Annotated in this window: 106 protein-coding genes and 2 tRNA genes (1 of these 108 cut by a window edge); 45 read left to right on the top strand and 63 right to left on the bottom strand. The window is 62.3% G+C overall.

Annotated features, from left to right (window positions below):
- The 7 genes from B0E55_RS05155 to B0E55_RS05125 all read left to right on the top strand — a co-directional run.
- A protein-coding gene (locus tag B0E55_RS05155) for a serine aminopeptidase domain-containing protein (RefSeq protein ID WP_080909208.1) crosses the window boundary here: on the top strand, nt 1–1,452 show its 3' portion. Its footprint begins 315 nt before the window's first position; only the last 1,452 of its 1,767 coding nucleotides appear in the window; the start codon falls outside the window, past its left edge; the stop codon is at nt 1,450–1,452.
- Nucleotides 1,453–1,463: 11 nt separating this feature from the next.
- A complete protein-coding gene (locus B0E55_RS32120; RefSeq protein ID WP_241896008.1) occupies nt 1,464–2,870 on the top strand; it encodes an O-antigen ligase family protein in 1,407 nt (468 codons plus the stop codon).
- Nucleotides 2,798–3,820 (top strand): glycosyltransferase family 4 protein, encoded by a 1,023-nt coding sequence (locus B0E55_RS05145; RefSeq protein ID WP_229756551.1) that lies wholly within the window; start codon nt 2,798–2,800, stop codon nt 3,818–3,820. Before B0E55_RS32120 ends, B0E55_RS05145 begins: the two co-directional genes overlap by 73 nt.
- Before the next feature lie 7 nt (nt 3,821–3,827).
- A complete protein-coding gene (locus B0E55_RS05140) occupies nt 3,828–5,417 on the top strand; it encodes a flippase (RefSeq protein ID WP_080909264.1) in 1,590 nt (529 codons plus the stop codon).
- Nucleotides 5,414–6,502: a glycosyltransferase family 4 protein gene (locus tag B0E55_RS05135; protein WP_019744638.1), complete on the top strand. Its 1,089-nt coding sequence runs from the start codon at nt 5,414–5,416 to the stop codon at nt 6,500–6,502. Before B0E55_RS05140 ends, B0E55_RS05135 begins: the two co-directional genes overlap by 4 nt.
- A complete protein-coding gene (locus B0E55_RS05130; RefSeq protein WP_020908553.1) occupies nt 6,495–7,580 on the top strand; it encodes a hypothetical protein in 1,086 nt (361 codons plus the stop codon). The genes B0E55_RS05135 and B0E55_RS05130 overlap by 8 nt, the downstream gene beginning before the upstream one ends.
- Before the next feature lie 220 nt (nt 7,581–7,800).
- Nucleotides 7,801–8,898: a cellulase family glycosylhydrolase gene (locus tag B0E55_RS05125; protein ID WP_108912691.1), complete on the top strand. Its 1,098-nt coding sequence runs from the start codon at nt 7,801–7,803 to the stop codon at nt 8,896–8,898.
- A gap of 15 nt (nt 8,899–8,913) precedes the next feature.
- On the opposite strand, the gene B0E55_RS05120 is transcribed toward B0E55_RS05125, so the two are convergent.
- Both B0E55_RS05120 and B0E55_RS05115 read right to left on the bottom strand, forming a co-directional pair.
- A complete protein-coding gene (locus tag B0E55_RS05120; protein WP_133053399.1) occupies nt 8,914–10,683 on the bottom strand; it encodes a hypothetical protein in 1,770 nt (589 codons plus the stop codon).
- Between the two features lie 92 nt (nt 10,684–10,775).
- Nucleotides 10,776–11,555 carry a hypothetical protein gene (locus tag B0E55_RS05115; protein WP_069146362.1) on the bottom strand — a complete coding sequence of 260 codons (780 nt, stop codon included), beginning with the start codon at nt 11,553–11,555 and terminating at the stop codon, nt 10,776–10,778.
- A gap of 53 nt (nt 11,556–11,608) precedes the next feature.
- Between B0E55_RS05115 and B0E55_RS05110 the strand changes: the two genes are divergently transcribed.
- Nucleotides 11,609–12,130 (top strand): YdcF family protein, encoded by a 522-nt coding sequence (locus B0E55_RS05110; RefSeq protein ID WP_020970286.1) that lies wholly within the window; start codon nt 11,609–11,611, stop codon nt 12,128–12,130.
- Between the two features lie 60 nt (nt 12,131–12,190).
- Here the strand turns inward: B0E55_RS05110 and B0E55_RS05105 are convergent, their stop codons facing one another.
- From B0E55_RS05105 to B0E55_RS05055, 11 genes are all read right to left on the bottom strand, one after another.
- A complete protein-coding gene (locus B0E55_RS05105) occupies nt 12,191–13,672 on the bottom strand; it encodes a sugar transferase (protein WP_019744644.1) in 1,482 nt (493 codons plus the stop codon).
- Between the two features lie 320 nt (nt 13,673–13,992).
- On the bottom strand, nt 13,993–14,829 hold the full coding sequence (locus tag B0E55_RS05100; RefSeq protein WP_080909205.1) for a MazG family protein: 837 nt from the start codon (nt 14,827–14,829) through the stop codon (nt 13,993–13,995).
- Nucleotides 14,830–14,836: 7 nt separating this feature from the next.
- Nucleotides 14,837–18,463 carry a transcription-repair coupling factor gene (mfd, locus tag B0E55_RS05095; protein ID WP_029536836.1) on the bottom strand — a complete coding sequence of 1,209 codons (3,627 nt, stop codon included), beginning with the start codon at nt 18,461–18,463 and terminating at the stop codon, nt 14,837–14,839.
- Between the two features lie 128 nt (nt 18,464–18,591).
- Entirely contained in the window at nt 18,592–21,177 is a 2,586-nt protein-coding gene (locus B0E55_RS05090; protein WP_080909204.1) for a glycosyl hydrolase 2 galactose-binding domain-containing protein, read from the bottom strand.
- Between the two features lie 2 nt (nt 21,178–21,179).
- Nucleotides 21,180–22,166, bottom strand: coding sequence for a DUF1839 family protein (locus B0E55_RS05085; protein WP_019744648.1), 987 nt, complete (start codon nt 22,164–22,166; stop codon nt 21,180–21,182).
- Nucleotides 22,166–23,122, bottom strand: coding sequence for an amino acid--[acyl-carrier-protein] ligase (locus B0E55_RS05080; protein WP_031333718.1), 957 nt, complete (start codon nt 23,120–23,122; stop codon nt 22,166–22,168). The genes B0E55_RS05085 and B0E55_RS05080 overlap by 1 nt, the downstream gene beginning before the upstream one ends.
- Entirely contained in the window at nt 23,119–24,309 is a 1,191-nt protein-coding gene (locus tag B0E55_RS05075; RefSeq protein WP_047888907.1) for an acyl-CoA dehydrogenase family protein, read from the bottom strand. Before B0E55_RS05075 ends, B0E55_RS05080 begins: the two co-directional genes overlap by 4 nt.
- The gene (locus tag B0E55_RS05070) at nt 24,306–24,548 is read right to left on the bottom strand and encodes an acyl carrier protein (protein WP_003946296.1); all 243 of its coding nucleotides are present in this window, start codon (nt 24,546–24,548) and stop codon (nt 24,306–24,308) included. Before B0E55_RS05070 ends, B0E55_RS05075 begins: the two co-directional genes overlap by 4 nt.
- Entirely contained in the window at nt 24,541–24,963 is a 423-nt protein-coding gene (locus B0E55_RS05065; protein WP_020908564.1) for a holo-ACP synthase, read from the bottom strand. Before B0E55_RS05065 ends, B0E55_RS05070 begins: the two co-directional genes overlap by 8 nt.
- 309 nt (nt 24,964–25,272) lie before the next feature.
- The gene (locus tag B0E55_RS05060; protein WP_003946317.1) at nt 25,273–25,914 is read right to left on the bottom strand and encodes a ScbR family autoregulator-binding transcription factor; all 642 of its coding nucleotides are present in this window, start codon (nt 25,912–25,914) and stop codon (nt 25,273–25,275) included.
- Nucleotides 25,915–26,103: 189 nt separating this feature from the next.
- A complete protein-coding gene (locus B0E55_RS05055; RefSeq protein WP_019744652.1) occupies nt 26,104–26,757 on the bottom strand; it encodes a TetR/AcrR family transcriptional regulator in 654 nt (217 codons plus the stop codon).
- 154 nt (nt 26,758–26,911) lie between these two features.
- Here B0E55_RS05055 and B0E55_RS05050 point away from each other — a divergent pair.
- The 6 genes from B0E55_RS05050 to B0E55_RS05025 all read left to right on the top strand — a co-directional run bounded on the left by B0E55_RS05050 (nt 26,912) and on the right by B0E55_RS05025 (nt 33,023).
- Nucleotides 26,912–26,982: transfer RNA gene (locus B0E55_RS05050), tRNA-Gln, on the top strand.
- A 78-nt stretch (nt 26,983–27,060) separates the two neighbouring features.
- Nucleotides 27,061–28,509 (top strand): bifunctional UDP-N-acetylglucosamine diphosphorylase/glucosamine-1-phosphate N-acetyltransferase GlmU, encoded by a 1,449-nt coding sequence (gene glmU / locus B0E55_RS05045; protein ID WP_080909203.1) that lies wholly within the window; start codon nt 27,061–27,063, stop codon nt 28,507–28,509.
- A gap of 91 nt (nt 28,510–28,600) precedes the next feature.
- Nucleotides 28,601–29,581, top strand: coding sequence for a ribose-phosphate diphosphokinase (locus B0E55_RS05040; protein ID WP_020970292.1), 981 nt, complete (start codon nt 28,601–28,603; stop codon nt 29,579–29,581).
- A 239-nt stretch (nt 29,582–29,820) separates the two neighbouring features.
- Nucleotides 29,821–30,477 (top strand): hypothetical protein, encoded by a 657-nt coding sequence (locus B0E55_RS05035; RefSeq protein WP_024487329.1) that lies wholly within the window; start codon nt 29,821–29,823, stop codon nt 30,475–30,477.
- Between the two features lie 78 nt (nt 30,478–30,555).
- Nucleotides 30,556–32,136, top strand: a complete 1,581-nt coding sequence (locus B0E55_RS05030) for an SLC13 family permease (RefSeq protein WP_080909202.1) — start codon at nt 30,556–30,558, stop codon at nt 32,134–32,136.
- Nucleotides 32,136–33,023 (top strand): cyclase family protein, encoded by an 888-nt coding sequence (locus tag B0E55_RS05025; protein ID WP_080909201.1) that lies wholly within the window; start codon nt 32,136–32,138, stop codon nt 33,021–33,023. The genes B0E55_RS05030 and B0E55_RS05025 overlap by 1 nt, the downstream gene beginning before the upstream one ends.
- A 3-nt stretch (nt 33,024–33,026) precedes the next feature.
- Here B0E55_RS05025 and B0E55_RS05020 read toward each other — a convergent pair whose 3' ends face one another.
- Together B0E55_RS05020 and B0E55_RS05015 are read right to left on the bottom strand one after the other, a co-directional pair.
- A complete protein-coding gene (locus tag B0E55_RS05020) occupies nt 33,027–34,232 on the bottom strand; it encodes a PQQ-dependent sugar dehydrogenase (protein WP_020908570.1) in 1,206 nt (401 codons plus the stop codon).
- Between the two features lie 108 nt (nt 34,233–34,340).
- Nucleotides 34,341–35,882 (bottom strand): HNH endonuclease signature motif containing protein, encoded by a 1,542-nt coding sequence (locus B0E55_RS05015; RefSeq protein WP_084325320.1) that lies wholly within the window; start codon nt 35,880–35,882, stop codon nt 34,341–34,343.
- A 96-nt stretch (nt 35,883–35,978) separates the two neighbouring features.
- Between B0E55_RS05015 and B0E55_RS05010 the strand changes: the two genes are divergently transcribed.
- On the top strand, nt 35,979–36,323 hold the full coding sequence (locus B0E55_RS05010; protein WP_046379990.1) for a DUF4288 domain-containing protein: 345 nt from the start codon (nt 35,979–35,981) through the stop codon (nt 36,321–36,323).
- 12 nt (nt 36,324–36,335) lie between these two features.
- Here B0E55_RS05010 and egtD read toward each other — a convergent pair whose 3' ends face one another.
- The 5 genes from egtD to B0E55_RS04985 form a co-directional block, all read right to left on the bottom strand.
- Nucleotides 36,336–37,307, bottom strand: a complete 972-nt coding sequence (egtD, locus tag B0E55_RS05005) for an L-histidine N(alpha)-methyltransferase (protein WP_080909199.1) — start codon at nt 37,305–37,307, stop codon at nt 36,336–36,338.
- Complete coding sequence (gene egtC, locus B0E55_RS05000) at nt 37,304–38,050, bottom strand: ergothioneine biosynthesis protein EgtC (protein ID WP_080909198.1); 747 nt, start codon at nt 38,048–38,050, stop codon at nt 37,304–37,306. Before egtC ends, egtD begins: the two co-directional genes overlap by 4 nt.
- A gap of 1 nt (nt 38,051) precedes the next feature.
- A complete protein-coding gene (gene egtB, locus B0E55_RS04995; protein WP_080909197.1) occupies nt 38,052–39,359 on the bottom strand; it encodes an ergothioneine biosynthesis protein EgtB in 1,308 nt (435 codons plus the stop codon).
- A complete protein-coding gene (egtA, locus tag B0E55_RS04990; RefSeq protein WP_080909196.1) occupies nt 39,356–40,579 on the bottom strand; it encodes an ergothioneine biosynthesis glutamate--cysteine ligase EgtA in 1,224 nt (407 codons plus the stop codon). The genes egtB and egtA overlap by 4 nt, the downstream gene beginning before the upstream one ends.
- Nucleotides 40,580–40,657: 78 nt before the next feature.
- Entirely contained in the window at nt 40,658–41,932 is a 1,275-nt protein-coding gene (locus B0E55_RS04985) for an APC family permease (protein ID WP_021332722.1), read from the bottom strand.
- A gap of 14 nt (nt 41,933–41,946) precedes the next feature.
- Between B0E55_RS04985 and B0E55_RS04980 the strand changes: the two genes are divergently transcribed.
- Nucleotides 41,947–43,128, top strand: coding sequence for an aminotransferase class V-fold PLP-dependent enzyme (locus B0E55_RS04980; protein WP_080909195.1), 1,182 nt, complete (start codon nt 41,947–41,949; stop codon nt 43,126–43,128).
- An 82-nt stretch (nt 43,129–43,210) separates the two neighbouring features.
- A complete protein-coding gene (locus B0E55_RS04975; protein ID WP_021345102.1) occupies nt 43,211–44,671 on the top strand; it encodes an FAD-dependent oxidoreductase in 1,461 nt (486 codons plus the stop codon).
- Here the strand turns inward: B0E55_RS04975 and B0E55_RS04970 are convergent.
- Complete coding sequence (locus B0E55_RS04970; RefSeq protein ID WP_080909194.1) at nt 44,668–45,873, bottom strand: GAF domain-containing protein; 1,206 nt, start codon at nt 45,871–45,873, stop codon at nt 44,668–44,670. The two genes, B0E55_RS04975 and B0E55_RS04970, sit on opposite strands and share 4 nt — an antisense overlap.
- Nucleotides 45,874–46,163: 290 nt before the next feature.
- On the opposite strand from B0E55_RS04970, the gene B0E55_RS04965 reads away from it, so the two are divergent.
- Together B0E55_RS04965 and pth are read left to right on the top strand one after the other, a co-directional pair.
- A complete protein-coding gene (locus tag B0E55_RS04965) occupies nt 46,164–46,772 on the top strand; it encodes a 50S ribosomal protein L25/general stress protein Ctc (protein WP_003946242.1) in 609 nt (202 codons plus the stop codon).
- 106 nt (nt 46,773–46,878) lie between these two features.
- Nucleotides 46,879–47,451, top strand: coding sequence for an aminoacyl-tRNA hydrolase (gene pth, locus B0E55_RS04960; protein WP_065351230.1), 573 nt, complete (start codon nt 46,879–46,881; stop codon nt 47,449–47,451).
- A gap of 3 nt (nt 47,452–47,454) precedes the next feature.
- Here the strand turns inward: pth and B0E55_RS04955 are convergent, their stop codons facing one another.
- The gene (locus B0E55_RS04955) at nt 47,455–49,089 is read right to left on the bottom strand and encodes a fatty acyl-AMP ligase (RefSeq protein ID WP_080909193.1); all 1,635 of its coding nucleotides are present in this window, start codon (nt 49,087–49,089) and stop codon (nt 47,455–47,457) included.
- Nucleotides 49,090–49,442: 353 nt separating this feature from the next.
- Between B0E55_RS04955 and B0E55_RS04950 the strand changes: the two genes are divergently transcribed.
- Together B0E55_RS04950 and pnuC are read left to right on the top strand one after the other, a co-directional pair.
- Nucleotides 49,443–51,047 carry a peptide chain release factor 3 gene (locus B0E55_RS04950; RefSeq protein ID WP_135000451.1) on the top strand — a complete coding sequence of 535 codons (1,605 nt, stop codon included), beginning with the start codon at nt 49,443–49,445 and terminating at the stop codon, nt 51,045–51,047.
- Complete coding sequence (pnuC, locus tag B0E55_RS04945; protein ID WP_019744670.1) at nt 51,047–51,697, top strand: nicotinamide riboside transporter PnuC; 651 nt, start codon at nt 51,047–51,049, stop codon at nt 51,695–51,697. The genes B0E55_RS04950 and pnuC overlap by 1 nt, the downstream gene beginning before the upstream one ends.
- Nucleotides 51,698–51,790: 93 nt before the next feature.
- Here the strand turns inward: pnuC and B0E55_RS32595 are convergent, their stop codons facing one another.
- The gene (locus B0E55_RS32595) at nt 51,791–51,982 is read right to left on the bottom strand and encodes a hypothetical protein (RefSeq protein ID WP_443216802.1); all 192 of its coding nucleotides are present in this window, start codon (nt 51,980–51,982) and stop codon (nt 51,791–51,793) included.
- A gap of 55 nt (nt 51,983–52,037) precedes the next feature.
- Between B0E55_RS32595 and B0E55_RS32590 the strand changes: the two genes are divergently transcribed.
- Nucleotides 52,038–52,346 (top strand): hypothetical protein, encoded by a 309-nt coding sequence (locus tag B0E55_RS32590; protein WP_283301934.1) that lies wholly within the window; start codon nt 52,038–52,040, stop codon nt 52,344–52,346.
- Nucleotides 52,347–52,379: 33 nt separating this feature from the next.
- Here the strand turns inward: B0E55_RS32590 and B0E55_RS04935 are convergent, their stop codons facing one another.
- From B0E55_RS04935 to B0E55_RS04905, 7 genes are all read right to left on the bottom strand, one after another.
- On the bottom strand, nt 52,380–53,054 hold the full coding sequence (locus tag B0E55_RS04935) for a pyridoxine/pyridoxamine 5'-phosphate oxidase (protein ID WP_060939776.1): 675 nt from the start codon (nt 53,052–53,054) through the stop codon (nt 52,380–52,382).
- A 25-nt stretch (nt 53,055–53,079) separates the two neighbouring features.
- Complete coding sequence (locus B0E55_RS04930) at nt 53,080–53,580, bottom strand: nuclear transport factor 2 family protein (RefSeq protein ID WP_020970307.1); 501 nt, start codon at nt 53,578–53,580, stop codon at nt 53,080–53,082.
- Between the two features lie 97 nt (nt 53,581–53,677).
- Nucleotides 53,678–54,319 (bottom strand): TetR/AcrR family transcriptional regulator, encoded by a 642-nt coding sequence (locus tag B0E55_RS04925; protein ID WP_020908585.1) that lies wholly within the window; start codon nt 54,317–54,319, stop codon nt 53,678–53,680.
- A 21-nt stretch (nt 54,320–54,340) separates the two neighbouring features.
- The gene (locus B0E55_RS04920; protein ID WP_080909192.1) at nt 54,341–56,077 is read right to left on the bottom strand and encodes an ABC transporter ATP-binding protein; all 1,737 of its coding nucleotides are present in this window, start codon (nt 56,075–56,077) and stop codon (nt 54,341–54,343) included.
- The gene (locus tag B0E55_RS04915) at nt 56,074–57,939 is read right to left on the bottom strand and encodes an ABC transporter ATP-binding protein (RefSeq protein WP_241896006.1); all 1,866 of its coding nucleotides are present in this window, start codon (nt 57,937–57,939) and stop codon (nt 56,074–56,076) included. The genes B0E55_RS04920 and B0E55_RS04915 overlap by 4 nt, the downstream gene beginning before the upstream one ends.
- Nucleotides 57,936–58,925, bottom strand: coding sequence for an ABC transporter substrate-binding protein (locus B0E55_RS04910; RefSeq protein WP_080909190.1), 990 nt, complete (start codon nt 58,923–58,925; stop codon nt 57,936–57,938). The genes B0E55_RS04915 and B0E55_RS04910 overlap by 4 nt, the downstream gene beginning before the upstream one ends.
- A gap of 55 nt (nt 58,926–58,980) precedes the next feature.
- Entirely contained in the window at nt 58,981–60,363 is a 1,383-nt protein-coding gene (locus B0E55_RS04905; protein WP_080909262.1) for an MFS transporter, read from the bottom strand.
- A gap of 84 nt (nt 60,364–60,447) precedes the next feature.
- Here B0E55_RS04905 and B0E55_RS04900 point away from each other — a divergent pair, with 84 nt between their 5' ends.
- Both B0E55_RS04900 and B0E55_RS04895 read left to right on the top strand, forming a co-directional pair.
- Nucleotides 60,448–61,086, top strand: a complete 639-nt coding sequence (locus B0E55_RS04900) for a TetR/AcrR family transcriptional regulator (RefSeq protein ID WP_080909189.1) — start codon at nt 60,448–60,450, stop codon at nt 61,084–61,086.
- Nucleotides 61,087–61,157: 71 nt separating this feature from the next.
- Nucleotides 61,158–62,132, top strand: coding sequence for an ABC transporter substrate-binding protein (locus B0E55_RS04895; RefSeq protein WP_080909188.1), 975 nt, complete (start codon nt 61,158–61,160; stop codon nt 62,130–62,132).
- 1 nt (nt 62,133) lies between these two features.
- Here B0E55_RS04895 and B0E55_RS04890 read toward each other — a convergent pair whose 3' ends face one another.
- The 5 genes from B0E55_RS04890 to B0E55_RS04870 are packed head-to-tail and all read right to left on the bottom strand — an operon-like array spanning nt 62,134 to nt 67,103.
- On the bottom strand, nt 62,134–63,174 hold the full coding sequence (locus tag B0E55_RS04890; protein ID WP_080909187.1) for an ABC transporter substrate-binding protein: 1,041 nt from the start codon (nt 63,172–63,174) through the stop codon (nt 62,134–62,136).
- Complete coding sequence (locus B0E55_RS04885; RefSeq protein ID WP_044479581.1) at nt 63,171–64,022, bottom strand: ABC transporter ATP-binding protein; 852 nt, start codon at nt 64,020–64,022, stop codon at nt 63,171–63,173. Before B0E55_RS04885 ends, B0E55_RS04890 begins: the two co-directional genes overlap by 4 nt.
- 23 nt (nt 64,023–64,045) lie before the next feature.
- Entirely contained in the window at nt 64,046–65,095 is a 1,050-nt protein-coding gene (gene fepG, locus B0E55_RS04880; RefSeq protein WP_019744683.1) for an iron-enterobactin ABC transporter permease, read from the bottom strand.
- Nucleotides 65,092–66,219, bottom strand: coding sequence for a Fe(3+)-siderophore ABC transporter permease (locus B0E55_RS04875; RefSeq protein ID WP_020970315.1), 1,128 nt, complete (start codon nt 66,217–66,219; stop codon nt 65,092–65,094). Before B0E55_RS04875 ends, fepG begins: the two co-directional genes overlap by 4 nt.
- Nucleotides 66,216–67,103 carry a siderophore-interacting protein gene (locus B0E55_RS04870; protein ID WP_020970316.1) on the bottom strand — a complete coding sequence of 296 codons (888 nt, stop codon included), beginning with the start codon at nt 67,101–67,103 and terminating at the stop codon, nt 66,216–66,218. The genes B0E55_RS04875 and B0E55_RS04870 overlap by 4 nt, the downstream gene beginning before the upstream one ends.
- Nucleotides 67,104–67,361: 258 nt before the next feature.
- On the opposite strand from B0E55_RS04870, the gene B0E55_RS04865 reads away from it, so the two are divergent.
- Nucleotides 67,362–69,020 carry an ABC transporter ATP-binding protein gene (locus B0E55_RS04865; RefSeq protein WP_230091197.1) on the top strand — a complete coding sequence of 553 codons (1,659 nt, stop codon included), beginning with the start codon at nt 67,362–67,364 and terminating at the stop codon, nt 69,018–69,020.
- Nucleotides 69,017–70,774 carry an ABC transporter ATP-binding protein gene (locus B0E55_RS04860; protein WP_080909186.1) on the top strand — a complete coding sequence of 586 codons (1,758 nt, stop codon included), beginning with the start codon at nt 69,017–69,019 and terminating at the stop codon, nt 70,772–70,774. Before B0E55_RS04865 ends, B0E55_RS04860 begins: the two co-directional genes overlap by 4 nt.
- A gap of 43 nt (nt 70,775–70,817) precedes the next feature.
- Here B0E55_RS04860 and B0E55_RS04855 read toward each other — a convergent pair whose 3' ends face one another.
- A complete protein-coding gene (locus B0E55_RS04855) occupies nt 70,818–71,642 on the bottom strand; it encodes a helix-turn-helix domain-containing protein (protein ID WP_003946247.1) in 825 nt (274 codons plus the stop codon).
- A gap of 139 nt (nt 71,643–71,781) precedes the next feature.
- Here B0E55_RS04855 and B0E55_RS04850 point away from each other — a divergent pair, with 139 nt between their 5' ends.
- On the top strand, nt 71,782–73,272 hold the full coding sequence (locus B0E55_RS04850) for an acetyl-CoA acetyltransferase (protein WP_080909185.1): 1,491 nt from the start codon (nt 71,782–71,784) through the stop codon (nt 73,270–73,272).
- Between the two features lie 66 nt (nt 73,273–73,338).
- Here the strand turns inward: B0E55_RS04850 and B0E55_RS04845 are convergent, their stop codons facing one another.
- On the bottom strand, nt 73,339–74,577 hold the full coding sequence (locus tag B0E55_RS04845) for an HNH endonuclease signature motif containing protein (protein WP_080909184.1): 1,239 nt from the start codon (nt 74,575–74,577) through the stop codon (nt 73,339–73,341).
- Nucleotides 74,578–74,795: 218 nt separating this feature from the next.
- Here B0E55_RS04845 and B0E55_RS04840 point away from each other — a divergent pair, with 218 nt between their 5' ends.
- Nucleotides 74,796–75,215: a TetR/AcrR family transcriptional regulator gene (locus tag B0E55_RS04840; RefSeq protein ID WP_050768616.1), complete on the top strand. Its 420-nt coding sequence runs from the start codon at nt 74,796–74,798 to the stop codon at nt 75,213–75,215.
- Here the strand turns inward: B0E55_RS04840 and B0E55_RS04835 are convergent.
- From B0E55_RS04835 to B0E55_RS04820, 4 genes are all read right to left on the bottom strand, one after another.
- Entirely contained in the window at nt 75,212–77,020 is a 1,809-nt protein-coding gene (locus B0E55_RS04835; protein ID WP_003946255.1) for an ABC-F family ATP-binding cassette domain-containing protein, read from the bottom strand. The two genes, B0E55_RS04840 and B0E55_RS04835, sit on opposite strands and share 4 nt — an antisense overlap.
- Entirely contained in the window at nt 77,020–77,955 is a 936-nt protein-coding gene (locus B0E55_RS04830) for a 4-(cytidine 5'-diphospho)-2-C-methyl-D-erythritol kinase (protein WP_024487798.1), read from the bottom strand. Before B0E55_RS04830 ends, B0E55_RS04835 begins: the two co-directional genes overlap by 1 nt.
- Before the next feature lie 81 nt (nt 77,956–78,036).
- Complete coding sequence (locus B0E55_RS04825) at nt 78,037–78,813, bottom strand: ABC transporter permease (protein ID WP_019744694.1); 777 nt, start codon at nt 78,811–78,813, stop codon at nt 78,037–78,039.
- A 37-nt stretch (nt 78,814–78,850) separates the two neighbouring features.
- Nucleotides 78,851–79,846 (bottom strand): ABC transporter ATP-binding protein, encoded by a 996-nt coding sequence (locus B0E55_RS04820; RefSeq protein WP_080909183.1) that lies wholly within the window; start codon nt 79,844–79,846, stop codon nt 78,851–78,853.
- A 96-nt stretch (nt 79,847–79,942) separates the two neighbouring features.
- Here B0E55_RS04820 and B0E55_RS04815 point away from each other — a divergent pair, with 96 nt between their 5' ends.
- The gene (locus B0E55_RS04815; protein ID WP_019744696.1) at nt 79,943–80,911 is read left to right on the top strand and encodes a helix-turn-helix transcriptional regulator; all 969 of its coding nucleotides are present in this window, start codon (nt 79,943–79,945) and stop codon (nt 80,909–80,911) included.
- Nucleotides 80,912–81,008: 97 nt separating this feature from the next.
- Here the strand turns inward: B0E55_RS04815 and B0E55_RS04810 are convergent, their stop codons facing one another.
- Nucleotides 81,009–81,212, bottom strand: a complete 204-nt coding sequence (locus B0E55_RS04810; protein ID WP_003946232.1) for a cold-shock protein — start codon at nt 81,210–81,212, stop codon at nt 81,009–81,011.
- Nucleotides 81,213–81,526: 314 nt separating this feature from the next.
- Between B0E55_RS04810 and B0E55_RS04805 the strand changes: the two genes are divergently transcribed.
- From B0E55_RS04805 to B0E55_RS04795, 3 genes are read left to right on the top strand one after another with little or no spacing between them, the layout of a single operon-like run.
- Nucleotides 81,527–81,736 (top strand): heavy-metal-associated domain-containing protein, encoded by a 210-nt coding sequence (locus tag B0E55_RS04805; RefSeq protein ID WP_080909182.1) that lies wholly within the window; start codon nt 81,527–81,529, stop codon nt 81,734–81,736.
- Between the two features lie 7 nt (nt 81,737–81,743).
- Nucleotides 81,744–82,658 (top strand): hypothetical protein, encoded by a 915-nt coding sequence (locus tag B0E55_RS04800; RefSeq protein ID WP_080909181.1) that lies wholly within the window; start codon nt 81,744–81,746, stop codon nt 82,656–82,658.
- Nucleotides 82,658–84,919 (top strand): heavy metal translocating P-type ATPase, encoded by a 2,262-nt coding sequence (locus B0E55_RS04795; RefSeq protein ID WP_080909180.1) that lies wholly within the window; start codon nt 82,658–82,660, stop codon nt 84,917–84,919. Before B0E55_RS04800 ends, B0E55_RS04795 begins: the two co-directional genes overlap by 1 nt.
- A 58-nt stretch (nt 84,920–84,977) precedes the next feature.
- Here B0E55_RS04795 and rsmA read toward each other — a convergent pair whose 3' ends face one another.
- Genes rsmA through B0E55_RS04780 form a run of 3 tightly spaced genes read right to left on the bottom strand, consistent with a single transcriptional unit; the run spans nt 84,978 to nt 88,172 of the window.
- Entirely contained in the window at nt 84,978–85,877 is a 900-nt protein-coding gene (gene rsmA, locus B0E55_RS04790) for a 16S rRNA (adenine(1518)-N(6)/adenine(1519)-N(6))-dimethyltransferase RsmA (protein ID WP_003946263.1), read from the bottom strand.
- 9 nt (nt 85,878–85,886) lie between these two features.
- Nucleotides 85,887–87,014 carry a resuscitation-promoting factor gene (locus tag B0E55_RS04785; RefSeq protein WP_021332325.1) on the bottom strand — a complete coding sequence of 376 codons (1,128 nt, stop codon included), beginning with the start codon at nt 87,012–87,014 and terminating at the stop codon, nt 85,887–85,889.
- Between the two features lie 33 nt (nt 87,015–87,047).
- Entirely contained in the window at nt 87,048–88,172 is a 1,125-nt protein-coding gene (locus B0E55_RS04780; RefSeq protein WP_080909179.1) for a resuscitation-promoting factor, read from the bottom strand.
- A 236-nt stretch (nt 88,173–88,408) separates the two neighbouring features.
- On the opposite strand from B0E55_RS04780, the gene B0E55_RS04775 reads away from it, so the two are divergent.
- On the top strand, nt 88,409–89,857 hold the full coding sequence (locus B0E55_RS04775) for an amino acid ABC transporter substrate-binding protein/permease (protein ID WP_020908609.1): 1,449 nt from the start codon (nt 88,409–88,411) through the stop codon (nt 89,855–89,857).
- On the top strand, nt 89,854–90,621 hold the full coding sequence (locus B0E55_RS04770) for an amino acid ABC transporter ATP-binding protein (RefSeq protein ID WP_019744702.1): 768 nt from the start codon (nt 89,854–89,856) through the stop codon (nt 90,619–90,621). Before B0E55_RS04775 ends, B0E55_RS04770 begins: the two co-directional genes overlap by 4 nt.
- 503 nt (nt 90,622–91,124) lie before the next feature.
- On the opposite strand, the gene B0E55_RS04760 is transcribed toward B0E55_RS04770, so the two are convergent.
- Nucleotides 91,125–91,952, bottom strand: a complete 828-nt coding sequence (locus tag B0E55_RS04760; protein ID WP_080909178.1) for a TatD family hydrolase — start codon at nt 91,950–91,952, stop codon at nt 91,125–91,127.
- A gap of 21 nt (nt 91,953–91,973) precedes the next feature.
- Between B0E55_RS04760 and metG the strand changes: the two genes are divergently transcribed.
- Nucleotides 91,974–93,572, top strand: a complete 1,599-nt coding sequence (gene metG, locus B0E55_RS04755; protein WP_019744705.1) for a methionine--tRNA ligase — start codon at nt 91,974–91,976, stop codon at nt 93,570–93,572.
- An 81-nt stretch (nt 93,573–93,653) separates the two neighbouring features.
- Nucleotides 93,654–94,901, top strand: a complete 1,248-nt coding sequence (locus tag B0E55_RS04750) for a DUF2786 domain-containing protein (RefSeq protein ID WP_230091198.1) — start codon at nt 93,654–93,656, stop codon at nt 94,899–94,901.
- On the opposite strand, the gene rsmI is transcribed toward B0E55_RS04750, so the two are convergent.
- A complete protein-coding gene (gene rsmI / locus B0E55_RS04745) occupies nt 94,898–95,728 on the bottom strand; it encodes a 16S rRNA (cytidine(1402)-2'-O)-methyltransferase (protein ID WP_019744707.1) in 831 nt (276 codons plus the stop codon). The two genes, B0E55_RS04750 and rsmI, sit on opposite strands and share 4 nt — an antisense overlap.
- A 23-nt stretch (nt 95,729–95,751) precedes the next feature.
- Between rsmI and B0E55_RS04740 the strand changes: the two genes are divergently transcribed.
- A complete protein-coding gene (locus B0E55_RS04740) occupies nt 95,752–97,311 on the top strand; it encodes a dolichyl-phosphate-mannose--protein mannosyltransferase (RefSeq protein ID WP_080909177.1) in 1,560 nt (519 codons plus the stop codon).
- Between the two features lie 54 nt (nt 97,312–97,365).
- Here B0E55_RS04740 and B0E55_RS04735 read toward each other — a convergent pair whose 3' ends face one another.
- From B0E55_RS04735 to B0E55_RS04720, 4 genes are all read right to left on the bottom strand, one after another.
- Nucleotides 97,366–99,000, bottom strand: coding sequence for a BCCT family transporter (locus B0E55_RS04735; protein ID WP_019744709.1), 1,635 nt, complete (start codon nt 98,998–99,000; stop codon nt 97,366–97,368).
- A gap of 84 nt (nt 99,001–99,084) precedes the next feature.
- Nucleotides 99,085–99,516: a DoxX family protein gene (locus B0E55_RS04730; protein WP_020908616.1), complete on the bottom strand. Its 432-nt coding sequence runs from the start codon at nt 99,514–99,516 to the stop codon at nt 99,085–99,087.
- 48 nt (nt 99,517–99,564) lie between these two features.
- The gene (locus tag B0E55_RS04725; RefSeq protein ID WP_020970329.1) at nt 99,565–99,924 is read right to left on the bottom strand and encodes a GntR family transcriptional regulator; all 360 of its coding nucleotides are present in this window, start codon (nt 99,922–99,924) and stop codon (nt 99,565–99,567) included.
- A 25-nt stretch (nt 99,925–99,949) separates the two neighbouring features.
- Nucleotides 99,950–100,633, bottom strand: a complete 684-nt coding sequence (locus tag B0E55_RS04720) for an SDR family oxidoreductase (protein ID WP_020970330.1) — start codon at nt 100,631–100,633, stop codon at nt 99,950–99,952.
- A 94-nt stretch (nt 100,634–100,727) separates the two neighbouring features.
- Here B0E55_RS04720 and arsC point away from each other — a divergent pair, with 94 nt between their 5' ends.
- On the top strand, nt 100,728–101,081 hold the full coding sequence (gene arsC, locus B0E55_RS04715) for an arsenate reductase (glutaredoxin) (RefSeq protein WP_020970331.1): 354 nt from the start codon (nt 100,728–100,730) through the stop codon (nt 101,079–101,081).
- A gap of 10 nt (nt 101,082–101,091) precedes the next feature.
- On the opposite strand, the gene arcA is transcribed toward arsC, so the two are convergent.
- Nucleotides 101,092–102,309 carry an arginine deiminase gene (gene arcA / locus B0E55_RS04710; protein ID WP_019744713.1) on the bottom strand — a complete coding sequence of 406 codons (1,218 nt, stop codon included), beginning with the start codon at nt 102,307–102,309 and terminating at the stop codon, nt 101,092–101,094.
- Between the two features lie 99 nt (nt 102,310–102,408).
- Between arcA and B0E55_RS04705 the strand changes: the two genes are divergently transcribed.
- Together B0E55_RS04705 and soxR are read left to right on the top strand one after the other, a co-directional pair.
- A complete protein-coding gene (locus B0E55_RS04705) occupies nt 102,409–102,897 on the top strand; it encodes an FABP family protein (protein WP_080909176.1) in 489 nt (162 codons plus the stop codon).
- A 5-nt stretch (nt 102,898–102,902) separates the two neighbouring features.
- The gene (soxR, locus tag B0E55_RS04700) at nt 102,903–103,382 is read left to right on the top strand and encodes a redox-sensitive transcriptional activator SoxR (RefSeq protein WP_019744715.1); all 480 of its coding nucleotides are present in this window, start codon (nt 102,903–102,905) and stop codon (nt 103,380–103,382) included.
- Here the strand turns inward: soxR and B0E55_RS04695 are convergent.
- The 3 genes from B0E55_RS04695 to B0E55_RS31850 all read right to left on the bottom strand — a co-directional run bounded on the left by B0E55_RS04695 (nt 103,368) and on the right by B0E55_RS31850 (nt 105,030).
- The gene (locus B0E55_RS04695) at nt 103,368–103,850 is read right to left on the bottom strand and encodes a DUF2505 domain-containing protein (protein WP_019744716.1); all 483 of its coding nucleotides are present in this window, start codon (nt 103,848–103,850) and stop codon (nt 103,368–103,370) included. The genes soxR and B0E55_RS04695 overlap by 15 nt on opposite strands.
- Nucleotides 103,851–103,898: 48 nt before the next feature.
- Nucleotides 103,899–104,744 (bottom strand): SDR family oxidoreductase, encoded by an 846-nt coding sequence (locus tag B0E55_RS04690; protein ID WP_019744717.1) that lies wholly within the window; start codon nt 104,742–104,744, stop codon nt 103,899–103,901.
- Between the two features lie 142 nt (nt 104,745–104,886).
- Nucleotides 104,887–105,030: a hypothetical protein gene (locus tag B0E55_RS31850; protein ID WP_162267916.1), complete on the bottom strand. Its 144-nt coding sequence runs from the start codon at nt 105,028–105,030 to the stop codon at nt 104,887–104,889.
- Between the two features lie 492 nt (nt 105,031–105,522).
- Here B0E55_RS31850 and B0E55_RS04685 point away from each other — a divergent pair, with 492 nt between their 5' ends.
- Nucleotides 105,523–105,939 carry a helix-turn-helix domain-containing protein gene (locus tag B0E55_RS04685; protein WP_003946231.1) on the top strand — a complete coding sequence of 139 codons (417 nt, stop codon included), beginning with the start codon at nt 105,523–105,525 and terminating at the stop codon, nt 105,937–105,939.
- A 42-nt stretch (nt 105,940–105,981) separates the two neighbouring features.
- Here the strand turns inward: B0E55_RS04685 and B0E55_RS04680 are convergent, their stop codons facing one another.
- The 8 genes from B0E55_RS04680 to B0E55_RS04645 all read right to left on the bottom strand — a co-directional run bounded on the left by B0E55_RS04680 (nt 105,982) and on the right by B0E55_RS04645 (nt 112,916).
- Nucleotides 105,982–106,983 carry a hypothetical protein gene (locus tag B0E55_RS04680; RefSeq protein WP_060939738.1) on the bottom strand — a complete coding sequence of 334 codons (1,002 nt, stop codon included), beginning with the start codon at nt 106,981–106,983 and terminating at the stop codon, nt 105,982–105,984.
- Nucleotides 106,980–107,480, bottom strand: a complete 501-nt coding sequence (locus B0E55_RS04675; protein WP_003946241.1) for an ImmA/IrrE family metallo-endopeptidase — start codon at nt 107,478–107,480, stop codon at nt 106,980–106,982. The genes B0E55_RS04680 and B0E55_RS04675 overlap by 4 nt, the downstream gene beginning before the upstream one ends.
- A 3-nt stretch (nt 107,481–107,483) precedes the next feature.
- Nucleotides 107,484–108,494 (bottom strand): hypothetical protein, encoded by a 1,011-nt coding sequence (locus tag B0E55_RS04670; protein ID WP_133053398.1) that lies wholly within the window; start codon nt 108,492–108,494, stop codon nt 107,484–107,486.
- A 274-nt stretch (nt 108,495–108,768) separates the two neighbouring features.
- Nucleotides 108,769–108,844 (bottom strand) — tRNA-Ala (locus tag B0E55_RS04665).
- Nucleotides 108,845–108,960: 116 nt separating this feature from the next.
- Complete coding sequence (gene sepX, locus B0E55_RS04660) at nt 108,961–109,695, bottom strand: divisome protein SepX/GlpR (RefSeq protein ID WP_080909174.1); 735 nt, start codon at nt 109,693–109,695, stop codon at nt 108,961–108,963.
- A 267-nt stretch (nt 109,696–109,962) separates the two neighbouring features.
- Nucleotides 109,963–110,598, bottom strand: coding sequence for a GNAT family N-acetyltransferase (locus tag B0E55_RS04655; RefSeq protein ID WP_007727523.1), 636 nt, complete (start codon nt 110,596–110,598; stop codon nt 109,963–109,965).
- A 21-nt stretch (nt 110,599–110,619) separates the two neighbouring features.
- Nucleotides 110,620–111,879, bottom strand: a complete 1,260-nt coding sequence (glp, locus tag B0E55_RS04650) for a molybdotransferase-like divisome protein Glp (RefSeq protein WP_019744724.1) — start codon at nt 111,877–111,879, stop codon at nt 110,620–110,622.
- Between the two features lie 125 nt (nt 111,880–112,004).
- Nucleotides 112,005–112,916, bottom strand: a complete 912-nt coding sequence (locus B0E55_RS04645; RefSeq protein WP_019744725.1) for a UTP--glucose-1-phosphate uridylyltransferase — start codon at nt 112,914–112,916, stop codon at nt 112,005–112,007.
- A gap of 59 nt (nt 112,917–112,975) precedes the next feature.
- Between B0E55_RS04645 and B0E55_RS04640 the strand changes: the two genes are divergently transcribed.
- The 4 genes from B0E55_RS04640 (at nt 112,976) to mscL (ending at nt 115,323) form a co-directional block, all read left to right on the top strand.
- Nucleotides 112,976–113,554 (top strand): 5-formyltetrahydrofolate cyclo-ligase, encoded by a 579-nt coding sequence (locus B0E55_RS04640; RefSeq protein ID WP_019744726.1) that lies wholly within the window; start codon nt 112,976–112,978, stop codon nt 113,552–113,554.
- Nucleotides 113,555–113,665: 111 nt separating this feature from the next.
- On the top strand, nt 113,666–113,977 hold the full coding sequence (locus B0E55_RS04635; RefSeq protein ID WP_003946378.1) for an FmdB family zinc ribbon protein: 312 nt from the start codon (nt 113,666–113,668) through the stop codon (nt 113,975–113,977).
- 77 nt (nt 113,978–114,054) lie between these two features.
- Nucleotides 114,055–114,801 carry an SAF domain-containing protein gene (locus B0E55_RS04630; protein ID WP_021332312.1) on the top strand — a complete coding sequence of 249 codons (747 nt, stop codon included), beginning with the start codon at nt 114,055–114,057 and terminating at the stop codon, nt 114,799–114,801.
- 99 nt (nt 114,802–114,900) lie between these two features.
- The gene (gene mscL / locus B0E55_RS04625) at nt 114,901–115,323 is read left to right on the top strand and encodes a large conductance mechanosensitive channel protein MscL (RefSeq protein WP_019744728.1); all 423 of its coding nucleotides are present in this window, start codon (nt 114,901–114,903) and stop codon (nt 115,321–115,323) included.
- Nucleotides 115,324–115,343: the final 20 nt, after the last annotated feature.

The following is a 115,343-nucleotide window of genomic DNA, read 5'->3' as shown; positions in this document are numbered from 1 at the left end:
GCGGAATCCGTCAGTATCGTCGGACTGAGAGTTGGGGCCCTCCTGGCAGCGTCGGCATTGCAGGAGTGCGGAGCCGTCAACTCGATAGTCCTGTGGGACCCAATTCTGACCGGCCGCAACTACCTCAGGGAACAACGTGCGTTCTACGCGATCAGCGTCGGAGAGGACGATCCCGCCGACTCACGTGTGTCGATCATGGGTGGCGTGCTGGCACCCGAATGCGCCGACCAACTGTCACGTCTCCGCATCACCGGACCATTTCTCGGACGTCCACGCACCCTTCTGGCCGTGAAGTCTTCGGTACTGGACAGCAGGGCTGTCGCCGGGCTCGCAGCAACTCTTGATCCCGAGATGATGATCTTGGAGAACCACGACGCGTTCACGTCGCCTCCCAGTTTCTACGTCGACATCCCCTACACACACATCAGCGAAATCGCACAGTGGTTGGATCGCCACGCGCCCACAAGTTCCTCCGCGTTCACTCCCGCGATCACCACCACAGCTCGCGTCGCGATCACCGAAGTCGGCGAGGAGGTGTTCGAGACGTTGGAACGATTCGGTGCTCAGGAGCTCTTCGCGATCCGCACGCATCCCGCAACTTCTCCCGAATCCGAGGCAGGCAACATATCGACCACCGATGCGCCTCCCGAGCGCGGACTACTGTTCTTCACTACGGCAATCGAGCATCGAGTCGGGCCTGGCCGCTCGTGGGTGACCATCGCTCGTGAGGCCGCGGCTCTCTCGGTCACGAGTCTCCGATTCGACCGACGAGGGGTCGGCGACTCGGGCCCGATCGACGCCGACAATCCGACGTCGGTCTATTCACACGCGGCAGACGAGGACGCACGTACTGCCGTTGCTGCACTCGGCGCAGATCCGAGAAACCTCGTGATGACCGGATTGTGTTCTGGGGCATGGACCTCAGCGTCCATGGCGCTCGAGATGGGTGCGAGATCGACAATACTCGTGAACATGATTCTGTGGTCGGTGAGGCGCAAGAAGTCCCTGATGGATGCTGTCTTGCCGGAGGCTCCTCGAATCGATCCAGGTGCCGAAACCACGAAACTTCCCCTCCGCGGACGGGTGAAAGGCGTACTGCAGTCCCGTCTCCCCTATTCAGCGTGGAAGCTACTGGGTCTCAGAGGAATCACGCAGGTTCCTGAGGTAATGCTGGAGGCACTCTGCAAGCGTGGGGTGGATACCACCGTCATCCTCTCCCCCGCGGACGCCGCATGGTTCAATCAGCAACGCGGACCCGAAGGCGTTGCCCGGATGACTCACCGAGGACAAACGTTCGACGCGATCATGCCACCGGTCGGCGATCACCCGTCCTACCATCGTGACCTCCGAAATATCGTGCAAACAAAGACGATTTCTTCGATAGCGAAAGCATTCGGAATTGCGACGGCTCCCCGGGCACACACGGCGAATGCGAACCGGTTCATCGCGTGAACACATCATTCATGATTGTTGCTGCAATCTTCGCAGTACCCATCGTCGTTGCGATCTACCAGCGACCACAACGCGGCTTGCTGCTTGTTGCACTGTTCGCTCCGCTCCACGGTCTGTTGGCGATCATTCCCGGCGGGACATCGATGGCCGGTTGGAAGGAGGGGTTGCTCCTGCTCACGTTTGGATGCACCTTCGTCAGCCCCAATCGCCTTCGGGTAGAGCGCCCCTCGATGCCTTGGTGGCCTGCTGCCGCAGCCTGGGTAGCATTCGGTTCCGCGTCAGCACTGCTTCTGTCCGGTATCGCCGGGGTGACATCGATAAAGATCACCTACTTCTACATCTTGATACCCGTCATTCTCTGGCGCGCACCGTTCTCGCGGGACGACCGAGATCATCTCGTGTCCGTCTTGATGGGCATGGGGATATTGACAGCAGTCATCGGACTCCTTCAGCAAGCAGTAGGGCCTGCATACCTGGTGGATCTCGGGTACAGCTACACCGAGCAGATTCGAATCACCGGTTCGATCTTGCGAAGCTTCAGCACTTTCACCGGTCCGTTTGCGTTCGGCCTCTTCGTGATGCTGAGTTTGATCGTCGGCATTTCGGTCGCTCTCGCAGATCCGAAAAGGCTGCGCAACATTATCTTTCTGGCCGCAACTCCGATCATGGTCGTAGGCATGGGAGTCTCGATTGTGCGGGCCAGCTACATCGGGTTGGCTGTCGGGCTTCTCTGGATCGCCGTATACAAGTATCGGTCTATCTTGATGTTGTTCGGCGCGGCTGCCGCTGCCGTTCCCTTTGTACTTCTGTTGGCACCACCATCAATCGTCAAACCACTGTTCTCGTCGTACAGTCTCGAAGAACGCGGTAGCGGATGGTCGTCGACAATCAGCTCGCTGTTCGTGCATCCGCTCGGGCAAGGTTTGGGCGCAACAGGATCCGCGGCAGCAAAGGCTGCGGAAGCAGCGCAACCGATGCTCAACACGATGACGATCAAGGCCGCGACAACACTTGGGCTGATCCCCTATCAGCCCGACAACTACTACATGAAAGTCGCGGTCGAGCTCGGACCGATCGGCTTGTGGATTTTTGTCCTGGTCCTCATATCTTCCGGAGTGTCCGCGCTGAGGGCATCGCGGTTGCTTCCTGGCTCGGACGGCGCTTTGGCTCTCGGTGTCAGCGCCTCGATCGTCGCGGCCGCGGTCGCTTCTGTCGTCTCGACATATTTCGAGATATTTCCCCTCGACCTCTACTTTTGGCTACTGATTGGAACCGTGGGATGCGCACTGACTCAACACCACTCGGAGAAAGAAGCGATATCCGGTCACGAATCACCCTCGGAGCCATGGCACTCCGACCTGGCGGGGGCGGCGTCCAAACCTATGCACGCGAACTACTCCGAGAACTCTCCCCACTGATCAGCGAATCGACGAACCTCAGCGCAACAGTGCAAATCGACGCTGTCGATGAGATTCCAACCGGAGTGCGCGCCGTGACGCGCCCTGTTGCCTCCGGAGCACGCAGAGCCGCGTGGGCGATGGTGCCGGTCGCGGGCAGCGACTTGTTCCACAGCCTCGACGTCGACCTCCCGATCGGGCAAGGCGGCCTGAAGATCTCGACGTTTCACGACATGTCGGTATTCGACGTTCCGTGGGCCTTCAGTCGATATCGAGCAGCTGGCGAACGCCGACTCCTGTCCGCGGCGCTACGCAAGGCCGACGTCGTCATTGCAGTATCGGACTTCACCGCCGAACGAATATTCGCACTGAGCGGTCGGCATGCCGTTGTCACGCCGCTGGCACCCGCATCCTGGGCCACGATCCCCACCGAAGCTGCAGTGACCGAAGTTCGGCGGCGATTGAAACTGCCGGAGCGATTCGTGCTGCAGGTCGGAACGATCGAACCTCGAAAAGATGTCGCTCTGGTCGCCGAAGCGTGCACGGAGCTGTCGATTCCTTTTCTGCTGGCGGGCTCCGGCTCGACGGGCCCCGACGCGCCCCGTTCCGCCCGAGGATTGGGTTACGTCGCGACAGAAGACCTTCCGGCACTCTATTCCGCCGCAACTGCTGTCGCTTACTCCTCCCACTACGAGGGGTTCGGTCTGCCGCCACTCGAAGCCATGGCGTGCGGCGCGGCAGTGGTTGCGAGTGCGGTCGGAGCACTGACCGAATTCGCCGACAACGCCGCCGTGCTTGTCCGCAAGCACGACAAGGCTTCCTGGTTGGCCGCTCTTCGCTCAGTCGTCCTGGACGACGATGTCAACACCGCACTCCGTATATCTGCGCCACGTGTCGCGGCCCGATCGACGTGGACCCGAACAGCCGAATACACGGTTGACGCGTACCGCATTGCAGGGCTGAGCGTGTGAGTTGCTCATGACGAATCGCAATTCGACGGGCACCGAGCCCGTATCGCCGCGAGAGTTCGCCGAATTGCGCCAGGCCGCTATCGACAAGTTCGAGAAGGAACGTCGCGAGCGAGAGACGAAAATCCACGGGCCGGCCGCTCCGGATTTGACTGCGAACGATGCACGCCGAAGCACTGCGATCATGCTCGGAAGCCGGATCGCAGTGGCAGCGATGGGGTGGACCGGCTCGGTTCTGATCGCGCGTGCGATCAGCCCTGACGAATTCGGTCAGTTCTCCCTCATCTTCGGATTGCTCGGATTGTTGTCCGTCGTCACCGATCTCGGCGTCGGCCGAGTGGTGCTCGCGAAGTTGGTCGAGTGCAATCCGTGGGAAGTTTCGCTGGTCACCACCGCGTTCATATCCCTACGGGTCGCCCTTGGTCTTTTCGGATACATCGTCGCGGTGGGTTATGTCTGGATTCTCCGCTACCCCGCAGAAGTGGTCGAAGCAACGGCGGTCGCTGGTTTGGTCGTTGTCGTTGCCACTCCCAGCCATGCACTTTCCGTCATGTACCAGAGCCGCCTGCGCATGACGTATGTGGCAATCGCCGAGGGCGTCGGGCAACTCGCCCAGCTTGTCGCGACCATCGTCGCGGTTTTGTGGCAGCCGATCCTCCTCGTTCTCGTCATCCCTGCGGTCATCAACGAAGTGGTCGCGGCCGTCGTGAAAGTGCGCGGTGTCCGAAAGGGCGTCGCCGGGCCAAGGCCGTCGTCACGAGCGCAGTTTCGTAGGTGGCGGGAAATGCTGATCGAAGCAATCCCTTTGAGCATCGGCTTCGCTTTGGTCACGCTTCTGTCCAAAGTGGATGTGCTGCTCTTGGGCAAGCTCGATACTTTCGATTCGGTCGGCTTGTACACCATCGGGTACAAATTCGCGGACCTTCTGCAAATCGTCGCAATCACCGTAGTCACCCCGGTAACAACACTTCTCGTGTCATATTGGCCCGACAGCGTGGGAGTGTTCCGCGAACGAAGCCGCGAAACATTCATCGTCCTGACAGTTCTCGGGAGCGCATCGATCGCCGCGTTCTGGCCTGCTGCCACCGGAGTGCTCACCTTTCTGTACGGAGAGCGGTTCGCAATTGCAGGGACCTCGACGCGACTGTTGGTGCTTGGCGCATGCTTCTCGATGCTCACCCAGTTGGGGTTGATGATCCTGGTTGCGAGCGGCCGGCATCGAATATATCCGTGGATTGCATTGGGCGGCTTACTCTTCAATATCGTGGTCAACATCGTGTTGATTCCTCGAATGTCATTCAACGGAGCGGCAGTTGCGACCGTATCGACCGAACTGCTTCTTTTCGTTGCAATTTGGATTGTAGTGCGGCAAAGTCTGCCGGTTCACAGAATGTTTCCGATGCTCCCGCTCGGAGCGGCCGTCGCCCTCTGCGCGGTGGTCACAGTGGCAGGAACGATCTGCGTCGAAAGGTTGGGCGTGCCATGGCCAGTCGTTTCGGTTCTCGCTCCACTTGGGACAGTCGGAATCTATGCACTTGTATCGCTCGCGGGCGGGAAGTCGCCACTCGCAATGGTAAAACCCGACAGGGAAGTAAAATGACACGAACGATCATTTTCGTCAGCCACACTGGAGAGATCTCCGGCGCCGAACTGGTCATGCTCCAACTGATGCGTTTGGCACACGAGCAGGGTTTCACGGTAACGTTGGCTTGTCCGGAAGGGCCGCTGAGGGATCGCGCACGCGCGTCAGTCGACTTCGAAACGGTCACGCTACCAACCCTGTCGCTCAGAGGCGAAGGGGGTCTGGCACGCGTCCTGGCGATTCTCGAAGTTGCAAAGAATTGGCGAATTGCCGGGCGCATCATTGCGTCTCGGGCTCAGTCGGCCAGCTCGACCGTGATAGTCAACTCACTGTTCGCATTGCCGGTGATCAGGCTCGGCCGCGTACCGCAACGTGCAACGTGGCTTGTCCACGACACTCTCTCGAGCACAAAGCAACGAATCGTCGTACGGATTGCAAAACCCGGGATCCGACGAGCAGTCGCCGTCTCCGGACCGACCTCGCTTCCTGTTCTTTCGCTGGGAATTCCCACCTCGGTGTCACGACTTGGTGTTGTAGTTCCCCCTGAGGTAACGGAAGTTCGATCACCGGCACGCCGAGTTGTCGGAATCATCGGGTCACTGACGCCGTGGAAAGGCCACTTGGTGTTGATGGATGCCATCGCCCGCACAGTAGACGTCCAACTCGAAATCGCCGGACTTCCGTTCCCGGGCGATGAAATGTACGCACAAGTACTACGTGAACGCGCACAGCAGTCGGATCTGGCGGGTCGCGTCACATTTCTCGGATATGTCGATTCACTGGCAACTATCAAAGGATGGGACATCGCGATTTCTGCGAGCACCTCTCCCGAAGCCGGCCCACTCGTGGCACTCGAAGCAATGAGCATCGGAGTGCCAGTCGTCGGAACAGATCTCGGCGGCACCAGTGAGCTACTGGGGGACGGCGCCGGATCGCTCGTCGAGCCATCTGATTCAGTAGAACTCGCAGCCGAGATAACGAGACTGTTGGAGGACGGGAGTGCACGATCCGAATTGTCACGCATCGGCCGGCGGAAGGTAGAGGACCGATATGACATCCAGAAGAATCTTCCGGCTCTGCTGAAGGAGCTCATCGATGGCTAAGGCACGTCGAGTCGCCGCAGTCGCAGTGGTCTTGTTGATTGTCGGATTGGTAGTCCATTCTTCGATTACCGCAACCGGCGAACCTTGCGCAGTTCAACCTTCGTCAGACAATACTGGCATCGCACTTGGTTCCGGCTATACCGCAATGAGTGACGCCGAAATGGATCGAACGGTGGAAGCTATTCGATCATCGGGTTCGCACTGGGTCAGATTCGACATCGACTGGTCCGCCATCGAAAGTACCGAGGGCGCCTTCGACTGGTCCGGAACCGATCGCCTCGTGGACATCGCAAAATCTTCCGGGCTCGAGATTCTGGGTCTCATCACCTACACGCCTGCCTGGGCAAGAGATCCGGCAGCGACGAGTCCTGACACGCATACCCGTCCGGCCGACCCGGACGAGTTCGGTAGGTTCGCGGCGCTTGCCGCTGCCCGCTACTCGAATTCCATTTCGTCATGGGAGATCTGGAACGAGCCCAATCTCCAAACATTCTTCAATCCGACGCCGGATCCTGAGTATTACTCGAAGCTGCTCGCCGCATCGAGCGTAGCAATCGAGGCAGTGCAACCGGGCGCAACAATTGTCTCCGGTGGCTTGTCCCCCGCAACTGACAACGGCGCTGACATAAGCCCCACGACGTTCCTCGCGAACATCTACGAATATGGAGCTGGACAACACTTCGACGTTGTCGGAATGCATCCGTACACCTACCCGGCACTGCCCTCGGACCCGTTGACTCGAAACTGGAACTCTTTCTATCGAATGCGGCTGATGCACGACACAATGGTTGCAAACGGCGACTCGACCAAATCTATTTGGGCGACCGAATTCGGGGCACCAACAGGAACTGGTCTCGACGCTGTGACCGAGTCGATGCAAGCCGAGATACTGCGTGACGGATTCAACGAAGCACGTAGCCTCGGGTTCGTTCAGAAGGTCTTCGTTTACAGTCTCCAGGACCGCGGCTCCGATCCCGGTGATCGCGAACAAAACTTTGGCCTTCTGAATCTCGACTTCGAACCGAAGCCCGCTATGGCCGTGTTGCAAGATGCAAACGAAACTGGAGGATGCCTCTGAACTATTGACCATTTTCGACCACAGTCACCGAGAAAATCGGACAATACCAACCGGCGCATTTCGCAGTAGCACCCAACCGGACGGAAGTACTGCAGAACCGACTTCGAGACTGGTGCCAAGTGACCCAATTCATGCAATTCTTTGATTTGTCGGATTGGTCATCTAGTTCGGCTTCCAACTTGTCTGTCCCGCACCGGTTTCGAGTCACTGTGGAAAGAAGGTGGTCGACGTGAGTCGACTTCGATTGTCCCTCGCCTGCGCCCTGTTGACTGTCGGGTCATTGAGCGCGTGTGCACCGAGTCCAGTTCCAACAACAACCCCAACCCCGAACTCGACGTGCAGTTCCGTTGGTTTAGGGATCGCCGCGGGCGCCCCACTCAACGGTCTCTCTCAGAATGATCTCGATGCAGAACTGACCGCAATGAAGAATGCCGGCGCGACCTGGCTCAGGTTCGACGTCGATTGGTCCGCCGTCGAATCAACCAAGGGCCAACAGAATTGGAGCGCAACCGACCGCGTCGTCGATCGAGCACGTCTCCAAGGATTGAGCGTCTTGGGAATCGTTACGTACACGCCGGCTTGGGCTCGCGTCGCCGGGGTCAACGATACCCACGGGTATCCATCCGATCCGGCCGCGTTTGCCAAGTTTGCACAACAAGCAGCACAACGGTACTCGAACAGAATCAGCACTTGGGAGATTTGGAACGAACCGAACCTGACACAATTCTTCCGCCCCAAGCCGAATGTGAACACCTACACTGCACTCCTGAAAGCCGCATCTGCAAGTATCCGTGCGGTACAACCGGGTGCAAAGATTCTCAACGGCGGTTTGGCACCGGCCGTCGACGACGGATCCGACATCTCACCGGTCACATATCTCAAGGGTATGTACGCGGCAGGAGCAAAGTCTTCATTCGATGTCTTTTCGATCCATCCGTACAGTTGGCCTGCGCTACCTTCGGATTCGTCCACCCAGAATTGGAACACTTTCTACAGGATCCGACTGATGCGAGAATCGATGGTGCAGAATGGGGACAGCGGAAAGAAAGTCTGGGCAACCGAATTCGGAGCTCCGACAGGTACAGGCCCGACCGCCGTCAGCCCGCAATTACAGGCCAACATCATCTCGGATGGATTCGCGCAAGCAAAGGTGCTCGGTTACATCGAGCGCATTTTCATCTACAGCATGCGTGATCGCGGAACCAACACTTCGGATATCGAACAGAACTTCGGTCTGGTCACGATCAACTACACTCCGAAACCCGCACTCGCGGCGGTGAAACAGGCAGTTGGAGGGTGCGGCACACCCAAGATCTAGTGAAAGCCCGGTCCTTCAGGATTCCGACTGTCCGTCTGCTGAATCCGAACGTATAAGGCTCACGCGAGTTCTTTGCCTCCTCTTTCGAATTTCCGCTATATCCTTGGAGGTCAACATAATTCGTTCGGTCGAGGCTTCGGAGTCGATGCCGTCGGCTTCCCCGGACGCCTTGACACCAGTTGCATCAGTGCTGGTCGTCTCCGCTCCGGAAGTTTCCACTACGGACGCCTCGACTCCGGCCCCCTCGACATCAACAGTCTGCACGACCTGCGGCTCTTCGAGCTCGACCCCTGCGCTCGACTTGGGCGTAGCCGTGCCGTTCGGCAGGTTCTTCTTCGCAATACTGACCGTTTTCGCATCCACCAGGCTGGCGCGGTCCCTCCTCGAAACCAGGTCGGAAGTATCCATTCCGTAGGGCACGGCAACGGAAGGCTCGTTCAGCCGCGGCGCACCGGACTTCACCCAGGCGCTGTCGGACGGGGTCTGTGAGTTCGTGGCCGAGTTGGTCGGCTCGGCCGCCAGTTTCACTGAACTTGCGGGCCTGCGTCTGCGACGCAGCACCGCGAGGGTAAGTACGTCGAGGAGAGGCTCGGGAGCAGACGGACCCACGAGTACCAGTGTTCGCGCAACATCGACTTCGGCCAAGGCCCTGAGGCATTCGACGATCTCCCGTTGGTTGGATTGCTGTGCGGAGACAACAACCAGGGCAAACCCGGTTCCATTGGAGTCAAATCGGCTCCACCAGTCCGACTTCAGCGAATATCGGGAGACCCCGGATCGCACGTGCGCAGGAACATCCCATGATGTCGAGGGGACGCCGTCACCCGAAAGCACCAGGACATGATCACCGAGACTTGCACGCTGGCATATCGTCAGCGCGAGATTCGGTGGAAACTCAGCGGCTTCGGAGTGCTGCAGGAGTAGTGAGGCTCCGTATTTCCGGGCCGTTCGACGTGCCCACGCGTCGGTCACTCGCGAACTGAATCGACCCCGGCAGGCAGAGAGGATTTCGGCAGCGAGAATGAGGACCACCAAGAACGCAACCGCCGACTCGACGAGTGGCTTCGGTGCAACCGGCAGACCCGTTCCCGCGGGGGCGGAAAGCAACTGCAGTCGGTCGGAACCGGATACGGTCGATCTCAACTGGCGCAACTGCTCCAGCCTCGCGTCGAGATCCGCCTTGATAGTCGGATCGTCGGCGGGCGTCTCGTATTCGTCCAAGCTTTCTCGCCGCGCTGCGTCCAAGTCCCCGTTCAATCGAGCGATGTCGTCGGTGAGAACTCGGGTACGACGATCCAGCGTGTCTGCATTGCGTCGCGCCTGCGCGTCGCTCAAGGTGGCGACGACTATTCGTGCCAGCGCGTCCGCGTCAGCCTGACTGAAGGCAGTCGCCTTGACGAATACCAATGCCGGAGAAGTACCCGGCGTCACCGAGATGTGGCTCGAGACATCCGCTGTCGTCCACCCGTTATTCAACTGGCCGTGGATGGCGGCAACCACATCGCTATCGGTGGCCAGTGCGACATAGGGGGCAACCAACTGGCCGAGGTTCGCGTCCGTCACGACGACCTGAGAGGCAGACTGAACCTCCGCGACGATGTCGGATTGATACACCGGTGTCGCGCTTCCCCGCACAGCGTAGACAATCCCACCGACGAGCAATGCGATGACAAGAGCGGGGAAGAACACTCTTGCAAGGTTTCGTGCATGCCTCACCAGGTCGAAAGTGGGCGGAACGCCGAGTTCGCGACGTATCGCCGCATCCCTGGTACTCGAATCTGCCATCTTGAGTACCCCCGACTGGATCGCGCGTTGAAGCGTAGCTGAAAGAAACCAAAAGTTTGCCGAACGCACACAAACATACCTGACGGCTGATGTCAGCTACCAAGTAGCCATCGCGGTCGCGACCACATCTGCCAGTACTCGACGATTTCGGCTCCGCTCGCGTCGTACAGAGCATTGCCGGCAGCGCTGGCGAGACCACACACGGCGCCGTCGCCGACAGCCTCGAATGCGGCTGCCGACACTTGCCGAAGGACCCGCAACCCATGTCCACGCCGCTGTCCTTGCGCCCTGGTGCCGGCCGCCCACACAGTGCTGATAGGCCTACCGAACGACAGCATCGCTGCGGTCTGCAGCGTGTCGAGTTCGAACAGGCCGACGACTGAACGCTCACGTGGTCGGTCGGGGGCCGCCTCCGGATACACCAGAGTCGCAGATTCGCGATCGATACCGAAAACATCCTCCGCAAGTTGTCGTGCTGAACGCAGGTCGCCATCTTCCAGGATCCGCACCGCGGCATCCGGCGCTGACGGAGAATTCGGTAGCGCGCGCAGCGAACTCGAACCTACGCACACCCACCCTGCGTCCGCGAGGACGGTCGCGGCATCCAGACCCGCCCCGGCGAGCATGACAACGGTGCGCAGTCGCTCTGCGAGCACTCGTTCCACAACGGCGACCGTGTTTTTCCGCACATCACCCCCATGGACCAATGCAAGGTTGTAGCTGGGATCGGGTGCACCTGTGAGAGCGATCCACCAACCGTCGTCAGCGAGATACACACCGGTCTCAGGTACGAGTCCAGACATGTTCTGCCCATAGGCATCCCGTAAGGCGGTCAACCCCGCCACCGTCCGAAGTGGTTGCCATCCGATCATCGTCGTCTCCTGGGTCCAGGTATTGTGGGGCCATCAAACAGATCAAATCGGCCTTGAAGATTGCGGGCATACCTCTATCACTCCTCGCCCTTGGTGCGGCAGCGGGTTGGCCCGTCTTCGTCTCACCCAAGATCGATGCACCACGAAGTGCTGACGCTATCGTTGTCCTCGGCGGAGCACACGACGGACGCGAGGAGGTCGGAATCCAACTGATGAAAGACGGTTACGCACCACGCCTGATCTTCTCGAATCCTTACGGCGACAACGACAAGAAGATGCGGTCGATCTGCGAGGGTACGTTCGACTTCCCTGTCGACTGTTTCGTCCCGTCACCGTCCACCACCGAGGGCGAGGGGTTCGAAATCGAGAGAATGGCCAATGCCAACGGATGGAAGACTGTCATCGTCGTGACTTTCGTTCCTCATATCTCGCGGGCGCGGCACATCATTTCGCAGTGTTATCAAGGAGAACTGGTAATGGTCGCAAGCCGTCCGGAACTCTCGATCGGGACGTGGGCATTCAACTACGTTTACCAAACTGCCGGCTACGTCAAGAATCTGTTCTCGCATTGTTGAGCTCGACAGCTGACAGGAGGGTGCCCGGCGCGGATATCCGCGCCGGCACCAACCGCGTAGTCAGTACGCTCCGTCGCTCTTCGCGACCGCTGAGACGGTACGAGTAATGATCGAAAGATTTTGCAGGATAGACCAATTCTCGACGTAGGAAGAGTCCAGTCGAACAGATTCTTCCCACGAGAGGTCACTGCGACCACTTACCTGCCAGAGACCGGTGATACCAGGCTTGACCAGCAGGCGTCGGGCAACCTCGTCGTCGTACATCTCGACCTCACGCCGCAACGGCGGCCGCGGACCGACAACGCTCATCTCGCCGCGAATGACGTTGAAGAACTGTGGTAGCTCGTCGATGCTCAATCGACGAAGGATCTTGCCGACGGACGTGATTCGTGGATCCTCCCGCATCTTGAACAACACGCCTCCCGCGCCTTCGTTGTCCCCCATCAGATCGACAACCTGCTGATCGGCGCCTTCCACCATGGTACGAAACTTCAACATAGGGAACGGTTTCCCGTTGAGGCCGATGCGTTCTGCCTTGTAGAACACCGGGCCTTTCGACGTGAACTTGACCGCAGCGGCGGCGGCGACCATGACCGGCGCCACGAGGAGGATCATCAGCATCGAGAACACCGCGTCGAAAACGGCGGGCGCAAGCCGGTTGGCGCCCTGGTAGCGCGGTCGCGCAACGTGAATCAACGGGAGTCCCGCCGCCGGGCGAAACATCAAGCGAGCCTTCGACACGTCGGCTACGACCGGTGAAACCACCATGTCGACGCCCTCGGCTTCGAGGTCCCACATCAGCTTGCGTATGCCCACCTGCCCGAGGTCTTCGGTTCCGGTGACGATGACGGTGTCTGCGCCGCTTGCGCGCATCGCCTCGACCACCTCGAACTCGTTGCCCAATACCGGGACCGCTGCGCCGTCGACGACGATGTGATCGTCCAGCGCGGTCGCCCGACGCGGAATACACGCTCCCACAACGTCGTAGCCTGCCGAGGAGTCCCGCACGAAGGCTCGCGTAGTAGCAACGACGGACGCGTGTCCACCGACCAACAGCACCGAGTTGCGGCAATCCCCGCTCGCACGCTTCTTTCGAATGTCGCGTCGCCAGAGGTAGCGCCCGAGAAGCAGCGCAGCGAGCCCGACGGGCAGTGCGATCATGAGATAGCTACGCGCGATTCCTACGCCGAGAATGATCCCGGCCAGTGCGCCCACTCCGAAGACTTGGCCGGTAGCGAGCAGCACCTTCTCGTACTCGTCACTGCCCTCGCCCAGCATCGACTGATGACGGCTGCGTCCGCGTGCGAGCGCGATCATCCACAGCCCTCCCAGCGCTGCAGACGCAATCACCTTGAGTGGTGTCAGCCACTCGATGGGATGCGGCCACATGCTGCCGATCTGTGCGAGCGCGATCACGAACAGAACCGTGATCGAATCGCTCACGGCAATCCGCTTCCGGTATGCCCGACGCCAGTCGGTGCCGACATGAGCGGAATCCTGCAATGCTGCCGACCGGCTCTCCACCTCAGCATGAACGCTCATTTGCCATCAGTCCTTCTAGTCATTCGAATGACTTCAGCGGGTCGAACGGATTCAGCGGATCGCTGATCGGTAGCCACTGCGAGCCTCCAGGTACGGCAACACCCCGCCGGTTGCCGTACCTCGCTGCTCGCAGTGCAGAAACGAACCGTCATCGGACCCCCCTACATAACTGCCGATCAAAGGCCACTTCGTGCGACAAAACGACCCAGTGTTGCTCATTTCGTACGTAAACATACCTTAGGTTTGTTTCAACTGCACTCACCGAGTCCAGGCTTTTTCCCGGTTGCCAGATGATTACCGGGCAATTACGTCAAAGTGGGCTAATCCTCCATGTTTTGGAAACGTCTTCCCTCACGAATCCGAATGTCGGCGATCAACATGTCCAGGGCGCCCAGGAGTGCAGTGTCGGCGCGTCGGCACTGTTCGATCAAAGCTTCCAGATCAGCTTCATCGGCGCTTTCGATCACACCGGCTTTGGCGGCCCTGCTCAGTACTTTTTCGGCGAGGAGCAACGGCGGTTGCGACCGAGCGATGCCGTCCATGGACGACGCGCGCGCCTTCTCGGCAGCCTTCAAAGCGTCCCACGCCCGCTCCTGCTCAGCGATGTCGACCACTCCGGAACTGACCAGGTGCGGGCTGCGGTGCACAAGTTTCGCGATCAGTGCGCCGGCCACGTCGTCCAATTCGAAAATGCCGTGAGATTGAGCGATCCGCGAGTGGAACAACACCTGGAGCAACAGATCGCCGAGTTCCTCACGGAGATCGCTCTCGTCGTCGCTTCGAATCGCGTCTAGTACCTCATAGGTCTCCTCGACGAGGTAAACCGACAGGCTCTCGTGCGTCTGGGTCGACTCCCAACCGCCGCGATTCCACAACCGGTCCATGATCGACGCCGCTTCCACCAGTCGATCGCCGTGAATGGGTTCGGCGCGAATCATCTTTACCCCAGCGGCAGACAACGCCTCGATCTTCGGCTCGGCGGTGCCCATCATCACAGTCACTGCCGCGCCGGGTGTCGTGGCCGGCAATGCGCCGCGTACCGAGTCGGGAACGTCCGGGTCGATATCGATCGCGCCAGACAGGAAGGGGAGCGCCTCCAGCGGAAAGACATGCGGCCGCAAAGGATCGAGCAGTACGACGACGGGCGATTCGTTCACCGTGTGCTCACGCCTCGACGAGGACGGCACCGGCGGCGCGCCCGTCTATCGCCAGGATGAAGTCCGCGATGTACTGAAGTAGTTCGACGTCCCGCAGGCGATCCGAGCCGACTCCGCCGGTGCGAGGCAGCGGGAGTTGCACGAGCCCGGTCGTTGCCCGGTACTGCGCGCTCGGATAGATCCTCTTGAGCCTGATCTGTTTGGAATCGGGCAGTGACATCGGCGAGATCTTGAGCTGAGTTCCGGTGACGGCGACTTCCTCCAGTTGGTACTCGCGGCAGAGCAGTCGAAGCTTGGCCACCGAGATCAGCCGTCGAACCTCTTCGGGCAGTGGGCCGTAGCGATCGACCAGTTCTTCGACTACGGCAGCGATGCCGTCGGAATCAGTTGCCGCAGCGAGCTTGCGGTACCCCTCCAACCTGAGCCTGTCACTGGTGACATAGTCGGGCGGGATGTGCGCGTCCACCGGTAGGTCGATCCGGACTTCCTTCGTGCCCTCGTCCATGGTGATCGGTTTGCCGTCGGCTGCAGCCCGGAAGGCTTCGACCGCCTCACCGACCAGCCTGACATACAGATCGAACCCGACCCCCGCGACGTGGCCGGACTGCTCTGCGCCCAGAACGTTTCCGGCTCCACGGATTTCGAGGTCCTTCATCGCGACTGCCATACCAGCGCCGAGGTCCGAATTCTGCGAAATCGTTGCCAGTCGGTCGTATGCCGTTTCCGTCAACGGCTTTTCGGCCGGGTACAGGAAGTATGCGTATCCACGTTCACGACTACGCCCGACGCGTCCGCGAAGCTGATGCAACTGCGAGAGGCCAAGCGAGTCCGCACGTTCGACGATCAGTGTGTTCGCGTTCGAGATGTCCAGACCGGTTTCGATGATCGTGGTACAGACCAACACGTCGAAGTCGCGTTCCCAGAAGCCCTGCACGGTCTTTTCGAGAGTATCCTCGTTCATCTGACCGTGCGCGACGACGACGCGAGCCTCCGGGACGAGTTCACGGATCTTCTTGGCCGCCTTGTCGATCGAGCTGACACGGTTGTGTACGTAGAAGACCTGACCGTCGCGCAGAAGTTCACGCCGGATGGCCGCGGCAACCTGCTTGTCCGCATACGCGCCGACGTAAGTGAGGATCGGATGACGTTCTTCCGGTGGTGTGAGGATCGTGGACATCTCGCGGATCCCGGCCATGCTCATCTCGAGAGTACGAGGAATCGGGGTAGCCGACATCGTCAAGACGTCGACGTGGGTGCGTAGTGCCTTGATGTGTTCCTTGTGCTCGACTCCGAATCGCTGTTCCTCGTCGACGATCACAAGCCCGAGGTCCTTCCAGCGAATACCGGTCTGCAGCAACCGGTGAGTACCGACGACGATGTCGATCTCGCCTTCGGCCATGCCGGCGATGATTTCCTTCGAGTCCTTGACGTCGGTGAAACGGGACAGCCCTCGCACCTTCACCGGGAACGACGCCATTCGTTCGGTGAACGTCTGAAGATGTTGCTGTGCAAGCAGAGTCGTCGGGACCAGTACCGCCACCTGCTTGCCGTCCTGGACTGCCTTGAACGCGGCACGAACGGCGATCTCCGTCTTGCCGTACCCGACGTCACCGATCACCACCCGGTCCATCGGAACCGGCTTCTCCATGTCGGCCTTGACCTCACTGATGACGGTCAACTGGTCGATGGTCTCGGTGAAGGCGAATGCGTCTTCGAGTTCCTTCTGCCACGGCGTGTCCGGGCCGAACGCATGCCCCGGGGCCGCCTGACGCGCAGCGTAGAGCTGAACCAACTCGCCCGCGATCTCACGAACCGCCTTGCGGGCCTTACGCTTGGTGTTCGCCCAGTCGGATCCACCGAGCTTGCTCAGCGCAGGCAACTCTCCACCGACATACCGGGAGAGTTGATCGAGCGATTCCATCGGGACGAACAGGCGATCACCCGGGTGACCACGCTTGCTCGGCGCGTACTCGATGACCAGGTATTCACGACGCGCCCCGCCGATGGTGCGTTCGACCATCTCGACGAACCGGCCGATACCGTGCTGATCGTGCACGACCATGTCCCCGGCAGACAGCGCGAGGGGATCGACCTGATTGCGGCGCTTGGCCGGCAAGCGCTTTCCGTCGCCGACCGCAGCAACGCGGTTGCCCGTCAGATCGGACTCGGTGACGATCACCATCCCCGGCGTCGAGTCGTCGCCGGCGAGTACCAGTCCGTCGTGCAGAGACCCGCGGAGCACCGCGACCTGTCCGCGGGCAGGGGTCGCTCCGCCATCGAGCATCTTTGCGGGTACTTCGGCTTCACCGAGTCGCTCGACGACTCGGCTTGCTGTGCCGGCGCCTGCCACCACGATCGCCGCGCGACCGCCCGTGCTCACGTGTGCCCGGAGGCTGACGAACAGCTCGGCCAACAGGTCGTCGGAACCACGTACCTGCGGTGCCGCCTGAACCGGAATTTCCAGTTCTTCGCCATTTCCCGACGCCAGCGGGCTGACCGTCCACCACGGACGGCCGGCAGCTTCGGCAGATTCGCGAACATGACGAAGCGACCGGTATGCGGAGGCACCGAGATCGACTCCCCCGCCGTTGAGGATCGACGTGTCGAGCGGTGCAGCGCCGCCGATCGACGCCGCCGTCCACGACGCTTCCAAGAATTCCTGGCCGGTGCGCACCAGATCGGTGGCGCGGGTGCGCACCTTCTCCGGATCGCACAGAAGGATGTGCGCCCCTACCGGAAGGACATCGGAAAGTAGTTGCAGTTCACCGGGTTTGAGAACCGGGAGCAGAGCTTCCATCCCCTCGACGGGGATGCCTGCCGAGATCTTGTCCAGCATCTCGACCAACGACGCGTCAGCCTGATTCTCAGCAGCGAGTGCCGCAGCTCGATCGCGAACATCAGCTGTCAGAATCAGCTCACGACACGGCGGCGCGATCACGGAATCGACGTCGACGTCCGGTAGCGAACGCTGATCGGCGACAGAGAAGTACCGAAGCTCCGATACCTCGTCACCCCAGAATTCGATACGTACCGGATGATCCGCCGTCGGCGAGAACAGGTCGAGAATGCCGCCGCGGACCGCGAACTCACCACGCTTTCCCACCATGTCGACACGGCTGTACGCCATCTCCACCAGACGAACCAGAACAGAATCGAAATCGATCTCGGTGCCGACGCGCAACGTGATCGGCTCGATCTCGCCAAGACCCGGCGCCATCGGCTGAACGAGAGAGCGCACCGTGGTCACGATCACCCGAAGAGGCGAGCCGTACGAGGCGTCGTCTGGTCTGGCGAGCCGGCGCAGTACCTCCACCCGTCGCCCGACGGTGTCCGCGCTCGGCGACAGTCGCTCGTGCGGCAATGTTTCCCACGACGGGAACTGCGCGACGCCTCCACCGAGCATCTCGGTGAGTTCTGACGTCAGATCGTCGGCTTCGCGACCGGTGGCCGTCACCAGCAGCACCGGAGTGCGCGCGGCAAGTGCAGCGGCGATGAATGGTCGAGCCGGCTTCGGCGCCACGATGTCCAGGGCAGGCGCACCGATGGAGTCGATCACTGGAGTGAACGCGGCGTCTGCGAGGGCGACCTCGGCGAGTCCAGCGAGCGCAGTCTGGGCAGAGGACAAGGAAGTCAACGAACGCGCTCCTGAACAGTGATGACGGGTTGCGGACGCACAGCCCGAGCGCAAGATCTCCACCGAGGCAGAGTTGTGCGCCGGTTCGATTCTATCGGTGTGCGATCTCGCAGCGCAGTCCGATCCGTTCAGTTTCCCGTAACGCTCGGCTTCTTCGTCGTCCGCTTGGCCGGTGAAGATCGGGTGGCCGGGGCGCTCGGCGGTGCCACGGCCACGCTGGTGTGAGAGTTGAGCGCCCGAACCCGGCCGATTACCTTCGTTGCCTGGCTGGTTCTCCGTAGACGTACAGTCCTGCGACCGTTCGGCGCGAGGTGGAACCAGGAGTCTTCGGGCTCGAAGCCCTGCAGTTCGAGGGCAACGTATTGGGCGGAAGCATCCGTCGTGACGTCGACTACCCACTCTTCGTCGCCGACGTTGCGCGCCGTGGCGACAAGTCCGACCGACCGCTCGAGGGGCCGTGCCGGACTCCCCAGGAGGTGCACCGCTTCGTCCACCATCTCTCCGTCTTCGTCTTCGAGCGTGACGGTGACGGCGTCGTATGTCCGCGCCCCGAACTGAAAGACGTGAGTGAGGTCGGTGAAACGGCCGACAAGGCTGTCCACGGACCAGGTCAGACTCGAGTGCGATTCCACCTTGACCGGTAGCGCGACGTCGACTGGGACGACACCTGACCGACTGTGCGCTCGAAACCTGATCTCGCCGACGACAGGTTCGGCAGTCTCGTTGATCGCGTCGAGCCTCAGTCCGTCCATACCGTCGTCCGTGACGAGGAGCGCGATCGGTTTGGCGCTCCTACGGAGCACGAACCACGGAGCCTTGGGGCTGCCGCTCCAATCGAGGACCCCCCATCCCGGCCCGGGCTCCAGGTCTCGCAGTGCGAGTGTCAAGGCGCCGTCGCACCGAGAATCCGGGCGACGCCAATAGCCGAGCGTCGAGGCGAACGCCTCACATACGGCTGCTCGCCCCAGGTCGAGATAGCGTTCCGGGTCGGACCACCGGACTTCACGAGCGTCTTCGCCGAAAAGCGCGTGGACGTAGTGATCCCGAACATCCTCGAAATCCCACGACGATCCGTTGTCCCGCGGCACCGCGGCTTTCCATGCCGGGTGGTGCCCTGCGACGGCGAGCGAACCGAATTCGTTCTCGATCACGGCATTCGACGGTGGAATCGAAAATGCCAATGATTCGGTCGCAAAACGTACTCGCGCGCTGAGCACGTCGGCCAGTGGACGACGATAGGCACCCACCCCGAAGTAGTGAGCGACCCCGCTTCCGACATGCGTTGCCAATTGCTCTCCCCCGCGAGGCGCCGAGGGCGACGACGTCACGTATTCGAGTTCAGGTGCCACCGCTGAGATCAGCTCCGGCAGTCTCGAATGAATGAGCGGGATGTGTTGATCGACCAAGCCCAGCATGGTCGGCTGCTGTTCGGTCTCGCTGCCGCCGCAGAAGACTGCCAAAGCGGGATTTCCACGCACTCTGTGCAAGAACGCGGTGACCTCTGCTGCAACGAGTTCGAAGAATTCGTCGGTATCGGGCGGATCAAGCGTCGCCAACATCATGTCCTGCCACACGAGAATGCCCAGTCGCGCGCATTCCTCCCAGAAGTGGTCGCTCTCGTAGACCATCGTCCCCGGGATTCGAATCATGTTCAGGCCCGCCTCAGCCAGGCGTTCCAAGACACGAGTGGTGCCGGCGTCGTCTTGAAGCGAGATCGGGTCGGTCGGCACCCACACCGAACCACGGCAGTACACCCGGATGCCGTTGACATTCAAACGGAATCCACCATCGGATCTGTCGGCCTCCACCGTCCGGAAGCCCACTGAACCGAGATGCTCGGAGACTCCGATCGTTTCTATCGTCACCGGATACGTGCGAGGAGCGCCATGAGTGTGCGGCCACCACAACTGCGCGTCCGGCACTTCGACGACGCCGGACACCTCGAGGAATCCGTCCGGTCCGGCAATTACAGCCAATTGTCGCGAGTGTTCGCCGACGCGCACGGTCACGTACTCCAGCGAGGCCGGCAATCCGGTGAGCCGAGCGCTGACGGCAACGTGACCGGTTGTGCCGTCAACACTCGCGTGCTTGACAGCCGAGACTACGGCGGCAACTCCCTTGTCCAACAACCGGATACCCCGCCACGGTCCCACCGGTACCGGAACGCCACTGAATACGGGAGCCATACCGAGCATCGTGGTTCGGATCCACCGAAGACCCTGTTCACGGACCATCGACGAGCGCCAACGTCCTCGAGGACGCCTCGATCTCAGAATCGCGGACAGAGAATGAAAATGAATAGCGACCTGGACGCGTTTACCAGCGCCGACTACGGCCGGAATGCTCACTTCCCCAGGCGTGAACATGGATTCAGTGGACGCGACATGGACGCCGCCGATCCAGACATCGGCAAACGCCGTCACACCGTCGAACTGGAGCAGCCACGACCCCTCACCGGTCGTGGCCACGGTAGTCACGAACCACCAGTCCGATGATGCAACAGACGATGATGAAACCGACGACGATGCAACGGACTTCGTGCGTCCGGCGTCCGTTTGCGCCGCCTGTATCGCACCAACGACTGTCCCAGGCACAGACGCTGCGACCCACTCGGTCACGGTTTCGAGGGCATCCGGATCAGATATGGATCCGGGTTCGGTTGCAGCGCATCGCCATATCGCGCCGGCCAGCAGGTCTGCTGACGAACGAGGCACTGTTAGACCAACCTCAAGTGTCGATGCGAGTCGACGCCGACTGTGTCGGCAACGACTTCCATCGCTCTCTTCCACGACACGGCCATCTCGTCGAGTTGCTCACGCGGGTCCACCGCGCGGCCCCTGGAGGCACGCGCCATCTGAAACTGCACGCTCTTGGCCCCGGACGCCACTTTGCGGAAATCTGGCGCAGCTTCGCCTGTCCCGGAGAAACCTGCAGTGTCCAAAAACTCGCTGGCGTCGGCTGCCAGCTCCGCGCTGGCACCACACTGACGAAGTAGCCCGAAGGACCAGAGGTGAAAGGCATCCATACCCGCCCCCTGCACCCATTCGAGGTCGTCGATCACCCGGCGTCCCAGCTCTCGCACGGGATTACCCGCGGCTCGAACCGCTACGTTCCGCCGAGCCACTTCGGCGATGTTTCCGGCGTTGGTCGCGTGAACCGGATTCAACCTGATCTGTTCGACGTAGGGCACGAACGAAGGAAGTGAGGAACGATCGAGATCGAAGACACCGGAGAAATCGTCGCCTCGCAGCAAGTAGTACCCGCTGTTGTGGAAGTATTCGAGCTCGCCGGCAACGCGATCGATCCGATTGGGCACGATCGTGGTCTTGGTGTGCCCCTCGTGATAACTCGTTCCAAGAGTGTCGGGAAGCCAGTATCCGTCGACTTCAACCGTCGACAGCATCCCAACCGCGAGGTTGTCCTCGACATGGATCAGCGGGGCCCGCCAGACGTTCATCTCGGCGACTTCGATTCCGTACAGCGCGTAGATGTCCTCGGCCTTGAGCTTGAGGAACGTCCACTGAGTCCCGTCGAACCGCGATGAGAAGGCACATGCCAGCGCCGGGACGGGGTCCAATCCCAGCGAATGCAACACTTCGATCCACAGATCCGTATAGCAGTTGGTCTGCGCCCACACCCGGTCGTCCTGGTGCAACGAATGGGGTTGGTAGCGATCAGGTGAAATGTCGATGAGCCGGGACATCAGATGCCCATTCGTTCGCGTACGGAGGTTGGCCACGCAGCCACATCAAGACCATGAGTCCGCAACAAGGACAACGCGATTCGCTCCATCCCGAAGCCGACGCACGAGCTGTGCGCCACCTCCCCCTCCGCCGTTCGGATGTCGAAGTTGACACCGAAATGGTCGAGATGGTTGTTCGAGGACACGATCGCCGTGCCCTCGTCGAGATCTCCGTAGAGCCGAACCGTCAGTTCCGTCTTGAGATTCTCTTCACGCTGGTTGGCTGCAAGCATCTTTCCGGCGCGTCCGAAGAAAGGATCATTGGCAATCACCGGGGTGGCGTCGAGTTCGAGCCGGCCGAGCACCTCGAGCCCCCGCTCGATCCAGTGCTCGCGATGCGCTCGCGCTGCCGCGGCGTCACCGATCGTCACGAACTCGTGCATCCGAAACGCTTGCATGCGAGCCGGATCGATCGCCGGTTCGTGCCGGAAGCAAAAACCGTAGATGTCCAGCAGCACCCCGCCTTCGGGGAGAACTCCGGTGTATCGCGCATAGGCAGGATGGCACGCTGCGGAGACGAGCATGGTCTCGGTCGGCTCGAGGTGGCGATCCCACGATTGTCCGTCGGCGCGATCGGCCAGCAGTCGCGCGTGATCGCGATTGGAACCAGCGAAGGTGTTGATGGCGCCGGTGAGGTTGGGAAACGAAGCGATGTAGTCGGTGCGCTCGAAACTGCTACGCGGGAACACCGGCGGGAACCGCAGCCGAGTCGCGGCGTCGCCTGGCCCCGCTGCAACCACCACTCGGTCGATACCGTCGACGATGTCCTCGAACACGCCGGAACGCCCGTAGAGTCCCGGTACCTCTGTCTCGACTAATAGTCCTTCGACGAGCAGTTCGCGTTGAAATGCAGCCCGAGCCCGATCCAGATCGGTCTCGCCTGTCACAGTCTCGGTTGTCACATTCTCCGTCGTCATAGCGTTCCCCGGTATCCGATTGCCATGTGCGCTGAACCCGCCATGATTCGATCGTTGTTCACCATCACAGCTGCGCCGTGCGCGTCACGAAGGTGCCGGCCGAGCGAAAATTCGGTGTCCTCGCGATATCCGGAGATGCCGCAAATCAACATTGTCTGCCCGACGATTTCCACCACCGCGGTGGAGGCTGTGACTTTCAGGTTGTTCATCGCGAGCGAAAAGCCCACCGCTCCCGTCGCCTCGAAATCGGCGGCGCCTTCCGCAGCGTGAACTGCGCGGTCGTACCTGCGTGCAGAGGCGTCGACAAGATCGGCGAATTGTTGTGCCGAAGCAGCAACTTCGGCGAGCCGCAGCGCTCCGGGGGAAGTGACTCCGGGCTGCTTGCGCGCGGCGGCACGCACGTACTTGCGTGCCTTCTCGACTGCAGCGTCGGCAATTCCCAACCACACCGAACTCCAGACGACGTGCGAGACCGGAAGCATCGTATGGGTGGAGATATCGGAATACGGTACGTCGGCGACCATCTCGGGCGTCGAGGTGGCCCGAAGGATGTAACCAAGACTGCAAGTTCCCCTGAGTCCCAGCGTGTTCCACTCGGTGGTGCGTTCGAGCGTCAGGTCTGGGGTACGACACACAACGAGAACCTGATCGTTCGGCTGACTCTCCGGGGTTCGCCGAGCCGTCACGACTATCGCGTCGGAGTGTTCGCCGTACGAAATGACAGGCGCGTTCTTGATCAACAGCAGATGACCGCCCAAGTCTTCGACCGCGCAATAACTCCGGCTGACGTCACCACCGATTCCCAGCTCAGTGGTTGCCGATGCCAACAGCAGTTGCTTGTCGACCGTTTCTTCGACAAACCCGCGTAGCGCTTCGGTGTTGCCGTGCTTGACCAACGAGTAGATCTGCGTCTGATGCATCGCGAAAATCATTCCGCTTGCTGCACAGCGTGTTCCGATCACACGAGCGATCTGCGACACTTCCTGCAGCGAGAGTCCTTCGCCGCCTAGTTCCCTCGGCACAGCTACGGACAGCAGCCGTTCGCTTCGCATGGCGTCGACAGCTTCACGCGGAAACCTTGCCTCGGCATCGACTTCGTCGGCCCACGCCGCTGCAACTTCGTCGGCCAACCGTGTGGCCCGCTCGAGGGCCGTCCCGGTGGCGCACTGCGATTGCGGAGCGTTCATGCAGCACCCAACTCCGTCAACGCACCCTCGATCGCCTTGACGCTTGCGAAAGTACTCTTCCGCAACAACTCGTCAGGAAACTCGATGTCGAACGAATCCTCCAGCGCCAACATGACATTCACGCTCGCGTGCGACGTCAAACCCAACTCGTAAAGATCGGCCTCTCCATCGATCGTGCTCACGTCGACTGCCAGCCGACCGTGCTCGACGAGCACTTTCCGAATTGCCTGATCAATCATCAGCGATGTCGTCCTTCTTTTCGATGCGAGCGCCCGAGCGTGTTGCGATCACCATTGCGATGGCCACGTCCGCTTCGTGCGAGATAGATACTTGAAAATCGTGCAGATCCTGGGCCCGCGCGAGTTCCGCGGCATTACCGGACAGCGTCACCCCACAGCCACCCCACTCGGCCCGAGTGATTTCGATGGAATTCCACGGGACGGGAACGTCACCCGGCCTGAGCACCTTCACAACAGCCTCTTTGGCGGCGAAGCGTGCAGCCAATCGTTGATCCCGCGCCGGCCCGGCGCACGTCTGCAATTCGTGCGGGGTGAAGGTCCGATCGAGATACCTCCGCCCGAAGAGTTCGATACTTCGAGTGACATCCACGACGTTCACTACGTCACAGCCGATCCGCGGGCCGATATCGAGCATCGGCGTCGGCGCAGTGTCACCCACCTGTTGACTCCCCATCTGGGGTCGTACACGCCGGGCAGCCCCCTATGCTGCCCGGTGCGCCGACGCCGTCACCCTGCCCTGACAAACCTTCATTCTCAGCAATTCTTCAGCTACCGGTAGAACATACCGCAATCCGAAGATGATGGGCAAGATCAGACTTCCAGATTCCCATCAACACTATAAACATACTCTTAGTTTGTTTCGAATGCAGAACAAAGAGAACAATGTCGCTACCAGGACATTTGCAGCAAACTGGCCAAGGAGCAGTGCGGAGAGTCAGTGATTTCAGTGATCGCTGGCAAGGCGGCGGGCCGCGAATTGCCTGAAGTACTCCACTTTCGATTCCGGGACCACGATCGGGAGTATCAGGTTCCACGATGCCTTCATGGAGTCCGAAAGCTCACGAACGGTCCCGGTCGCGGCTGCCATCAGCCGAACTCCGGACGCCACTTCCAACAGGAAACGAGCGATGTCAGCAGAATCCGCGTCCGAACGCAGATCACCTTCGTCTGCCGCACGGCTGGCAAGTTCACGGTAAATATCGAGCCACACGTCCAGAGTCGCCGGCCCGGAGCCCCGATAGTCCCCGATCTCGACCAACAAGCGGAACGTCGCTCTAACCATGGCGTCATGCGCACCGATGTCGACGATGACCGACGAAATACCGATCAGCGACTCGAGTGCGGGAGTGCGACGGTCCAACCAGAGCTCACATTTTGCGTCGAAACGCGCCGAACCCTCGTCGATCACCGCCCGCGCGAGTTCTTCCTTGGACCCGAAATGGAAGTACAGCGCGCCTTTGGTCACCTGCGACTCGGCGATGATCTCGCTCAAGCTGGCATTGGCATAACCCAGGCGCAAGAACACACCCGCTGCTCCGCGCAGCACCGAATCACGGGTGGCTTCTGCCCGTTCTTGCCTCACCATCGATCCGGCCTCCAATCACCACACATCGAACGAATCCTTGGTCTTACCCGTTCACAGCGTCAAAATGGAAGGCACGGTTCGGCATTCAACCCACCCTGCAAACAAATGAGACATTTGCCCATCAAACGATCGTGATACAGCGAACACAGCTTAGACCGCGATCCATCTCTGCGCGGCAGGCGCGCCTGGTTAACCCTCCAATTGTGGGTCGGCTTCCAGATTCGTCAGCCCATTCCAACACAAATTCACAAGGTGAGCGGCGACAACTTCCTTCGACGGAGTCCGTTCGTCGAGCCACCAAGTAGCCGTAGTGGACACCATGCCGACAAGCGCCTGGGCGTACATCGTTGCTAGTCCGGGGTCGAAACCGCGTCTGGAGAAGTCCCCCGCAAGCAGGTAGCCCACCTGACTGATCGCATCGTTGAGCAAGCTCGAATACGTCCCACTGGGCGCAACAACGGACGAATCGCGCACGAGTATCCGAAATCCGTCAGTGTGCTCTTCCACGTAGGTGAGCAAAGCCAACGCAACCCGCTCGACTCGAACTCTCGAGCGATTTTGCGAGAGCGAAGACGTGATCATCTCGAGGAGTCGCGACATCTCCCGGTCCACTACTACGGCGTACAGCCCCTCCTTGCCGCCGAAGTGCTCGTACACGACCGGCTTGGACACGTTTGCTCGCTGGGCGATCTCCTCGATCGAGGTCGCTTCGTATCCCCGTTCGGCGAACAATGCCCGCCCGATCTCGATCAGTTGTTGCCGACGTTGGGTACCGGTCATCCGGATCCGTGTCACTCGTTCGGGAACTGGATCCCCGCCACCCGAACCGGACACCGCCGCCATTGTCTTCCTCTCGCCGACACACAAATTACTGCTGTGGACGCTCAGCCTATCGGGACTTCGGGGACCCAATCAGAGGAGCGGTTCGACCTACGGCGGGTCGGCATGCGATTATTCTTGCGCGCGTTCGGCCGCAAGGCTCGGCAATGCGTGGCAATCCGCCGTGGTGTAATGGCAGCACCTCTGATTTTGGTTCAGATAGTTCAGGTTCGAGTCCTGGCGGCGGAGCTGGTGAACAACATGCATTTTCCGAGCGGAAATGCGTGTCTTGATCGACAGTTTGATCGACAGAGGGAGCTCAAACCAGTGCAGACCGCCGTGATCGTTCTCGCAGCGGGTGCCGGTACACGAATGAAGTCGAAGACTCCCAAGGTCCTCCACACTCTCGCCGGACGCAGCATGCTGGCACATTCGCTTCACGCGGCAACCTCACTGAACCCCACGCACCTGGTGACCGTCGTCGGTCACGATCGTGAGCGTGTCACCGAAGCAGTCAACGCAGTCGCGGGTGAACTGGGCCGGCCCGTCACCGTCGCCGTTCAGGACGAGCAGAAGGGCACCGGGCACGCCGTCAGTTGCGGACTCGAGGGTCTGCCGGCCGACTTCGCCGGAACCGTACTCGTGACGGCCGCCGACGTGCCGCTGCTCGACGGCAAGACCATCGCAGACCTCCTCGCTCAGCACACTGCCGCTCCCGCGGCCGCGGTCACGGTGTTGACGTCGACCGCCCTCGACCCCACCGGCTACGGACGGATCCTTCGCACGACGGACGGCGAAGTCAACGCCATCGTCGAAGAGAAGGAAGCCACCGATTCGCAGCGCTCGATCACCGAGGTCAATTCAGGTGTCTACGCCTTCGACTTCGAGACTCTGCGCGATGCGCTGGCGTCTCTCGACTCCAACAACGCACAGCACGAGTTCTATCTCACCGATGTGATCATGATCGCCCGTCGCGCAGGCAAGCGTGTTCGCGCGCAGCACATCGCGGATTCGGTTCTCGTCGCGGGCGCCAACGACCGCGTGCAGCTCTCGACGCTCGCCCGCGAGATGAACCGTCGGATCCTCGAGACGTGGATGCGTGCCGGCGTCACCGTCGTCGATCCGGCGAGCACGTGGATCGATTGCGGCGTGCACATCGCACAGGACGTGACGCTCCTGCCCGGAGTTCAGTTGACCGGCACAACGTCGGTGGGCGAGGACGCCGTGATCGGCCCCGACACCACCTTGGACAACGTGAGCGTCGGGGAGCGCGCGCAAGTCGTCCGCTCGCACGGGACCGACTCCGTGATCGGAGCCGACGCGACCGTCGGTCCTTTCGCCTACCTGCGGCCGGCTACACGCCTCGGTGACCACGGGAAGATCGGCGCATACGTGGAAACGAAGAACGCGGACATCGGCGAGCATTCGAAGATTCCGCATCTTACCTACGTCGGCGACGCCACCATCGGCCATCACAGCAACATCGGGGCTTCGAGCGTCTTCGTCAATTACGACGGCGTGAACAAGAGCCGTACTGTGGTGGGGTCGCATGTGCGAACCGGTTCCGACACGATGTTCGTCGCCCCGCTCACCGTTGGTGACGGCGCATATACCGGGGCCGGAACCGTCCTGCGAAACGACGTACCGCCAGGGGCGCTTGCCGTCTCCGGTGGTTTGCAGCGCAACATCGAGGGCTGGGTCCAGAAGAATCGTCCCGGCACGCCCGCGGCCGATGCTGCAGCAGCAGCACAACCTGACGGCCCTGCAACAACCTGACAGCCCTGCAACAACCTGACAGCCCTGCACTACCTGACAGCACAGATCACCACCAGATCGACCGGCAAGTACAAAAGGATGGCATGAACCAGTGACTGCGAATTGGATCGACAACCAGAAGAACCTGATGTTGTTCTCGGGTCGCGCACATCCCGAGTTGGCGGAGCAGGTGGCGAAGGAACTCGACATCAGCGTCACCCCGCAGACCGCGCGCGACTTCGCGAACGGTGAGATCTTCGTTCGATTCGAAGAGTCGGTTCGCGGCTCCGACGCGTTCGTCCTGCAGAGTCATCCGGCACCGCTGAACACGTGGGTGATGGAGCAGCTCATCATGATCGACGCTCTCAAGCGTGGATCGGCCAAGCGCATCACTGCCGTTCTTCCGTTCTACCCGTACGCCCGCCAGGACAAGAAGCACCGCGGACGCGAGCCGATCTCCGCTCGCCTGATCGCTGACCTGCTCAAGACCGCCGGCGCCGATCGCATCATCACGGTCGACCTGCATACCGATCAGATCCAGGGCTTTTTCGACGGCCCCGTCGATCACATGCACGCACACAGCCAGTTGGCCAACCATATTCGCGCGGGCTACAACCTCGAGAACATCACGGTGGTCTCCCCCGACTCGGGCCGCGTTCGCGTCGCCGAGAAATGGGCCGACTCGCTCGGCGGAGCGCCGCTGGCGTTCATTCACAAGACGCGCGATCCCTTGGTACCCAACCAGGTCAAGTCCAACCGCGTGGTCGGTGATGTCGAAGGTCGCACCTGCATCCTGATCGACGACATGATCGACACCGGCGGAACCATCGCCGGCGCGGTCAAGGTACTCAAGGAGGCCGGAGCGGGTGACGTCGTCATCGCCGCAACCCACGGCGTCCTCTCCGACCCTGCTGCCGAGCGTCTGTCGACGTGTGGCGCGAAGGAAGTTGTTGTCACCAATACACTTCCGATCGACGAGTCGAAGAAGTTCCCGACGCTGACGGTGCTGTCCATCGCACCGCTGCTGGCTCGCACCATCAAGGAAGTTTTCGAGAACGGTTCTGTGACTTCGCTGTTCAACGGCAGCGCCTAGTCTCACGCTGTTCTACGGGCGCGTACCTGTGACTTCACGGTCACTGGTACGCGCCCGTCGTCGTCTTCGTGAACACCATAGAAACAGACCACCCGGTCACCATGAAACCACCTGTGGGACACACGAATACCACCGAATGCGGCATTCAGCATGATCTTGATCACGCCCACGACCAGAAACCCAGGTCGATGTTGGGGCGGTGTTCACCGCGCCGCAATCTTCGCCTAGTGTGGCTCGTCGTGATCGACGCGCAAACCCTGGAATCCCGGCCCGAATCTCATTCCCTGAATTCATCAGTTCCGACGATCCGGCGGTGGCGCCCAGGATCTTGTGTCTGGTGCGGAGACGACAACTCCGTGGACATGTTCCGCAACGAACCCCGCTGTGGAAAATGTCGTGAAAACGAAGGCATCATCGACGACGCGAAGCGCTTCCTCGGTATGTACGGTCTGCGCCCGCTCGGCGGCACGCTGCAGTCCGACGACGACGAAGAACGCGAGTACCGCGTCAACGCTCGCGAGGCTCGCCGAGTTCTGAACGAGATCCGCATGGACGTCCTTCCCGATGCGGCCGCCGTTCGCAAGGCAATTCGGCCCCGTGCCGCAACGGTTGTCGCCGACACGTCACCCGCACGGGCTTCCCGCCCCGCCAGCACGGGCACAGCGACGCGCGTTGCCGCTCCGGTCAAGACGGACACCGTGGACATCGACACGCTCCAGGCTCGCGTCCTAGGGCTTCTCGATCAGCTCGGTTCGATCGACGAGCAGATCAAGGTCGCCGAACTCGCACAAGGGTTGCCGGCGCGCGCGCGACTGAGCGATCTCAACAAGCAGAAGGCCACGGTTCTTCGCACGCTGGCCGCTCTCGAGAAGGCTCGCATCGCCGCCTCCAACTAATTCCTTCGCGTCCGTCCCACGGCCCCGTCTCCCTTGCGAGACGGGGCCGTTCTGTATGAGCAGGTACCTTTACGAATCGTGAATGACATCACCATCACCTTTGTCGTGCTTGCACTGGTCGTGGCGCTGTTCGTGATCGGCCGAATCCCGGTCGGCATCATCGCGATCGGCACTGCCCTGGCGCTCTACGCCACCGGTGTCATCACGATGGAGCAGGCGCTTGCCGGATTCGGCGATCCCACGGTGGTGTTCATCGCCGCGCTCTTCGTCGTCAGCGAAGCCCTCGACGCCACCGGTGTCACCACGTGGGCGGGCGAGAAATTGCTGGCAAAAGTCGGTGAATCCCGAGTCCGTCTCTTGAGTGCGATCATGTTGCTGGTTGCCGCGTTGACCGCATTGATCAGCGTCAACGGAGCCGTAGCCGCGTTGGTGCCGATGGTGGTCGTCTTGGCAGTGCGTCTCGGTAAGTCGACGTCACAACTGCTTCTGCCGTTGGCATTTGCCGCCCATGCCGGTTCGATGCTCACCTTGACCGGAACACCGGTCAACATCATCGTTTCCGAAGCCGCCGAGGAATCCGGGGCCGGTGCTTTCGGGTTCTTCAGTTTCACCTTGGTCGGTGCGCCGCTCGTATTGGGGACGATCGCGATCGCCGTACTTCTCGGTCCTCACGTCCTCCCCCATCGTGCGGGGACGTCGATGTCGCCTGACCTGAGCCGGCACGCCAAGACCCTCGCGAAGCAGTATCAGTTGATGGGCAAGGATGCGCCGTCCGCAGAGCCCTTGATCACCGAGCACGACGGTGTAGTCGAAGTGATAATCCCGCCGCGCTCGGAAATGATCGGCGACAGGGCTTTTCCCGGCATGGTGACCGACAGTGGCGATCTGGTGATCCTCGCGGTCCAGCGTGCCGGTGAGGACTGCGGCCCCAAGGGCGTCAAGTTGGCGGCAGGTGACACGCTCCTCCTGCAAGGCAGCTGGGACGATCTCGACACGCACACCGCGGTCGATCCGAACGTCCTCGTGGTCGACGCACCTGGTCAGATCCGTAAGCAGGCAGCGCCGTTGGGAACTCGTGCGGTCATCGCCCTCGTCGTCGTCGCGGCGATGGTCGTGATGTTGACCTTCGGATTGGTACCGTCGGCGATAGCCGGACTCCTCGCCGCGTGTGCAATGGTTTTGTTACGAGTGATCAGCGTGGAGCAAGCGCATCGGTCCATCTCGTGGACCACGTTGATTCTCGTCGGCGGAATGATCCCGCTCTCGACCGCGATCCAGCAGACCGGCGCAGCCGAGAAACTCGCTCATGCCTTCGTCGACGTCGTCGGTGGTGCAAGCCCGTATGTCGTCGTCGCCGGACTCTTCGTCGTGACGGCGACGCTGGGTCAGCTGATCAGCAACACCGCGACCGCGCTGATCATCACGCCGATCGCCATCTCGGTCGCCGGCGAACTCGATATCTCGGTGCTGCCCCTTCTGATGACGGTGACCGTCGCTGCCGCAGCCTCCTTCCTGACGCCCGTCGCCACTCCCGCGAACATGATGGTGATTGGACCTGGCGGATACAAGTTCGGCGACTACTGGAAGCTCGGACTCCCGATGTTGTTGTGGTTCCTGGTAGTTGCGACGGTGTTGATCCCAGTGATCTGGAGTTTCTGATGTGCTCGCCGAAGGTGTTGTCGGAGGTCTACGAATCGATCGGACGAGAGGGCCGGAAAGTCAGCCGACGATCTATGTTCGCGGCGCTCGGCACTACTGCGCTCGGTGCGACCGTCGTTACCGGCGCGGTGCAGCCCACTGCGTCGGCAGCGCCATCGGGTCGGACCATCGTCGATCTGACCCATGTACTGACGCCGGATTTCCCGGTGTGGCCGGGCGCGCGCTCGTTCGAGATGAGGAACCTGGCGAAGATCGCCGACGCCGGCGGATCTCTGGGCTCGCTCGGGTCCGCTGGTTTCGGCGGAAACTTCTACCTCAACGAACTCCGCCTCGAGGAACACACCGGTACGCACATCGACGCGCCCGCGCACGCCAGTGCGGACGGAATCACCGTCGAGAAGATTCCGGTCGCCGACCTCGTCGTACCGATTGCGGTCGTCGATATCAGCGCCCGAGCCGCCGTCGACCCTGACTCGTTGCTCACCCTCCAGGACATCCTCGATTGGGAAGCCGCCCACGGGACGATCTCTCCTCGCAGCCTGGTGGCGATGAACTCGGGCTGGGATACCCGGGCCGGTGCCGGCGGAGCCTTCACGAATCGAGATGTACACGGCGTGCAACACACTCCGGGATTCGCCCCCGAAGCGATCGACTTTCTCGTCCGCGAGCGCGACATAGTGGCCGTGGGTTCGGACACCCTCAGCATCGACGCGGGCCCAAGCACCACCCACGGGGCTCACCGAAGCGCTTTGGGCTCAGGAAAGTACGCAGTCGAAGCCCTCGCAAATCTGTCCGCACTTCCGGCCGTCGGCGCCACGGTGATGGTGGGAGCGCCGACGCATGCGGGTGGTTCGGGTGGTCCGTGCCGGGTCATCGCCTGGTATTGACGATCAGGGCGTTGGCGTCACCCGCAGCACCTTGTCGCCTGCTCCGTTGTCGGTGGTCACCAGGAGCGAGCCGTCCGGCGTCGGAGTCACCGAGCGCAAGCGCCCGAACTGGTTCACCAGTCCGAAGGTCTGCGCGTCGACCGAGCGTCCGTCGGCACTGAGGCGGAGGAAGATCAGTTCCTTGCTCTTGAGACCACCCATCACGAGTGCACCGTCCCAGGCACCCCACGCCGCTCCGCCCGTGAAGGCAGCGCTGGCGGTAGCCAACGTGGAGCTACCCGAACGCCACACCGCCGCAATTGCTCCCGGCACTCGCACCGGATCGGTCATCGGCACGGATTCGTCGTACGTTCCGGGAAGCCGATCCGGGCGGTAGCCGTAATTTCCGCCGGGGGTAAGCAGGTTGACTTCGTCGTCGACGCTTGTGCCCTGTTCAACCGAGTAGACCCGGCCGGTTCCAGGTTGCACGGCCAAGCCTTGGACGTTGCGGTGACCGAGCGTGTAGACGGGGCTGCCTGCATTCGGATTCCCCGCTGCTGGAGATCCGTCGGCGTTGATGTGCAAGACCTTGCCGCCCAGCGAATTCGGATCCTGCGGAACGCTCGGCGTCGCGGTGTCACCCGTCCCGACGAACAGCGTTCCGTCCTGGGCCGCCAGAATTCGGCAACCCCCGTGACGCCCGGACGAGACCGGGATTCCTGGCAATACGGTTCCGGTTCGAGTGAGGGCGGTCCATCCGGCGTCGACGGTCCACGAGATCACTCGAACGTCCGTGACTCCCCCAGCGCTGAATCCCTGGCAGGTGTAGAGGGTGCGCGACTGAGCGAAGTCACGGGCAAGCGCGATGCCCATGAGCCCGGTTTCGGACTGAGCGTAGAGATCCGAAAGGTCAGCAGAGACTGGACCTGTCGTGTTGTCGCCTCGGCGAACGAAGAATCCGCCGGACCGTTGTCCCGTCAGGATCGCGCCGTCCGGGGCTGCCACGACGTCCCAGGGGTGATCGAGTCCGTCGACGAGTGTGGTGACCGACAGCTGCGGGAGGGTGTTCTCGATGGGAATGTCCGGGTCGTCACCGCCCAGCGATCCGGTGCTTCCGTTGCCGAAACTGCCGGGGTCGAAGGGGAAGGGTTGAGCCACGCTCTGCGTTACCGGCATCACCAGTACTGCAGTCAGGGCCACGGTCAATGCGGCGAGCTTCGGATGACGCACGCGTTCTCCTCGGGTCGGAAACCGTTCTGCGCCTCACTATAAACAGACAAACACCATTTTTCGGGCCCTCTCGCTATACCCGCAGGCCACAGGAGAAACGAAACCCCTTCAGAAGTCGGCAAACTCCGGCAAGGCGTTCGCCAGTGGGGACGCGTTGCGTCTTGATGCAGATCGTGCCTTCCGCCAACCGGGCACACTCCAGTCCAGGAGGTATTCGAGATCCGCTTCCACTCCCCTGTCCCGAAGTCCGAAACGTCGTTCCAGCGCATCGTCGTCCGTCAAATGCAGTCTCGCCGCGTCGGGCACTCTCAGTTCGGGGTCACAGAATGGGCCTACGGGCGCGGTAACCGTTCGTCGTCCTGACGGATCTTTCCACTCCAGAAGACCACCTCCGATTTGCTTCACTGTCCACCTGCCAAACGTCTTCAGTCGGTGATGTTTTCGACACAGACAGGCCAAGTTCCGTTCTGCAGTAGGCCCTCCCTGAGCGGGGTTGCCGTGATCGAACGGCACCGTGTGGTCGATATCGCAACTATCAGAACGCACAACACAATTCGGAAAGCGGCACGTACCGTCTCGCGTCCTTACAATCGTCGCCAACGCCGCGGACGGCTGGTACGTGGATTCACCGCGCCGCGAACCACTGTTCCTTCTCGAGCGATTATCCCTTGCCGCAGCGGGCAATATCTCCGGTGAGCGCATCGACCGACCCACGCCGAGCACCGGTCCGACTGCCCCCGCAGTCGAACAATGTTGCACCTCGGACGGTGCAAGGGTGAGGACTCTCTGCCACGTGGCGTCCGCGGCGATCGCGCGCGCAAGGTCGGCATCGATGTGGCCGTACCCCTGCAAATAGCCTGGCAGGTCGTCGAATCCGAGCAGGGTGGAAGCGTTGACACCCACAAGAATTGTCGCAATCGGGAGCGCGGAGGTCTTCGTATCACCCCTACGGGTGCAATCGCCGTCGCACTGACAATCCAACGACGTCTTTCCTTCCGCCAATGCGATCAGTGCATCGGCACGACGTTGCCCGAAAGTTCTCGGATCGGAACCACACACCTGCATCGACATCGCACGGAGCCTGGTGGCCAAAGTCTGAGCGCCGACCGCTGGAAGCATTCCGTCCAGAGTCGACATACCGTCGTGCGACGCGCACGTTCGAACGTCCCGATCCGCCTCCGCACGAACTCGCCTGGCACGCACCCCATCAGGGTCGTACCGAGCAATGAGACCTCGTGCGCGCGCCTTCAACTTGTTACCGGTTGCACGGCAGGCACCGTCCACGAGGAGTCGCTCGATCTCATCGAGCGCGTGCTCGGAAACGTTGGCGAGAGCTTCGGACAGTGCCGTCGCTTTGGCCAGATCGATGTCACCGCAAGCAAAAGCGGCCGCCACCCGCGGAAGTCGCCAGCGCAGGTCACATCCCAGTGCAATCATTTTCTGCGCGGCGTACTCCGTAATGCTCAGTATCGACGCGATCTCCACGTGCGCGAATTGACCCCGAAAAGCCTCATTGACTCCAACCGCGGCATCCTCCTCACAACGGTCCAAGTACAGCGCAGTGACCGCGTCGATCTCGAGGAAGTGGGCGCGCGCGATTTCCGCATGCTGCCGAAACAGCGCGCCCGCGGAAGTCTTCGATTCGAACATATGAGCGATTCTACGGGCGCCCACCGACAAGTTTTTGCGGGATCCCGGGGTATTCACCGATACCTTTTGCGCTCCGATGTCACTACGTTCAATCGCATGACTCAGCATCCGACACGAGATCAACCGTACTTCGGCATAGCGATATTCGAGTTGGGGAAGAATGACGGGGTCGGGTGCTTCTACCGAGAGGACTGTTATCTCATCTGGGCTGGCGACCCCGCTGAGGCGCAGTCAAAATTCGAGCGCAAGGCCGGCGAGCAGGAGTATCCGCTCGGCGCGAGCGATGACCAGTCCTATGTAAAACTCGCGCATCTCGTGGATCTTGCGCCGGTGTCCGACGCTGTCCATACTGGCACCGCCGATCTCTACTCTCGACACTTCTCAAATATTGCCGCCTACAGAACTTTTGAGACACTTCTAGGAGGAGACAGCATCCTCTGACAAGCGCCCACTTCACGCCCGCTGCGCGCACAACAACGCGAAGCGCTGATCCTGATCTGTCCACACCTTCCGTACCCCGAAGCCCGCGGACGCGAGCTCCGCGGCAATCCCGTCCTCGGTGAACTTCGCCGAGATCTCGGTGCGCAGCTGCTCGCCCGCCGCGAAGGTGATCTCCAGATCCAGGTCGTCGATATGCACCGAGAGTTCACGAAGTGCTTCCAACCGCATTTCGATCCACTGGTTCTCGGCATCCCAGAGCGCGACGTGATGGAAGTCTTCCAAGGGAAAGTTCGCTCCCAGTTGCTTGTTCAGGACCGCGAGAACGTTGAGGTTGAACTGGGCAGTCACGCCGGCAGCGTCGTCGTAGGCGGGCACGAGAACCGCCGGATCGATCACCAATCCCACCCCCAGGATCAGGTTCTCCCCCGGAGCGAGCACCGCTGCGATCCCCGAGAGGAACTCGGCTCGTTCTGCGGGAACGAGATTACCGAGAGTTCCGCCGAGAAAAGCGACCGCGCGCCGTCCACCACCGGGCAGATGATGCAGCGAACCCGTGAAATCGCTGACCACTCCGAGCACGTCGATTCCGGGAAACTCGGCACCGACTTGCTGCGCCGCGCCTTCGAGGGCCGTCACCGAAACATCCTGCGGTACATACGTTCGCAGAGTTCCGCGAGCCGTCATCGCGTCGAGGAGTAACCGCGTCTTCTCCGAGGAACCTGAACCCAGTTCGATCAGGATCTCGGGTTCGGTCAACGCCGCGATCTCGTCGGCGTACTGCGTGAGCAGGCCGCGTTCGGTACGGGTGGGGTAATACTCGGGTAAGGCCGTGATCTCCTCGAACAGTTCACTTCCACGCGCGTCGTAGAACCATTTGGGCGAGAGCCACTTCGGCGTAGCGGTCAGACCCTCCCTGGCCTCGGCTCGCAGTGCGTCGACCGATTCGGCCGGGGTCAGATAAACCTCGAGCGTAGGGGTTTTCATTTTTCTCCCATCGGGATCGGGGTGATGATCACATGGCCGGGACGCGCGCAGACGATGTGCCGGTCCGGCACCTGCTCCCAGTCCGGGGATCGATCGAACGGTTCGGAAACGATCAGGGCCCGCGACTCGTCGGCCCGCGTGTACAACGTGTGGCCCCACGCCGTGGCCCACAGTTCCTGCCCGTCACCGAACAGGAGGTTCAATCGTGAATCCGGCGCCGCCGCAGCCACATCGTGAACGAGGCTCGTCACGGCGACCTCCGCGGGCTTCGACTTCAACCGATGCCGAAGCACTGTCCACAACAAGGCAGCATCCGTCGGGGCGGGCATCTTCAGCAGTTCGACGGCCGGAACTTCTGCCGCCAAGTCGGCAAGTGATCCAGGCCAACCGGATACCGCTCCGTTGTGACTGAAAGCGTAGGTTCCGTCGACGAACGGTGCGCAGGCACCGATCTCGACGGCCATCCCCTCCGTCGCGGAACGCACGGCGGCGAGGACGGCTCCGGAACCGATGTGGGACAACGTCTCGTCGACGGTCGGGTCCGACCAGATCGGCGAGATACTGCGGTACCGTCCCTGTCTTCCACCGTTCCACCACACCGCACCGAATCCGTCGGCATTGATGGTCCCGCCGCCACGCATCTCGCGAGGTGCCCACGACTGTCGCATCAGTGAGTTCTCGCCGTCGTGGATGAGTTCACGAACCGAACGTGGCGGCCCGAGATACCCGAGGTGCCGACACATGTCAGGGTCTACCCGAAATCGTTCTGGCGCAACGAAAACCCGAGAAGATCTGGCGCCTGATCGGATGGTCCCAGTTACGGAACGTCCCACGACAGGCAACGCTGTCGGTCCCGAACGATCCCCCTCGCAACACCTTGTAGTCGCCGCCGAAGAATACCTCCGAGTACTCCCGATACGGGAAAGCCCGGAAACCCGGATACGGATGGAAACCCGAAGACGTCCACTCCCATACTTCGCCGATCAACTGCTCGACACCCGCTGCTGACGCCCCTGCTGGGTAAGAACCGACGCCGGCGGGGCCGAGATGGCGTTGACCGAGATTGGCGAGATTCTCGTCTGCGGACGCGTCCCCCCACGGGAACCGTCGTGATCTTCCGGATTCCGGATCCCAGCGCGCGGCCTTTTCCCATTCCGCCTCGGTGGGAAGCCGTTTGCCTGCCCAGCTGGCGTAGGCCTCGGCCTCGTAGTAACTCACATGCACGACCGGCTTGTCCGGCGGAACCGGAGCCTCGACGCCGAAAGTCTCGTGCCACCAACCCGAATTGTCGTGTTCCCAGAACAGGGGTGCACGAAGTTTCGCGTCGACGCGATGCCGCCAACCGTCGCGAGACCACAGTTCCGGTCGGGAATACCCGCCGTCCTCGATGAATTCGACGAACTGCCCGTTGGTGACCGGGAATCTGTCGATCGCGAAGTCGGTGAGATAGACCTGATGCGCAGTGCGCTCGTTGTCGAGTGCCCACGGTTCGTCGTCGGTCCCCATGACGAAGGGGCCGGCGGGAATCGTGACCTCGTCGAGTTCCGGCATGCGGGCCGCTTGCGGAGCGGGTGTCGCAACGAGTGCCGTGGGCCCCGAACGCAATTGGTGGGTCGCGAGCATGGTTTCGGCGTGTTGCTGCTCGTGCTGCGCGATCATCCCGAAGGCAAAACCGTCCACGTCGAGTTCTGTACGACCGAACGTGCTGGCTTCGAGCACATCCCAGACCTTCCCACGGACCGTACGTACGTATTCGCGCGCCTCGGCCGGGTTGAGCAGGGGAAGTGTGGGTCTCGACGATCTCGAATGCTTGAAAGCGTCGTACAGCTCGTCTATGTCGCTACGCACCGGATCGCGGCCACCGACATCACGCACCAACCAGAGTTCCTCTTGATTACCGATGTGCGCCAGGTCCCACACGAGTGGACTCATCAACGGGGAATGCTGAGCGATCAATTCGGTATCGTCGACGCAGTCGGTGAGCAGCGTCGACCGCTCACGCGCTCGCAGAAGTACGGCCTCGACCGCTTCCTTGGTGATCTCCCCCGTCATGTGTCGCTCTCACCGGGCACGATTGCGCGACAACACCGTTCGGCTGCGGCATCGAGAAGACGAACGAACTGCGGCTCCGGCGCGTACGACGCGGCAAGCGACATCAGAGAGGTTGCAGCCGAACGCAGTTCGACATCGTCCAATCCGTACTCCGCCGCGTCCCGCCACCGCCCGGCCGTCGATGCTGCAGCATCACTGGCCTCCCGCATCACGGCAGGCCCGGACAGCAACGCATCGATCGCTGCTACCGGCACTCGCCACAGATCTCCCGGCTGCGCATCGATGTAGCGAACCTCCAGATGGCCGACGGCGCGAACCGGCGGGAACAGCGTGGACAGGTGATAGTCCAAGTCTGCCCAGACGGGTCGGCGTCCGATCTCGGCATCCACAGCGCCGTCTATCCAGTCTCCGAAAGTGGCACCCCGCGGAGCCGTCCAATCGTCACCCTCGTTTCGCACACACATCAGCGGAACATCGAGCGCCCAGCCGGCGTAGTCCTGCACTTCCGGGACTGCGACAGTTCGCCATGAATCGAGTTCGAGCCACGTCCGCATGCGTTGGGACGCCCAATCTCCCTTCGGAACCCCTTGCAAGCGTGGAGAACACGCAAACGCTGCGATGAGAGCCGGGCCCATGTCCCCGAGGAGCCGCCAACGCTGGGCGATGGACTCCGGGCTGCCGCCGGCATCGACACTGATCTGTACTGCCGCGGTATTGCACATCATCAAGGTGCCGTACGGTCCTATCCCGGCGAAGCGGGATTCCATTGCGCAATAACGCGGCAGCCGGAGAATCCGGGAAGGTGGGCGGGCGACGTCGGCCGCCGCAGAACTGATTTCGAGGGAGTACGGCGCGAGGAGTGTTTCGAGAGTACGACGGTCGTCGTCGAGGCAGTCACACAGTTCGCGAGCGGACGTGCGCGGCGCTGAGGAGAGTTCTATTTGTCCGCCAGGTTCTACGGTGACGAGGCTGCCACGCGGAAGCGGTGCCGCCGGTGAATCCGGGTCGATACTGGTGGGTGCATGTCGCCCGAGTGCCCTTGCCAGAGTCGCGGCTGACGGCCTCTCTCCACCGGGAACGTGGCTGGTCAGCCACTCGAGCTCAGCTCCTACCAAGCGGGGTGGCCCCTGTTTGAAGCACACACCACCGACGTAGGCCTCGGCCGCAGGACGCGAATCCACCTGCGTGGTCTGTGCTGCTGTCAACGCTGCTGTCACCATTCGACTTCCCCTTCGGGCGGTCTTCGCGGTCGCTACCGACGATAGAACGCCAACGTCCGAGATGCACCCTTTGTGGTGTTACGTGTCGTTGAATTTCTTCAGTCGTATCCACCGGTACCCACAACCGGCCAGAACAACACCTACCCCGAAAACAACCGCAATCCACGGAAGTGTGACCACCAGAACGACACAACCAGCCGCGCCGACCGCTTGCAGCCACTTCGGATACATCCGGTCCACCCCGCGCTGGCTGTACGCACTCACGTTTGCGACGAGGTAATAGAGCAGCACTCCGAACGACGAAAAGCCGATCACCCCACGAAGATCGGTTGTCGACACCAAAACGATCACGACAGCACCGACCACAAGTTCCGCATGGTGAGGTACCTCGAACCGTGGGTGGACGGCTGACAGGGCAACCGGCAGATCACGCTCGCGTGCCATCGCCATCGCCGTACGGCTCACCCCCGCGATCAGAGCCAGCAGCGCCCCCGCCGACGCCGCCGCGGCACCGATCACCACTACGGGAACTGCCCAGTTCCACCCGGTCGCGCCCACTGCATCGGCCAAGGGCCGTGCCGAGTTCGCCAGCCGATCAGGTCCCAACGTCACCAACAGCACCACCGCTACCAGTGCATAGAGGATGACGGCGACGGTGAGAGCAATCAGGATCGCCCGCGGAATCGTGCGGCGCGGATCGCGCACTTCCTCCCCCAGCGTCGCGATCCTGGCGTAGCCGGCGAAGGCGAAGAACAGCAGCCCCGCCGATTGCAGGATTCCGTACCACGACCCGAACGCGAGATCCGGGAGCTCGCGCACTGCACCAGGACCGACGACGGCAACCAGCAGCGCTACGCACAGTGCTGTCGCCGACACAGCGACGATCACCCTGGCCATGTGCGCCGTCCGCGTCACTCCGCGGTAGTTGACTGCAACCAGCGCCGCCACCACCAATACCGCGACGGGAACACGCCAGGCGGTAGGCGCAACATACGTCGCGAAAGTCAGGGCCATTGCCGCGCAACTCGCGGTCTTCCCGATTACGAACGACCAGCCTGCGGCAAACCCCCACCAGGGTCCGAGCTGCTCACGTCCGTAGACGTAGGTCCCACCTGACGTGGGGTATCTGGCCGCAAGCTGCGCCGACGACGTCGCGTTGCAGAATGCGATGAACGCTGCAATCGCCAGGCCCACAAGCAACCCGGTACCGGCTACTGCGGCAGCGGGCGCGAACACCACGAAGACTCCGGCGCCGATCATCGCGCCGAGGCCGATCACTACGGCATCGACCGTGCCCAGCCTTCGCTCCATCGGGACAGCTTCGTTCACAGGTAGTTTGAACCACACCGACATGAACGGAAGGTGCCATGTTCGATCTCGACACGATCCGCCGCGACACTCCCGGATGCCTCGACAAGGTGTTCCTCGACAGCGCGGGATCCTCGCTCCCACCCGAGCCGGTGCTGACCACGATGATCGAGCACCTGCGACGTGAAGCCGATGTCGGCGGATACGTCGCAGCTGCTCGTCAGAGCGACGCCCTGGCTGCTGTTCCGCATTCGTTGGCCCGGGTCATCGGCGCTCAGGCAACCGATATCGCGTTGACGGACAGCGCGACCCGCGCGTGGAACGACTTCTTCGCCTCGGTTTCGCTCGGACCTGGTGATCGAATCCTCATCAGCGGAGTCGAATACGCGAGCAACGCCATCGCCGCGCTGGGGCGGGCGCGTTCGACCGGCGCCCACGTCGAGATCATCCCGAGCGATCAGTACGGACGCATCGACCTCGACGCACTCGAGAACATGCTCGACGATCGGGTTCGCCTCGTCTCCGTCGTCCACGTCCCCACCAACGGTGGCCTGATCAACCCCGTCCGTGAGGTCGTCGAATTGGCCGGAGCCCATGGCTCTCTCGTTCTGCTCGACGCGTGCCAGTCCTTCGGCCAGTTGCCCATCGACGTCACCGAACTCGGCATCGACGCCCTCAGCGCCACCGGTCGCAAGTGGCTCCGCGGGCCACGCGGAACCGGATTCCTGTACGTCCGCCCCGGACTCGTCGACGCGCTCGAACCCGCTGCGATGGACCTTCACGGAGCGGAATGGACGAGCGAGAACAGCTTCGTCCCTGCACCGGACGCAACACGATTCGAACTCTGGGAGACGAGTGTCGCTGCGCGCCTGGGTCTTGGCGTCGCCGCCGATTATCTGCTCTCGATCGGCACCGACACGGTGTGGGCACAGATCGAATCCAGAGCAGTCGCGCTGCGGCAAGGGCTGGCATCGATTCCCGGAGTCGACGTCCACGATCGAGGGACCCAGCTGAGCGGCATCGTTTCCTTCACCGTCGAAGGTATTTCCGAGCACCTCGTGCGGGATCAGCTTGCAGCACAGAACATCACCGTCACCGTCAGCGGTCGCGGGTCCACGCTCCTCGACATGGATGCACGCGGGCTCGACGCCGTGGTTCGCGCATCGCCGCACTACTTCGTCGACGAAGCGGACCTGGACGCATTCCTTGGCGCGGTCAGGAGATTACAAACCTCCCGTTGACCGGGACCACACCTGATCCGCGGAAGTCGAAACTGCAACTGTGTGGCGATCAGTAGTTTCGTCTTCCGAAAGGACGCTTCGCATGGCCGACCCGACCGTCAGACCGATCTCCGCTGCAGACATCACCACCTGGGACTACGAGGCCGACGTCGTCGTCGCGGGATACGGCATCGCCGGCGTCACCGCTGCGATCGAAGCAGCGCGTGCGGGCGCCGAGGTGCTCGTCCTGGAGCGGACGGGCGGTTGGGGCGGAGCCGCGTCACTGGCTGGTGGATTCATCTACCTGGGCGGTGGAACGCCGTTGCAGAAGGCGTGCGGGTTCGAGGACTCGGTCGAGAACATGAAGACGTTCATGAAGGCAGCGCTCGGCCCCGGAACCGACGACACGAAGATCGACGCGTACTGCGAGGGCAGCGTCGATCACTACAACTGGCTCGTCGACGCCGGGGTCCCGTTCAAGGAATCGTTCTGGGGTCAGCCCGGCTGGGAACCGCCGTACGACGACGGCCTCATGTACTCGGGCGGTGAGAACGCCGCACCGTTCAACGCGCTCGTCGATCCCGCGCCCCGCGGACACGTCCCGCAGATGAGCGAGAAGAAGACCGGCGAGCAGGGCGGCGGTTACATGCTGATGAAGCCACTCGTCGAGACGGCCGAAAAGCTCGGCGTCCGTGCAGAATACGATCTGCGTGTCCAGACTTTGGTGGTCGACGGCGATCGGGTCGTGGGAGTTGTCGCCAAGCGCTACGGCAAGGACGTCGCGATTCGTGCCCGCAAAGGCGTCGTGCTTGCGATGGGCAGTTTCGCGTACAACAACGAGATGGTGCGCTCGAACGCACCGCGTATTTTCGGCCACCCGGCGGCCTCGATCGAAGCGCACGACGGCCGCGCAATCCAGATCGGTCAGGCCCTGGGCGCCGACACCGCACACATGGACGCCACCGAGGTCGCGTTCTTCTGCGACCCACAGTTGATGGTGCGCGGCATTCTTGTCAACGGCCGTGGTCAGCGATACATCCCCGAAGACACCTACCCGGGCCGCATCGGACAGGCAACACTGTTCCAGCAGGACAACCAGGCATTCCTCGTGATCGACGAAGCTGCGTATGACGAAGGCATGAATGCCGAATCGTCCAGTGCGCAGTTGCGGGCGCAGCCGACCTGGGTGGCGGAGACCGTCGAGGAACTCGAAGCCGAGATGGGGCTTCCCGCCGGATCGCTGCAATCGACCGTCGACCTCTACAACCGTCACGCGGCTGAAGGGTCCGACCCGGTGCTCGGCAAGAAATCCGAGTGGGTCAAGCCGATCGTCGGCCCGTTCGCGGCAATCGATCTACGTGGCCGCACAGGCGGATTCACGCTGGGAGGATTGAAGACAACCGTCGATTCCGAGGTTCTGCACGTCTCGGGTGCGCCGATCCCCGGACTGTTCGCGGCAGGCCGTTGCACGTCCGGTGTCTGCGCAGGTGGTTACGCCAGCGGGACAAGTCTCGGCGACGGCAGCTTCTTCGGACGTCGTGCCGGAATCAGCGCAGCGCGCTAGGTCACCACAACCCGCACGCCGTCGGCAAAGCGGTACGGCTGAGTCTGCAGGACTGCGCCGAGGTGTTTCCTCAATCTGGACACCTCGGCGCGCACTGCCACCACATGCTCGCGATCACCGAAGAGCACTTCGCTCAGGCCTGCGGCATCCACGCCAGCCGATCCCACAGCTGCCAGCGCACGCAAGATCTGAGCGTGACGCGGCGAAAGCGCGCGCGTCCAGTTTGCATCACCACGCACCGTCACCTGCGGCGATGCACCGAGGGACAGCTCGAGCTCGATCACCGGCCCGCCGACGCCGGTGCGCAACAGCCAGCCGTCACCGAGCGGCTCAGGCAGACACATCCCAAGACCTGGCACGATGACGGGCTTTCCCGCACTGGGTGCCGCCACCCGGTCAGGCGCGGCAATCCCGCTGGCGCCGGCTACCCAGCCGTACTCGTCGACCACCAATGCCGGACCTGTTCCTGCCGCGAACAACGGCGCCGCGCGCGAGCGCAGGCGCTCGAGCGAAGCTGCGTGCTCGCGCCACAGCGTCGCCTCCGCGAGGCGAACCGCGGTGCGCACCAGCGCGACGGTGGTGGGATGCACCGAAGCTGCGGATCCACTGATGTCCACCACGCCCAGTATCTCGCCCGTCCGTGGGTCGTGCACGGGCGAGCCGGTACACGACCAGTTGTGATGCGTGGGCGCATAGTGCTCGGCCGAGAAGAGTTGCACCGCAGAGTCTTCGATCAGCGCGGTACCTATCGCGTTGGTCCCCACCGACTGCTCCGACCAGCGTGCGCCTTCCGCGAACCCGAGAGCGTCCGCCGCACGTTTGACGGTCTTCGCCCCTTCGCGCCAGAGCAGGACACCGTCGGCGTCGGCAACGACCACGATGAAGCCCGCGTCCTCGGCGACCTCGGTGAGCGTGGTTCGCAGTTCGGGCAGAACGCTTCGCAGCGCGGTACGCGAACGCCTCGCCTCCAACTCGGAGAAATCGGCGACAGTAGACGCACCGCAGTGATCCGGCGTGAGCCCGCCGGCCGCCACCCTCGACCACGACCGCGCCACGACGGTCCGCGGCTGCGCCGGTGGTTCCTGGCCGGAGAGAACTGCGTCGTGCACCCGACTGAGTAGGCGAGCATGCTGCGACAGGTCGGTACCCGGCACGACGGCACCGAGCCGACTGCCTTCGGGAGCGTTCCCCACGGTGGTCACTCCGTCAGGCTACCGCTTTCGATGTGACGCGAACCACGTCCACACGGCCAGGTCCCCACCACCTGCGATTAGCGGCCGGGAGCAAACTCCGGTAACGTATCCAAAGTTGTCTCGGCGAGGGTGAATCGCAGCAGTTCCACACGTTGCAGGTTTACCGTGATCGACGCGGCTACGGCTCAGCTCGAGCGTTTCGCTCCTGGCCGTGTGCGCGCCTGTCCGCCTTGCCGCAGGCAAAACCACACGTCAGTAAACCGAGCACGAACCCCGTGAGTTGTAGGAGCCGTTTCATCATGTCTGAAGAAAACAACCTCGTCGCCGTCGTCCGCACCGAATTCGGCAAGGGCGCAGCTCGCCGCGCACGTCGTGACGGCCAGGTCCCCACGGTTCTGTACGGCCACGGTGAAGATCCCCGCCACCTCAATGTGCCGGCTCGCGACTTCGCCGCCATCCTCCGTGCACACGGCACCAACGCCATCCTCACCCTCGACATCGAGGGCACGGAGCAGGTTGCACTGACCAAGTCGGTCGTCGTGCACCCCATCCGCAACTACATCGAGCACGCCGACCTCCTCGTCATCAAGAAGGGCGAGAAGGTCACGATCGACGTGAACGTCATCGTCGTCGGCGATGCTGCTGCAGGCACGATGGTCGCGCAGGACGCATCCACGATCTCCATCGAGGCCGACGCGCTTCACATCCCCGAGCAGATCGAGGTTTCGGTCGAGGGTCTCGAGATCGGCACCCAGATCCTGGCCAGCCAGCTCGAACTGCCCAAGGGCTCGACCCTGCAGGCTGACGCCGACACCCTGATCGTCAACGTCGTTGCTGCACCCACCGAGGCAGACCTCGAAGAGGGCGCAGAAGCTCCCGCCGCCGACGAGGCTGCAGAAGAGGCCTGATCCTCTCGGTTCCAACAGAACTCACTGCGCGCGGCGCGTCATTCCGATTCGGAGTGACGCGCCGTTCGTGCGTAGCAGGAAAAATCAAGCCAGAAAGTAGCGTCCGTTGAGCACAGATACCGCCCTCGTCATCGGCCTGGGTAATCCCGGCCCCCAGTACGAGAAGACCCGGCACAACGTCGGCTTCATGGTCACCGGCACCCTTGCCGGGCGCATGGGCGGAAAGTTCAACGTACACAAGAAGAGTGGTGCCGAAATCGTCGAAGGTCGCCTCGCCGGCCGGCGCGTGATTCTCGGAAAACCACGCTCGTACATGAATCTCTCGGGTGGCGCTGTCGCCGGTCTCGCGCGGTTCTTCTCGGTCGACGCCGCGAACATCATCGTCGTCCACGACGAACTGGATCTCGATTTCGGGACGATCAGACTCAAACTCGGCGGCGGCGAAGGCGGCCACAACGGCCTGCGGTCCATTTCGAGTTCGTTGACCACCAAGGACTACCTGCGCACGCGCGTCGGGATCGGTCGTCCGCCGGGCCGCATGGACCCGGCGGACTACGTTCTCAAGCCGTTCTCGTCCACGGAGCGAAAAGAACTCGATCTCGTATGCGAAGAGGCTGCGGATGCAGTGGAGCTACTGCTCGAACTCGGGTTGGAAGCCGCACAGAACCGCCTGCACTGACGGTCAGTTACCCAGCAGTGCAGCCGAATTCGCGCGGCGGAGCTTCCCCGACGACGTCTTCGGGATACTGCCGGGACCCAGGACCGCAACGGCGCGAGGTCGGACACCGACGTCGGCAACCACGGCGTGGACCACTTCGCGTTCGATACGCTTGACCTCTTCCGGATCTTCGAAAGCGTTGGTCTCGACGGCGACTGCAAAGCTCTCACGCTTCTGGCCGGCGTCGAGACGAATCGCGACGGCGTTTCCGGGACGCACACCGGCAACGGTTCCGGCCGCCCGTTCGATGTCTGTGGGGTACACGTTCCGGCCGCCCATGATGATGACGTCCTTGACTCGCCCGCACACCACGACCAGTCCTTCTTCGGTGAAGTACCCGACGTCACCGGTATCGAGCCAACCGTCGGAGTCCTGCGCCGGCTTGTGACCTTCCACCGTGACGTAACCAGGGGTCACTGCCTTGCCGCGAACCTCGATGATTCCGACGCCGCGGGCCGGAAGCACCTGGCCGTCGCGGTCGACGATGCGTCCCTCGAGGTCAGGCACCATCTTTCCGAGTGTGGCGAGGGCACGAGCGTTGGGGCGATTGGACGGCACCGCCCGAGACATCGACTCGAGGAAGTCGGGATCGACGTAGTCGAGGACCTGACCTTGATCGGGATCCGGAATCGACACGGCGAGCGTGGTTTCCGCCATTCCGTACACGGGAGCGAGCGCGGTCGGGTTCAAACCGAAACGCGCACCGGCCTCGGCGAGGGCATCCATCGTGTCGGGATCCACCGGTTCGGCGCCGTTCCACATGTATCGGACGCTGGACAGGTCGACTGCCCCGTCTTCTGCCTGTGCGAGTCGACGAGCCAAGAGCGAATACGCGAAGTTCGGTGCGGCGGTGACAGTTCCGCCGTACTTGCCCATGAGTTCCGCCCACAGCACCGGGGTGCGCAGGAAATCCATCGGCGTGATGCTGATGACCTCGGCGCCCACCTGCATCGGAACCGTGAGGAAGCCGACCATGCCCATGTCGTGGAAGAGCGGAAGCCAGCTCACCATCACGTCGTCCTCGATGGAGAACTTGATGCGGTTGATCATCGCGTACGCATTTGTGTAGAAGTTCTCGTGCGTGATCTGCACGGCCTTGGGCGAACCGGTGGAACCTGACGTCAACTGTTGGAGTGCGATATCCGATTCAGCCGTCTCCACGGGATCGATCGACGTTCCGCCACGAAGCTCGTCCACCGTCACGACGGTGATGCCTCGCTCTTCTAGGAGCGGCTTGGCCGCGTCGAATGGTGCACCCAGAATGACGGCTTTTGCGGAGATCATGTCGATCACCGTCTCGGTGTCCTGAGCCCAGACGCCCAGATCCGTTCGGGGGGTCGGCTGATGCAGCATCGTCACCGACGCACCGCGCATCCACGTCGCCTGGCAGGCAGGCGCGATGTCGACGGGCTGTCCGGCGAGAATGCCGATCGCGACGCCGCGATCGATGCCGACCTCGGCCAGGCCACCGGCCATGCGCCGAGCTTCCTGGTGGATGTCGCCCCAGGTCTGACGGAAAGCGTTGTCGGGCTCTCCCGTCACCAGGCCGCGGTCGGTGGCTGCGGCGGTCGCGTACATCTCTTCGGTGAACTTGCTCAACGCAACTCCTCGGTCAGTGTCACTCTTCGATTCAGTGCAACTCTTCGCAGGACACAAATGGCTGTGTGTTCGAACACACACATACATTGATAATCAGCGATCCTTCGCCGAGTGTTACGCCGCAGTGGCTACTGCCTCGTGGTCTGCGAGTATCCTTTCTCTGTTGTGCTGCCGCACTCTCCACCTGTCCGCGCACCGGCACGTCGCCGGCACCGACGCCCACTTCGAGAGGTTCTTCGTTGACTACCCCGTCCGACTCGACCGTCCCTTCCGACTCGACTGTCCAGTCCGACACCGAAGGCCCCGATTCAACCGAGAGCGGGTCGGTCGCGGTCACGACGACGACCAAGGGCTTGTCCGCCGAGGCGGAGCGTCGCCGCACCTTCGCCGTCATCTCGCATCCTGACGCCGGTAAGTCGACACTCACCGAAGCGCTGGCACTGCACGCGAAGAAGATCTCCGAGGCTGGTGCCGTCCACGGCAAGGCCGGACGCAAGTCGACGGTCTCGGACTGGATGGAGATGGAGAAGGCCCGCGGCATTTCCGTCAGTTCCACCGCACTGCAGTTCAACTACCACTCGTCCGAGACCCCGGACGAGCAGATCAACGTCATCAACCTCGTCGACACCCCCGGTCACTCCGACTTCTCCGAGGACACGTACCGCGTCCTGACCGCCGTCGACGCAGCGGTCATGCTCATCGACGCTGCCAAGGGCCTCGAACCGCAGACGCTCAAGTTGTTCCAGGTGTGCCGTCACCGCGGCATTCCGGTCATCACGGTCATCAACAAGTGGGACCGTCCCGGCCAGACTCCTCTCGAACTGCTCGACGAGATCAGCGAACGCATCGGCCTCACGCCCACTCCCCTGTACTGGCCCGTCGGCATCGCCGGCGACTTCCGAGGACTGTTGCGGCGCGGCGAAGACGGTGAGGCTCGCGAGTACGTCCGCTTCACCCGTACCGCAGGCGGCGCGAAGATCGCCCCCGAAGAGGTCATGGACGCCGACGCGGCGCTCGCCAAGGAAGGCTCCGAGTGGGAGACCGCGGCCGAGGAGAGTGAACTGCTCTCCGCTACCGGCCAGGACCACGATCAGGAGATGTTCCTCGCCGGTCAGACGTCCCCGGTGATCTTCGCGTCCGCGATGCTCAACTTCGGTGTCCGCCAGATCCTCGACACTCTCGTCGAATTGGCGCCGCCGCCGCGGGGCCGCGAAGACCTCAGCGGCAAGCCGCGCGAGGTCACCGATCCGTTCAGTGCGGTCGTCTTCAAGGTGCAGGCCGGTATGGACACCGCGCACCGTGACCGTCTGGCGTTCATGCGCATCGTCTCCGGCGTGTTCGAGCGCGGCATGGTTGTCACACACGCTCAAACCGGCAAGCCCTTCACGACCAAGTACGCGCAGACGGTATTCGGCCGTGAACGTTCCACCGTCGAATCCGCGTTCCCCGGCGACGTCGTCGGCCTCGTCAACGCCACCGCACTCGCACCCGGCCACACGCTGTACACCGAGAAGAAGGTGGAGTTCCCGCCGATCCCGTCGTTCGCGCCGGAACACTTCTCGATCCTGCGCGCCGAAAGCGCCGGCAAGTACAAGCAGTTCCGCCGTGCAGTCGATCAACTCGATTCCGAGGGCGTCGTCCAGATTCTCCGCAACGACATCCGCGGCGACGCCTCCCCCGTCATGGCTGCTGTCGGCCCGATGCAGTTCGAGGTCGTCGCAGCGCGCATGAAGGCCGAGTTCAACGTCGAGGCCAAGATGGAACCACTCGGCTACGCATTGGCCCGCCGTACCGACGCCGCGTCCGAGGTCGAACTGAACCGTCAGCGCGGTGTGGAGGTCTTCACCCGATCCGACGGTGTCCTGCTCGCCCTTGTCAGTGACAAGTGGCGCCTGCAGTACATCCAGAAGGAACTGCCGGATCTGACGCTCGAACCCCTCGTCGCTGCTGCGGACTGATGAGCCTGATCGAGGCGCTGTTCGACGCTGAACTGCACATCGGCAGCGCCACGATTCTCTGGCGAGAGATCATCGGAAACGCGTTCGGAATAGGCTCCGCGATCGCGGGCGCGCGACGCTCGGTATGGGCGTGGCCTGTCGGTATAGCCGGAAATGCCTTGTTGTTCACGGTCTTCATGGGCGCACTTTTCCACACGCCGCAAGAGCTCAATCTCTACGGCCAGGCCGGCCGTCAGTTGTTGTTCATCACCGTCAGCGTCTACGGGTGGACCCAGTGGCGACGTGGGGCACGTGACTCCGGTCGCGCAGTCCTGCCCCACTGGGCGACAACTCGCGAGCGAGTCGCCATGATCGCCGTCATGGCAAGCGGCACAATCGCTTTCGCCTGGATCTTCGACCTTCTCGGCTCGTACGGAGCGTGGGCGGAGGCCTGGATCTTCACCGGCTCGATCCTCGCGACGTACGGGATGGCACGCGGCTGGACCGAGTTCTGGCTCATCTGGATCGGCGTCGACGCTGTCGGCGTTCCCCTTCTATTCCGGGCCGGGTACTACCCGTCGGCAATCCTCTATCTGGTCTACGCATTCTTCGTATTGTGGGGCTTTGCGATGTGGCTGCGCATTCAACGCCGAACTCCACAAGGGGTGTAACAGTAAACAGACTCCTGGTATGTTTGCGTCGATTAAGCAAACCAGCGGTCTGTTTACGGGCATCAGGAGCGAAACAATGGAAGACAAGAATTCTCACGGAATAACGGGCGCCAACGGTTCCGGCAACGGATCGAGAGCCAGTAGTTCCGCGAGTAATGGTTCTGCGAGCAACCTTTCCACGGGTAACGGTTCTGCGAGCAACCTTTCCACGAGCAACGGTTCCAGCAGTGCCACCGCCACAGCGGATTTTCTGTCGACCGCACCGAAGCAATCGGATGCATTCACGTTTCCGCTTCCTGCCCGAACCACGGCCGCACACAGCAGCGGAGAGGACCTTTCAGTGCCAGCTTCAACACGCGAATCATCGAGGACACTCGAGACTCGGAGTCGCACCGTCGTACGGCGCGACGCGATGGGCGTAGCCGCCGTTCGAGTGGCCGGTCGACTCACCCACACCGAACTCATCGCGAATCAGGCCTCACCCTCGAGCACCCATTCCTCCGATCCCACGATGGATCTGGACGAGTTGCTCACGATGCTCGGCAGCTACCTGTTGTCCTCGGGGTTCGAACATCCCGAAATCCACGCCAAGCTCGGTGGACAGTCGATCGTCGTCAACCTCGTATCGCCGGAGATCAGCGCCAGCTGAGCTCGACCCAGCTGTTTTTCAGGGCCCCGCTGTTCAGGGCCACAGCACTGCTCGTGTCCATGCTCGGTCCGAGCCGCGCCGGTACAACCATCGCTGATGCCGACGCCCGGAGTCTGCCTGCCAGAACTCGACAGACTCCGGCTCGAGGCACCACGCACGCCAGTCCTCCGACACGAACCCTGGGTCGTCACTGATTCTTGCTTCCGCAGCGGCCACCGAGGCGTCGTACGCCCCTAAGTCTTCGAGCACCTCGCTCTGCTTACTTGCGGTCGCCACCGCTCTCGCAGTGACGGAGCGTTCGACGAAGTCTCGGCTTCGAAGTGCGTCGTCGCCCTCGCGAACCAACCCGCGGATCCGGACCTGCTGGCCCGTCTCACGCCAGTAGAAGGCGAGCGATGCTCGCGGATTTTCTTTCAGCTCAATGCCTTTCGGCGAAGCAGCTGAACCAGAAAACCAGAACCCGCCCTCGGTCACGTCCTTGAGGATGAGGAAGCGGGAATCGGGCATACCGTCACTGTCGACGGTCGCGAGCGCACACACGTGTGGCTCGACGACGCCGAAGGCCACGGCCGCACGGAGCCAGTCGAGGAACAGCTCTCCCGGCTTTTCCGGAAAATGTTCAGGCGCGGGCGGCGGAGTTCCGGTCAGTGCGGGGATACCGCGAATCCACGTCCGTACGTCAGGCAGCGAAAAATCTGCATCAACCATGAGCCGACTCTAATCGCGGGCGGCCTCAGGAGACGTTGCGAACTACCGAGTCGCCGAACGACGGTTGCTGCAGCAGTGCCCACTTGTTGGACGTCAATCGGAAACTCGGCATGTCGGCTAGTGCCACCACCGATTCCCAGGTTCGCTCGTAGCTCGTGTGGGAGATTCGCCATTCACCGTCGCTGCAGCGGGTGTATCTGTCGTGATAGAAGGCCGATCCGCGAAGAAGCATGCCGTCTTCGGGGATCACCACAGTGTCCGCGAGGCACCAGATCCCGGTTGCGGTGTCTCCGTCGACGTCGATCTCGGGTTGCCCGCACTGATGTTCAGTGATGACGTGTGATCCGAGGGTGTTCTCGAGGAAGGAGACGAACGAATCTCGGGAATCGAAACTGAGTTGTTCTCCGTAGATCGCGGTGGCGTCGACGGTCAGAGTGTCGGCAAATTCGACCCACGATTTGGTGTCCAAGGCGCGTGCGTATCGGTACTTGAGTCTTTGGATGAGAACAATCGCTTCGAGATCCATGATCCCCGCCTCCCGGTGCAGCAACCACCCGTCCTATGTGTGCACATTAGCCTGTATCACGCCGAAACGGGCATTACTCTCAAAGCTAGTAGAAATGTCAGCCGATAACACGCTTTTCCAGGCCGTCGAGCATGATCGTGATCTTCTCGTCCAACCAACCTCGCCCGTGCCACGTCGATTCGTCGCCGATCCCCTCGACCAACGACTCCGACGCATTCCAACTCTCCTGATACGCCTGGCGCGCAGAACGCGAATCCGCGGAGCTCACGGTCTTGTCCATTGCCGCCATCATTGCGAACTGCGTCATGGTCACCTCGGAGATGAAGTCCACCGCCAGGACCGCGTCGTGTGGTGTGAAACCCTGCGCAGTCAACGAACCGACCAGTTTCTCCACGATCTCGATTATCGCCGGTGGCGTGCCCGGAACTGCGAGACCGACCTGGGCTAGACCTGGATAGCGCTCGAACGAGGACCACAGAACGTCGCACAAATCCTTCAGAAACTCACGCCACGGACGATCCGTGTCCGGCCATACAGTCTGACGCACAACGTGATCCGCGCAAGCCCGCAGCAGCGCTTCACGGTCCGCGAAGTAGCGATAAAGTGCAGAATGACTGACGCCCAGACGTTTTGCCACACTAGGCATGGTCAATTCACTCAGATCACCAGCCAGGGCGGCCTCGACGATGTCCACTGTCGACAACGTCGGCGGCCGCCCCGTCTTCTTTCCGGTTTGCATTCTGCTCAGCCTGCCACCTGCTCAGCCCGCTACCAACCGCCATCCCGACGCACGGTGGCGCTGGTTCCAGAACGCGGCGTAGTTCCCACCGGCTGCGAGCAGAACTTCGTGGGTTCCCACTTCGACGATCGATCCGTCGTCACCGAGCACGATGATCTGGTCTGCGGCCACGACAGTCGACAGCTTGTGCGCGATCACGAGCAGTGTGCTTTCACTGGCGAGTTCCTGCATCGCACGCTGTACATGGGCCTCGTTCTCGGGATCGAGCGCGGCCGTCGCCTCGTCGAGCAGAACGATAGGTGCGCGTTTGAGGAGTGCGCGCGCGATGGAGACCCGCTGCCGCTCTCCACCGGACAGTGCCGTCCCACCCTCACCGACGCGGGTGTCCCAACCCCGCGGAAGTCGCTCGACGATTTCCGCGACGCCCGCGATCCTAGCCACGTCGAAGACGTCATCGTCCGTGGCTTCGGGGCGACCGAGGCGGATGTTCGCGATCAACGTGTCGTCGAAGAGGTACACGTCCTGGAAAACCAAGGACAATTGCGACATCAGATCGGCACTCGTGAGGTCCCGCACATCGACGCCGCCGACACGCACCACCCCCGAGTCGACGTCGTAGAAGCGCGAGATCAGCCGGGTGACGGTGGTTTTGCCAGACCCTGACGGACCGACCAACGCCGTCAGCGACTTCCGCGGCACCTCGAAGGAGATGTCCCGCAGCACCTGCCCACCGTCCGCGTAGCCGAAGTCGACGGCGTCGAACTGCACGGCCGTCTCCCCCGTCGGCTGCCCGCTGGTATCGGGTTCTACCAGTGGTTCCACTTCGAGGATCTCGGACATCCGACGGATTTCGTTGCGTGCCATTCTGATTGCACCGCCGAACTCGCCGATCTCACCCAGCGGTTGGATGAACCGTGCGGTCAGGCCGAGTAGCGCGATCAACGTGACAGGGTCGATGTCGCCGCCGAGCGCGAGGAATGCACCCAGGATGATCACGGCAGAGAAGACGAATTGCAGGGCGATCCCGTTGACCACGGACCCGATCACCACGAACCACAGTTGTGAACGACCCGCAGTGTGTTGCGCTTCGATCGCGTCGTCGAGCGGTTCGTACACCCCGTGTGTGCGTCCGAAAGCACGCAGGACCGGTTGGCAACGAGCGTATTCGAGCACTCGATTGTTCGATTCGACGGCTGCGGCATGTGCCCGATCGTCGGCCTTGGCAGTCATCGTCGAGGCAAATCTGGCTGCCGCGAACAGAATCGGAACGCTGACCATCAGTGCCAGCCCGAGCCGCCAGTCGAAGAACAACATGCACACGACAATGGTTGCCGGGCTGGCGATTCCGGAGATGATCGGTGTCATGAGGTGCGCAGCCGCCCCCATCACCGAGATGGTGCCCTTGCTGGCAACCTGCGATACCTGGCCGAGTCGGCCGGCGCCGAACCAGCCGAGCGGCAGAGTGACGAGATGATCTCCCAGGCGCAGATGCATAGTCCTCAGCAGCGTGAGGGCCGACTCGAATCCCTTCATCGCCTGCAGGTAATGCGCAATCGAACTGATCCCAGCGCACACGGCCATAGCGGCGAGCCACCGAAGGAAACTGCCCCAGTCCTGATCGAACAGTGCCTGCACCGCCGGGACCAGTAGCGCCACTGCCAAACCTTGCATCACGCCGTACAACACTGCCCACACCAGGAACTCGCGATAGCGGCCCTGATTCTGCGGGCCGAGTATCCGGAAGAGGTCGCGAATCATGAGTTGGCCTTTCCTGCTGCGTCAGACGTACCAGCGATGCTGTCGGCCCGACTGTGACTCGCCCACATCCGGGCATAGGTTGAACCACTCGCCACAAGCTGATCGTGCGTGCCCTTCTCCACGATCCGTCCGGCGTCGAGGACCACGATCTGATCGGCACTCACGATCGATGCCAACCGGTGCGCGATCACCAGCACGGTGCGGCCGACCGTCAAGCGCGACAACGCCTCCTGGATATCGGCTTCGGACTCCGGATCGGCGAAAGCGGTTGCTTCGTCGAGCACGAGAACAGGAGTGTCCGCGAGAATCGCACGCGCTATGGAGACTCTTTGGGCTTCACCACCCGAGAATCTGGCGTCGACCCCGACTACGGAGTCGTAGCCTCTCGGGAGCGCTTCGATTCGGGTGTCGATCTGCGCGGCTGCGGCAGCGGCCTTCACCTCGGCCGAAGTCGCCTGCGGTCGGGCAAGCCGAATGTTGTCGAGCACGGTCGCTTCGACCAGCTGCACGTCCTGCAGAACGAATCCGACGTGGCGGTACAGCTCGTCGGTCGCCACGTCCCTGACGTCGGCACCACCGATGGCCACGGATCCGGCACGCACGTCGTGGAACCTCGGAACCAGCGTTGCCAGCGTCGACTTACCCGAACCCGAAGGTCCGACCAACGCCGTCACCGTGCCCTCCGGCAGCGTCAGATCGATGTCGGTCAGAACGTCGGCGCCGTCGTCGTAGGCGAAAGAAACTCCGGAGAATCGAACTTCATTCCCCGCGGGACTTTTCGGATGATCGGTTTCCGGCAGCGCCTCGGTCGAGAACAGCGCAATCAGTCGCGCCGCAGCGGCGGCTGCCTCTCGGCGAGCCTGCATACCGAAACCGATAGTCGTCACCGACACCGGAATCACCATCGCGACAAGAGAACTGGTCAGCACATCGATGGGTGACACCCATCCGGAGTGGACGAACCACGAGCCGAGGCCAAGGTTGACCACCAGCACTACCGGTGCGCTCAATGCAATCGAGGCCAGCGCCTCGGTCCGGAGCATCGGGCGAACCCAGCCCTCGTACGAGAGTGCAAATGCCTTGGCGGCGTCGCGGTACCGGGAGTGCGACTGCTTGTCCTGACCGAAGGTCTTGACCACTGCGATACCGGTGACGAACTCGACGATGGTGTTGCTGATGGCCGCGATGCCCTCATTCATCCGGCTCATCTTGACGGCCATGTCCTTGGTCATCATCGCGTAGGCGATCATGTAGATCGGGAGCGTGGCAATCGCGACCAATCCCAGACGCCAGTCGATCGAGATCACGTAGCCGAGTCCGACGAGCGGCACTGCAATGGCTCCGGTGGTCTCGACGGCGCTGTGCGCAACCAGGTAATGGAGATCGGAGATGTCGTTCTGCGCGGCTTTGCGCACGGTTCCGGACGAGTGGGAGGTGAACCAGCCCAGGGGAAGTCGACCGAGAGTCGCTGTGATTCGACGCCGCAGCACCGCCTGCAGATTCACATCGGCGAAGTGCGTCACGATCAACGCACCGCCTCCGAAGAACGCACGCATACCCAGACCGAAGACGACCACCCACACGATCGTCCAGACACGGGACGAGTCGACGTCACCGCCCACGATCAGCGTCTTACCCAGTTCGGCGATGGCCACGTACGGCACGATGGCGGCGACCGCGGCGATCACCTGCATCACCATCGCGATGGTGGTCCGCGTGCGCACTGGAGCAAGGAGTTCGCGAAGCGCGCTCTTGTGCTCCGCCGCTTCAGCTTTGGCTTGCGAGGCTTCGGCCGCCGCTCCTTGTGATACGTCGGCCTCTTCAGATGAAATGTCTGCTTTCGTGGCCTGTGTCGTCGTCATTTCGAGAACGCCTTCCATCGGGTAACTGCGTCGGCGTCGGATGCGATGCGTCCTTGGAGCTCCGCGCCGGTGAGTGTGCGATCGGCAAGTGCCTCGAGGTCTTCGAGGATCCAGTAGACCGCGAAGGGATAACTGCCGAACCAGAGTTCGCCGCTGACGTCTGCCGTGCGCCCGGCCTGCACCGCAGGGATCTCGTTGAACAACGGATTTGCGTGTACCAGTGCGCCGTCGTAGATGTTTCCCGAGGTCACGACCATCGCGTCCGCCGCGTGCTGCCCGACCTCCTCGCCCGACACCGAAGACGTGGCAACACCTGTGTTCGGTCCGATCTTCGCGTCGAGTTCGGCTTGTGGACGCCTGAAACCGGCTTCCTCGATGATCGAGGACATCGGCGACTGTGGGATGACGGTGTAGATGCCGCCGGAGAATCCCACCAGCACGGACAACGTCTGCGGTTGCGCCTCGACCGTTCCGGATACTTCGGCAAATTTGGTCTCGAGCCTCGACACGATTTCGCGAGCTTCGGACTCTCGACCCAGAGCAGTCGCCGCGGTATTCAGAACTTCGCGCCACGGCGCCGCATAGGCGAGCACCGTCGTCGGGGCAATCTCGTTGGCCTGAGCCGTGATCGACGTCAGCGACCCGACGTCACTGAGCAGGATTCTGTCAGGATCGACTGCTGCGATCTGTTCGACGTCGGGTGACTCGAAGAACGTCGGTTTGTCGATGACCTCTACGCCCTCGCTCTGCAAGATCTCCTTCGCCGCCTGTGATTGCAGGGTGGCAAAGACCGTATCGGGCTTGACCCCGAGCGTGAGCGCGTTGAGTGCTGCGAACTCGTCCAGTGCGAGCAACTTCTGTGGCGCAGGCGCGGCAGAGGACTCGTGTGCCGCTGCGTCGGCGTCATCGACGCCCGAGGAGCAACCGACAAGGGCCGTTGCTGTCGCTGCGAGTGCCGTTGCTCGCAGGCCCCACTGCTGCCGCATCCTTCTCTCCCTGCTTTAGTTACACACTGTCTCGATTAGGGGAGCCTACAGTAACTCAAACCGTTTGTGCAGCCCTCGTCACCGGAAGTGCAAACGCCGGCAGACACGCGACAACGCTGATGACTGCGCCCATCACGAACGCCGCTCCGAACGAATCACCGGAAATACCGATCGCCAGGACTGCTGTGGTTACCGGCGCACCCACCGCCGATCCCACGGTCCTGATCACGCTGTTGACACCACTGGCCGCTGCCATCTCCGATGGCGGCACGATCGAAGCAACCAACAGAGCACAGACCGCGAACCCCACGCCGTTCCCCAACCCGACGAGGGAGAAGAACAGCACGATCGCAACCACCGAACTCGGCCAGATTGCGAGTCCGATCGCGCCCGTCGCCATGAGTGCCAGCGCTGTTACCGCCGGTACTCGCGGCCCGTATCGCCGCGCGAGAGCCGGCGTCAAACGCCCGCCGAGAAAGACGAGTACAGCGGCAGGCAAGAGCGCCAACCCGGTCTGCACGACAGTGAATCCGCTTCCGTACGTGGACGTGTCCGGCGCCTGGAGGATCCGCGGCAGGCAGAGGTAAAAGATGTACGGCACGAATCCGAACACCAGAGTGAGTGCGCTGGTGATCATCATCGGCTTGTCCCGAAAGACTCGCATGTCGACAATCGGCGCGTCGTGGCGGGAATCGACGGCAATCAGTGTCGCGAACGAAACGAGCGCGATCACAACCAGACCCCAGAATCCGAGCGACAGAACTCCCCAGTCGGAGGCTTTGGTGATCGCCAGGAGCAGGCTCACCAACCCGAACGCCAGTGCTCCGGCACCGGCCCAGTCCGTCGGCATACCCGGCCGGCGATGCGAACCCGGAACCACGGCCACCACCGCGACCAATGCGAGCACGATCAAGATCCCGGTGATCACGAACAACCACTGCCAACTGAGATACTCGAGAATGACACCGCCGATCACCAGTGCACTTCCGGCACCGATTCCCAAAGTCCCAGCGAGCCAACCTATCCCCGAAGACAACTCGGCGCCCACTACCGTTCTCCGCAGCACTGCCATCGCGAGCGGGAAGCTCGCCATACTCACTCCCTGGACGGCCCGAACGACGAGCAGCACCCCGATGTTCGGCGCTGCCGCGGCGGCGAATGTGGCGAGGGCAAAGATGATCAGAACGATCACCAGAACTCGCTTGTCGCCGAACCGGTCACCCATTGCCCCGACGATCGGAGCCATCACCGCGGCCGCCAACAGATAGGACGTAAGAATCCACCCGGTCACCGCCACGGACGTGTCGAAATGCTCACCCAACACCGGCAACGCCGGTACCAGCATCGTCTGCATGAGCGAGTAGACGAGTACCGCTCCAGCCAGGGCTGCGATCACCCGGCTCCCGGATCGCGTGGGCGCCTCTGCCAAGGTCGTCATCGACACCTTCCTCCAATCATGAATCGAATCGGAACGGAACACTCCGTTCCGATTGAGTAAACCATGCATTGCTAGCCTGTGGGAATGGCGAAAGAGAATGCGAGCCTCCCCGGACGCGCCCGAGAAGCCGCAGACAACGACGTCACCGTGCTGCGAGCAGCGCGCGAGATTTTTGCCGAACAGGGTTGGAATGCACCGGTATCGGCGATTGCCGCACGGGCCGGAGTGGGCGTCGGCAGCATCTATCGCCGATACCGAGGCAAGGAGGAACTGGCGCAATCCCTGCGCGTCTGGGCGATCGATCACCTCGCCACCCTTGCCCGAGAGTGCGTGAGCGCCGCGAAAACCGATGAAGCCGTATTGAAGACGTTCTTCTCGCGATATCTCACCGAATCGGTGGGACCGCTCATTCCGGTCCTCGGCGGCAGGTTGCCTGAACACGCCGAAGTCACTCGTGCCGCCGAAGAATTGGAGGCCGCCTTGCAATCCATGGTCGACGTCTGCGTCGACACTCGCGAAGTCCCGCCCGGCTTCACTGCTGCAGACGTCATGCTCATGACAGTGCATCTGCGGCCGACTCTGCCGATCGAGGGCGATCGAGCCACCGAAATACACACGCGTTATCTCGATTTCATGCTCGACGGACTTCGCGGCGGAACACCTCAACCGTCGATCACTCCCCCATCCTGGAGCGAATGGCTTCAGATGTGGCAGGGCGCCTGACCCGGAGAACACCCGAACGGAACATCAGGTTAGGCTTACCTAGCTTAGTTCGCCATGTTCGGAAGGTTTTCATGAAACTCACCCGCCGGTTCGCCGGATTCGCCGCACTACCCGCCGTCGCTGCACTCCTGCTCACCGGTTGCGGAAGTAGCGACGCATCACCTTCTACCGAGACCAGGACCGCCGACCAGTCCTGGAGTTACACAACGGGATACGGAAACACGATCACCCTCGATCACGCCCCGGAGCGGATCGTCGTCGACGCGTATTCCGCTGCTGCGCTGTGGGACTACGGTATTCGGCCGGTCGGCATCTTCGGTTACGGCGTCGGCAATCCCGACGTCACCGATCATGCCGACGAGTCGACCATGACGGTCGTCGGCCGTGAAGGCGAACTCAGCGCGGAAGCACTTGCGGCACTGGACCCCGACCTCGTCATCGGGTACGGCAACAGCGACGACCCGACGCGATGGACTTGGTGGGACGAGCCGATGGGCAACACCGTCAACAATGTTGCACCGTTTGTCGGCGTCAAGTTCTCCGGAGCCTCGACACCGGACGTATTGAGCGAATACGCCGCACTCGCCGAAGCTCTCGGCGGGAACACCGACACAGCCGCAGCACGCGAGGGCAAGGAAGCATTCGAATCCGGTGCAGAGCGCATCCGAACTGCCGCGGCCAAGGTCGACGACATCGAAGTCCTCGCCCTGAACGGTGACAGCTCCGAGTTGTACGCAGGCACAACGGCGCTCGCCCAGTTCGGTTATCTGAAAGAACTCGGTGTGAAGTTCACCGGACCGGGAGGCGACAAAGGCTGGGCCGACCTCAGCTGGGAGCAGGTCCCGGATTACCCGGCGGACATCGTGTTCCAGTTCGCGAAGTCGGCAGAAGCATTCGCAGTATCACCCGTGTTCGTCAAGCTGCCCGCGGTGACCGCGAACCAGGTGATCGACTTCGACGACAAGCGTCCCAACACCTACGCCAATTACGGCGCCTGGTTCGAGCAGGTTGCACAACTACTCGACCAGGCCCGCAACGTCGCCTGAATTACTGCCCAGCAGTGATTCGCCCGGCCGCTTCCTCGAGAACGTCGAGGAAGATGGCCGCGGTGAGCGCAAATCCTTGGTTGTATCGCGCGTCGCTGGTCAACACGTTGCCCGCTTGAACTGCAGGCAACCGCTGCCATGTCGGCTGCGTCTTGATCGCGTCGAGTGCTTCCTGATCGCGAGCTTGGGCGATGATCACATCCGCCGGAGCCAAGGTGTCGAGTTGCTCGAACGACAACTCGAACGAGTTCTCTGCATTGTCGTCGTCACGGAAGAGCACGTCCAGGCCGGCATCGATTGCAACACTGATCCGCAGATTCCGCTGATGCACAAGGAATCCGGTCGGCGTCTGAACGCCCAACACGATCTTCTTTCCGCCCAGCTTCTCCTGCAACATGGGTCGCAGTCTCGCGAGCTTGTCGTCGTACTCCGCGATGGAAGCCTCGGCGATTGCCACACGGTCGAGTTGGCTCGCCTGCGCTATCAGCGCACCTCGCCAGTCGACCGGGTGTCCGGCGATCGGTTCGACGTCGTCGCCGACCACCAACAGTGGCGCGATCGAAGACAAGCGCTCGGTGCCGTACCAGTCACTCGTGTAACCGATCGCAGTGATCACGATCAGATCGGGTTCGAGAGCGAGCAGAGCCTCGAAATTGGTGGAGAAATCGCCGGCTACGTTGACGAAGCTCGCGTCCTCGATGGTGCGGCCGGGAAACTGGAATCCTGCCTTGGCATCGGGGAACCAGAAGTTCCCCGAACCGACGATCGGGTAGTCCATCATCATCGCGAATTCGAGGTCGACGCGTCCGTCCAGCACCACAACGCGCTTGGGGTCGCGCGGAACGTCGCCGCTGAACTCGCCCCACGTGTACGGGAGAGTGTCACTGGCCGAGTCCGACTCGGCATCGGAAGTTCCACACGCACTCAGCGCCAGTGCTGCAGCCACACCGGCTGCGCCACCGAAGAATCGGCGCCGTGAAATGCGGTCGACGATCTGAGCCCACTCCGAATCGGTGACCTGCGTATCCAGGACGAGTGTCATACCTTTGCTCCTTCGATGTTTCGCTGACGCTCGCGTCCCAGCGGAATGACAAGTGGTGTGTGGGAAACCGGATCGTCGATGATGCGGCACGCCATGCCGAACACCTCCTGCACCAGTTCTTCGGTGATGATCTCCGCGGGCGGGCCTTCGGCGACGACGGCGCCGTCCTTCATCGCGATGATGTGAGTTCCGTAGCGGCACGCGTGATTGAGATCGTGAAGCACAGCCACCAGCGTGTGCCCGTCGTTCTCGTTCAGATCGCGGCACAACTCCAGAAGCTCGATCTGATGCGCGATGTCGAGGAACGTCGTCGGCTCGTCCAGCAGCACCAACGGAGTCTGCTGCGCGAGAACCATCGCGACCCAGACACGTTGGCGCTGACCACCGGACAGTTCGTCGACCGGCCTTGCCGACAGATCCGTGACCTTGGTTGCCTCCATCGCCTTGATGACGGCGGCCTCGTCCTCTCGCGACCACTGACGGATCAGCTTCTGATGCGGATAACGTCCTCGCGCAACCAGATCGGCGACCTTGATACCGTCCGGGGCGATCGACGTCTGCGGCAGAAGCCCGAGCCGCCTCGCAACTTCCTTGGCCGGGTACGACGTGATCGCTTTGCCGTCGAGAAGAACCTTGCCGGTGGTCGGCTTGAGCAACCGGGACAACGCACGCAGAAGTGTCGACTTGCCGCAGGCGTTGGGACCGACGATGACGGTGAAGCCACCGTCGGGGATCTCGACATCGAGGTGCTCCGAGATGACGCGCTTGTCGTACCCGATCGTGACGTCCTCGGCGCGAAGCCGATTCGTCTTCTCAGCCACGACGCCCGCCGCACTTGCCTCGTTCACGCTGTTCCTCGTTCCTTCACCGATCACTGCTTACGGGCCTCTCGCGCGAGAAGCCATACAAAATAGATGCCACCGATGGAGACGGTGACGACGCCGACCGGCAACTGTGTCGGTGCAAAAGCTCGCTGCGCCACCCAGTCGCTGACCATCAACAACGCGCCACCCATTGCTGCCGACGGCAGCAGGGTCACTCCGGCACTACCGGTCAATCGCCTCACCAATTGCGGAGCCGCCAGCGAGACGAACCCGATCGGTCCGGCCGCTGCTGTCACCATGGCCGTCAGAGCGACACCCAGAACAACCAGGGAAAGCCGCGTGGGTTCGGCCCGGACGCCGAGCGCCTTGGCGGCGTCGTCGCCCATCTCGAGCATCTGCATCCGCCTGCCCAACACCAGGATCAGCGGAACGAGGATGGCCAGCACGACGACCACCGGCCACACCTGAGTCCAGCCGAGACCGTTCAACGAACCGGCACCCCACACTGCCGCGGCCATGGCGTCGTCAAGCTTCGCCTTGAGAATCATCCAGGTGTTGACCGAGCCCAACATCGCACTGATGGCGATACCGACGATGATCAACCGGAATCCCTGCACACCACGCTTGTACGCAAGGAGGTAAACAACTGCTGCGGTCGCGATTCCGCCCACCAGAGCACCGACTGCGATCTCGTAGTAAGTACCACCGATGAGGAGGATGACCACAAGAGCGCCCGTGTACGCACCGGAGTTGAAGCCGATGATGTCCGGGCTACCCAACGGGTTCCTGGTGAGCGACTGGAAGATTGCACCACTCATGCCGAGTGCCGCACCGAGCATCAGCGCCAACAGAACTCGGGGCAGACGCCATTCCACGACAACCATGTGGATACGCGCGGGCGCTTCGCCGAACAGTGCGCCGAGAACGTCCCCGATCGGCACCTGGTAGTCACCACTACCGAGGGCGATGACGCCGATCGCCAGTGCAAGCGCAACGAGGATGAGACAGACCGTGACCGTGCGGACGTCGATCCGCGCGGACCAGCCTTCTTTGGGTGAGCGCACCACCGTGGTGGGGCGCCCGAAATCGATGCTCACAGACCGCTCACCTTGCTTCGACGCACCAGCATGATCAGCACCGGAGCTCCGATGAATGCCGTGACGATGCCGACCTGAAGTTCACCCGGGCGCAGCACGATTCGGCCGACGACGTCGGAGAAGAGAAGCAGAATCGGCGAGCACACCAACGTGTACGGGAGAATCCATCGCTGATCCGGTCCGACGAACCATCTCGCGACGTGCGGAACCATCAGACCGACGAATCCGATCGGGCCGGCCGCAGCTGTCGCTGCGCCACACAGCAAGGTCACCGCGATGACACCGAGGATACGAGTGCGAGTGATGTTGGCACCGAGCGAACGTGCCAGATCGTCACCCAAGGCCACGGCGTTGAGTTGGCGCGCCAACGCGAGCGCCAGGAATAGCCCGATGAGGATGAAGGGCGCAACAGCCAGAACGATTTCCAGGGAACGTCCGCTGAGTGAGCCGGCATTCCACTGGCGCATCTGGTCGAAGGCGGTCGGGTTGAGCAAGGTGATGCCGGACGAGATGCCGCCGAGCACGGAGCCGATGGCAACACCGGCCAGCGTCAGCCGAATGGGCGTCGCACCACCTCGGCCGATCGAGCCCAGCGTGTAGACGATCGCCGTGGCTATCACCGCTCCGAGGAACGCGAACCAGATGTACGACCAGATGCTGGTCAGGCCGAAGACCGCGACGGCAACAACCATCGCAAAGCCTGCGCCGGCATTGACACCGAGAATTCCGGGGTCAGCCAAGGGATTTCGTGTCATCGCCTGGATGAGGCCACCGGCCACGCCGAGCGCCATGCCGACTATCAGACCGAGCAGAGTACGCGGCAGCCGCAGGTCACGGATGATCACGTGATCGTTCGAGTCGTCGTAGTTCACCAGCGCGTCGATCACGGTCCCGAACGGAATGGTCTTCGATCCCACCGCGATACTCAGAAGGAGCACGGCGGCGAGCACCACCAGGCACACCAGAAGACCCGCCATACGACGAGAGTTGGTCGATACCAGGCCGTCCGGTTGCTTTTGCTTCTCTTGCAGCGACTCGTCGATCAGTTCTTCGGTGTGTTTGTCGACGGCTCTCTCGTCAGCCGCACTCTGGTCGACGGCACTCTTGTCTAATCCAACGGTCACAAGCCGGCGCTCTCTAGAGTCTTCTCGACCTCGTCGCGGATCTCTTCCTCGTCGCGGTCCGATTCCCAGGCCGCATCGAGTGCCGCGCGGACACTCTCGTCGAGGGCCTCGTACTTCGCGTTCCAGACCTCGGCCTTGTACGTCCAGTAGCCGATGACCTTGTACTGCTCACCCGGCAACTTCAGTTCGTGGCGAAGGTACTTGCGGATGTCACGGAGCATCGTGCTCTCGCCTGCAACCCACACGTATCCGAGTTCGGTGGGCAGGTTCATCGCGCGAACCGCGTCCGGCAGCTTCGACGGTGCAACACCGTTGCCACTGCCGACCAGCCAGATGAACTCGACGTCGGCGTCCGAGGTGATCTGCTGCTTGTGCGACTCGTCCACCACCTCGACGATCGCCTTGGCCGACATACCGGCCGGCAACTGTTCGATCAAACGACCGAGTGCGGGGAGTCCGGTTGCGTCGGCGACGAACACCTGCCAGCGTGCGTCGGCCGGCGGCTCGTAGAGGCCACGAGACTCGCCGATCGCCAACTTGTCACCGATCTCGGCTTTCTGCGCCCAGTCGCTGGCGATTCCGCCCTCGTGAACGACGAAGTCGATTGTCATTCGGCTGGTTTCGGCATCGAACCGTCGCACGGTGTACGGCTGGCACGGGGATGGTTCCTCGCCCTCCGGGTACCGCCAACCGCGCGGTGCGTCCGGATCTTCCGCCGGTAGAACGAACTCGCCTGTAGCCGGGACCGGGAAGTGGAGGCGCAGGTATTCGTCACCGGTACCGGTGGTTTCGAAGGCGGTCAGCTCCTCCCCTCCGAACACGATACGAACCATTCCCGGGGTCACGTACTCCTTGTGAAGTACCTCGCCGAACACAAGACTCACAACAATCTCCAACATCGATGGAACATGAACCGGACCCGAACACGAGGATCAAATCCGACTTCCGGACATAGTTAACCCGCGCTAAGTAAGGTAGACCTTAATTTATTGCAGTGTTGTCGATGAGTCGATGCCTTCTCAGCTGCAACGGGGCCAACTACTATCGCAATTCGGCCAACGCAATACATATGGCCTGTTCACGACAAGTATTGGCACCGGTGTGACTTCTGACTACCGCCCACGATCCCTAGCGTGGACCCAGTGCCTTCGACACCACTTCTTTCGGCCGAGACAAACGGTCCCCCAACCGGCCCGGCGATCACGCCGCGCCAGGTAATCACTCGCGCGATCGCTTCCGAAGGTCGCGGAGCCAAGCTGGCGGCGGCGTCCGTCGGCTTCACCGGCCACCAGGTCGCGGAAGCGTTGGTGCCGGTAGTGATCGGTGCGGTGATCGACCGTGCTGTCGCGACCAGCGATGCCGCCGCACTCGGAAAGTGGATCCTCGTTCTCGGAATTCTCTTCACCGGCTTGTTGCTCAGTTGGCGCTTCGCTGCACGCATCTCCGATTCCGTCACCGAGCACGGTGCACATCGCTTGCGGATGGACATCGCGCGCCGAGGCCTCGATCCGCACGGCATGTCGCCGCGGCGCATGCCTGGCGAGGTCTACTCGATTGCAACATCCGACGCGGGTTCGGTGGCCGGATTCACCCACACGCTGAGCACAAAACTTGCGGCCGCCTGCGGAGTGCTGACCGCCGCGATCTCGCTGCTGGTGATTTCGGTGCCACTCGGCCTGCTCGTCATCCTCGGCACTCCCCCGGTGCTGGCTCTCATGCAGTTGGTCAGTCGGCCGCTCGAACGCCGAGCCGAAACCGATCAATGGCAGGGCGCCAAGGCCGGTGCCCTGGCCGCAGATCTGCTCTCCGGACTCCGAATCCTCTCCGGCATCGGCGCCGGAGATGCTGCAGCGCAGCGGTATCGGGGAGCCAGCCGGACTTCGCTGGAAGCAACCCTTCGCGCACAGAGATACCAAGCGATGTACTCCGCCGCCAATGTTGCGATCGCCGGCGCTTTCCTCGCTGTCATCGCGTACGTGGGTGGACGGATGGCAGCGTCCGGGAGCATCTCGGTCGGTGAATTCGTTGCCGTGGTTGGTCTGGCACAGTTCCTTCGCGGTCCGTTGATCGACATCATCTACTTCGGCGCCGGCCTGGCACGGGCGCGTGCTTCCGCCAACCGCGTCGCAGCACTTCTCGGGACCACCGAGGCTGTGACTCCCGCGGGTGAACCTGTGCCCCTGAATCACTCCGAGTTCCTGACGCTGCGCGACGTCGTGTTGGCCGGAGCGTCACCAGTCGATCTCGACGTCAAACGCGGCGAGATCATCGGCATCGTCACCGAGAATGCCGCATGGGCGGATGCGTTGGTCGACGCACTGGCGCGTCGAATCGAGCCTTCGAGCGGAACAATTCATCTCGGCGACAACGCCATTCACGAGCTGCACATCGACGAACTTCGCACTCACGTTCTGGCAGCACCGCACGACGCGGCACTGTTCATAGGAACCGTTGGCGACAATATCGACGCCCTCGCACCGATCGGTCGCCGCAACGACGAGGCCATCGCCGCGGCCGCCGCAGATCAAGTGATCTCGGCACTGCCGCTCGGCCTCGCCACCCGAGTCACCGAGCAAGGGAATTCTTTGTCCGGCGGACAGCGTCAGCGCATCGCGTTGGCGAGGGCACTGGCAAGCGAAGCTCCCGTCCTGGTGCTGCACGATCCCACCACTGCCGTCGACTCCGTCACCGAAGCGCGCATTGCTCGCGGGATCGCCGAGGTACGCGGGGCGCACGCCACAATACTTCTGACCAGCAGCCCCGTGCTGCTCGATATCTGCGATCGGGTGATCGAGCTGTGAACGAACTACTCCCCACCGCAACACCGAAACAAGCTCGCCGCGCGGCACTTCGGTTGATGGGACCCCACCGGATCTCCGCGATCGCAGCAGTCGTCACCCTGACCGCCGCGACCGCGATAGGTCTGCTCACACCGCTGATCCTCGGCGCCATGGTCGACGCCGTGACCGACGGAGACGGCGACGCTGTCTCTCGCATCGGCACACTGACTCTCGCGTTGGTCGGCATCGCAGTTGCCTCGTCACTTCTCGTCGGAGTGAGCAACTACCTACTCGCCGGCGTCGGCGAGCGCGTTGTCGCCGACCTTCGCGAAGAAGTTGTCGTCCGGGTTCTCGACCTTCCGCAGAGCGACGTCGAACGCGCCGGGCGCGGAGACCTGGTCTCCCGCATCACCGGCGACGTGCGGTTGGTGACTCGGGCCGTATCCGAAGCACTTCCGGTTTTTGCCACCGCGGCACTGACCATCGTGTTGACGCTGATCGGATTGGGTAGCCTCGATTGGCGATTCGCCGTCGCCGCGGTGATCGCCGCACCCATCCAGATCCAGGCGCTGCGCTGGTACCTCTCGAGGTCGGCACCGGTCTACCGCGAGGAGCGGGAGGCGGAAGGTGCACGTGCGCAACAGCTCCTGGACTCGCTGAGCAACTCCGACACCGTCGGATCGCTTCGCCTGGCCCAGCCGCATCTCGAACAGATCGAATCTCGATCGATGGCCGCCGTCCGCCTGAGCTTGTTGACCACGCGTCTACGCACCAGATTCTTCGGCCGGCTCAACATCGCGGAGTTCATCGGCCTGTCCGCTGTGCTGATCACCGGCTTCTGGCTGGTGAAGGACGGTCAGATCAGCATCGGCGCCGCGACCGCCGCAGCCCTGTTCTTCCACCGCCTCTTCGATCCGGTGGGCGCAGTTCTCAGCGTGTTCGACGAATTGCAGGAAGGCACAATCGCGTTGGCTCGCCTGGTCGGAGTCACCCTTGCGCCCGTGCCATCCGCACCGACCGATCCGCAGGAACCTGTCGACAGCTCGGCGTCTTTGGAACGCGTCACATTCTCGTACCGAAGCGGCGACGCTCCTGTTCTGCGAGACATCCACATCACCCTTCCGGCAGGAACCGTCACGGCGCTGGTGGGCGCTACCGGAGCCGGAAAATCGACAGTCGCAAAACTGGTCGCGGGGACCTACGAACCGACCGAAGGCGTCGTGAAGATCGGGACGGTGCCCCGGAACGAACTGCCACCGTCGACCTCTCGGAGCGCGGTGGCCCTCGTGACTCAGGAGGTCCACGTCTTTGCCGGCACGTTGGCCGAGGATCTGCGGCTGGCCGACCCGTCGGCAACCGACAGCGACATCATCGCAGCGCTCGAAACCGTCGGCGCCTCCGATTGGTTGCGGGCACTCCCGGACGGACTCGAAACCGTGGTCGGAGACGGTGGACACCGGCTGACCGCAACACAGGCCCAACAACTTGCGTTGGCAAGAATCGAATTACTGGATCCGCCGCTGCTGATTCTCGACGAGGCGACCGCCGAAGCGGGCAGCGCCGGAGCCAAGGTCCTCGACGATGCCGCTCTGGCTCTGACCCGGGGTCGCACTGCTGTCACAGTGGCACACCGACTCTCACAGGCCGTCGACGCCGATCAGATCCTGGTGATGGACGACGGCCGCGTCGTAGAGCACGGCTCTCACGACGAGTTGGTCAACCTCGGGGGTCGGTACGCGGAACTGTGGGAAGCGTGGTCCGCGCCGCGGCGTTGACCGCGACGGTTGCACCGGGCACTTCCGCCCGGTGCAACCCAACTCAAGCGTGCAGGAGATACGGCACCGATTCGGGAGCCACACTCCCCTTGTTCATCATGCTGCCGGGTGTCCGGCCGGTGACCCGGCGGAACACTGCGACAAAAGCACTCGGAGTTTCGTATCCGACCCGCCTACTGACAACCGAAACCGGCACGCCAGCAGCCAGGTACGTCAGTGCTGCGCGGACTCGAACCTGAATTCGCCACTGCGCAAAAGTCATTCCCGTGCCCTGAGCGAACACACGCGTCAGCGTACGGACGCTACCGCCAGCCGTCAGCGCCCATTCGGACAGCGACCGCTGGTCTGCCGGATTGGCGACCAATGCTTCGGCAACGAACAGCGCTCGCGGATCGGTCGGCATCGGAACCTCCACCGCAGCAACTTCGAGCGGCTGCAACATGTCGAAGGCCACCCGCTCGGCGCGACTGCGCGCCTCGTCGGGCATGTTCCGCCGATGCATGTGCAGGAGTACCTCACGCAGCAGAGCGCTGACACCGAACAAGCCCGGAACACCCGACGGCGCGGCGTGCGCCTCAGGCCGGAAGTACGTGCAGAAGAACTCGGTACCTGGGCCCGCCTTCACGGCATGCAACGCCCCGGCAGGCAGCCACAGTCCGGCCGAAGGCGGCACCTCCCAGGTGATGCCGTCAGCGACAACCGTGAGCATTCCACCGGAGTTTCCCCAGATCAGCTCATGTTCAGGATGACGATGCGGGGCCCACTGCCGCTGATGAGAGAGCTTCAGAGTCACCGTTGTCATCGAGTAGGGGTGATCGATGGAACGCGGCCCCACGGGCACCGAAATTCTCTCTGCCACAGCTGTCATGAAGACGAGTATAGGACTTTCGTTAGGCATACCTAAATAGGAACCCGAAAATTGTTCACTGTGACCCCAGAGTTACACATACCAGGGTCCCCGATATCGTGACTGCAACTCCCGGCTACGGGTCGGCAACGAGAGGTACATGATGGTTGACGCATCACGAATCCCGGTCATCGTCGGCGTCGGCGATCTGCGCTGGAATCCTGCCGACGGGCACCGCGAACCTCTTGACTTGATTCACGACGCAACCGTCGCCGCGTTGAACGACAGTGGACACGCTGAACTGGGAACACAGATCGATTCCGTGTTCGCGATCAAGACGGTCAGCTGGTCGTACGACGATCTCCCCGGGCTGCTTGCCTCACGATTAGGCGCGACCCCCACGGTCACCTCTACCTCGCCGATCGGTGGCCACTGGCCCGCGGCACTCCTCGATCGGATCGGCGCGGCCATCGCTCGCGGTGAATCCTCGGCTGCTCTGCTCGTGGGCGGCGAATCGCACGCCAGCAGCACCGCGCTGCGAAAGTCCGGAGTCGCTCCCGACTCGATCGGGTGGACAGCCGCGCCCGGTGGGCCTCCCGGATTCGATCCGGCCGACCTGGGAAGCCCTGAAATGCAGCGCGCCGGTTTCATCGTGCCGACGCGCGTCTACCCGCTCTTCGAGAACTGTTTCAGTGCTGCCGAGGGCCACGGCGCCCACGAATCGCTCGCCTGGTCCGCGAAGATGTATGCCGCATTCTCGGAGCTGGCATCGAAGAATCCCGCCTCCTGGACGTCGGAGATCCGATCGGCAGACGAGATCGGCACCGTCGGACCTGGCAATCGGATGGTCTCCGAGCCATACCCACTGATGCTCAACGCCATGCCCTTCGTCAATCAGGCTGCGGCCGTTGTCGTCTGCTCGTTGTCGACGGCCCGCGAGTTCGGGATCGATGAAAGCAAACTGGTGTACCTCTGGGGCGGCGCTGGTGCGAGTGATCCGTTGGACATCCTCAGCCGCAACAGCTTCGACAGCTCGGCCGCGATGCATGACGCCGTACATCGCACACTCGATGGTGCCGGAGTCGGCGCCGACGCACTCGACATCGTAGATGCCTACAGCTGCTTCCCGATCGTGCCCAAGCTGTTGATCCGCGAACTCGGACTTCCCGATACCGCGATCCCAAGCGTCACCGGAGGTCACTCGTTCTTCGGCGGACCGCTCAACAGCTACACCCTGCATTCCGTCGCTGAAGTCACCAGGCGAATTCGCGACGGCGCGAACCTTGCCCTCGTCCACGCCAACGGTGGATTCCTCACATACCAGCACTGTGTACTGCTGTCGGCCGCCGCTCATGCCGACGGGTACGTCGGTGATCCCGACGCACGCGCTTTGACCGCGGAGGCTCCGGAACTGATCACCGATTACCAGGGCACTGCAGAAATCGTCACTGCCTCTGTCGAATACGGTCGCACCGGGGAGCCTGAGATCGGGTTCGTGATTGCAACAACGCCGGACGGCGGCCGCGTCGCCGGTCACACCGGTCCCGAGAATGCCGCCGAACTGACCCAGCTTCGCGGTGACAACCCGGCGGCGATCGGACGGACCGTTCATATCAGCGACGAGAACGGGAAGCTCACGCTCACGTTCTGACGGTCGACAGCCGTGAGCACCGGGGCATGCTTGTGCCCCGGTGCTCACGTCTTCAGTTGTCGCGATTCACGCCGCGGTGGGCGGACTGTTCCCACCGATCGGATGCTGGTGCGGATCGATCGACATCGGTGGGTAGAACACCGTCTTCCGATCCGGGCCGATCTCGACACGCCACTCGGTGTGGTGCAGCGTCCGATGGTGATGACCGCACAACAAGATCAGGTTGTCGAGATCTGTTGGGCCACCATCACCCCAGTGAACAATATGATGAGCATCGCACCACCCCGACGGAGTCCCGCACCCCGGAAACGCACACCCACCATCCCGAACCGCCAACGCCCGCCGCTGCGGCACCGTCGCCGTTCTCGCTTCCTTACCGCACTCGAGCGGAACACCATTCTCATCCAACAAAATCCGCGTCACGGTGCAGTCGCACGCCAACATCCGCGCAGTATCGATACTGATCGGACCCACCCAATCCGTCCACGCAAACCCGAGTTCCTCAGTGGACGGCAGGAGGTCTTTCAAAGCTTGCAGGTCCGTCATGTCTTTCGCGCTGGCGGTGACCGTGATGTGTGGTTTCACTCCGCCTTCGATCGGGCCCAACCCCGCTCGCTCGTACCGGCGCAGGAGTTCGCAGAACCCATCGGCCCGTCGTAATGCCGGCGTGCGGGTGTCCTTGACGCCGTCTTTCTCCGGTGTCGGAGCCGACAGGCTAGACAACAACGTGATCAGACGCGCCCCGTTCACCGCATCCAGATCACCCTTCACCGACACCCGCCCGTACAAGCCTTTCGAGGCGTAGAACTCGTTCCGTTCCGAATCTTCCCCGACCGCAACACCGTCCTCACGCTTGCCAAATTGCTTCTCGATCCGCCGAATCGCCGCCCGCACCGCATCACAATCGGCAATCTTCTTCGACGCCAACCGAAGCAGAATCCCGCGGGCCTTGTCCACATCCGCCAGGGTCATGTTCTTCGGTGGATGCTGACAAAACGACGCCACCTGACGCGCTTTCAACGCATCAACGTCACCACGGTGAAACGCATCGCCCACAACGGGTTCGAGCATCAACAACCGCGCCAACCCGACCAGCAGACTGCACTCACCGATCTCCAGATTCGTCGAACCATGCAACCACTGCGCGATCGCCCGAAAACCCTTCCCACCGAGAACCTCCCGGGAAAACATCTCCACTATCAGCAACACCATCCGCGACTGCAACTCGTGCCGGACACGCACCAGATCCAGAACCTCACTCTTAAGGCCCTCGCCATCCAGCTGCCACGCATCCCGACTGTCCATGCCGAAAGTTTAATCGAACATACTTTCGATAGCCAGAGACAAAGCGGACAACTTCGGGAACATCAAGACTTGAGACCTGCTGAAGTACATCAACATTCACCTAGTCGTCCAATATCACGCGATAGAAGACATACCCCGCAAAACACACAATCGCAACAACACACAGCACGAGCAGGATGTCGAAGAAGACGGGCCGGATTGGGTTTCGGGCCTGGTCGATGAGAGGCGTCGAAGACGAGGCAGGCGTGCCACACGGCAGCGCACGGCACTACTTCGCAAATCAACGTGGACTGATAGTCGAGGTGGTGCGACACCTTCTGGACGGCGATCTTCCTCGCCCAGGCGAGACACCGAAGCAACAAGTGTCCCGGTGGCTGGGGCCTGAATCCGGCCGCACCCGGGCGCGTTACGAACTGATCATCGCGTCATTCCACGATCCCGACCTCGCAGTGGAACTGGTGCGTGGTCGGGATCGGTTTGTCGACATCTTGGTCGAACGCGGCATGACCTCGTCCGATGCAACGGAGTTGGTCGCAGCACTGGACGGGGTCGTTCTGGACGCACTGCTACGCGAGCAAGCACCGGAGAGCGTGGATCCAGAGCGAATCTTCAAGAAATTCGGAGCGAAGTTCCCCTAGCCGTCCAGCTCGGCGAACAGCTCCATCCACTGCTCCTCGGCGGCTTCCTTGTCCGCGATGACCTGCTTGAGTTCAGCCCCGAGCTTCTGCAGCTTGTCCGGGTCGGTGGCTGCGTCGGCGAGGGAAGCGTGCAGCTTCTTCTCGCGGTCGTCGAACTTCGCAATTGACCGCTCGAGCTTCGAAAGCTCCTTGCGTGCAGCGCGATCCGCGGCACCGTCGCGGACCTGCTTGCTCTTCGACGCACCACTCGCCGTCGAGGCCACCGACGGGTTGTCGCCGTCCCCCATCGCTGCGCGTCGACGCAGGTAGTCCTCGATACCACCCGGCAGGTTGGTGAGCTTGCGATCACCGAAGAGAGCCCAGGTGGTGTCACAGATGCGCTCGATCAGGTACCGGTCGTGCGAGATGACCACCATGGTGCCCGCCCAGCCGTCGAGCAGATCCTCGAGTTGCTGAAGCGTGTCGATGTCGAGATCGTTGGTGGGCTCGTCGAGAAGCAGAACGTTGGGCTCGGCCATGAGGACACGCGTCAACTGCAGACGGCGGCGCTCACCACCGGACAGATCGCCGACGGGGGTGCGCTGACGCGCCGGTGTGAAGCCCAGCCGCTCAGCCAGCTGACCGGCTGATACTTCCTTGTCCCCCAGCGTGATTCGCTCGGCTACGTCCTTGACCGCGTCGAGTACACGCATGTCGGTCGGCAGATCGTCGAGTTCCTGCTTGAGCCAACCGATGTGGACGGTCTGCCCCTGAATGCGCTTGCCTGCTGCCGGCTCGAGTTCACCGGCCAGCGTCCGCAGCAGAGTCGTCTTGCCCGAGCCGTTGACACCGACCAGGCCTACACGCTCCCCCGGAGCGAGCCGCCAGGTCAGATCCTCGACGAGTACGCGGCCGTCCGGGGTCTCCAGACGCGCGTCTTCGAGTTCGATGACAACCTTGCCGAGTCGACGCTGGGCGAAGGACGCAAGTGCCACCGCGTCACGAGGTGCCGGAACGTCAGCGATCAAGGCCTCCGCGGCCTCGATGCGGTACTTCGGCTTCGATGTACGGGCCGGCGCACCGCGGCGCAGCCATGCGAGTTCCTTGCGCGCAAGGTTGCGTCGACGCTCTTCGGAAGCGTCGGCCTGACGCGAACGCTCGGCGCGGGCGAACACCCAGTCGTTGTAGCCACCCTCGTAGCTTTCGACGCCGCCACCGACAACCTCCCAGGTGCGGGTGGCGACGGTGTCGAGGAACCAGCGATCGTGGGTCACGACGACAAGCGCGCTGCGACGCGAGACGAGGTGCTCGGCCAACCACTGAACACCTTCGACGTCTAGGTGGTTGGTCGGCTCGTCGAGCACCAGCAGATCGAGGTCCTGAACCAGAGCCGCAGCGAGAGCCACGCGGCGACGCTCACCGCCGGACAGGCCGTCGACCTTGGCGTCCAATGCGGACCGCTCGCCGCCTGCGCCCAAGTTGTCGATGCCGATTCCCGAGAGCACTGAACGAATGCGCGCGTCGCCGGCCCACTCGTGCTGAGCCACTCCGAGCGGCCCCAGGACCACTTCACCGACCGTCGAGCCTGGAGGCAACACACCGCGCTGCGTCACGACGGCCATGCGCAATCCGCCGACGCGGCTCACGCGTCCCGAATCCGGCTGCTCCACACCCGCGAGGACTTCGAGCATGGTCGTCTTGCCGCCGCCGTTGAGGCCGACGACACCGATGCGCTCGCCTTCCTCCACGCCCAGGGAGACCCCGTCGAGCAACGGCTTGACGCCGAAAGACTTCGACACGTTTTCCAGATTGATCAGATTCGCCATCAGTGCTGTCCCTTTGCCGCATTGTCGAGTATTCGTGCTCCGGGAACGGGTCCGCTCGCCACGCGAACGGTGCGGCACACCCCCGCTCCCGCAAGTTCTGCGCTCACTTCCACCGCGGACTGTGCGTCGGCGCAGAGAAAGGCGCACGTCGGTCCGGAGCCGGAGACGATGCCGGCCAAAGCGCCGGCTTCGACACCCGCTCGCAGCGTCCGTCGTAGATCCGGGTTGAGTGAGAGTGCTGCCGCCTGCAGATCGTTTCCGAGCAGCGGAGCGAGCACATGAGGGTCACCGGTGGTGAGCGCGTGAATCAACTCGTCAGCGGTACCCAATCGATTCGGTGTGCCTTCGGCGCGAAGCTTGTCGAGTTCCCGGAAGACAACCGGCGTGCTCAAGCCTCCCTTGGCCAGCGCCAACACCCAGTGAAAGGTGCGGCGCGTCAAGACGGGGACAAGTTGTTCACCGCGACCGGTCCCGAGGGCAGTGCCACCGTGCAGCGAGAACGGAACGTCACTCCCGAGACGTGCCGCGAAGGCGTCGAGATCAGGCCGCGAGAAGTCGAGTTTCCACAACGAATTGAGCGCAACCAACGCGGCTGCCGCGTCGGCGCTCCCGCCGGCCATACCGCCTGCGACGGGAATGCCCTTCTCGATGACGATCTCGACATTCGGGGCCACGCCACCCTCGGCCGCCAGCATCTCGGCGGCACGCCACACGAGATTGGTGCGATCGGTCGGTACGGCCGCGGCGTCGTCGCCGATCACCCGCACGGTCAAGGTGTCCGCAGGCGCCACCGTGACGGTGTCTGCCAGCGACAATGCCTGAAAAACGGTCGTCAGTTCGTGATAGCCGTCGTCTCGCAGGTCCCCGACGGCAAGGTGGAGATTCACCTTGGACGGGGCCCGGACAACTACGGGGCGAGGAACGACGGAGAGCACAAGGAACAACAATAGGCGCTGCGAACACCTGGGCGAAAACCTGCGACCGCCGCACCCCATCCGACAGCAAGCACACCCACGCTATTTCACCGCGCGCACGCCTATCCCCAGCCCGACCACAGCCACGCTGACGGCAGCGAAGATTCCTGCCAGAACGCTGCCCGACGCGAAGTCACCGGCAAAGAGTGCCCGCTCGGCGTCTACGACGTAGCCGAGCGGATTGATGTTCACGAGGACCTTCATCCAACCTGGTGCGTCGTCGAGTGGAAGCATGGTTCCCGACAGGATCAGGAGCGGGAACATCAGCGTCTGCTGAACGACCCAGAACATCCAATCCTGCTCCCGCACAGCCAGAGCGAGAGCGTACGAGAGCGCACCGAGTCCGACGCCGAACACTCCCAGCAGGACGATTCCGAGCGCAGCGCCCGCTGCATTGACGTCCAATCCGAGCGGTAGCGCAACAAGGATGATCAGAATCGCCTGCGCGGCAAGCGGAACCATCTCCTTGCATGCCCTCCCGATCAACAACGACGAGCGTCTGAGCGGAGTCACCAACATTCGCTCGTGGGATCCCTGCTGCATCTCCATCAGAAGGTTGGAACCGGTCATCGTCGTGCCGAAGATCGCGATCATCACCAATACACCGGGGATGAACCAATTCCATACGCCGTCGCCGGTTCCCGGGACCCCTTTGAGCAGAGGCCCGAACAGGGCCAACAGGATCAGCGGCTGGATGAGGCTGAAGATGACGCTGACCGGGTCACGCAACATCGGTCGCAGTTCACGGCCCATCACGATCGCGCTGTCTCGAACAATGTTGCCGTGCGCGCTACGTGGGGTATCGAGTGTGATTGTCATGGCGGATTCCTGTTCGTCGTAGTTCTTCGTCGTAGTTCTAGGAAGCAACCGCGGCGGCGCTCTCGCGCAGGCTGCGGCCGGTGAGAGTGAGGAAAACGTCGTCGAGAGTCGGCCTGGTGATGTCGGCAGTGACTGCGCGGGCGCCGCGGGCATCGGCTTCACGCAGCAATACCGGTAGCGTCGAATCACCCTCGCCGGCACGGATACTCACCGAGCTTGCCTCGACCGTGACCTCACGCACAGTGACAAGTTGCTCGGCCACCGACGCCGCGATGGCGGCCGCTTCGGCGTTGTCGAACGTGAGCAACAAATGATCTCCGGCAAGATCGGCCTTGAGTGCGGCAGCGGTGTTGTCCGCGATGACAGTGCCTTCGTCGATGACGATGACCCGCTCTGCCATCGAATCCGCTTCTTCGAGGTAGTGCGTGGTCAGCACGATCGTGGTGCCCATCTCGCGCCGCAACCGCAGGATGTGGTCCCAGAGGTTGGCCCGACTTTGCGGGTCCATGCCCGTGGTCGGCTCGTCGAGGAACAGGAGCGGTGGGCGATGGACCAGGCCCAGAGCGATATCGAGCCGCCGTCGCTGCCCGCCGGACAGCGTACTGACCTTTCGAGTACCCAACTCGGTGAGTTCGAGATCACGCAGCAATTCGTCGGCCCGGACCTGCGAGTCGCCCTTGGGCATTCCGTAGCACAACCCCTGCGTCACCAACTCGTCGCGAACCCGCTGGTTGTGGCCGGCTCCGTTCCCCTGTCCGACGTATCCGAGGCTGGAGCGCACCTCGTTTCGTGACGCAGCGATGTCGAATCCTGCGATCCGCGCAGTACCGGAAGTGGGCTCGAGCAAGGTGGTCAGCATGCGCAACGTCGTCGATTTTCCGGCACCGTTCGGCCCAAGCAAGGCAACCAACTCGCCCTCCGCTACGTCGAGAGTGACTCCCTTGACTGCTTCCACGAGCTTCTTGCCCTGGGCGAAGTGCTTGGTGAGCGCCTCCGTCTCGATCATCGGTCTGCCGTCGTTGATGCGACTCATGATGTGCCCCAATTTCTTCTCGACTGGTCGGATGTGGACCAACCTAAATTCAATTGAGGACGCATTGCGTCCTAAATGTTTGGCAGACTTCTTGCCATGAAGGAGACATCGGCTCGCCTACTGCGGTTGCTGTCACTGCTCCAGACACGTCGAGACTGGTCCGGTGCCGAACTCGCAGACAAGCTCGCGATCACCCCGCGCACAGTCAGACGTGACGTGGACCGCCTCCGCGATCTCGGCTACCCGGTCGACGCGACGGTCGGCGTCGGCGGTGGATATCGCCTGGGAGCGGGCGCGGAGATGCCCCCGCTACAGCTCGATGACGAAGAAGTGCTCGCGGTGGCGCTCTCTTTGCAGTCCGGAGCGACCGGCTCTGTGGTCGGCATCGGCGAGGCTTCGATGCGCGCGCTGGCGAAGCTGCGGCAGATCATGCCGTCGAGGCTGCGACACCGTCTGGAGTCGCTGTCGATCGACGTCGTGCCACGCGAGCCCGCCGCGAGCGCAGTCGATGCGTCGGTACTGTCCGCCATCGCGTCCGTATGCCACAACCACGAGCGTTTGAGATTCGACTACCGCACTCACGACGGCACCCAGAGCCGACGCGAGGTGGAACCGTACAGGCTCGTACGGTCGGGTGTTCGGTGGTATCTGGTGGCTTGGGATCTATCTCGCGAAGACTGGCGGTCGTTCCGCGTCGACCGGATGGAACCCAAGATTCCCACCGGTCCGCGGTTCACGCCGCGGGAACTACCGGCCGGTGGCGCGGCAGACTTCGTTTCGCGCGGCGTCGCCCGGGCTTATTCCTCCACGCGCGCAACAGTTCTACTGCATGCACCCATCGAGCAGATAGCACCAATGGTCAATGAGCAGTGGGGATCAGTGGAGTCCACCGACGAAGGGCGTTGCGTCATAGTGCTTTCGGGCACTTCCCTACGGTCGATCGCAATGTGGCTCAGGGCCTTCGACGTCGATTTCACCGTTGTGAATCCACCCGAACTCCGCGAGGAATGCCGCGCGATCGCAGCAGAAACCGCAGTGGCCGCTCAGCGTTATCTCGATGCGTGAGAGCACTTTTCACCCAAAATGCAACAAGACCCCAACTCCGAAGAGTTGGGGTCTTGTCAGTACGTCATGCGTCGGTTGCCCGACTCACATGGACGTCTTAGACGATGGTAACGCCGGTGGCCTGCGGGCCCTTGTTGCCCTGACCGATCTCGAACGCCACGCGCTGGTTCTCCTCGAGAGTGCGGAAGCCGCCACTCTGGATCTCGGAGTAGTGAACGAAGACGTCAGCACTGCCGTCTTCGGGAGCGATGAAGCCGAACCCCTTCTCGGAGTTGAACCACTTCACGATGCCCTCTGCCATGTAAATCTCCTCTAACACAGTGTCAACAGGCAGTCGCTTCGACCGCCCGGGTCACTTACTACGACCGTTCTGAGACAAATCCGTGGAGGATGTCCAAACGCTCGCAACCTAACCATTTGCGAGCGTGGAAACACAAACACAAACACTTACGACCAACACAAGTAGACCACACATCCGCCCTGTTGTCTTCCCTGAGGCCTTCGTCACTGCCCAACCCGTTGACAGGCATACCCCCTGGGGGTACCTTCAGTCCCAGGGAGATACCTACACCGGGTATCCGTAAAATGAGTTTTACACAAGCGAAGGGATCTGCGATGACCACCGCCGAATACACCGTTTCCGGAATGACCTGCGGACACTGCGTCGGATCCGTCAAGGAAGAGATCGGCAGCATCGCGGGCGTAACCGCGGTGGATGTCGATTTGGCGAGCGGACGCGTCGTTGTCACCAGCGATGCCCCCGTCTCCGCAGCCGACGTCGTCGCAGCAGTCGACGAAGCCGGCTACGCAGTCGTACCAAGCTGAGTCAGCCGTGCGCACCTCGACAACACTTGCCACCTACGCCGTAGGGTTGGCCGCCGTCTTCGGCGCCGCCCTCGGCGTGGGGGCCGCAATCGGAAGCCCGATAGACATGTCCACTACCCAGCACAGCACCCACGAATCAACCGCTGAATCGATGCCAGGCATGGATTCGGCGACACCCGCAGGGCTCGAAGTCTCTTCCGGCGGATACACACTCACCGACGTGACCGCACCCGGTCGAGCTGGGGAGCCGGGAACCTTGACCTTCCGGATTCTCGACAGCACCAACAAGCCCGTCGTCGATTTCGACCTCCTGCACGAGAAGAAGCTCCACCTCATCGTCGTCCGAAACGACACCAGCGAATTCCGCCACGTACATCCTTCTCTCGCCGCAGACGGCACCTGGTCGATCGACTGGACCTGGCCCGTCGCCGGCACCTACCGAGTCTTCGCGGACTTCGATCCCACCGACGGCACCCAACTGACACTCGGCCGAAACTTCGACGTGGCAGGCGAATTCACTCCTGCGCCGCTGCCCGCGAAGAGCGCGACCGCAACCGTCGACGGATACACCGTGACTCTCGACGGTGATCTGACCACTGCCGGCGGCCCGATCACGCTGAGCGTTGCTCGCGACGGAGCCCCGGTCACCGATCTCGATCCGTACCTCGGTGCCTACGGTCATCTTGTTGCGCTTCGCACCGGCGACCTCGCCTACCTGCACGTTCACCCCGAGGGTGAACCGGGCGACGGCGTCACTTCTCCCGGTCCTGACGTTTCCTTCCACGCACAGGCGCCGAGCGAAGGCACATACCGACTGTTCCTCGACTTCCAGCACGAGGGCGTGGTTCGCACCGCCGAATTCACTGTTGATGCAGGCACTTCCGCCGCTTCAGTTCCAGACAATCACGAGGGAGGGCACTGATGACGTCACCGACTGCGGTCGACAATGCTGCCAACTCGAGCAGCGTCGAACTCGCGATCACCGGAATGACCTGCGCCTCCTGCGCGTCACGAATCGAGAAGAAGCTCAACAAGATCGACGGCGTCACAGCCACGGTCAACTACGCGACGGAAAAAGCCAAGGTCACCTTCCCGGACGGGGTACCCGTCGAAGATTTGGTCACTGCCGTCGAGAATGCCGGTTACGCTGCCGCGCTCCCGAAACCGCCGAGCGCGCCCGACACCGTCGACCCGGATGCGGAAACCCCGCAGGATCGTGATCTGCGCGAGCTTCGTACCCGCCTGATCATCTCGACTCTGCTCTCCGTGCCGGTCATCGCGATGGCGATGATTCCTGCGTTGCAGTTCGACAACTGGCAGTGGCTCTCCCTCACGCTGGCCGCACCGGTCATCGTGTGGGCGGCCCTTCCCTTCCACCGGGCTGCCTGGGTCAACCTGCGTCACGGCGCCGCAACGATGGACACGCTCATCTCGCTGGGCACCATCGCAGCGTTCGTCTGGTCGCTGTACGCACTGTTCTTCGGCACCGCGGGCGAAGCGGGAATGAAACACGCGTTCAGACTGACGGTCGACCGGATGGACGGCAGCGCCAACATCTACCTCGAGGTTGCCGCGGGCGTCATCACGTTCGTGCTCGCCGGACGCTACTTCGAGCACAAGTCCAAGCGCACGTCCGGCGCCGCACTACGCGCGCTCATGGAACTCGGTGCAAAAGACGTCGCGGTACTGCGAAACGGCGTCGAAGTACGAATCCCCGCCGAAGAACTGGCAGCGGGCGACTCCTTCATCGTTCGGCCCGGCGAGAAGATCGCCACCGACGGCATCATCACCGAAGGCCGCTCAGCCGTCGACATGAGCATGTTGACCGGCGAATCCGTGCCGGAGGAAGTCGGTGTCGGAGACACCGTCGTCGGGGCCACCGTCAACGTCGGTGGAACATTGACCGTCGAGGCCACCCGCGTCGGGAGCGACACCCAGCTCTCCCAGATGGCGGCACTGGTCGAAGACGCCCAGAACGGCAAGGCCGAAGTTCAGCGCCTCGCCGATCGAATCGCCGGCATCTTCGTACCGGTCGTCATCGCGATTGCCGTTGCGACCCTGGGCTACTGGCTCGGTACCGGCAACCCCATCGAGATGGCGTTCACCGCTGCGGTCGCCGTCCTGATCATCGCGTGCCCCTGTGCTCTCGGATTGGCAACGCCCACAGCTCTGTTGGTGGGCACGGGCCGCGGAGCCCAGATGGGAATCCTCATCAAGGGACCCGAGGTGCTCGAATCGACGCGCGCAGTCGACACCGTCGTGCTCGACAAGACGGGAACCGTCACCACCGGTCAGATGACATTGCTGGACACCGTGGTGGGCGAAGGAACAACCGTCGACGAGGTCCTTCGGCTGGCCGGCGCACTCGAACATCGCTCCGAGCACCCCATCGCCGCAGCGATCGCGAAGGGCGCGACCGAAGCCGTGGGTGAATTGCCTGCGGTCGAGGATTTCGTGAACGTCGCCGGTCGCGGCGTGCAGGGAATGGTCGACGGTCATGCCGTTGTCGCCGGCCGAGACGCGCTGCTCGCCGACTGGTCGATGCCGTTGCCGGAAAATCTCCGTGACGCGAAAGCTGAAGCAGAGAAGGCCGGGCGCACCGCAATCGCGGTGGGCTGGGACGGCAAGGCGCACGGCATCCTCGTGATCGCCGACGCGGTCAAGGACACGAGCGCCGAAGCAATCGCGCAGTTGAAGGCACTCGGCCTCGAACCGGTTCTGCTGACCGGTGACAACGCCACCGTTGCCCGCACCGTGGCGGATCAGGTCGGGATCAGCACCGTCTTCGCCGAGGTCATGCCGGCGGACAAGGTCGACGCCGTCAAGAAGCTGCAGGCGGAAGGACGCGTCGTAGCCATGGTCGGCGACGGCGTGAACGACGCGGCGGCCCTGGCTCAGGCCGATCTCGGTCTGGCGATGGGCACGGGTACCGACGTTGCGATCGAGGCCAGCGACATCACCCTGGTTCGAGGTGACCTGCGGTCGGCAGCCGATGCAATTCGACTGTCCCGCAAGACGCTCAAGACCATCAAGGGCAACCTGTTCTGGGCATTCGCCTACAACACGGCTGCGATCCCGCTGGCTGCGGCCGGCCTGCTCAACCCGATGCTCGCTGGTGCCGCAATGGCATTCAGCAGTGTGTTCGTGGTGAGCAACAGCCTGAGGTTGCGGCGGTTCAAGTAAGGGGGCAAGCCCCTGTGCGCGGTTAGGGAGTCCCTGCACTCCTTAACCGCGCACGGGGCTATTCGCCTCCAGCCAGCCGAACGAAGGCTGCTGCGTCGAGCATCTCGCCACGTGTCTGTGGCTCGATACCGGCAGCGAGGAGCCGTCGCTCGGCCTCGGCAGGCGAACCTGCCCACCCGCTGAGCGCGGCACGCAAAGTCTTGCGGCGCTGCGCGAATGCGGCGTCGATCGCCGCAAAAACCTGCTTGCGGTGTTTCTCGTCCATCGGCCACGGCGGCTCCGCATACCTGTCGATACGAACCAGACCTGATTCCACCTTCGGCACCGGCCAGAACACGTTGCGTCCGACGGCACCGGCGCGGCGAACCTCGCCGAAGAAGTTGGCCTTGACGCTGGGAACGCCGTAGATCTTGCTTCCCGGATCAGCCGCCAGGCGATCGGCAACCTCGGCTTGCACCATCACGAGTGCGGTCCGCAGACTCGGGAGCGATGCGAACAGATGCAACAGCACCGGCACCGCGACGTTGTACGGGAGGTTCGCGACAAGCGCGGTCGGCTCGCCTGGAATCTGTGAAGGCAGCACACGCATCGCGTCCGCTTCGACGACGGTCAGTCGATCGGCAAGCTCCGGCGCTCGCTCGGCGACCGTCTTGGGAAGGCGAGCCGCAAGGTTGGGATCGATCTCGACCGCGATCACACGATCGACGACGTCCATCAGCGCCATCGTCAGCGAACCGAGACCCGGCCCCACCTCGAGAACGACATCGTCACGAGTGACGCCTGCCGTGGTGACGATGCGTCGCACGGTATTGGCGTCGTGAACGAAGTTCTGCCCCAACTGTTTCGTGGGCCGGACACCGAATTCCTCGGCAAGAGCGCGCACCTCGACCGGACCGAGCAGGGCTGCCTGCCCGCGCGGAGTAGCGATGGGTTCGTTCGATTGTTCGGCGTCTGACACCAGTAGAACTTATCCCAGTCCGAGGCGACCCGAGCACGACGGCCATGCGCCCCAGCCCTGAGTGCGCTGCGTTTGCGTCGCGATCGCGATCTGCTCCTCACGGGTTGCGAGGTCGGCGCGAGGCGCATACTTCAACCCGCCCTGCCGTTCCCACGTGTTCTGGTCGAACTGCACGCCGCCGTAGAAACCGTTGCCGGTGTTGATAGCCCAGTTGCCGGTGGCCTCGCACTGCGCGAGCGCGTCCCACGTCGAACCGTTCTCCACGGGCGGCACCTCGGTGCCCGGCTTCGTTCCCACGCGCACGACCTTCGGCTGCGCCGGTGTGGTGATCGTCTCCGATACCTGTGTACGTCCGGCCTCGACACCGTTGACGAGATTCACGGCGAACGTCACGTCACGCACGCCGGGAACGCCCGGATTCTCGACGATCGTGCGACTCTGGTTCATCGTCGGATCCTCGATGCGCTGATCCGGCGGATCGAGCGGCAAGGTCTCAACCTTGTTCTCGGTGCGGTTGCGTGTCACCGTGACCTCGAGGCCCTCGGTCAGCGGAGCGTCGGCGGCGGGAACCACCGTGTCCGACTGCTCGAGCGGAGTGCCGTTGGCCGTAAGGAACTCGCCCACCGTCGGTGCCGCGATACGCACGTCGGCCGCCGCGTTTGCGCCGTCGACCAGTTTTGCGACGACAGGTGTCAAGACGTCGAGCGCGGCGCCGTCGAGCGGGAGACGCTGCGAGCGCGACGCCGACACGTGCACATCCGCTGAGACATCCAACTGCTTGAGCGCGTCGTCGACGGTCAAGGCAGTGGTCCAGAGCTTCTGCGGCTGACCGTCGACCGTCAGCGTGATCTCACGAGCACGACGGAGCACCACGGTGTCGCCGTCGGACAGCGAAGCGTCGGCCGCGGGAGCAACCGCGTCCTTGTCACCGATCGGGTAACCCGCGTCCTCGAGAGCGCCGTCGACGTTGGTCGACATGGTGCTCAGGCGAATCTGCTCACCGTCGACGTCGAGGGTGATGGTCTTGTGCCGGACGACGGCCAGAACGCCACCCACGAGAACCGTCAGGAGAAGAGCGGCGATCGCCGAGTACAACAACGGCGACCTGGTCGAGTTGATCTTGGCGAACGGTGACATGGGTTCCTGAGTTCTGTGTGGAGTGTGGGCGCGTCAGCGCAGGCCCAATTTGCTGGTGCAGGACGGCCACGCACCCCAGCCCTGACCGGCGCGGACCTTCTCGCCGATAGCGATCTGCTGTTCACGTGATGCGAGGTCGGCGCGAGCTGCGTACTGCCCGCCGCCGAATGCTTCCCAGGTGCTCTGGGTGAACTGAAGCCCTCCGTAGAAACCGTTGCCGGTGTTGATGGCCCAGTTTCCGGTCGCTTCGCACTGAGCAATGGAGTCCCACGTCGACGCGTTGGACACAGCGGGCGCGGAAGTCTGCTTGGTTCCGACCTTCACCACTGCTGCGACCGGTTCCTTGATCACGGTCGCGGACAGTTCGGTTCGTCCGGCCTCGACGCCGTTGACGGTCTTGACCTCGACGGTGGCCGTGCGCTCGCCGGCAACACCCGGGTTTTCGACGACGGTCTTGTCCTTCTCGAGCTCGGGATCGTCGACCTTGTTCTCGGGCGGCGCGATCGGCTGCGTCTCGACGCGAGTGTCCGTGCGGTCGCGGGTGACCTGAATTGTCAGGCCGTTGGTAACGGGTGTGTCAGCGGTGGGAACCACCGAGTCGGCCTGCTCGAGCGGCGCATTCTTGGCCGCGAGAAGATCACCGACGGTTACGGCGGCGAGCTTGATCTCGGCCGCCGGAGCACCACCGTCGCTGACGCTGACGGTCTTCGGGCTGACGACGTCGAGCTCGGTGCGTTCGAGGGGCAGACGATGCGAGCGCGAAGCCGAGACTGCGAAGTCGTCGGAAACATCTACCTGCTTCAGTGCCTCGTCGACCGTCAATGCCGTGGTCCAGATGGTCGTCGGCTGACCGTCCACGGTCAGCGCCAACTCACGGGCACGGCGCAGTACGACGGTATCGCCGTCGGACAGCGAGGAATCGGCGCTCGGAGCGAGTGCGTCCTTGGGATCGACCGGGTATCCGGCGTCCTCGAGAGCGGTACCGACGCTGCTCGACATCGTGGACAGCGAAATCATGTCGCCGTCGACGTCGAGGGTGATCGTCTTGTGCCGAACCACGGCGAGCGCACCTCCGACAATGAGCGTCAGAAGCAACGCACCCACCACTGAATAGAGAAGTGGTGACTTCGTGGAGTTGATCTTGGCAAAAGGCGACACAGGAAATCCCAAGGCAGACGACGTTCGATCACAATACGGTAACGACCGAGCGTTGTATCGGCAACCAAATCACAACGAAATGCGACTTTTGTCACGGAACGGCAACGGCGTGTCGTGTGTTCTGCACTTTCCGGCTCCGATACCCGTGTATCGATTCAGCTCTGGGCGCAGTATGTTCTCGTCTGGTTCAAAGCAGTCCGGCGATCCCGGGCGCGACAGAAGAAAGCTGGGCGATAGTGCGAAGAAGATTCGACAGACCACGTAATGCCAGGTGGCCGATCCTGGCCATCCTGCTGGCGCTGATCGCAGCGCTGTTCGCCCCCGGAATCGCGAGCGCGCAACCCGGTCGCACCTACACGATCGCCACCGATCTGACATTCGCCCCGTTCGAATTCGAGAACGAAGACGGCAAACTCGTCGGCATCGACATCGATCTCCTCAACGCGATCGCCGAGGACCAAGGTTTCAAGGTCGACATCAAGCAGCTCGGCTTCGACGCTGCGCTTCAGGCCGTGCAAGCCGGGCAGGCGGACGGCGTCATCGCCGGCATGTCCATCACCGACGCCCGCAAGCAGGTTTTCGACTTCTCCGACCCGTACTTCGAGTCGGGCGTGCAGATGGCGGTCCTCGAGACCGACAACGACGTGAAGTCGTACGAGGATCTGAAGGGCAAGCGCGTCGCGGTCAAGAACGGCACCGAGGGCGCCAGCTTCGCCGAGTCCATCAAGGACCAATACGGCTTCACCACAGTCTATTTCGCCGACTCCGCCAGCATGTACGACGAGGTCCGCACCGGAAACTCCGTCGCAGTCTTCGACGACTACCCCGTCCTCGCCTACGGCATCACACAGGGCAACGGCCTCAAGACGGTCACCGAAAAAGAGGTGGGCGCGAGCTACGGCTTCGCAGTCAACAAGGGCCAGAACGCCGAACTGCTCCAGATGTTTAACGCTGGACTGCAGAACCTGCGCGACGACGGCCAGTACGACGAAATCGTCTCGACCTACCTCGGTCAGGGCGCGTCGACGTCGGACAACTCCATCATCGGCTTGATCAAGAGCACCTATCCCCAGCTCCTCAAGGGCCTGTGGTTGACGATCGTTCTCTCGGTCGTCTCGATCGCGATCGCTCTGGTCCTGGGTGCGATCTTCGGTCTCTGCCGCGTGTCCACCAACATGTTCGTCCGAGGTATAGGCACGACCTACGTCGACATCTTCCGCGGCACACCGCTGTTGGTGCAGGCGTTCTTCATCTACTTCGGCATCCCGGCAGCCCTGCATTTCCAGATGTCCGCCTTCACCGCAGGCATCATCACGCTCTCGCTCAACGCCGGCGCGTACATGGCTGAAATCGTCCGCGGCGGCATCTTGTCCGTCGACAAGGGACAGATGGAGGCGTCACGAAGCCTGGGCATCAGCTACATGAAGTCGATGCGAAAAGTCATCATGCCGCAGGCAATTCGCACGATGATCCCGTCGTACATCAACCAGTTCGTCATCACCCTCAAGGACACGTCGATCCTGTCGGTCATCGGACTCGCCGAGCTCACTCAGACGGGGCGCATCATCATCGCGCGCAACTTCCAGTCGTTCAACATGTGGCTGATCATCGGCGTCATGTACTTCATCATCATCATGGCGCTCACCAAGCTGTCGAACCGCCTCGAGAAGAGGATCAACAAGTGACCGAAACAGCCGTCAACATGGGCAAGTCCGACACCGAGGTCAAGATTTCGGTCAAGGGACTGAAGAAGTCGTTCGGCGACAACGAGGTCCTCAAAGGCCTCGACGTCGACATCAAGAGCGGTGAAGTGGTCTGCGTCATCGGGCCTTCCGGTTCGGGTAAGTCCACCTTCCTGCGCTGCCTCAACCGCCTCGAAGACATCACCGCCGGCTCCGTGCGCGTCGACCAGTTCGACCTCACGAACAAGGACGTCGACATCGACAAGGTGCGCCAGCACATCGGAATGGTGTTCCAGCACTTCAACCTGTTCCCACACATGAGCGTCGTCGAAAACGTGATGCTCGCCCCGGTGCAGACCGGGCGATCGACCAAGGATCAGGCTCGCGAGATCGCCGTCAAACTGCTGGGCCAGGTCGGTCTCGCGGAGAAGGCAGATGCCAAGCCCGCCAGCCTGTCCGGTGGGCAGAAGCAACGTGTGGCCATCGCCCGCGCACTGGCGATGAGCCCGGACATCATGCTCTTCGACGAGGCCACCAGCGCTCTCGACCCGGAGATGGTGGGAGAGGTTCTGCAGGTGCTTCGTGACCTCGCCAAGCAGGGCATGACCATGGTCGTCGTAACCCACGAAATGGGCTTCGCCCGTGAGGTTTCCGATCGAGTCATCTTCATGGCCGATGGATACATCGTCGAAGAAGGCAAGCCGGAGAACCTGTTCGGCAACCCCCAGCAGCAGCGCACCCAGGACTTCCTGGCGAAGGTCCTGTAGGGGCAAGCCCCCTGTGCGCCTTTTTGGTAGTGGGGACTGCCGGAAAGGCGCACGGGTGGTGGCCAATTCGACGACAACGGCCGTCTCCATCCAGCCACGCCGACCGGCAACCAGCGACGACATGCCGCGAAAATGTGGTGGGACCTTCTCGACTCGAACGTGATCGATGCTCCCAGGTACCAACACCCAGTGTCTGGGTTCTTGTTCGACAAATTCCCCGCGCTCGAGTCGGATCGAGAGAACGATCCCGGCAGTAGGTTCCACGTCGTCGGGAAAGATTCCTCCATGAACCGACCCGTCGAACCACAGCGAGTCAGGTATCGGGTGCAAAGCCCACGAAGATTTTTCGCCGACCACCGGCAACGGTGCACAGCACTCTAATTCCCACGTTTCGATGCGGACTGTGACCACGTTGTAGTCATTCATCTGAAATACCCCGCGCAGTAGACGGACCGGGACACGACGATCCCGGGCGCGGAGTTACCTGTCGAACCAGAATAGCGTCAGAGCTTGTAAACGCGCTCCGCTGTCGCCGTGGACGCTGCTGCCAGCGTCTGCGGATCCTCGCCGCGTATGTCTGCGAGTGCACGCACTGTGTATGGCAGGCAGTACGACTCGTTGGGCGCACCGCGGAACGGGTGCGGCGTCAAGAACGGCGCATCCGTCTCGACGATCAGCTGATCCGACGGCACCAACAGCGCGGCCTCACGCAGCGCCTTCGCATTCTTGAAACTCACGGTTCCCGAAAAACTCAACACGTACCCGGCGGCGATGCACTCCCGCGCCATCTCCGAATCCGAGGAGAAGCAGTGGAACACCACTGTCTCCGGCGCGCCTTCCTCGTTCAGCACCCGCAGCAAGTCCTGGTCGGCTTCGCGGTTGTGAATCATCAGCGTCTTACCGAGACGCTTCGCCAGATCGATGTGCCACCGGAAACCGTCGACCTGCTCCTCGATCGTGGCGCACCCTTCGAGCTTGCCTGGCCAGTAGAGATCCAGCCCGGTCTCCCCCACCGCGACGACCCGCGGATTGGACGCCAACCGTTCGATCTCGACCCTGGTGTCGGCATCCAGGACGTTCGCCCTGGTCGGATGGATTGCGACGGCTGCGTAAACCCTCGAATCCCAGTTCGCAGCGTCGACGGCAAAGCGTGCAGCATCGAGGTCGTCGGCCACCGTGACGACCCGTCCGACGCCGACGGCCTCGGCTCGATCGACTATTTCGGCCACGGTCGCAGCGTCGTGTGCGCCACACGCGTCGAGGTGCGTATGGGCGTCGATCAGAGGCGACAAGGGCTCAGGGGCATCGGGGGCGGGACGGTCTTTGCTCACGCCCGATAGAGTAAGCCCACCATGACTGTGCCTGCCTCACCCTCCCAGACCCCGCGCCCGGACTCCGCCGCCCCGGAAGGCGCGGAACGATCGCCGTTCTACATCACGACAGCGATCGCGTATCCCAACGGCGCTCCGCACATCGGCCACGCGTACGAGTACATCTCCTCGGACGCGCTCGCCCGCTTCAAGCGTTTGGACGGTCATGAAGTGTTCTTCATGACCGGTACCGACGAGCACGGTCTGAAGATGCAGCAGACAGCGATCAAAGAGGGCATCGACGTACGCGAACTCGCGGCTCGAAACTCCGACGTGTTCCAGAACCTCGACAAGGTCCTGAACATCTCGTACGACCGGTTCATCCGCACCACGGACGCTGATCACCAGGTCGCCAGCAAGGCGATCTGGGAGAAGATGGCCGCATCGGGCGACATCTACCTCGACACGTACTCGGGTTGGTACTCGGTTCGGGACGAGGCCTTCTACACCGAAGCCGAGACCACGCTTCTGGAGGACGGCACCCGTCAGTCCACCGAGACCGGCACCCCGGTGGAGTGGACCGAGGAGTCGAACTACACCTTCCGTCTCTCGGCGTACGGGGAGCGTCTCCTCGCGCTGTACGAAGAGCACCCCGAATTCATCGCCCCCACAACACGCCGCAACGAGATCGTCAGCTTCGTCAAGGGCGGCCTCAAGGACATCTCGATCTCGCGCACCACGTTCGACTGGGGCGTCAAGGTCCCGGGCGACCCGGACCACGTCATGTACGTCTGGGTAGACGCCCTCACCAACTATCTGACCGGTGTGGGTTACCCGAACGTCGATTCGGAGGAGTTCAAGAAGTTCTGGCCCGCGAGCCTGCACATCATCGGCAAGGACATCACGCGGTTCCACACCGTGTACTGGCCGGCATTCCTCATGTCTGCCGGCATCGAACTGCCGGAGCGGGTGTTCGTCCACGGCTTCTTGTACAACAAGGGCGAGAAGATGTCGAAGTCCGTCGGCAACGTCGTCGACCCCATCGCGATGGTCGATCAGTACGGCCTCGACGCCGTCCGTTTCTTCTTGCTCCGCGAGATCTCGTACGGTCAGGATGGCAGCTACAGCCACGAAGCGATCGTGACGCGCATGAATGCTGATCTCTCGAACGAACTCGGCAATCTCGCGCAGCGTTCGCTGACGATGGTCGCGAAGAACTGCGACGCCCAGGTACCCACCCCCGGTGAGTTCACCGAGGACGACCTGGCGATGCTGGCATCGGCGGATGCCCTGCTTGCCAAGTGCCGCAGCGAGTTCGACGTGCAGGCTCTACACCTCGCACTGGAAGCCATCTGGGGCGTGCTCGGCGAGACCAACCGGTACTTCTCCAAGCAGGAACCGTGGGTTCTGCGTAAGACCGATCCGGCACGCATGGCGACGGTTCTGTACGTGACGCTCGAAGTGGTCCGTATCGTCGGGCTTCTCGTTCAGCCGGTGATGCCCGACGCGGCGTCACGCATCCTCGATCTGCTCGGCCAGAGCGAAGAGAACCGACAGTTCGCCGACATCGCGGTTCGCATCGACGCGAACCGGAAACTGCCTGCTCCGGCGCCAGTTTTCCCCCGCTTCGTCGAGGAATGAGCTAAGCGAGAGTGCCTCACGTGGGGTCCGAGATATCCGGTTACAGGCGGATGTGTCGGACCCCACGTGCACACTCCAGCCATGACGACGAATAGAACATACATTCGAACCAGCGCTTCGGCGCAGACACTGCCATGGAACGGAGCGCGGGTGTCCACTCAGGAGGTCAGCCCTCAATCCGTTTCCGCGGTGCGAGATCTCGTTTCCGAACTGTCCGCGGCGTACGACCGCGGATGGCAGCCGGCGGATCTGATTCATCTGGCGCGTCGAAGCAAAGAAGCGTCCGACGCCGATCTCGCCGCCACCACCATCCTGTTCGATGCGAAAGCGTCGCGCGCCTCCGATCGCGCACCGCTCGAATGGGTGGGGCAGTTGCAGACGATCGGCGAACAGTATCCGAAGTCTCGGCACATCGCTTCTCGAATCACCGTGGACGACGACGTTTTTCGCTCCCTCGCCGCCGGCCTTCTGTTCCAGGATCCCTACTTCCTTGTTTCGCAAATCGTCGACGTCGCGCGATCGTGGATGCGCCTACCTCAGTGGACGGTGTTGCTCGCGCCACCATCCACCTGGCCGTCGCAACGGACCGACACCACCTATGCCGGCGTCGGTGATACCGAGGTCGACGCCAAGGTACTCAAGCGAATTCGTGGATTACTCGCCAAAGCGGAAGCCACCAACTTCGCGGAAGAAGCCGAGATTTTCACCGCGAAGGCTCAGGAGTTGATGACCCGGTACGCCATCGATTCCGCGCTGCTCCACTCTCGCGCCGGGGTCACCGACACATCCGTGAATGCCCGACGCATTCACATCGAGAACCCGTACGTGAAGGAAAAGGTTCACCTCCTGACCGAGATCGGCGAATCGAATCGAGTCAGGACTGTCTGGTTCAGCGACATTGCACTCGCGACCGTCGTCGGCACTCCGGTCGACCTTCAGCAAGTCGACATGCTGTTCACTTCCTTGCTCGTACAGGCAACCCGTGCAATGCAATTCGCCGACTCGAGCAATCGTGGCGGCTCACGCACCACCTCGTTCCGCAAGGGATTCCTGGCCGGGTTCGCCAGCCGCATCGGACACCGTCTGCGAGACGCCGGCACCAAAGCCACCGCCGAAGCGGCCGACGCGGCATCGATGGACGTCGCGGATCTTCTGCCGATCCTGGCCACCACTTCCGAGGCCGTCGACGCCGAATTCGATCGATTGTTCCCGACAACCCGCAAAACTCGCGGACGGTCCGTCGACGCCGAAGGCTGGCACGCCGGCCAGGCCGCAGCCGACGACGCCAACCTGCGTCCCGGCGCACCCGCCGTGAACCGCTCCCGCTAGTCCTTTCGAGCGGCCAGTACCGTCTCGTACAACTCACGCTTGGAGACTCCGGCCGTTGCGACCAGAGCACACGCGTCCTTCAATCGTGCTCCCCCCTCGACCAGCCTTTCCACCTCGTCGACCAGATCGGCAGGATCAGATGCCACCAGTACTGCGCCTTCGAGCACCACCGTGATCTCTCCGCGAACGCCCTCGGCCGCCCAAGTAGCTAACTCTCCGAGAGTGCCGCGCTTCACTTCCTCGTAGGTCTTGGTCAATTCCCGGCACACGGCCGCGCGGCGATCGGGCCCGAGAACTTCCACCGCATCTGCGAGGCAGTCGGCAAGGCGATGGGGTGCTTCGAAGAACACACACGCTCGCTGCTCGGTTGCCAGGGCCGAAAGCCAGGTCTTGCGCTGCCCCTGCTTTCGCGGCGGGAATCCGTCGAAGCAGAACCGCTCCACCGGCAAACCCGAGAGTGCCAGCGCCGTCGTGACCGCCGACGGGCCCGGGAGACACGTGACGGCGAGGTTCTCGGCTACGCAGGCGGCAACGAGGCGATATCCGGGGTCACTGACCGACGGCATGCCTGCATCGGTGACCAGCAGGACGGTCTTGCCTTCGGCGACGTCGGCGACCAACGCGGGCAGCCGCGAAATCTCGACCTGGTCGTAGAAACTGACGATCTTCCCGGTGATGGTGACGTCGAGCGCGGACGCCAGAGACTTGGTGCGTCGTGTGTCCTCCGCAGCGACGACGTCGGCGGTTGCGAGAGCAGACCGAAGACGCGGGGACGCGTCACCGACATCTCCCATGGGTGTTGCGGCGAGTACCAAACGACCAGTCATACCTGACAGCCTACGATTGCCAGGTGACTGTGCAGACGGACGAGCGGCCAACGCCCGCCACGAGCGATCGGGTAGTGCGTAGTCCCGGCCCGCTGGTACCGGATCCTGATTTCGGCCCGACCGACAGATTGCGCGGCTGGATCGTCACCGCTTTCATCACCGTCATCGCGGCGATCACCCGCTTCACGATGCTCGCCTACCCGACCGACGCCGGCACACCTGTATTCGACGAGAAGCACTACGTTCCGCAGGGCTGGCAAGTTCTGACCGGCGGTGGCATCGAAGACAATCCCGGTTACGGATTGGTGGTGCACCCGCCGATCGGTAAGCAGATGATCGCGATCGGCGAAGCACTCTTCGGTTACAACGGTTGGGGGTGGCGATTCTCGTCAGCCCTGGTCGGAACGCTGATGGTCCTGCTGATCATCCGGATCGTCCGCCGCATGACGCGGTCCACGCTGATCGGCGCGATTGCCGGAATCCTGCTCATCGTGGACGGCGTCACCTTCGTCTCCTCACGCCTGGGGATGCTTGACATCTTCCTGGCCTTCTTCGTCCTCGCCGCCCTCGGATGTCTGGTGGTCGATCGCGATCAAGTCCGCGAACGAATGGCGAAGGTGTACGAGGAAGGTCGAATCGGCGATTCCGCCTGGGGTCCACGGCTGGGTTTCCGGTGGTGGAGGTTCGGCGCCGGCATCCTGCTCGGTCTGGCATGCGGAACCAAGTGGTCCGGCATGTACTTCATTCTGTTCTTCGGATTGCTCAGTGTTGCCTTCGACCTGTCAGCGCGCCGCGCATACCGCGTGCAGCGCCCCTGGGTCGGCACCGCGGTTCGCGACATCGGTCCAGCTCTGTATGCGCTGGTGGTCATTCCGCTCGGTGTGTACCTCGCGAGCTACTGGGCCTGGTTCACCAGCGAGACCGGCGTGGACCGTCACGCCGTCGGTAACGAGATCGGTGAGGGCGGCACGTGGAGCTTCATTCCCTCCGCACTGCGTTCACTCTGGTACTACAGCGGAAACGTTCTCCAGTTCCATGCCGGTCTGACCAACTCCGCCGGAAACCACCACCCGTGGGAGTCGAAACCGTGGACGTGGCCGATGGGGCTACGACCGATGCTCTACTACTACGCCGACGGCGAGCAGGTCACCGGTTGCGGGGCCGCCAGCTGTGTCAAGGCCGTGATGCTGATCGGCACACCGGCGATGTGGTGGCTGGCCCTACCGATGTTGGCGTGGGCGATCTGGCAGACGTTCGTGCGCAGGGACTGGCGATACGCCGTGGTCCTGACGGGCTACGGTGCCGCTTACCTTCCGTGGTTCGCGACGCTCGACCGCCAGATGTACTACTTCTACGCAGTTGCACTCGCCCCGTTCATGGTCATGGGATTTGCGCTGGTCCTCGGCGATGTTCTGGGCAAGGCGAGCGCGTCCGTCGAGCGTCGTACCACCGGACTTCTTGCGGTCAGTCTGTACATCGGTCTGGTCGTGGCCAACTTCGTCTACCTCTGGCCGATACTCACCGCCATGCCGATCACGCCGGAATCGTGGCAAAACCATCTGTGGCTGCCTAGCTGGAAATAGTGGGACAGACGAAGGAGGCACCGAACCTGGTTCGGTGCCTCCTTCGCTTCACGATTACTCTGTCGGCTTACCGACGCGACGTCCCCGTCTCGGGCGTAGGAGAGCACGTTTCTGCTCCTTCGCCGCAATGATGATCGGGTCGTGCGAAAGATCCTTGTACAGCGAGAAGCACAGTCCGATCATGACCAGCACGAACGGCGCCGCAGCGATGATCGTCATGGTCTGCAAGCCGTCGAGCGCTTCAGAGCCACCGGTCCACAGCAGAAGCGCCGCGACGCCACCGGTCAACATGCCCCAGAAGACCACAACCCAGCGACTCGGTTCGAGCGTTCCGCGCTGCGAGAGCGTCCCCATCACCATCGACGCAGCGTCTGCGCCGGAAACGAAGAACACTGCCACGAGCAGCATGACGAGGACAGTCGTCACTCCGGCCAACGGCAGATTGTCGAGCATGCCGAACAGTTGAGCCTCTTCCGAGCCTCGGCCGGACAAGCCGATTCCGTCACGTTCCTCGCCGATGCCTGCGCCGCCGAAGATCGCGAACCAGAGCAAGCTGACAGTCGTGGGAACGGCGATGACGCCGACGATGAACTGGCGGATCGTGCGGCCGCGGCTGATGCGTGCCAGGAACATACCGACGAACGGCGTCCAGGACACCCACCATGCCCAGTAGAAGATCGTCCACGACGAAAGCCACGCGCCCGTTTCAGGATTCGACGATGCACCCGTGCGGGCGGACATCTGGGCGAGGTCGGAAACGTATGCGCCAATGGTCGTCGGGAGCAGATTGAGAATCAGCACGGTCGGCCCGAGAACGAACACGAACAGCGCCAAGATCAGCGCGAGCACCATGTTGATGTTGGAGAGCCACTGAATTCCCTTGGCCACACCGGAAACTGCCGAAGCGACGAATGCCAGGGTCAGCACCGCAACGATGGCCACGAGCAGGAATACGCCGGCTTCTTCCATCCAGCCGACTACCTCGAAACCGGAGCCGATCTGAAGTGCGCCGAGCCCCAAAGATGCTGCGGTACCAAAAAGTGTGGCAAAGATCGCCAGGATGTCGATGACCTTGCCGATCGGCCCTTCGGCCTTGCGACCGAGCAACGGAATGAAGGCCGAACTGAACAGTTGCTTGCGTCCTCGGCGATACGACCCGTATGCAATGGCAAGGCCCACAACGGCATACATCGCCCAAGGATGAAGACCCCAGTGAAACATGGTGGTGGCCATGGCAGTTCCGACGCCACCGTCGGTGCCGGGAGGCGGAGTCACGTAGTGCGCAAGCGGTTCCGCGACACCGAAGAACATCAGGCCGATCCCCATGCCGGCGCTGAACATCATCGCGATCCAGCTGACGGTTCGGAACTCGGGCTTCTCACCGTCCTTGCCCAGCGGAATGTCGCCGAATCGACTGACCGCGAGGTAGATGGAAAACAGCACGAAAGCCGAAGCTGCGAGTACGAAGAGCCAGCCGATGTTCGTCACCAACCAGCCGAGAACACTTCCGGTTACCGAATCGAGGTTGTCGGGAGCTACGAGGCCCCACACGACAATAGCCAGCACCGCTGCGGCCGCCACGGAAAACACCACGTAGTCGGTCCGAACGCCTACTCGAGTAAAGCCCGTCTCCGGGCGCTCTTCGTTGGCCCCGGAATCTTGTTCGGATCGATCAGATTTCGTCACCATAGATGACTACGTTCGTCACTTTATGGGCCAAAAGCAAGCCGGAAGGCGGGCTCAACGTCCGTTGAACCCGCCTTCTCACCCCGATCAAGCTGGGGTTTTAACCCAACCGTTGCCCTTGCCGATCAATCCGTCGATGCTGATGCGTCCTGCGCCGATCACAGCGATCAAGAGCGATCCGACACCGAGTGCGACGACGAGTTCGTAGCCACCGTTGTCGATGAAGACACCCTTGTCCGCGTGCACGATGAAGAACGCGCCAACCATGTCGAGGAACAGCAGCGCGCCGACGAGCGGGGTCAACAGACCCGCGATGAGCAGGATTCCGCCGCCGAGTTCGATGGATGCAGCCACAACCGCAGAAATCTTGGGGAGCGGGGCGCCCATCCCTTCAAACGCGGCCTGCGTTCCGGCGATCTTGTAGGTGAAGAACTTCTGCCAACCGTGGGCGATGAAGATGATCCCGAGGCCGACACGGGCGATGAGGAGTCCGAGGTCACGAGCAATCGACGAATTCATGAGCCAAGACTGACAGCTTTAAGTTGAAGCGTCAACTTAAACATTGTGTCATGCACCTCTCAATGCCGACTCCACCATGGCGACGATCTCACTGTCGGAGTACCCGAGCGAGCGGACCCTATGCGCAAACGCGGTCGCCGCCTGCTCGGCCTGCGCCTGCACCGGATCGGTCCCCGAAGCGATGAATGTCCCTTGCTTTCCCCTCGTTTCGATGACGCCCTGATCGCTGAGCGCGCGATAAGCCTTCGCGACGGTGTTGGCCGCCAATCCCAGCTCCGAGGCCAACGCTCGCACCGTCGGGATCTTGGTTCCCGCGATCAATCCGCCGCCGTGAACCTGCTCGATAATCTGTTGCCGCAGTTGGTCGTACGGAGCTGTGGAGGAATCGTGTTCGATTGCGATCTTCATCGTCACTCTCGTCGTATCTTCTCGGTCACAGGCCCTCGATCGCCTCGCGGATCGTATGCGGGCCGGAGGTCAGAACCAATGTCTTGCCGACGCTGGACGGCGCATCGATGAGCGCTTCGACGACCGCGGCGACATCGGCTCGAGGCACAGAGCCTCGATCGACGGGCGGCTGCGCAAGCAATACTTCACCGGTCGGGTCGTCGTCCGTCAGAAGGCCTGGCCGAAGAATCGTCCAATCCAGCGAAGACCTTGTCTTCAGGTCTTCCTCCGCTGCCGTCTTCGCCCGCAGGTAGGCGGCAAAAACCTCGTCGGTGTTCTCCGGTATTTCGTCACCAGCACCCATGGCGCTGATCTGAATGAACCGACGTACTCCCGCTTTCTCGGCGGCATCGGCCAACAGCACCGCCGCAGCTCGGTCGACGGAGTCCTTGCGCTCGATCGAGCTACCAGGTCCGGCGCCCGCGGCGAAGACCGCGACGTCGGCACCGTCGAGTACCTTCGCAACTTCCTCGACCGTGGAGGATTCCAGATCGATCACCACAGGGAACGCGCCGAGTGTGCGGACCGCACCCTCGTGCGCGGAGTTGCGGATCAGCGCTACCGGCCGATCACCATGTCCTGCCAGCAGGTACGTCAGGTGCTGCGCGATCTTGCCGTGCCCACCGGCAATGACCACGCGTCGTTCGTCCACACTTCGATGTTCCGTCATCGTTTTCTCCTCACACGTCGGTACTTCAGGTGCAGCACTCCGGAGCGGCCCGTTGTTCCCCTGTTTGTCCCACGAGTTCGGACGCAGAGGCACAATGACGAACATGGCATCTGCAACCATCTTCCACAATCAACGGTGCAACACCTCGCGGACCGTTCTCGGGCTCATCCGGGAAGCCGGCATCGAACCCACCATCGTCAAGTACCTCGATACTCCGCCTACCCGATCCGAGCTGGAAAAACTCATCGCCGACGCCGGCCTCGAGCCCAGTCAAGCGGTTCGCAAGCGCGAAACGCAGTACAAGGACCTCGGACTCGCCGACGCTTCCGAATCCGAGATCCTCGACGCGATGATCGAGCACCCAATTCTGATCGAACGCCCATTCGTCGTCACTGACAAGGGCACGGTGCTCGCGCGTCCGGCAGCCAAGGTGGAAGAGATTCTCTGACGTCTACCGCTCACAGCGGATCGCGGGCGATCGGGCAGGACATGCAGCGAGGTCCACCGCGACCGGAGCCCAGTTCGGAACCCGCGATTCGCAAAACCTCGATACCCGAGGCCTCCAGCCTGGCATTCGTTTCGACGTTGCGCTCGTAAGCGACGACGACGCCCGGTTCGACGGCCAACGTGTTGTTGCCGTCGTCCCATTGCTCACGCTCGGCAGTGACCGTGTCGAGTCCGGTGTCGATCACTCGAAGTTTTCCGATTCCCATGGCGTCGGCTGCCGCTTCGAGGAACGGCGTCGCACCGCGAATACTCACCCCGTCGTCTTCCTTGCGAAGGGTGAACGCTGCCAATGTGTCCTGAATGGCCGGATACATGACGACCGCGTCGGCCTCGACCATGGTGCAGACCGTGTCGAGATGCATCGACGCTCGGCGTTGCTCGATCGGAACAACCAACACCGTGTGGGCGAGACCGTCGTCGAACACGCTACGCGCCAATGCTTCTGCGCCGGCGGGTGATGTACGTTCACCGACACCGATCGCGATCACCCCCGGCGCGAGAAGCAGCACGTCACCTCCCTCGACAGGAGCCGTGTGCGACTCGTACGCGCGGCGCACGCCTTTGAATCGAGGGTGATGCGCGTAGACGAGATCCGTGATCGAGGATTCGCGAGCTCGCGCTGACAACGCCAAGGACGTGATGATGACCCGTGGCCCGACCCAGAACGACGAATCGCGGGTGAAGAGCAAGTTGGGCAGCGGGTCGATCACGAAGTCACCGCCGTGATGCATCCTGCGCACCAACGAGGTCGAGCCGGCGTCGATCGGCAGCTCGTCGAACGTCATTCCTGCAGTAAGGATCGACGACAGCTCCTTCGGCTCTACCTTTCGCAGGTACGCAGCCAGGTGTTGCCCGAGCGCGTGGCCGATTTTGCGTGCGTCGACGGCGGCCGCGATTCCCTGGATCCTCGCTGCGCCACTGACCTCGAGCGCCTCGGTGAGGAGATCGGACAAAAGCAGTACCTCGACGCCGCGCTCACGAAGGACGGTCGCAAACTGATCGTGTTCTTCCTGCGCGCGGTCCACCCACGGCAACGCGTCGAACAGCAGCTCGTCGTTGTTGCGCGGAGTCAATCGTTTCAACTCGTCGCCCGGACGATGAAGAATGACCGATCGCAATCGGCCCACCTCGGAATCGACACCGAGGGGGACGGAGCCAGAAGCGTTCATGAGTGAACACTAATCCCGTAGGCCCCACCCAGCAGGGATGAGCAGCTGCCATATCTTCCCGCGTAACGTCTGATCCGACGCAGGCGAGAGGACCACGCAATGAGTAGCACGGATCAGGCGGCGCTGGGCGGCGCCGGAATCGACAGGTTCACCGGGCGCTGGGTCGGCGCTGGAGCCGGACATTTCCCCACCATCGACGACTTCGAGTACTCCGAGGAGATCGAGTTCGCTCCGACTCCGAAACCGTTTGTCACCTACTCGTCGCGCACTCGAGGGCTCCCCGACGGCCGACCGCTTCACATGGAATCGGGATACCTGCGCCCGACACCTGGTGGTGAGCTCGAACTGCTGGTCAGCCAGCCCACCGGATTTGTCGAGATCCATCGCGGCACCGTCGACTCCGAAGGCACTCTCGCCTTGACCCGTCTCACGCTCGCAGCATCGCCCGACGCAAAACCGGTTCACGACGTCCGGCGAGTCATGCGCGTCCAAGGCGACGCCCTGTCCTACGACTTGTGGATGGCGCACGGCGACACCCCGCTGACGCATCATCTCCACGCCACCCTCCACCGGGCGACGGACCGGTAGTCGCCATGGAGATGCCGTCGTGGAAAGCCAAGGAACTTACGCCCGGCCAGCTCTCCGAGCGCAGCGGAGTCGCCGTCTCGGCCCTGCATTTCTACGAACGAGAAGGCCTCATCGTCAGTCGCCGGACCAGCGGCAACCAGCGTCGATACCAACGAGACACGCTTCGACGTGTCGCCTTCATCCGAATCTCGCAACGCGTCGGCATTCCACTGTCGGAAATCCGGGAAGCCCTCGGCACACTTCCTGAAGGCCGTACCCCGAACCGCGCAGATTGGGAACGGTTGTCGACCGGATGGCGGCGCCACCTCGATCTCCGCATCGAGCAACTGGAACGACTACGCGACAATCTCACCGGTTGCATAGGTTGCGGGTGTCTCTCGCTGGAGGGATGCGCCCTCGCAAACCCTCACGATCAACTCGCTGCCGCCGGCCCAGGTGCACGCGTTCTGGAGGTGGATTTCGGCGCCGACTCAGGCGAGAAATGACTCGACAGCGTCCCGATCGCGCCCCAGCAAGTCCTCGACGGTCTTCTTCAGCAACTTCTCGATCTGGCCGCCGATGATCGGCATCTTCACTTCGGCCGTTCCGTCGACGACCAGTCGCGTGCAGGACTCGGCGGCGGTGAGGTCCAGCGTCGTCTCGATTCGTATCGGCAGTCCGTGCGCGATTCCGGTGACCGACCCTGCGGCCTTCCCGTCAGACAGAGGCCCCCAGTGGTCCACCCGTGTCAGACCGAGTCGACTCGGCGCAACCTTGGCGACCAGGTTAGGGAGGGAGGCGGAGTCGATTTCCTCGGACACGGATACTTCGATCGATCCGTCTCCAACTTCGATGTCCGAGGTGGCATAAAGGTCTCCGAGTCGGACTTTCCAATAACTCGGGTCAGTCAAAGTTCGATGCACGTCGTCGATCGGATATTTGAATTCGATATCGAAGTGAAAACTCTTCGGCATGACTTTGGTCCCTATTCGACTAGATAGAAGTCCCGTCGGAGTTAATGCTCATCGCTTGAGCAATTTACTGAACTGGTCGTTCGCTTTTTGCATCACGAACTCGTAAGGCGGGGCGAATTTGCGGGCCCACCAGTATCCGAATCGAATGTCATTGGACGTATACACGAGGTACGTGTTCTTCTCGATTCCCCGCAGAATGCACGAGGCCACCTTCTCCGGGGAGACCGCGCGCTTCTCGAACCGGTGCGTGAGCTTTTTGACCCGCGGGTCATCCCGGTCGATACCCGCGATCTCCACGGTTCCCACCAAAGGCGTCTTCACCCCACCAGGCACAACCAGACTGACGCCGATTCCGTGCCGCTTCAGATCGAATCGCAGCACCTCGGAGACCCCGCGAAGGCCGAACTTGCTCGCACTGTAAGCGGCATGCCACGGCAGTGCCAAGAGCCCAGCGGCCGAAGAAACATTGACCAGGTGCCCACCCTTGCCGGCGCGGATCATGGGCGGAACGAACGTCTCCATGACATGGATCGGTCCCATCAGGTTGACGTCAACCATCGACTTCCAGTGCCGATGCTCGAGGTTCTCGATAGTTCCCCACGCTGAAATGCCGGCGATATTCATGACGACATCCATCGGAGAGAATTGAGTGTGAATCTCGGTACCGAATTTCACAACCTCGTCGTAATCCGAGATATCGAGTGCCTTGGCCAAACTGACCGTGCCCCCTCCGGCACCAACCATTGCGGCAGTCTCTTGCAATCCACGGTCGTTGATATCAGTGAGAAACAATTCGGCTCCGGCCTCGGATGCCCGCAGTGCAGTTGCGCGTCCTATCCCACTACCAGCGCCGGTGATCAGGCATTTCTTACCCTCGAGCGACCTTACTGACATGGATCGACACTCCCCCGCACTCGTACTGTGGACATGCGGGAAAGTCTACGCACGCGTTGTGCGGCCGCCCCGAAACACGCATTGCGGCCGTGAGCATGCCAGAACCCACGACCTCGGCGGCAGCCGCCGAACCCACCGACAGCTACAGACGCTGAGCCATCTGCTCTTGATAGCCCCTGACCGTACGGTCGAGTTCTTCCGCCGCTACATCGTCCCCACGCTTGCGTGCGTCGTGGGCTCGATCCTGGATTTCACGGATCGCGCGGCGCAGTTCGTCATCGCTCATCGTGTGTTTCATATCACAATTCTGCACCTACGCAGGGGGTTTAGCTAGCGCAGATTGCATTCCGGCAAACCGTTCAAGGTTCAACCCCGAAGTGATTCGAGCAACATCGCGAACAGTCGCCATAATTGCAACCGCATCACTCCACACCGTCACTGAACTGCGGTTTTCCTTTCGGAACACATATGAAAAACCAGGCTAACGCTTAGCTAATATCGCCAAAACGGGTAAAAGGTTTGATACTGGGCACATTAACCAAGTAATGGAAGGTTCGAATAGCGCGACCGTAGCTGCACAATCTTCGTGCGGCCGATACTCAATGTGCGCTGAGACATAGCTGAGCACTCAATGGCCGAACGAATCGAATCTCGGACACATTTGACAACTGGTCCACTAAACAGACTACGGTGAGCTACCGATCGGTTATCCGCGTGATACCGTAGGATTCACTGAACGGACAATTGCTAGCTAGAGAGGATTACGGGGCGGTTCACAATGGCTGACTTTGCAGAACGATTGAACAAACTGTTCGACAGTGTTCATCCTCCGGGGCGCAAACCCCACACCAACGCCGAGGTTGCGGCAGCGCTCATCGAAGACGGCCATCAGATCTCCAAGCCGTACATCTCGCAGCTCCGCTCGGGACAGCGCACCAACCCCTCGGACGAGACAGTCGCTGCGTTCGCCCGGTTCTTCAAGGTGAAGCCCGACTACTTCTTCAACGACATCTACGCTGCCAAGATCGATCACGACCTCGAACTGCTCTCGCAGCTCCAAGGTTACGGCCTTCGCCGCCTCTCGAGCCGCGCATTCGACCTGTCGGAAGAATCGCAGAATCTGCTCACCACGATGGCTGAAAAGCTCCGCGCGAGTGAGGGTTTGCCAGAGGTTCCGCCCGACGCGTCACGCTGATGCAAATGTGCTGAAGCACTGAATTGACATGGAGTAGGTCGACTACGAACGTCGACCTACTTTTGTCGTTTCATCGAGTTCCTTCGCCAACAACAACACCCATCGGCGCGCCGACATCTTCTCAGGTGGCGCAATCCATCTGGTGTCCAACACATCCGAGGCCAATGGATCCGCGATCCACCCCGCAAGTATTCCTGCATGGGCGGTAACTGCCCGGGGTGGTTCCTGACCACCGACGTCGAACATCCCGGCGCCGGACTGTATGTACATCGCATCCATGATCTGGGCGATCATGTCCGATGCCCGGAGTACTGACGTACTTCCGGCACTGTCCGCGTCGACAACCTCGGGGAATCGCTTGACGAGAAGCGCGTGCATCCGCCGCAGCCGGTACAGATCTCGTCGGGCACGTAACCAGGTCTCGAGAAGCACCCACGTGATGCCGAGCGCTATCAGAACACTCGAGGCAGCGATGAACCACACCCCTGCGCCCGTCCAGATATCCGATTCGAGTGCGCTGGTGCCACCGATCGATTCGACCAGCATCACGACGACCACGACAAGCAAGACCGACGAACCTGTCACGATCAATGCGATTCCGCGCCCCAACGGCGCCCAGGCAACGTGCCGTAGCCCCGTCGAAATGACAAGGGACAGAGCGACGATGATAAAGATCAGAGCCGGCGCTGGGTATCCGAAAAGAACCGCGATCGCCACCAGCAGCCCCACCGAGTACAGCACCGTGGCGAGGCCGCGCATGGCTGGACGCGACATCACCGGCCAGGCAGACACAGCGCCGACTGCGCTGGCCGCGGACAACGCGGTCCACAAGACGATGACGATCATCGCTGCGGCATGTTGCTCCGGCGCAATTCGATCGACGATGTCCCACACCGCAGGCACCATGACCGTCGACGACAATGCGACCGAGAAGCCGGCGAAGACCATCGACATTCGCAACGGCGTCGCGGTGCGCGCGACAACTCGACCCAGTCTCGCGCCGGCTGCAACCCAGACGAGAAGGGCCACAGCCCAAAAGATCATCCGATCGCCTCGTCGTACCGCAACACCGACAGCGGTGTCCCACGGCCACTCATCGTTCGCAGACGCATGATCAACATCGACGCGAACGTCTCGGCTTCCCACTCCGCGATGTCATCCATCGGCACGGGTTCGTTGCGCCGCAGAGAACGTTGACTCAACATGTAGGCGATCAAATCGTCACTGACCTCGAGCGTCGCCTCGGCGATCTCGGCACCTTCGTGGCGAAACACTATGTGCCCCAACTCATGTGCCAGAGTCCGCTCGACATTGGGTAGTCCGGGAGCCAAGACGATGACGTCGTGGTCGTCGTAGGCCCGGCGTTGACCGCACACTCCGGTGGCGAGCGGGGTTTCCAGATCGATCTCGATCGGGCGCCCACGCTCTCGGGCGACTGTCTGCACCACCGTAAGCAGTGACACAGCCTCCGACGACGCTGCTGCGTCACATACGGCATCCACCGCGGCCAGAACGCGGCGATGTGAACGTCTGTCCGGCACGACTCACGCACCTCCCTGTGATCCGGGTGCCAGGAATTCGGCACGTGCGGCAGCCAAACGTGCCTTCTGCAACGATGCTCCGCGGAAAGTCATTGCTCCCGCACCGGCCGCTACGACTGCCATTCCGCCCACACCGCCGGCGACGGCGGCAGCGTTGAGAATCGGCGGAAGGCCTTGAGTGAACGCCGTCGGGAATGCCTGCGGGTTCTCACTGGGACTCGCGACGTTCGGAGCGCTCGACGGTACCTGGGGAGCTACGGGTGCCGGTGCGGCCAGAACCTCGGGCGCCGAAGGTGCTGCGACTGCGCCCGGCGCAGCGTTCGCCGGTCCACCGGCAGAGGGTGCAGGTGCACCGCCGCCCGCTGACGGCCCCTGCGGATCAGACGGTCCAGCCGGCGGAACCGCGGCCTCCGAGGATGGCTCGGAACTCGACTGCGACTCGGAAGGGGACTGCGTCGTCTCGGAGGCTGCTTCGCTCGATGAACTCTCGGTCTGCGAAGTTGCGTTGGTCGCAGGGGAAGCGCTGCTGCTCGGACGTTGCGACGCCGAAGGGTTGGTCGAGGCCTCAGTTGTCGTGGGCTCAGTCGTCGTGGGCTCAGTCGTCGTGGTCGGCTCAGTCGTCGTGGTCGGCTCAGTCGTCGTGGTCGGCTCAGTCGTCGTGGTCGGCTCAGTCGTCGTGGTCGGCGTCGGAATTACGGTCGTGCCACAGTTGTGATGGTGGCAATGCCAGCCGTTGTTGCCGCCACCGTTGCCGTTGTTGCCGCCACCGTTGCCGTTGCCGTTGTTACCGCCGTTGTTACCGCCGCCGTTGCCGTTGTTATTGCCGCCGTTGCCGTTGTTATTGCCGCCGTTGTTGCCGTAGTTGCCGTTTCCGTTGCCATTGTTTCCACCGCCACTGTTGCCGCCAGGTTGGGCGGCGACGATGGCAGGGAAGACCGATACGGCAAGGACGCCGATACCCATCAGGCACATCACAGCAACAAGCATCATCGCTAGCCGTCGTGGCTGGCTCATCGACATTCCTCCCCGACACATACGTCCGACCTGCGGAAAACTGCGGCAGACTCATCGTGCCTATCGCACCGGACACACCCTCGTTACATTTCCGGCAAACATGTATCCGCCCAAGGATCATCCCTCACTTGGAAGCTCAACGGTCCGGATCAGCGGTCGCAATCGTATGAAACGGCGCACACTCGAGCTAAATCTTCACAATTCGGGCAGGCTCTGAAAATGCAGGAAAGGGCCGTTCAACTTTCGTTGAAAGACCCTTTTTGCTGGTACTTCTTGGTGGAGCTGAGGGGAATCGAACCCCTGACCTCTTCGATGCGAACGAAGCGCGCTACCAACTGCGCCACAGCCCCGTGCCACCGCCTCAGCGGTGCTCGGCAACTCTAACAGGAACGAATACTCCCGTTGGAATCACCCGACACGAACTTTCGGCCCGACAAGATCTGCCCAGAAGATCGACCGAGATAGGTCACTGACCGGACGCGCGACGCATCTCGGTGTGCCTGACCTCTTCTTCGTAGTGATCCAAGTGATCGAACATCGGATCTTCGTCGTCGACCTCGAGGACAACCGCTCCTGGCCGGCGCAATCGCGCGGGAATCAGGCGCAGCTCTTCGTCGGTGTGCGATTCGACTCCGAGTCGCGATCGGTTGAGGCGCTCGGTGCGACGACGGCGAATCTCCTGCTCGATCCGAACCTGCCGACGTAGGTACGCCATGTACCCACCGAGGCCGCACACGGTCAGCACAAACAACCACCACACCATCGGCGAGATGATCAATGCGAGAGCACCCGAGAGAATCGCGACGAATGCCAGGCCCAACAATGTCCGCTGACGGAATGCGTACCGCGCCTCCCGGGCGATGGCATCCGCTTCGGGGTCGAATCCGCCTCGGCCGCGCCGAACGGGAACAAATTCTCCGACCGGTGCACGACCGCCGGCGTAGTCGTCTTCTGCGTGAGTGTCCATCTGGTCCTCCGCGTCGTAGCTGCTGCGCACTGGTTCTGGTTGCCAGTTCGGATCGCTTCGATGTCCTGCTGCCGGCCCGCGCTGAACAGGGTTGCTGTCGCCGCGGTGGAGTACTCGAGTCGCGAGCGCCGCGTCACTCGTCTGCCGGATCCTGGGGCGCTTGTTGACAAGCATCGGCACCAGGACGAACAGCCACACGGCCACCAGCCCGATCCACACGAATGAGCTAGGCATGCCGCGGCCTCCTCCCGATCACCTACCAGCACCTATGCCAGCCGTTGACGAGTCAAGGTTAACGGCCGACGCCCTCGCATCGTTGCCGACGCGCCGAACCCCACCATACTCATGTGTCACACGCGTACCGAACTGAACTTCCGGTTCAGTCCCAAAAGTCTCAAGTTCTGGTTGAATCAAAAACCACATTTTTCCGGCCGAAAGTAGGACTACTCAGCGGTAACTGCCGTTTAGCTCGCGTTTCTCACGCTCGTGGCGCCGTATTGGTCACACCCACGAAGCGCGTCCGGACCGCACCAATCTGTCGACGACGGTGGTGGGTACTTCCTCGATGGTCATTCCGACCAGAAGATGATCACGCCATTGGCCGTCGACATCGAGATAGCGCTTGAGAAGACCTTCCTCCCGGAACCCAACATTTCGTAGGACTGCGCGACTCGACGCGTTCTCCGGCCGAACGGTCGCCTCCACTCGATGCAGACCGACCTTCGAGAATGCGTGATCGAGTGTGAGCGCCACGGCCGCTGTGGCTACGCCCCCACCGGTGACGTGCGAGGCGACCCAATAGCCCACCCAGGCGGACCGCAGAGCGCCGCGCACGACATTTCCGATGGTGACCTGCCCGCAGTACTTCCCGTCGAGTTCGATCACCAAGGGAAGGATCCGGCCCTTGCGCGCCTCGGAGCGAAGATTCCCGCACAGGGACGGCCAGACAGTGATGTGGTGGCGAGCATCCCAGGGCGACTCTCCGGTGGGCTCCCACGGCTCCAGGTGCTCGCGATCGCGAATGCGGAGGCGACTCCACACAGCAGCGTCACGGAGCTTCACGGGGCGGACGGTCACCACTCCCGCGGGCACTCGCAGTGGGCCGAGATCTTCCGGCCATCCTGGATGGACTGACATCACACCCCACTCGGGTCGGCGTTACCCACGTTGGGCGAGAAAAGCTACGTCGACTTCTTCACCGATGTGCACTTCGGTGACGTCTCGATCGACAAGAACCAAGCAATTGGCTTCCGCCAAGGTCGCGAGGAGATGTGAGGACGCACCGGGCGCACCCCCGAGTGCCTGCACCAGGTACTCCCCCGTCGCTTCGTCACGCATCAGCTGACCACGCAGGAAACCCTTGCGATCGGCAATCGACGTGATCGTTCCCACCGTGCGCGCCTTCACTACTCGCCGCATCGGTTGGCGGCGTCCGAGCGCGATTCTGATCAGCGGGCGAACCATGACTTCGAATACCACCAGTGCGCTGACCGGGTTGGACGGTAGGAGAAAGGTCGGAACCTCGTCTCGTCCCAGCTTGCCGAAGCCCTGCACTGATCCCGGATGCATGGCAACGCGCTCCACCTCGAGTGTCCCCAGGTCGGCAAGCGCCTCACGAACCTCGTCGGACGCTCCGCCGCCCACGGCACCGGCGATGACAACGATTTCCGAGCGAATCAGCTGTCCCTCGACTACTTCGCGAAGACGGCGCGAGTCGTTGCCTGCGATTCCCACACGGTTGACGTCGGCGCCGGCATCGCGCGCTGCGGCGGCGAGGGCATACGAATTGACGTCGTAGACCTGACCAGGCCCCGGCGTGCGATCCACGTCGACAAGTTCTCCACCGACGCTGATGACGGAGAGACGCGGACGCGGATGGACGAGCACTTTGTCGCGACCCACCGCGGCAAGCAAACCGACCTGTGCGGCTCCGATGATGGTGCCTGCCCGAACTGCCACGTCTCCCGGCTGGACGTCGTCACCTGCACGGCGAACGTAATCGCCCGAACGCACCGGCTCGAAGATCCGAACGCGAGCGCGACCACCGTCGGTGTTCTCGAGCGGGAGCACGGCGTCGGCCAGCGTGGGCAGCGGTGCGCCCGTGTCGACTCGCACGGCCTGACGCGGTTGCAACCGGATCGGTTGGCGTGAGCCCGCCGTCACCTCGCCGACCACCGGCAAGCTGAGGTCCGTAAGCTCGCCGTCCTCGCCGCGGAGGTCGGCTCCAGCGCCGGCGACATCGACACTGCGAACCGCGTAACCGTCGATGGCAGCTTGATCGAATCCCGGCAATGGGCGTTCGGTCACCACTTCCTCGGCACACAGCAGTCCCTGCGCCTCCGAGATGGCGACCCGAACCGGACGGGGTGCCACTGCAGCAGCGGTAACCCTGGTCTGCTGCTCCTCAACCGACCGCATCTGGTCCGCGTCCTCCTGTGTCTGGAAATTCGGTGATATCCGTCAGCTCATGATGCCTTGCCTTCGAAAAGGGACAAGCACATTGATACTGCGTTATCGGGCGAGCAACCACCGTGGCGACACGCTCAGCGGTCGAGCCGATCCGCGAGCCACTTACGCAAGGACGGACCGTAATCGTCACTGTCGAGTGCCAGGTCAACCGAAGCGCGGAGGTACCCGCCGGGGTTGCCCAGGTCATGACGCGTTCCGCGGTGCACCACCACGTGAACCGGATGACCCTCGGAAATCAGGAGAGCGATGGCGTCGGTGAGTTGCAACTCACCGCCGGCTCCCGGCTTGATGCGACGAAGTGCGTCGAAAATCGCACGATCGAGCAGATAGCGACCCGCAGCGGCAAAGGTCGACGGCGCGTCTTCCACAGCCGGCTTCTCGACCATGCCGACGACCTTGAGGACGTCGGGATTGACCGCGTCGGGAACGATCTCGACGTCGAAGACGCCGTAAGCGCTCACTGCGTCCTTGGGAACGTCGATTGCACAGAGAACGGACCCGCCGCGCTTGGCCCGAACTCGCGCCATGATCTCCAGGACGCCACGCGGGAGTACGAGATCATCGGGCAGAAGGACCGCGATGGCATCTTCGTCGTCGTCGAGAACCGACTCGACGCAACCGACTGCATGCCCGAGGCCGAGGGGCTGCTCCTGAATCACGGAATCGACTTCGAGCAAACCCGGCGCTTTGCGCACCTTTGCCAGGGCAGCAAGTTTTCCGCTCGCTTCCAGCTTGCTTTCGAGCACGAGATCCTCGACGAAGTGCGCAACCACTCCGTCTTTGCCCGGGGACGTCACGATGACGAGCCGCTCGGCTCCCGAGTCCGCAGCTTCACCCGCCACCAGTTCGATACCCGGTGTGTCCACGACCGGCAGCAATTCTTTCGGAACCGTCTTGGTGGCAGGCAGGAAACGCGTACCAAGTCCGGCTGCGGGAACCACGGCCGTACGGAAGGCCCTCGTGCTGCTAGCGACAACGTCTGTCATGCCAACACCTTAGCCGCCGCTTGTTACCGCTCGGTCAGCACGACGAATATCGTTGCGGGGTGACACCTCAGACAAAAGCACAATGGCGACAAATCGCACTCGCAGCACGTGATGCAGTCTCCGAGCACACTCGAAACACGGAAACTGCGGCGTTGATCACGCACATACGTTCAGTGATTGTCGACGGCTCAACCGTCTGTGCGTACGTCCCCACCCGCACCGAACCAGGATCCACCGACTTGCTCGACGCCGTTGCCGAGATCGCGCAGCGTGTACTACTTCCGATCACCGGGGAACCCGGACCGTTGTCCTGGGTTCAATACAGCGGTGCCGACGGTTTACGCCCCGCGAAGTACGGCATTCGGGAGCCCGCCGGACCCGTCCTACCACCGGAAACCCTGTCCGACGTGGAATGCATGCTGATCCCTGCTCTCGCGGTGGATCTTCGTGGAACACGCCTCGGCCGCGGCGCAGGCTTCTACGACCGGACGCTCGGGTCGGTCGGACCGCAGACTCGGCTCGTGGCAATTGTCAGAGACTCCGAACTCGTCGAGACCTTGCCTGCCGACGACCACGACATTCCGATGGGATGGGCATTGACGCCGAGCGGCGGTCTCACGCGGCTCCAAGGCGATTGATCTGCGGGAATAGATCCCTGATTAGCGCTGTTGGCACTGTCACTTGTAGAGTGCTAATGGCTGCGGTGTAAATACGCGGCTGCTCGAACATCACAGTGCGGAGGAAGCCCGGTGCCCACCTACTCATACGCATGTACGGAATGTGACAACCGTTTCGACATCGTCCAGTCCTTCAGCGAAGATTCGCTGACGGTCTGCCCAGCTTGCTCAGGCAAGCTCCGCAAGCTGTTCAACTCTGTTGGCATCGTGTTCAAGGGCAGCGGCTTCTACCGCACCGACAGCCGCGGCGGCTCCGGGACTGCGAGCGAGCCCGCCAAGAGTGATTCGGCACCCGCTGCGAAGTCCGAGTCCAAGTCGGACTCCTCTTCGACATCGAGTTCGTCGACCAGCACGCCGGCGCCCGCGAAGGCTGCCGCAAGCTGATTTCCACAACCTCCGGGTTGTCCACAGTTTCACATCGTTAGGGCCGGAAGCACCGCTTCCGGCCCTAACGTGCATGAATGCCGTCAGCACGTTCTCGCTCGCCGAGGCGCTCCGATCCACTGCGCGCCCAACTCGATCTCACCCCGAGCACCTTCGATCGCGTCGTCGAACTGACGCGCGGCACTCGGTTCCGCACGGCGACAGTCCGCAAGATCGCAGCCGTTGCGCTGGCCACACTCGGCGTTGTTCTCTTCTTCCGAGGCGATCCCGCGACCGATACGGTCGCCGTAGTTGTCTCGAGTCGCGATCTCACTCCCGGACAGGTGATCGCGGATTCGGATGTCGAGATCCGAGAGATCGACTCGAAACAGCTTCCCGAAGGAGTTGTCTCCGATACCGACCTGGTAGTCGGGAGAACCGTTGCCGGCCCGATTCGCTCCGGAGAAACCGTCACCGACGTGCGCGTTCTCAGCCCACGGCTGGCCGGGTTGTCCGTAGGAACCGACGACGCCCGTATCGTCCCCGTCCGATTGGCCGATGCAGCCGTCGCGGATATGTTGCGCAGCGGGGATGTCGTCGACGTACTGACCGTCGGCCCTGACACATCCCGCACTGACACATCCCACCCCGACACACCCAACGAATCAATTGCCGACAAGGCCCCGCAGATTCTTGCGGCGGGAGCAGTAGTCGCGCTGGTCACCACGTCGGAAAGTACACGTAACCAGCAGGAACAGGTGATTCTGCTGGCTCTGCCGACACCGGCAGCCAACGTCGTTGCCGCGGCATCCCTGTCCAATGCGATCACCGTGACATTCCGCTGACCGCACAAAGCGTCCGAAGCTCCTCTAGGATTTTTCCAGTCGGTTCGGTATCAACGGACCATCTGGCACTTGCCATCGGAGACTCGAGGGGACACCGACATGCTCAAGGGATTCAAGGATTTCCTGCTTCGCGGAAACGTGCTCGACCTGGCCGTCGCAGTCGTCGTCGGCGCAGCCTTCACCGCCATCGTCACGGCATTCACCAGCAACATCATCAATCCGCTCATCGCCGCAATCGGCGGTTCAAACGAGTTGGGCTGGGGCCGCGAGATCATCTCCGGCAATCCGGAAACCTTCGTGAATATCGGCGCTGTGGTCACCGCGATCATCAACTTCATCATCATCGCGGCGGTCGTCTACTTCGTGCTGATCGTTCCCGCGAATGCGGCGAAGAAGAAGTTCGTCTCCGAGCCCGAGGACAAGGAAGCCAGCGAAACCGATCTGCTCATCCAGATCCGCGACATCCTCTCCGCCAATGCCGGTGGCGCCGACACAGGAGCCCACGCCAAGACGCTCGAATAGGCAGCGCTCACAGAACAAAT

It is taken from the genome of Rhodococcus sp. 66b, assembly GCF_002076325.1.
Lineage (GTDB): Bacteria > Actinomycetota > Actinomycetes > Mycobacteriales > Mycobacteriaceae > Rhodococcus_F > Rhodococcus_F erythropolis.
The sequence above is the reverse complement of the archived record's forward strand: the minus strand, read 5'-3'. Positions and strand labels throughout refer to the sequence as shown.

What these genes read in the sequence shown, in the direction of transcription:
- rsmI (WP_019744707.1), bottom strand. Translation starts at nt 95,728, where the DNA reads ATGACTGGTCGTTTGGTACTCGCCGCAACACCCATGGGAGATGTCGGT.
- B0E55_RS04705 (WP_080909176.1), top strand. Translation starts at nt 102,409, where the DNA reads ATGAGTAGCACGGATCAGGCGGCGCTGGGCGGCGCCGGAATCGACAGG.
- B0E55_RS04985 (WP_021332722.1), bottom strand. Translation starts at nt 41,932, where the DNA reads ATGTCGGTGTGGTTCAAACTACCTGTGAACGAAGCTGTCCCGATGGAG.
- B0E55_RS05130 (WP_020908553.1), top strand. Translation starts at nt 6,495, where the DNA reads ATGGCTAAGGCACGTCGAGTCGCCGCAGTCGCAGTGGTCTTGTTGATT.
- B0E55_RS05075 (WP_047888907.1), bottom strand. Translation starts at nt 24,309, where the DNA reads ATGAACGCTCCGCAATCGCAGTGCGCCACCGGGACGGCCCTCGAGCGG.
- metG (WP_019744705.1), top strand. Translation starts at nt 91,974, where the DNA reads ATGACTGTGCCTGCCTCACCCTCCCAGACCCCGCGCCCGGACTCCGCC.
- B0E55_RS04915 (WP_241896006.1), bottom strand. Translation starts at nt 57,939, where the DNA reads ATGACGACGACACAGGCCACGAAAGCAGACATTTCATCTGAAGAGGCC.
- B0E55_RS04685 (WP_003946231.1), top strand. Translation starts at nt 105,523, where the DNA reads ATGGCTGACTTTGCAGAACGATTGAACAAACTGTTCGACAGTGTTCAT.
- sepX (WP_080909174.1), bottom strand. Translation starts at nt 109,695, where the DNA reads ATGCCTAGCTCATTCGTGTGGATCGGGCTGGTGGCCGTGTGGCTGTTC.
- B0E55_RS04840 (WP_050768616.1), top strand. Translation starts at nt 74,796, where the DNA reads ATGAGAGGCGTCGAAGACGAGGCAGGCGTGCCACACGGCAGCGCACGG.
- B0E55_RS04630 (WP_021332312.1), top strand. Translation starts at nt 114,055, where the DNA reads ATGCCGTCAGCACGTTCTCGCTCGCCGAGGCGCTCCGATCCACTGCGC.
- B0E55_RS04845 (WP_080909184.1), bottom strand. Translation starts at nt 74,577, where the DNA reads ATGGACAGTCGGGATGCGTGGCAGCTGGATGGCGAGGGCCTTAAGAGT.
- B0E55_RS04680 (WP_060939738.1), bottom strand. Translation starts at nt 106,983, where the DNA reads ATGATCTTTTGGGCTGTGGCCCTTCTCGTCTGGGTTGCAGCCGGCGCG.
- B0E55_RS05025 (WP_080909201.1), top strand. Translation starts at nt 32,136, where the DNA reads ATGTGCTCGCCGAAGGTGTTGTCGGAGGTCTACGAATCGATCGGACGA.
- B0E55_RS04835 (WP_003946255.1), bottom strand. Translation starts at nt 77,020, where the DNA reads ATGGCGAATCTGATCAATCTGGAAAACGTGTCGAAGTCTTTCGGCGTC.
- B0E55_RS04925 (WP_020908585.1), bottom strand. Translation starts at nt 54,319, where the DNA reads ATGCAAACCGGAAAGAAGACGGGGCGGCCGCCGACGTTGTCGACAGTG.
- B0E55_RS05070 (WP_003946296.1), bottom strand. Translation starts at nt 24,548, where the DNA reads ATGATTGATCAGGCAATTCGGAAAGTGCTCGTCGAGCACGGTCGGCTG.
- B0E55_RS05015 (WP_084325320.1), bottom strand. Translation starts at nt 35,882, where the DNA reads ATGTTCGAATCGAAGACTTCCGCGGGCGCGCTGTTTCGGCAGCATGCG.
- egtA (WP_080909196.1), bottom strand. Translation starts at nt 40,579, where the DNA reads ATGGTGACAGCAGCGTTGACAGCAGCACAGACCACGCAGGTGGATTCG.
- B0E55_RS04910 (WP_080909190.1), bottom strand. Translation starts at nt 58,925, where the DNA reads ATGCGGCAGCAGTGGGGCCTGCGAGCAACGGCACTCGCAGCGACAGCA.
- B0E55_RS32120 (WP_241896008.1), top strand. Translation starts at nt 1,464, where the DNA reads ATGATTGTTGCTGCAATCTTCGCAGTACCCATCGTCGTTGCGATCTAC.
- soxR (WP_019744715.1), top strand. Translation starts at nt 102,903, where the DNA reads ATGGAGATGCCGTCGTGGAAAGCCAAGGAACTTACGCCCGGCCAGCTC.
- B0E55_RS04930 (WP_020970307.1), bottom strand. Translation starts at nt 53,580, where the DNA reads ATGGATCTCGAAGCGATTGTTCTCATCCAAAGACTCAAGTACCGATAC.
- B0E55_RS04750 (WP_230091198.1), top strand. Translation starts at nt 93,654, where the DNA reads ATGACGACGAATAGAACATACATTCGAACCAGCGCTTCGGCGCAGACA.
- B0E55_RS04905 (WP_080909262.1), bottom strand. Translation starts at nt 60,363, where the DNA reads ATGACGACCTTGGCAGAGGCGCCCACGCGATCCGGGAGCCGGGTGATC.
- B0E55_RS04670 (WP_133053398.1), bottom strand. Translation starts at nt 108,494, where the DNA reads ATGAGCCAGCCACGACGGCTAGCGATGATGCTTGTTGCTGTGATGTGC.
- glp (WP_019744724.1), bottom strand. Translation starts at nt 111,879, where the DNA reads ATGCGGTCGGTTGAGGAGCAGCAGACCAGGGTTACCGCTGCTGCAGTG.
- B0E55_RS05115 (WP_069146362.1), bottom strand. Translation starts at nt 11,555, where the DNA reads ATGATCGGATGGCAACCACTTCGGACGGTGGCGGGGTTGACCGCCTTA.
- B0E55_RS04785 (WP_021332325.1), bottom strand. Translation starts at nt 87,014, where the DNA reads ATGTCACCGTTCGCCAAGATCAACTCGACCAGGTCGCCGTTGTTGTAC.
- B0E55_RS05120 (WP_133053399.1), bottom strand. Translation starts at nt 10,683, where the DNA reads ATGGCAGATTCGAGTACCAGGGATGCGGCGATACGTCGCGAACTCGGC.
- B0E55_RS04805 (WP_080909182.1), top strand. Translation starts at nt 81,527, where the DNA reads ATGACCACCGCCGAATACACCGTTTCCGGAATGACCTGCGGACACTGC.
- B0E55_RS05080 (WP_031333718.1), bottom strand. Translation starts at nt 23,122, where the DNA reads ATGACGACGGAGAATGTGACAACCGAGACTGTGACAGGCGAGACCGAT.
- pnuC (WP_019744670.1), top strand. Translation starts at nt 51,047, where the DNA reads ATGAGCCTGATCGAGGCGCTGTTCGACGCTGAACTGCACATCGGCAGC.
- B0E55_RS04815 (WP_019744696.1), top strand. Translation starts at nt 79,943, where the DNA reads ATGAAGGAGACATCGGCTCGCCTACTGCGGTTGCTGTCACTGCTCCAG.
- B0E55_RS05055 (WP_019744652.1), bottom strand. Translation starts at nt 26,757, where the DNA reads ATGGCGGCGGTGTCCGGTTCGGGTGGCGGGGATCCAGTTCCCGAACGA.
- B0E55_RS04920 (WP_080909192.1), bottom strand. Translation starts at nt 56,077, where the DNA reads ATGATTCGCGACCTCTTCCGGATACTCGGCCCGCAGAATCAGGGCCGC.
- B0E55_RS04900 (WP_080909189.1), top strand. Translation starts at nt 60,448, where the DNA reads ATGGCGAAAGAGAATGCGAGCCTCCCCGGACGCGCCCGAGAAGCCGCA.
- B0E55_RS04850 (WP_080909185.1), top strand. Translation starts at nt 71,782, where the DNA reads ATGATGGTTGACGCATCACGAATCCCGGTCATCGTCGGCGTCGGCGAT.
- B0E55_RS04725 (WP_020970329.1), bottom strand. Translation starts at nt 99,924, where the DNA reads ATGAAGATCGCAATCGAACACGATTCCTCCACAGCTCCGTACGACCAA.
- B0E55_RS04695 (WP_019744716.1), bottom strand. Translation starts at nt 103,850, where the DNA reads ATGCCGAAGAGTTTTCACTTCGATATCGAATTCAAATATCCGATCGAC.
- B0E55_RS04855 (WP_003946247.1), bottom strand. Translation starts at nt 71,642, where the DNA reads ATGACAGCTGTGGCAGAGAGAATTTCGGTGCCCGTGGGGCCGCGTTCC.
- B0E55_RS05140 (WP_080909264.1), top strand. Translation starts at nt 3,828, where the DNA reads ATGACGAATCGCAATTCGACGGGCACCGAGCCCGTATCGCCGCGAGAG.
- B0E55_RS04820 (WP_080909183.1), bottom strand. Translation starts at nt 79,846, where the DNA reads ATGAGTCGCATCAACGACGGCAGACCGATGATCGAGACGGAGGCGCTC.
- B0E55_RS04730 (WP_020908616.1), bottom strand. Translation starts at nt 99,516, where the DNA reads ATGAATTCGTCGATTGCTCGTGACCTCGGACTCCTCATCGCCCGTGTC.
- B0E55_RS04890 (WP_080909187.1), bottom strand. Translation starts at nt 63,174, where the DNA reads ATGACACTCGTCCTGGATACGCAGGTCACCGATTCGGAGTGGGCTCAG.
- B0E55_RS04895 (WP_080909188.1), top strand. Translation starts at nt 61,158, where the DNA reads ATGAAACTCACCCGCCGGTTCGCCGGATTCGCCGCACTACCCGCCGTC.
- B0E55_RS04810 (WP_003946232.1), bottom strand. Translation starts at nt 81,212, where the DNA reads ATGGCAGAGGGCATCGTGAAGTGGTTCAACTCCGAGAAGGGGTTCGGC.
- B0E55_RS04975 (WP_021345102.1), top strand. Translation starts at nt 43,211, where the DNA reads ATGGCCGACCCGACCGTCAGACCGATCTCCGCTGCAGACATCACCACC.
- B0E55_RS04720 (WP_020970330.1), bottom strand. Translation starts at nt 100,633, where the DNA reads ATGACGGAACATCGAAGTGTGGACGAACGACGCGTGGTCATTGCCGGT.
- B0E55_RS04690 (WP_019744717.1), bottom strand. Translation starts at nt 104,744, where the DNA reads ATGTCAGTAAGGTCGCTCGAGGGTAAGAAATGCCTGATCACCGGCGCT.
- arsC (WP_020970331.1), top strand. Translation starts at nt 100,728, where the DNA reads ATGACGAACATGGCATCTGCAACCATCTTCCACAATCAACGGTGCAAC.
- B0E55_RS04735 (WP_019744709.1), bottom strand. Translation starts at nt 99,000, where the DNA reads ATGGTGACGAAATCTGATCGATCCGAACAAGATTCCGGGGCCAACGAA.
- B0E55_RS05010 (WP_046379990.1), top strand. Translation starts at nt 35,979, where the DNA reads ATGACTCAGCATCCGACACGAGATCAACCGTACTTCGGCATAGCGATA.
- arcA (WP_019744713.1), bottom strand. Translation starts at nt 102,309, where the DNA reads ATGAACGCTTCTGGCTCCGTCCCCCTCGGTGTCGATTCCGAGGTGGGC.
- B0E55_RS04935 (WP_060939776.1), bottom strand. Translation starts at nt 53,054, where the DNA reads ATGGTTGATGCAGATTTTTCGCTGCCTGACGTACGGACGTGGATTCGC.
- B0E55_RS05105 (WP_019744644.1), bottom strand. Translation starts at nt 13,672, where the DNA reads ATGAGCGTTCATGCTGAGGTGGAGAGCCGGTCGGCAGCATTGCAGGAT.
- egtD (WP_080909199.1), bottom strand. Translation starts at nt 37,307, where the DNA reads ATGAAAACCCCTACGCTCGAGGTTTATCTGACCCCGGCCGAATCGGTC.
- B0E55_RS04645 (WP_019744725.1), bottom strand. Translation starts at nt 112,916, where the DNA reads ATGACAGACGTTGTCGCTAGCAGCACGAGGGCCTTCCGTACGGCCGTG.
- B0E55_RS04825 (WP_019744694.1), bottom strand. Translation starts at nt 78,813, where the DNA reads ATGACAATCACACTCGATACCCCACGTAGCGCGCACGGCAACATTGTT.
- B0E55_RS05085 (WP_019744648.1), bottom strand. Translation starts at nt 22,166, where the DNA reads ATGTCCCGGCTCATCGACATTTCACCTGATCGCTACCAACCCCATTCG.
- B0E55_RS05145 (WP_229756551.1), top strand. Translation starts at nt 2,798, where the DNA reads ATGGCACTCCGACCTGGCGGGGGCGGCGTCCAAACCTATGCACGCGAA.
- B0E55_RS31850 (WP_162267916.1), bottom strand. Translation starts at nt 105,030, where the DNA reads ATGAGCGATGACGAACTGCGCCGCGCGATCCGTGAAATCCAGGATCGA.
- B0E55_RS05135 (WP_019744638.1), top strand. Translation starts at nt 5,414, where the DNA reads ATGACACGAACGATCATTTTCGTCAGCCACACTGGAGAGATCTCCGGC.
- egtB (WP_080909197.1), bottom strand. Translation starts at nt 39,359, where the DNA reads ATGACGGGGGAGATCACCAAGGAAGCGGTCGAGGCCGTACTTCTGCGA.
- egtC (WP_080909198.1), bottom strand. Translation starts at nt 38,050, where the DNA reads ATGTGTCGGCACCTCGGGTATCTCGGGCCGCCACGTTCGGTTCGTGAA.
- B0E55_RS04980 (WP_080909195.1), top strand. Translation starts at nt 41,947, where the DNA reads ATGTTCGATCTCGACACGATCCGCCGCGACACTCCCGGATGCCTCGAC.
- B0E55_RS05060 (WP_003946317.1), bottom strand. Translation starts at nt 25,914, where the DNA reads ATGGTGAGGCAAGAACGGGCAGAAGCCACCCGTGATTCGGTGCTGCGC.
- B0E55_RS05065 (WP_020908564.1), bottom strand. Translation starts at nt 24,963, where the DNA reads ATGCTCGATATCGGCCCGCGGATCGGCTGTGACGTAGTGAACGTCGTG.
- B0E55_RS04655 (WP_007727523.1), bottom strand. Translation starts at nt 110,598, where the DNA reads ATGTCAGTCCATCCAGGATGGCCGGAAGATCTCGGCCCACTGCGAGTG.
- mscL (WP_019744728.1), top strand. Translation starts at nt 114,901, where the DNA reads ATGCTCAAGGGATTCAAGGATTTCCTGCTTCGCGGAAACGTGCTCGAC.
- B0E55_RS04965 (WP_003946242.1), top strand. Translation starts at nt 46,164, where the DNA reads ATGTCTGAAGAAAACAACCTCGTCGCCGTCGTCCGCACCGAATTCGGC.
- B0E55_RS04795 (WP_080909180.1), top strand. Translation starts at nt 82,658, where the DNA reads ATGACGTCACCGACTGCGGTCGACAATGCTGCCAACTCGAGCAGCGTC.